The organism is Arthrobacter sp. MDT2-16 (genome assembly GCF_054510925.1).
Genome location: NZ_JBTNDP010000001.1, coordinates 282,284 through 394,566, shown reverse-complemented (window position 1 = coordinate 394,566; position 112,283 = coordinate 282,284). Strand labels below are relative to the sequence as shown.

The following is a 112,283-nucleotide window of genomic DNA, read 5'->3' as shown; positions in this document are numbered from 1 at the left end:
GTGTTTTCGGCTCATGACGCAATCGATCAACGCGTAGATGACGACGGCGACCCCCAGGATCGCGGCTATGAGCAGGAGGCGGGGCATGCGCCAATTGTAGGCGAGTAAACTTGGAGAGTGGCCTTCCTCAAATTCACTGCCCTGCGCCTGCTGCTGATCATCGTCTTCTACGTTGCATGCGTTCTGCTGGGCCTCGGACTCTTCCTGTCCGCGGTGGTCGCTGCGATCCTCGCATGGTGCGTGACGTACCTCTTCGCCCGGGACCTCCGCGATGCCGCCGCGACGACCCTGCAGCGCCGCCTCACGCCGGGCGCCCCACCCGTCCGCACCGCCGTGGAGCTCGACGACGCCGCCGCCGAGGACGCTTTGGACCCCAACACACCGGTGAACGCCGACCGCAAGCCGCGCCGCGACGCGGCCTGAGCGGACCCTGAGGTCCTCGTTCAGGCCCGGAGTGTCGTCACCACGATTCCCGCCGTGAACAGGACGCTGAACGCCAGACTGATCAGACCCGTCTGCTTCAGCACCGGGATCAGGCTCCTGCGCTGTGTGCCCTGGAGCATTAGCCGGCTCGGCATGATGCACGCCGGGACGAGCAGCAGGACGAGCAGCATCCAGGGGTAGTCGTAGCTCAGGAACAGCGGCAGCAGGATGGCCGCGGCGAGCATCATGACGTAGCTGATCCGCGCGGGGGTGTCGCCGAGCCGTACCGCGAGGGTCCGCTTGCCCACCGCGGAGTCCGTGGGGATGTCGCGCACGTTGTTGGCCATCAGCAGCGCCGTGGCGATCAGGCCCGTACTGATCGCGCCGATCCAGGCGGCTCCACTGAGCCGGTCCGCCTGCGTGAAGGTGGTTCCCAGCGTGGCGACGAGCCCGAAGAACACGAACACGAACAGGTCGCCGAGTCCGAGATACCCGTAGGGGTTCTTGCCTCCGGTGTATCCCCACGCGGCGGCGATGCAGCCCACGCCCACCAGCAGCAGCACCCAGGCCTGCGACAGCACGATCAGCGCCAGGCCGGCGAGCACGGCGAGGCCGAAGCAGGCGAACGCCGCGTTCTTCACCTGCTGCGGCCGGGCCGCCCCGGACCCCGTCAGGCGCAGCGGACCCACACGCTCGTTGTCCGTGCCGCGGATGCCGTCCGAGTAGTCGTTCGCGTAGTTCACGCCGACCTGCAGCAGCACCGAGACGATCCCCGCGAGCACCGCGTTGAGCGGCCGGAACGAGCCGAGCCCGAAGGCGGCCGCACTGCCGATGATCACGGGGGCGAAGGCCATGGGCAGCGTGCGGGGGCGGGCTCCTTCGAGCCACTGGGCGGCAGTCGCCACTGAGGGGTCCTTTTCGTCGGGTCGGGCGGAGATCGAACGGGACGCCTAGGCGCGTTCGAGCAGCGTGGAGATGGTGAGGCGGTCGGGCTTGCCGCCCGGCAGGAGGGGGAGGGCGTCGAGGGTCACGATGGCCTTCGGGACGGCGTGCGCGCCCAGTTCCACATGGACGGCCTGCCGGACGACCTCGGCGTCGACGTCACCCACGACGGCCGCGGCCACGGCGGAGCCCCACTCCGGGCTCGGGATACCGAGCACGAGGGCCTGCTCCACGCCCGGCAGCGCTTCGATGACATCGGACACACGCCGCGCCGAGACCTTCAGGGCACCGGTGACGATGACGTCGTCGAGCCGTCCGTGGACGGTGACCGACCCGTCGGAGGCGACGTCGCCGGCGTCGTCGGTGACGAACCAGCGCTCACCCGAATTGAAGACGAACTTCTCCTCGGTGAGCCCCGGGGCGTCGAAGTAGCCGTCGGCCAGCACCGCCCCGCCGATGCGCAGCCGTCCGTCCACCGAGCGGAGTTCGACGCCGTCCAGCGGAGTGCCGTCGTAGACGCATCCGCCGCAGGTCTCGCTCATGCCGTAGGTCTCGACGACCTTCAGGTCCTGGCTGCGCGCGAGGGCCCGCAGGGTGGCGCCGGCCGGTGCACCTCCGAGGAGGATCGCGTCGAAGCGGCGCAGCACCCGGAGGGTCTCCGGCACCGGATCGGCCAGCAGCCGGTGGAGCTGCGTGGGGACCAGGGAGGTGAGGCGCACCCGGTCCGTCAGTTCCGCCGCGGCCTCGGTGAAGGCGGCGGGCGTGAAACCCCCGGTGGTGTCCATGACCCAGGGCTGCGTCCCGGCGAACAGGGACCGCACGAGCACCTGGAATCCGGCGACGTAGTGCACGGGGAGCGTCAGGAGCCACTGGCCCTCGGCCTTGAGCGCGAACGCGGTTCCCATGGCGGACGCGGCGAGGGCGTCGACGCTGAGCATCGTCTGCTTCGGGACCCCCGTGGAACCGGAGGTGCTGATCACGGCGGCGATCTCGTCGTTGGGCAGCGCGCCGTCGAAGGACTGGTCCGGCAGCACGTGGGGTGCGACGGCGGGGCCTTCACCCGCGAGGGCTGCGGCGAGGGGCTTCAGCAGTCCGAGCGGGTCGAAGCCGTCGGGCGTATGGACGGGCAGGAGTTCCACGCCGCTCCTAGAAGTAGTAGGGGAACGAGGACCAGTCGGGGGCGCGCTTCTCGAGGAACGCCTCCTTGCCCTCCACCGCCTCGTCCGTCATGTAGGCCAGGCGTGTCGCCTCGCCCGCGAAGACCTGCTGTCCGGCCAGGCCGTCGTCAGCGAGGTTGAAGGCGAACTTCAGCATGCGGATCGCCTGGGGGCTCTGGCGGGCGATATCCGCCGCGTAGGCGAGCGCCGTCTCCTCCAGCGCTGCATGGTCCACGGCCTCGTTCACCGCGCCCATCTCCACCATGTCCTGCGCGGAGTACTCGCGGGCCAGGAAGAAGATCTCCCGTGCCTTCTTCTGCCCGATCTGCCGGGCCAGCAGCGCCGAGCCGTACCCGGCGTCGAAGCTGCCCACCGTGGCGTCGGTCTGCTTGAACCGGCCGTGCTGCGCGGAGGCGATGGTCAGGTCCGCGACGACGTGCAGGCTGTGTCCGCCGCCGGCGGCCCAGCCGTTGACGACGGCGATGACCACCTTGGGCATCGTGCGGATGAGCCGCTGGACCTCGAGGATGTGCAGGCGCCCGGCCCGCGCCGGGTCGATGGTCTCCCGGGTCTCACCCTCGGCGTACCGGTAGCCGTCCCGGCCGCGGATGCGCTGGTCGCCGCCGGAGCAGAAGGAATGGCCGCCGTCACGGGGGCTGGGGCCGTTGCCGGTGAGGAGGACCGTGGCGACGTCGGGGCTCATGCGGGCGTGGTCGAGGGCCCGGTAGAGTTCGTCGACCGTGCCGGGGCGGAACGCGTTGCGTACCTCGGGACGGTCGAAGGCGATGCGTACCGTGGGGAGGTCGCGCACCACGGTGCCGTCGGCGTCGCGGTCCACCTGGCGGTGGTACGTCAGGTCCGTGAAGTCCTCGAAGCCCGTGACGATGCGCCAGCGGCTGGGATCGAAGATGTCGGATACCTTGGCGGGGAGCTCTGAAGTCACCCGTCGAGTCTAGCCGCGCGGCCAGGACCGGGCGGCTCGCGTCGCGTCGGCCGGGACTAGTGGTCGAGCCTGGAGAGGGCGACGGCGCTGCGGACCGCGGGGTAGTACCCGGAGCGGTAGCCCCTGGCTGTGGGGTGCAGGTTGTCGGTGGCGCCGGGCTGGAAGGTGATCCACGGGCGGGGCGAGCCGAGGCCGTGTGCGTCGAAGGCCGGCACCACGTCCACGAACACGAAGCCGTATGCCTCGGCGCGGGTTCGGATGAGGGTGTTGAGGGCGTCCGTACCGACATTGAACGCCACCTGCGAGGCCAGGGGGAAGACCACGTCCCCGGAATCGGGAGAGGAGAAGATGACCTCGTTCCCGAACTCGGGCGAGAACAGGTGCGGATAGCCGGTGACGACGACGGTGGCGTCCGGTGCCTCGGCGCGGATCTGCCCGTAGAGGATGTCGAGGTTCCCGGCCAGGGCGGGCAGCGTCGTGGTGTTCGTCGCCGCGATCGCCTGTGCGCAGACCTCCGGGAGCTGGGTGGCGCACACCGCCGCCAGTTCGGCGAAGCCGGCATCGTTGCCGCCTGCCGAGATGGTGACCAGATCGGTATCCGAGGACAGCAGATCGTCGACCTGACCGACCTGCTCCGGCAGGTCGACGGCGCCGCCGGCCTCCATCGCCACCTTGGCGCCGGCGCAGGTGGCGTTGGCGACCAGCTCCACCTTCCGCTTGGCGTCGAGGAGGCCGGGCAGGCCGAGGGGCGACTGCCCGCAGGCGTTCTGGTAGGAGCCCGCACCGAATCCGGAGGCATAGGAGTCGCCGAGCGCGACGTAGGAGACGGGATCCCTGGGGTGGGCTGCTGCCGGTCCGGCTGCACCGCCGAGCAGTGCGGCGACGGTCGCGGCGACGGCGGCAAGACGGGCGCCGTTCCTCATGCTGGGGTGCTTCATCGGACTCATGGCTAAACGGTACGCCGATGAGCCTGTTTGTCGAGGAGCAGGTTGGTGATGCGCAGGGTGCACAGCCGCTGCCCGGCCTCGTCGGTGAGGAGCACCTCGTGGGTGGTGAGGGTGCGGCCCAGGTGGATGGGGGTCGCCGTGATGGTGACCGTCCCCCCCCGGGCGCCCTTGTGGTGGGTCGCCGAGACGTCCACCCCCACCGCCGTCTTCCCGAGCGTCGAGGCATGGATCACGGCGGCCCACGAACCGACGGCCTCGCCCACCGCGAGGGAGGCGCCACCGTGCAGGAGCCCGAAGGACTGTCGGTTGCCGGCCACCGGCATGGTCGCGACCACCCGCTCGACCGACTGCTCCAGGATGGTCACGCCCATCTTCTCGTCCAGCTCTCCGAGCGTGATGGTCCACGGGGTAGATGGCTCGTGCGTCATCGTGCGGGTACTCCTGGCTGGGGACGAGGGTGTCGTCCGCCACTCTAGCGGTGCACCGGACGCCCCGCTGACCTGGCGCGGCATAACAATCGGATCACGCGCGGTCTCCGGATGGTCGCCTGACCTGCGGAAACGCCCGAAGGCGCAGGATGAGCGCGCCTGTGGAAGCGCTCTCACTTGACAGTGCGCCACGTCACAATCAGGATGGACCGACAGCGTGAGAGCGCTCCCACCGGAAGTGATCCGCCGGTGGGAACCCGGCCTCGGGCTGTGACCACCTCCTATCGGCGGTGGGCCCGGGGTGCTTCCCGGGTCCATCGACGCCATTCCGATCCTGGAACCGACCCCGTCGAGGGGCCCGGCCCGCGTCCCGTCCGGACACAGTGCTCCAGGAAGTACCACCCAGAACCCGCTGCACACGGCGGCGGGATCCAACCTGACAAAGGAGTCACCCGTGCACAGCAGAGCACGTATCACCGCACTTTCCGCCGCGGCGGCATGCCTCGCCCTGGCTCTCACCGCCTGCGGCTCCGGCGGTTCGGACAATGCCGGCGTCGAAGGCGAGACCGGCACCGAGGACGTCACCCTGTCGGTCGGTACGTTCAACGAATTCGGCTACGAGGAGCTCTTCAAGGAATACGAGGAGCTCAACCCCAACGTCACGATCGAGCACAAGAAGGCCGCGACCTCCAACGAGGCCCGTGACAACCTCACCACGAGGCTCGCCGCCGGCTCCGGTCTCTCGGACATCGAGGGCATCGAGGTCGACTGGCTGCCCGAGCTGCTGGAGTACCCCGACCAGTTCGCGGACCTCAGCGATCCCGCCGTGGAGGGGCGCTGGCTCGACTGGAAGACCGAGGCCGCCACCACCGAGGAAGGCCAGCTGATCGGCTACGGTACCGATGCCGGACCGCAGGCCGTGTGCTACCGCGCAGACCTGTTCGAGAAGGCCGGTCTCCCGAGCGACCGCGAGTCCGTCGCCGCCATGCTCGACGGCTCCTGGCAGGACTACTTCGACGCCGGCAAGAAGTTCGTCGCTGCGAGTGGCGGCACGGCCTGGTTCGACTCCGCCGGAGCCACCTACCAGGGCATGATCAACCAGGTCCAGAACGCGTACGAGGACAACGACGGCACGCTCATCGCCACGGAGAACTCCGAGGTCAAGGACATCTACGAGCAGGTCCTGCAGGCCTCCGTCACCGACGGCCTCTCCGCGCACCTGACGCAGTGGGAGGACGACTGGGTGGCCAGCTTCCAGTCGGACGCCTTCGCGACGAAGCTCTGCCCGGGCTGGATGCTCGGCATCATCGAGGGCAACGCAGAGGGTGTCGAGGGCTGGGACATCGCCGATGTCTTCCCCGGTGGCGGCGGCAACTGGGGCGGCTCCTACCTGACCGTCCCCACGCAGGGCGCCAACCAGGCCGAGGCCAAGAAGCTCGCCGAGTGGCTCACCGCCCCGGAGCAGCAGATCAAGGCCTTCGAGTCGAAGGGGACGTTCCCCAGCCAGGTCGACGCACTCGAGAGCGACGCGCTCCTGGGCCAGACCAACGCGTTCTTCAACGACGCCCCGACCGGTGAGATCCTCGCCAACCGGGCCAACGCCGTCGAGGTCACGCCGTTCAAGGGCCCGAAGTACTTCGCCGTCAACGACGCCATGCAGCAGGCGCTGACCCGCGTCGACGTCGACAAGACCGACGACCCCGCCTCCTCCTGGGAGAAGTTCGTCACCGCTGTAGGCGCTCTGTAGCCAATGGCAGTCACGGACCGGGTCCAATCCCCACCCCCCAACTCGCACCAGCGGGCCCCGCGCGACAGGAGCGTGAAGCGGCTGGCCTTCTCCCAGAAGGTGTCGAAATGGGACGTCAAGCTGTCTCCGTATCTCTACATCTCGCCGTTCTTCCTCCTCTTCGCGATCACGGGCCTGTTCCCCCTGCTGTACACGGCATGGGTCTCGCTCCACACCTGGAACCTCATCGGGGGACAGGGCAAGTTCACGGGGCTGGAGAACTACGAGTTCGTGCTCGCGCAGCCGTTCTTCTGGAACGCGGTGGGCAATACGTTCAGCATCTTCCTCCTCTCGTCCGTCCCGCAGGTCGTCCTCGCCATCGCCATCGCGGCGGTGCTCGACGCGAACCTCCGGGCCAAGACGTTCTGGAGGATGGGCGTCCTCGTCCCCTTCGTGGTGGCCCCCGTGGCCGTCGGGTTGATCTTCAACAACCTCTTCGCTGACCAGGCCGGCCTGTTCAACGAACTGTTGACGGGGGTAGGGCTGGACCCGGTCCGCTGGCACTCCGACTCGCTCGCGAGTCACGCGGCGATCGCCACCATGGTGAATTTCCGCTGGACGGGCTACAACGCCCTGATCTTCCTCGCCGCCATGCAGGCCATCCCCCGGGACGTCTACGAGGCGGCGACGATCGACGGCGCCGGACGGCTCCGCCAGTTCTTCTCCGTCACCGTCCCGATGCTCCGGCCGACCATCATCTTCGTGGTCATCACCGCGACCATCGGCGGCCTCCAGATCTTCGACGAGGCACGCGTGTTCGACCAGGCGGGCCTCGGCGGCGCGGACCGCCAGTGGCAGACGCTCACCATGTACATCTGGGAGCTCGGCTGGGGGCAGCGCAACTTCGGCAGGGCTTCCGCCGTGGCGTGGCTGCTGTTCCTGATCATCGTCCTCATCGCGATGGCCAACTTCCTCATCACCCGCCGTATCGCCAGCCAGGGAGGCCGACGATGAGCTCCATCCCCATGATCGAACAGACCGCGGGCAAGGGGGCCGCACGCGCAGCCCAGCGGGGCGTCGGCTCCCGGCGCCGCGGGGCGCCGGGCGGCACCATGCGCCGGCCGGGTTTCCTGACCTACGGCTTCCTGGGGGCCGTGATCCTCGGTTCGCTGTTCCCGCTCTGGTGGTCCTTCCTGGTGGGAAGCCATGACAGCTCGGTCATCAGCAAGGGCGTCCCCCTGGTGCCGGGCGGCAACTTCCTCGCCAACGCGGCCAGTGTCCTCGACACCATCCCGTTCTGGAAGGCGCTCGGCAACAGCATCATCGTCTCCACCGTCACGGCGCTGTCCGTGGTGCTGTTCTCGACCCTCGCCGGGTTCGCCTTCGCCAAGCTCCGCTTCCGCGGGAGCAAGGGCCTCCTGGTCTTCGTGATCGCCACCATGGCGGTGCCCACCCAGCTCGGCGTGGTGCCGCTGTTCATCGTCATGGCGAAGCTGGGCTGGACCGGTTCGCTCTGGGCCGTGATCGTACCCGGCGTCGTCACCGCCTTCGGCGTCTTCTGGATGACGCAGTACCTGCGGGACGCACTGCCGGACGAGCTCATCGAGGCCGTCCGGATCGACGGCGCGTCCATGATCCAGGCGTTCTGGTACGTCGGCCTCCCGGCCGCCCGGCCGGCCGCCGCGATGCTCGCGCTCTTCACGTTCGTCGCGACGTGGACCAACTTCTTCTGGCCCTTCATCGTGCTGGACCCGTCCAACCCGACCCTCCCGGTGGCACTGCAGCTGCTCCAGGCAGCGCACTTCGTCGACTACTCGATCGTGCTCGCCGGAGCCGTGCTCTCCACCATCCCCCTGCTGCTGCTCTTCGCGGTGGCGGGTCGTCAACTCGTATCAGGAATCATGCAAGGAGCAGTCAAAGGATGAGCAGCACCGACATCACCTTCCCCGAGGGCTTCCTCTGGGGCGCGGCGACCGCCGCGTACCAGATCGAGGGCGCCGCCCAGGAGGGCGGCCGGGGGCCGTCCATCTGGGACACGTTCTCCCGCGTCCCCGGGGCGGTGGCCGACGCACACAACGGCGACGTGGCGTGCGACCACTACCACCGGTCGGCCGACGACGTGGCGCTCATGAAGAGCCTCAACCTGCAGGCGTACCGCTTCTCGACGTCGTGGTCCCGCTGCATGGCGGACGGGGTCACGCCGAACACGGAGGGCATCCGTTTCTACTCGGACCTCGTGGACCGGCTGCTCGAGGCGGGTATCAAGCCCTGGCTCACCCTGTACCACTGGGACCTGCCCCAGGCCCTCGAGGACGAGGGCGGCTGGACCAACCGCGACACCGCCTACCGGTTCGCCGAGTACGCCGCGGTGATGCACGAGGCCCTGGGGGACCGGGTGCGGATCTGGACCACCCTGAACGAGCCCTGGTGCGCGGCGTTCCTCGGCTACGCGGCCGGCGTGCACGCCCCCGGGCGGCAGGAGCCGACGGCGGCCCTCGCCGCGGCGCACCACCTCCTGCTCGGGCACGGGCTGGCGACGCAGGAGCTGCGCCGCCGGGACGCGGACGCCACGCTCGGCATCACGCTGAACCTCACCGTGCCGGATCCCCTGGACCCGGCCAGCGAGGAGGACCGCGATGCCGCCCGCCGCATCGACGGGCAGTTCAACCGCATCTTCCTCGATCCCGTGCTGCGCGGCGCCTACCCGGAGGACGTCCTCCGGGACGTCGAGCACCTGGGCATGGCCGACTACATCCGCGAGGGCGATCTCGAGATCATCGGCACGCCGATCGACGTGCTGGGCGTGAACTACTACCACGGTGAAGCCGTCACCACGACGCCGTCCGGGGAGGTGACACCGCAGGAGGGCCACGCGCCGCTCGAGCGTGCCGTCTCCTCGCCCTACGTGGCGGCGCACGGCGTCCGCTCGGTGCCGCGCGGCCTGCCCGTCACGGCCATGGACTGGGAGGTGCAGCCCGACGGGCTCCGCCGCCTGCTCAACCGGCTGCAGGACGAGTACACCGGGCCCGCGGGCATCCCGATCTACATCACGGAGAACGGTGCCGCCTACAACGACGTCGCCGACGAGACCGGCTTCGTGGACGATCAGGACCGCCTGGGCTTCTTCGACGTCCACGTGCGGGCCATGAAGGACGCCATCGACGACGGCGTGGACCTCCGTGGCTACCTGGCGTGGTCGCTCCTCGACAACTTCGAGTGGGCCTGGGGCTACCACCAGCGCTTCGGGCTCGTCCGTGTGGACTACGAGACGCAGGAACGCACCCCGAAGGCGAGCGCCCTCTGGTACTCCCGCCTGGCGGCCACGAACACGGTGCCGGGCGTCTCCTCGCCGGACGCCGAGCAGGCGGGTGTCGTATTGTCGGTGTGATGAAGACGTCCTCACCCCGGCCGCTGCGTCAGGTCGCACCACGCTCGAGCCCCACCCTCGAGGACCTCGCCGTGGCCGCCGGGGTGTCGCGGTCCACCGCCTCCCGCGCCATCAACGGAGGCGACCGCGTCAGCCCGGAGGCCCAGGCGGCGGTGGACCGCGCCGTCCTCGACCTCGGGTACATCCCCAACCGGGCGGCCCGCAGCCTCGTGACGCGGCGGACGTCGTCGATCGCCCTGGTCATCCCGGAGCCGGACGTCCGCGTCATGATGGATCCCTTCTTCGCCGTCGTCATCACCGGCATCACGGAGGCACTCCGGGAGACCGACGTGCAGCTGGTGCTGCTGATGTCGCGGACCGACGACGACTCGTCCCGCACGCTGCGCTACCTGCGCGGCGGGCACGTGGACGGGGCGATCGTGGTCTCGCACCACGAGGCCGACTCGTGGGCGAGATCGCTGGCCGAGACCGGCCTCCCCACCATCTTCATCGGGCGGCCGTGGGACGCGGGCTCCGAGGTGACGTATGTGGACACCGACAACCTGGGCGGCGGACGCCTGGCGGCACAGCATCTCGCGGGGATCGGCCGCCGCCGCCTGGCGACGGTGGCGGGGCCGGCCGACATGACCGCCGCCGTCGACCGCCTCCGCGGCTGGAGGACGGGCCTGGCCGAGGCGGGACTCCCCGAGGGGCCCGTGGTCCACGCCGACTTCACCACGGACGGGGCGGCCGCCGCGGCGCGCCGGCTGATCGCCGAGCACCCGGACATCGACGGCATCTTCGCGGCCTCCGACCTCATGGCGCTCGGCGTGCTGGAGGCGATGCAGGCCGCCGGCAGGACCGTGCCCGGGGACGTCGCGCTGGTCGGCTACGACAACCACGCCGTCGCGGAGACCGCGCCGACACCGCTCACCACCATCACGCAGCCCATGGTCGAGATGGCCGTGAAGGCCGGCGCGATGCTCCTCGAGGAGATCGAGGCCCCGGGCTCGCACCCGGAGCCCGTCATCTACTCCACGGAACTGGTGGAACGCGCGAGCACCTCCGTGGCGCCAACGGCGTCCGCGGCGAACGCGTAGTCCCACGCGACATCGCGCCAGCGGGAGTAGCGCCCGCTGGCGCCTCCGTGGCCGCCGTCCATCTCGGTCTTCAGCACGATCGGCTCCGTCCCCGTGGCCGTCTCGCGCAGCTGCGCGACCCACTTCGCGGGTTCCACGTACAGCACGCGCGTGTCGTTGTAGCTCGTGACCGCGGCGATCCGCGGGTACGCCACGGGACGCACGTTCTCGTACGGGGTGTAGTCCTTCATGTACCGGTACACCTCCGGGTCGGTGATCGGGTTGCCCCACTCCTCCCACTCGAGCGCCGAGAGCGGCAGCTCCGGGTCGAGGATGGTGGTCAGGGCGTCCACGAAGGGCACCTGCGCCACGATCGCGCGGTACTTCTCCGGCGCAAGGTTCGCGACGGCGCCCATGAGCAGGCCCCCCGCGGAACCGCCCATCGCGGCGATCCGGCCGGCGTCGGCCCAGCCCGAGTCGGCGAGGTAGGTCGTGGCGTCGACGAAGTCCGTGAACGTGTTCTTCTTCGCGAGCTTCTTGCCCTGCTCGTACCAGCTGCGCCCCATCTCCCCGCCGCCGCGGATGTGCGCGACGACGAAGACGACGCCGCGGTCCAGGAGGGAGAGGCGGGCCACCGAGAACGCCGGATCCATGCTGACCTCGTAGCTGCCGTACGCGTAGATCACCGCGGGGTTGGTGCCGTCCGGGCCGAGCTCCGCCCGGCGCACCACCGAGAGGGGGACCAGCGTCCCGTCGGCGGCGGGGGCCCAGTGGCGCTCGGCCACGTACGCGCCAGGATCGTAGCCGCCGCGCACCTCGGTCTCCTTGCGCAGCTCCAGCGAGCCGTCCGCGAGCACGTAGTCGTAGACGCGCGGCGGCGTGAGGTAGGACGTGTAGGACAGCCGGATGATCGGGGAGTCGAACTCGGCGTTGGCAAGGTTGCTCGTGAACAGCTCCTCGTCGAAGTCCGGTTCGGCCGGCAGCGCCTGGTCGGGCGTGCCGAGGCCGGCCAGCGGGAGGACCTGGACTCGCTCGATGGTGTCCTTCCGGACCGAGAGCACCAGGTGGGTCCGCGTGACGGAGATGCCGTTGATGCGCACGGCGTCGTCGTGGGGGATGACCGTCGTCCAGTTCTGGTCGGCGAGCGGCCTGGAGAACTCGCCCGCCGCGACGAGGCTCACCATGGAGTTCTTCGCGTCGCGGTCGTGGGTCAGCAGGTAGTGCGGTACGCCGTCGATGGTGAGCGGTTCGGCGTCGTACAGGACGCGTTCGTCGCGGGAGATCAACAGCGTGAGGCCGGCTTCGGGGTGCGCGAGGTCCAGGACGCGGTACTCGCTGTACTCGGAGCAGCCGATGCTGATGAGGAGCTGCGTGCGGTCGGCGGAGACCTCGAAACCCGTCCACATGGCGACGTCGTCCTCCTGGTACACGACGACGTCGTCGGCCACCGGGGTGCCGAGGGTGTGCGAGCGCACCTGGTAGGGGCGCCACGAGTCGTCGACGACGGTGTAGTAGACGCGGGTCCCGTCGGGGGAGAAGGACAGCCCGTAGAAGACGTCCGGGATCTCGTCCGGGAGGAGGTCGCCGGTCGCGAGGTCCTTGATACGCAGGGTGAAGCGCTCGTCGCCCGCGTTGTCCTCGCAGTAGGCGAGCAGTGTGCCGTCCTCGGTCACGGACAGCCCGCCCAGGGAGAAGAACGGCTTGCCCTCGGCGAGCTCGTTGCCGTCGAGCATGACCTGCTCGCCCGCCACGGGACGCCCGGGCACCACCTCGGGCGGCGTCCAGTCGCGTACCAGGTCGCCGGTGTCCTGCGCGGCCACGCGGCACTGGATGCCGTACTGCTTGCCCTCCTCGGTACGCGAGTAGTACCACCAGCCCTTCTTGCGGGCGGGGACGGAGAGGTCGGTCTCCTGCGTCCGGCTCTTGATCTCGGTGAAGATGGCCTCGCGCAGCGGTTCCTGGTGCTGCGTGACCGCCTCCGTGTACTCGTTCTCGCGCTTCAGGTACCCGATCAGCTCGGGGCTCTCCTTGTCGCGCATCCACTCGTAGGAGTCCACGAAGGTGTCGCCGTGGTGGGTGCGTTCGAAGGGCACCTTCTGTGCGGGAGCAGGTACCGGGATACGTATGCGGGCGGTGTCAGCGGTCATGGCTCCCATCTTGCCACCGCCCGTCCGGGCTCCAGCGACTCCGCGGGTCCTCGTCCCCGCTTGCGCGGGCGGGCGGTTGACCGTGCCGGGGAGCCGTGCAATTCTGGAGCGGGCCTTTACAGAACGAACGTTCGGTAATTCGTCCGGCTCAGTGCGGACAGGACCTGCGACGACGAGGGAGACGACCATGGCCGAGGCTTTCCTGGTGGGAGGTGTCCGCACCCCGGTGGGCCGGTACGGCGGAGCGCTCTCGAGCGTGCGGCCGGACGACCTCGCGGCGCTCGTGCTCACCTCCGTGGTCCAGCGCGCGGGCCTCGACCCGGCCGCCGTGGACGAGGTGATCCTCGGCAACGCCAACGGCGCCGGCGAGGAGAACCGGAACGTCGCACGGCTCGCGGCACTGCTCGCGGACTTCCCGGACACCGTCCCCGGCATCACGGTGAACCGGCTCTGCGCCTCCGGGCTCTCGGCCATCATCATGGCCTCCCACATGGTGAAGGCCGGCGCCGCGGACATCGTGATCGCGGGCGGCGTCGAGTCGATGAGCCGCGCGCCCTGGGTCATGGAGAAGCCCGAGAAGGCCTTCGCCAAGCCCGGCGCCGTGGTCGACACCTCGATCGGCTGGCGCTTCACCAATCCGAAGCTCGCCGCGCGGGACAAGGTCACCTACTCCATGCCCGAGACGGCGGAGGAGCTCGCGGCACTGGACAGGATCACGCGCGACGACGCCGACGCCTTCGCGCTCCGCTCCCACCAGCGCGCGCTCGCCGCCATCGGGGCCGGTCGCTTCGCCGACGAGATCGTGGCCGTGCAGGTGAACCGCGGCAGGACGTCGTCCTCCGTCGACACCGACGAGGGGCCCCGCGCCGACACGACCCTCGAGGTCCTGGCAGGGCTCCGCCCCGTCGTCCGGCCGGACGGGATCGTCACGGCCGGCAACTCGAGCTCGCTCAACGACGGCGCCTCGGCCGTCATCGTCGCCTCGGAGGCCGCCCTCGAGCGCCACGGGCTGACTCCGCGTGCGCGCATCCTGGACGGGGCGTCGGCGGGCGTCCCGCCGGAGATCATGGGCATCGGCCCCGTGCCCGCGACGCACAAGGTCCTCGAGCGGGCCGGCCTGTCGGTCGCCGACCTCGGCGCCGTCGAGCTCAACGAGGCCTTCGCCACGCAGTCCCTCGCGTGCATCCGGCGCCTCGGGCTCGACGAAGGCATCGTCAACCGCGACGGCGGGGCGATCGCCCTCGGCCATCCCCTCGGCTCGTCGGGGGCACGGATCGCCGTCTCCCTGCTCGGCCGGATGGAGCGCGAGCTCGCCGGACCCTCGCGCCGCCTCGGCCTCGCGACCATGTGCGTCGGCGTGGGCCAGGGCACGGCGATGCTCCTCGAGGGTGTCTGATGCCGTCCTCGCTGAAAGTCACCGAGGGCACCGGCTCGAATGTCCTCGTCGTGGAACTGCACCGGCCGGAGGCCCGCAACGCCATCGACCGGCAGATGGTCGACGACCTGCACGCCGTCTGCGCGGACCTCGAGCAGTCGCCCCGCATCCTGATCCTCACCGGGTCCGACGGCGTCTTCGCCTCGGGCGCCGACATCGCCGAACTGCGCGAGCGGCGGCGCGACGACGCCCTCGCGGGCATCAACTCCACGCTCTTCGCGCGCATCGCGGATCTGCCCATGCCGGTCGTCGCCGCCCTCGACGGGTACGCGCTCGGCGGTGGGGCGGAGCTCGCCTTCGCCGCGGACTTCCGGATCGGGACGCCACGCCTGAAGATCGGCAACCCCGAGACGGGCCTCGGCATCCTCCCGGCCGCCGGAGCCACCTGGCGGCTGAAGGAGCTCGTGGGGGAGCCGCTCGCCAAGGAGATCCTGCTCGCCGGGCGCATCCTCACGGCCGAGGAGGCTCTCGAGGCGAGGCTCATCACGGCGATCCACGCGCCCGAGGACCTCCTGCAGGCGGCCCACGACCTCGCGGACCGCATCGGCCGGCAGGACCCTCTCGCGGTCCGCATCACCAAGAGCGTGTTCCATGCACCCAGGGAGGCCCATCCGATGATCGACCAGCTCGCGCAGGCCGTCCTCTTCGAGTCCGAGGCCAAGTTCGACCGCATGCAGCGGTTCCTGGACCGGAGGAAGAGCTCATGAGCACCGACCTCGGCCGGAACGTCCCCGCGCGCGTCGGCGTCCTCGGCGGCGGCCGGATGGGCGCCGGCATCGCGCACGCGTTCTGCCTCGCCGGGTCGGGCGTCGTCGTCGTCGAGCGCGACGACGCCTCGGCGGACGCCGGCCTCGCCCGCGTCACGCAGGCCCTCGCGCGCAGCGTGGACCGGGGCACGACCGCGGAACCGCTGGCGGGCCTCACCCGCCGCGTGGCGGTGTCCACGGACTACGCCGAGTTCTCCTCGTGCGGCCTCGTCGTCGAGGCCGTGCCCGAGGACCTCGCCCTGAAGCGGCAGGCGCTGCGTGCGGTCGAGGACGTGCTCGACGACGCCGCATGGCTTGCGACGAACACGTCCTCCCTCTCGGTGGACGCGCTCGCCGACGCCCTGCAGCGTCCCGACCGGTTCTGCGGGCTGCACTTCTTCAATCCCGTGCCGGCGTCGACCCTCATCGAGGTGGTCCTCGGGGGCCGGACGTCCGGGGAGCTCGAAACGGCGGCGCGGTCCTGGGTGGCGACGCTCGGCAAGACGCCCGTCGTCGTACGCGACACCCCGGGATTCGCGAGTTCGAGACTCGGGGTCGCCATCGCCCTCGAGGCCATGCGGATGCTCGAGGAGGGCGTGGCGAGCGCGGAGGACATCGACGCCGCGATGGTCCTCGGCTACAAGCACCCCGTCGGGCCGCTCCGCACCACCGACATCGTGGGGCTCGATGTCCGCCTCGGCATCGCCGAGTACCTCGCCTCGACCCTCGGCCCGCGCTTCACCCCACCCGCGATCCTGCGCGAGAAGGTGGCCTGCGGCGCCCTCGGGCGCAAGAGCGGCAGGGGCTTCTTCGACTGGGACGACGCCCCGCCGTCCGCCCCCTGACCCGACTCCTCCCACCTCATCCCAGCAACACCAGTGAAAGGCGAGCGGACATGACCACCGCCCCGGAACGAGTACAGATCGACGTCGTCCCCAGCTTCATCGAGGATGCCTGGTGGACACCCGAGCGGACGGCCGCGGATGCCGACGGGACGGTGGTCCGCGACGCCAGTACCGGTGAGGAGCTCGCCGTCGTCAGTACGGCCGGTATCGACACCGCCGCCGCCGTCCGCTTCGCGCGGACCTCGGGCCAGGCGGAGCTCGGGCGTTTCACGTTCCATGAGCGAGCCCTGAAGCTCAAGGAGCTCGCGCAGTACCTGAATGCGCACCGCGAACCCCTGTACGAGCTGTCCGCCAAGACCGGCGCCACGAAGGTGGACTCCATGGTGGACATCGACGGCGGTATCGGCGTGCTCTTCACGTTCGGCTCGAAGGGGCGCCGCGAACTGCCCAACTCCCACGTGATCGTCGACGGACCGCCCGAGGTGCTCTCCAAGGACGGCTCCTTCCTCGGCACGCACATCCACACGCGCATCCCCGGCGTCGCCGTCCAGATCAACGCCTTCAACTTCCCCGTGTGGGGCATGCTCGAGAAGCTCGCGCCCGCGTTCCTCGCCGGGGTGCCGACCATCGTGAAGCCGGCCACGCCCACCGGATTCCTGACCGCCGCCGTCGTGAAGCTCGTCGTCGAGTCCGCGATCCTGCCGGCGGGCGCGCTGCAGCTCGTGTCCGGGCCCGCACGGGACATCCTCGACCACCTCGACTACCGGGACCTCGTGTCCTTCACCGGCTCGGCGTCGACCGCCAACCACCTGAAGTCCCACCCCTCCGTGGAGCGCGGCGGGGTGCGCTTCACCTGCGAGACCGACTCCCTGAACGCCGCGATCCTCGGTCCCGACGCCGTCCCCGGCACGCCCGAGTTCGACGCTTTCGTGAAGTCCCTGGTCACGGAGATGACCGTGAAGGCGGGCCAGAAGTGCACGAGCATCCGCCGGTCCATCGTGCCCGAGGCGCTGGTCGACGACGTCGTCCGGGCAGCCGGCGAGCGGATCCGCTCCCGGGTGACGCTCGGTGATCCGCGGGCCGAGGGCGTGACGATGGGCGCGCTCGCGTCGCTCGCGCAGCTCGAGGGCGTGCAGGAAGCCGTGCGGGAGCTGATCTCCGGCGGCGCGTCCGTGGCCTTCGGGTCCCTGGACGCGCCCGACGTCGTGCTCGCGGACAACACCACCGGCAAGGCGCCGGGAGGAGCCTTCATGGAGCCCGTCCTGCTCACCTGGAAGGACGTCGAAGCGGGAGCCCTGCACTCGGTGGAGGCCTTCGGGCCGGTAGCGTCCGTCATCGGCTACGACGACCTCCCCCACGCCGTCCGCCTCGCGGCCCTCGGCTCGGGGTCCCTCGTGGCCACCGTCTGCACCAATGATCCCGCGGTGGCGCAGGAACTCGTACTCGGGATCGCGGCGCACCACGGCCGGGTCCTGATCCTCAACCGTGAGGACGCGCGGACGTCCACGGGCCACGGCTCGCCCGTCCCGCACCTCGTGCACGGCGGACCCGGGCGCGCAGGCGGGGGCGAGGAGCTCGGCGGCATGCGCTCGGTGGTGCACCACATGCAGCGCACCGCGGTGCAGGGCTCGCCGAACATGCTCACGAGCATCACGGGGGAGTGGCACACGGGCGCGGACCGCCGGTTCGACGACGTCCACCCGTTCCGCAAGGACCTCGCGACGCTGCGCATCGGTGACGCCGTCCGCTCCGAGCTGCGCCAGGTGACCCTCGAGGACATCAGTGCGTTCGCCGAGACGACGGGCGACACCTTCTACGCCCACACCGACGAGGAGGCCGCGGCGGCCAACCCGTTCTTCCCTGGCATCGTGGCGCACGGGTACCTGCTGCTGTCGTGGGGCGCCGGGCTGTTCGTGGATCCCGCGCCCGGGCCCGTCCTGGCGAACTACGGCCTGGAGAACCTGCGCTTCATCACGCCGGTCGCCGCAGGGGACTCGATCCGTGTGACCCTGACCGCCAAGCGCATCACGCCGCGCGAGACGGACGAGTACGGCGAGGTGGCCTGGGACGCCGTGCTGCACAACCAGGACGACGAGATCGTGGCGACCTACGACGTCCTGACCCTCGTGCAGAAGTAGCGACTGCCCCTCCGACACCGGCGCCGCTAGCGGCGGTGCAGCCCGTCGAACACCATGAGGATGACGTCGTCGGCGAGCTTCTCCGCGGTCAGCGGTCCGCCCGGCCGGTACCACTCGACGATCGAATTGATGGTCCCGAAGATGAGGCGCGCAGTGGTGCGCGGGTCGATGTCGCTGCGGATGGAACCCTCGCGGCGTGCGGCGTCGACCAGCGCGGCCACCTCGCGGTCGAACGCACGCCGTCGCTCCAGGGCCTCGCGCTCCACCTCCGTGTTCCCCCGCAGCCGCAGGAGCAGGGTCACGAAGGGGAGCCGCTCGGTCAGGACGGCGATGGTGCCGCGCAGGACGAACTCCAGGCGCGCGTCGGCGGCTCCGGCGGAGGCCCGGGGTGCGGAGAGCACCGCCTCCAGCCCGCCGAGCGCGTGGTCGAGCGCGAGCCGCAGGAGGTCGCCCTTGGACGGGACGTGGTGGTAGATGGCCGACTTGCTGAGGCCGAGGTCCTCGGCCAGCATCCCCATCGACGTCGCCTCGTACCCGTGCCGGTTGAAGGCCGTGACGGCCACGGCGAGGACCGACCGCTGGTCGTAGCCCGGGCGCCCCCGGCGCGTGGGGGGCGGCGTGGGGTCGGCGACGGTCATGCTGCCATTTTTGCACGACCGTTCGGTCGGCCGACCGTTGACCGTCCCGAGCAGCACTCCCTATACTGAACGAACGGTCGGTAATTAAACCGGAAGTCCAGACGAGCGAGGCAGGCACGATGACGAGTACGGCCATTGACGCGGAAGCCCCCACGGATCACGAGGCCGGTGAGCGGCTCTTCGACGAGCTCATCGCCCGGGACTCCCGGATCGAGCCGCGGGACTGGATGCCCGCGGACTACCGCAAGTCGCTCACGCGCCAGATCTCCCAGCACGCGCACTCCGAGATCATCGGAATGCAGCCCGAGGCCAACTGGATCACCCGGGCGCCCTCGCTCAAGCGCAAGGCCGTCCTGATGGCCAAAGTGCAGGACGAGGCGGGCCACGGCCTCTACCTCTATTCCGCCGCCGAGACGCTCGGGACGCCGCGCGACAAGATGACCGAGGACCTCATCGCGGGCAAGGCCCGCTACTCGAGCATCTTCAACTACCCCGTCCTGACGTGGGCGGACATCGGAGCCATCGGCTGGCTCGTCGACGGGGCCGCGATCTGCAACCAGGTGCCCCTCTGCCGTGCCTCCTACGGGCCCTACGGACGCGCGATGGTCCGCATCTGCAAGGAGGAGTCGTTCCACCAGCGGCAGGGCTTCGAGATCCTGCTCGAACTGGCGAACGGCACCCCCGAGCAGCGCGCCATGGCGCAGGACGCCGTGAACCGCTGGTACGCGCCGTCGCTCATGATGTTCGGCCCCCCGGACGAGGAATCCCCCAACTCGCAGAAGTCCATGGAGTGGAAGATCAAGCGCTTCTCCAACGACGAGCTGCGCTCCCGCTTCGTGGGCATGATGGTCGAGCAGATCAGGGTCCTCGGGCTCGACCTGCCGGACGAGGACGTCCGCTACAACGAGGAGGCCGGCCGCTGGGAGCACGGGCCGCTGGACTGGAACGAGTTCAGGGAGGTCCTCGCCGGCCGCGGGCCGTGCAACGCCCAGCGCCTCGAACGACGCCGGGAGGCCCACGAGGAGGGCGCCTGGGTCCGCGAGGCCGCGGCAGCCTACGCGCGCAAGCAGGCCCTCAAGACCGCGCAGGCGGCCTAGGTGACCGGCGGATCGACGACGGGCGATGACGGCGCGACCGCACCGTCGAGCGGCCTGCAGGAAGAACGCGTCGCATGGCCGCTCTGGGAGGTCTTCGTACGGTCCTCGCGCGGTCTCTCGCACGTCCACGCGGGCTCGCTGCACGCGCCGGACGCCGAGATGGCGGTCCGCAACGCCCGTGACCTGTACACGCGACGCAACGAGGGCGTGAGCCTGTGGGTGGTGCCGGCGTCGTCGATCATCACGAGTGATCCCGATGCGAAGGACAGCTTCTTCGAGTCGCCGCAGGGCAAGGACTACCGCCACGCCACGTACTACACGAAGAGCGAAGGGGTGAAGCACCTGTGAGCGAGGCCAACGCCAGCGCCACCCGCATCACGCCGGGCGACGCGCTCCGACCCGAGGACATCGCGCTCCAGGAGGCGGCGCCGGACGACGCCGTCGCGCAGTACGCGCTGTGGCTCGGCGACGACGCCCTCATCCTCGCGCAGCGCCTCGGCTGGTGGATCTCCCGCGCTCCCGAGCTCGAGGAGGACGTGGCGCTCGCCAACATCGCCCTCGACCAGATCGGTCACGCGCGGTCCTTCCTGACCTACGCCGGACGCGCCTGGGGCAGGACCGAGGACGACCTCGCCTACTTCCGCCGCGAGCCGGAGTTCCGCTCCGTGCACCTCGTGGAGCAGCCCAACGGTGACTTCGCGCGGACGATCGCGCGGCAGCTCGTCGTCGCCCTGTACCAGTGGGAGCTGTACTCGCGGCTCGTCCACTCGACCGATGCGACGCTCGCCGCGATCGCCGCGAAGGCCGTCAAGGAGGTCGACTACCACCGGGACCACAGCATCCAGTGGGTGCTCCGCCTCGCGCTCGGCACCGACGAATCGCGCCGCCGGATGATCGCCGGACTCACACTGACCGGGCCCTACATCGACGAGCTGTTCACCGACTACCCGCTGATCGACGAGCTCGGCGACGCCGGCGTCCGCCCGAGCAGCCTCCGTGCGCCGTTCGACGCCGCGCTGCAGGCCGTCCTCGGCGAGGCCGAACTCGAACTCCCTGCCGTGCCCGGTGCGGTGGGTGGCGGACGGCTCGGCCGGCACAGCGAGCACCTCGGCTACATCCTGGCCGAGCTGCAGGTGCTCGCGCGCGAGCATCCCGGAGCCTCCTGGTGATGGTCGCCGACCTGCGCCCCGCCGCGGGCCCCGACGCCGCCGTCTGGGACATCGCGGCAACGGTCTGCGACCCCGAGATCCCGGTCCTCACCATCGAGGACCTCGGCGTGCTGCGTGACGCACACGTGGCCGAGACGGGCCAGGTGCAGGTGACCATCACGCCCACCTACTCGGGTTGCCCCGCGATGGACGCCATCCGCGACGACGTCACCGCGGCGCTCCGGATCGCCGGGTACGACGACGTCGCCGTCCGCCTCACGCTCTCGCCCGCCTGGACCACCGACTGGCTCAGCGACGACGGCAGGGCCAAGCTGGCGCGGTACGGCATCGCGCCGCCCACGGGGAAGGCCGCTGCCGGGCCCGTGCGCATCGGGCTGAGCGTTAAGTGCCCCCAGTGCTCGTCGCTGGACACCCGTGAGATGACGCGCTTCGGATCCACCTCCTGCAAGGCCCTGTACGTCTGCAATGCCTGCAGGGAACCCTTCGACTACTTCAAGGTGCACTGATGGCCGTCGTCCTCGCCCCCTCGACCAAGCGGCGGAGCTCCTTCCACACCCTCACCGTGCGCGACGTCCGCCGCCTGACGGAGGACGCCGTCGAGGTGGTACTCGACGTCCCCCCGGACCTGCAGGACGAGTACGACTATCTCCCCGGGCAGTACGTGGCCCTGCGGACCACGCTCGAGGTCGACGGTGAGCCGAAGGACGTGAGGCGCAGCTACTCGATCTGCGCCGACCCGCGGCCGGGCGAACTGCGCGTCGCGGTCAAGCGTGACCTCGGCGGGGTCTTCTCCACCTGGGTCAACGAGTCCCTGAAGGCCGGGGACACGCTGCAGGTCATGAGCCCGCTCGGACAGTTCACCCCGCGCACGACGCCGGGGCAGCAGGCCGCCTCCCTCGTCGCCGTCGCGGCGGGGTCCGGCATCACCCCGGTCATCTCCATCGCCCGGTCCATGCTCGCGAGCGGCCCGAACGTTCGCTTCGACCTCGTCTACGCGAACCGGGCCGCGATGGACGTCATGTTCCTCGAGGAACTCGCGGACCTGAAGGACCGCTACCCCTCCCGTTTCGCGGTCCACCACGTCCTGTCCCGTGAACAGCGCATCTCGCCGCTGCTCTCGGGGAGGATCGACGCCGAGAAGCTGGAGAAGCTGCTCGGCACCGTCATCGCGCCGGACCGCGTGGACGAATGGTTCCTCTGCGGGCCCTTCGAGCTCGTGCAGCTGTGCCGGAACTTCCTGGCCGAGCGGGGCGTGGCCGCGGACGCTGTGCGGTTCGAGCTGTTCACCACAGGGGAGCCCACCCGGCCCGAAGGAAGCATCGGCCGGCCCGTGGTGCCGGACGCCGCCGGGCAGAACTACACCATCTCCTTCAACCTCGACGGACTCCAGGGCTCCGTGCAGAGCCCCACCCATGCGCGCGAGTCGATCCTCAACGCGGCGCTGCGGGTGCGCCCCGACGTCCCCTTCGCCTGCGCGGGCGGAGTGTGCGGGACGTGCCGTGCGAAGGTCGTCGAGGGGACGGTGGCCATGGAGGAGAACTACGCCCTCGAGCCCGACGAGGTCGCCTCCGGCTTCGTCCTCACGTGCCAGGCCCACCCCACCAGCGACGCCGTCGCGGTCGACTACGACGCCTAGGAGCGCTCCATGTCTGCACAGCCCGGGATCCCAGCGTCGACCGGCTCCGCCGCGGGCATGGTCCGGTTGACCATCGCGGACGGCATCGCCGAGGTGGTGCTGGACGCCCCGTACCGGCTCAACGCCGTGGACGAGCAGGCACTCGCCGACCTCGCCGGCGCCTACGACGCCGCCGCCGCCGGGGTGCGCGAGGGGACCGTCCGGGCCCTCGTGCTCCGCGGGGAGGGACGGGCGTTCTGCGCGGGCCGGAATCTCGGGTCGATCGAGCCCGGGTCCGACGACGCCTACGGCTTCCTCGACGCCACGCTGACCCCTTTGCTGCGGACGATGGCGGACTTCCCGGCACCGACCTTCGCCGCCGCGCAGGGCGCGTGCCTCGGCGTCGGCCTGGGTCTGCTCATCGCCACGGACGTGGTGTACGTCGCGGAGGACGCGAAGATCGGCTCCCCGTTCGCCAACCTGGGGCTCGTCCTCGACTCCGGCGGGCACTGGCTGTTCACGGAGCGGCTCGGCGCGCACCGGGCCCTCGACCTCATGTACACGGGGGATCTCATGACCGGGGCCGAGGCCGTTGCCGGAGGCCTCTTCAGCCGGGCCGTCCCCGCGGCCGACCTGCTCGAGCTGACGCGGACCAAGGCGGCGAGGGCGGCCAGCGGCCCGCTGCAGGCGCTCGTCGCCTCCAAGCAGCTCGTGGGGAGGATCCGTGACGAGCGGCTCGGGCTGTGGGAAGCCATCCGCGGGGAGAACGACGTCCAGGGGGTGCTCGGCGCCTCGGACGACTACCGTGAGGGCCTCGAGGCGTTCCGGGAGAAGCGGGCACCGCGCTTCGGCGGCTGAGTCCGTCGCTTCAGCCGGTGTCCGCAGGGCGCGTCACCGCGTGTCGAGGTCCTCGAAGACCAGGAACGTCTGGGTGTCGAGCACGCCCGGCATGGACTGCAGCTGATCGAAGATGACGCGCCGCAGCCCCACGTTGTCCTCCGCGCGCACCAGGAGGATGACGTCGAAGTCACCGCCCACGAGCGCGATGTGGTGGATCTCCGGCACGCTCCGGAGGTTCTCCCGGAGCTCCCGCCAGGAATGCTGCCGCACCTTCAGGGTCACGTAGGCGGAGGACCGCAGGCCGGCCTTCAGGGGATCGATGATCGCCGTGAACCGAGTCAGGACGCCGTCCTCGGTGAGCTTCGCGATGCGCGAGTACGCGTGCGCGCGGGAGATGTGGACCCGCTCCGCCACCGAGGTGACGGACTGCCGGCCGTCCCTCGTCAGCTCCGCCAGGATCTTCCGATCGACGTCGTCGAGGTTCCCGTCCACCACGTGTCCACGCTCCTTCGCGTAATGCAGGTCACATTCAACAATTCGTCCACAGAATACCGCGTGTGGAACGTTCTGATCCAGAATTTCCGGACGCCGTGGATACAAAAGGCGCCCGCTGACCATACTGGACCTACACAGCATCCAGCGTCGGAGCTACCGCTCCAACTGGAACAGGTGCCGCTCCCGCGGCCCGTGATGGAGGCGGAATGAGTACGGCAACAAACGAAGGACGCGGGCGCCGCATGGGCGGGGCGGCCGGTGGCACGCCCTCGACGGCGGCGCACGCCCTGCTTCCCTCACCGGAACCCGTGCAGCTGGTGGACCCGGAGGGGCACCCGCACCCGGACGACCGCTACCCCCTCCCCGACGGCGACCGCCTGCTCGGTGCCTACGGTCGTCTGGTCGCCGGCCGCCGCATCAACGACCAGGCCAACGCCCTCGTCCGGCAGGGACGCCTGGCGGTCTATCCGTCCTCCCACGGGCAGGAGGCGTGCCAGGTCGCCGCCGCCGTCGTCCTCGGGGACGAGGACTGGCTGTTCCCCACGTACCGCGACACCGTCGCCGTCATCACGCGCGGTGTCGATCCCCTCGAGGTCCTGACGCTGCTGCGCGGCGACTGGCACGCAGGCTACGACCCCCACGAACACCGCGTGGCGACGCAGGCCACGCCGCTCGCCACGCAGCTGCTGCACGCGGTCGGCGTCGCCCATGCGGCGAAGCTCCGCGGCGAGTCCACGGTGGTCCTGGCCATGTGCGGTGACGGCGCGACGAGCGAGGGCGACTTCCACGAGGCCCTGAACTTCGCCGCCGTGTTCCACGTCCCCGTGGTCTTCTTCGTCCAGAACAACGAGTTCGCGATCTCCGTGCCGCTGAAGAACCAGACCGTGGCTCCCTCGCTGGCGCACAAGGCCATCGGCTACGGCATGCCGGGGGAGCGCGTGGACGGCAACGACCTCGCGGCTCTTCTCGCCGTGCTCGGAGCCGCCGTGGACAGGGCGCGCGACGGAGGCGGGCCCTCGCTGGTCGAGGCCCACACCTACCGCATGCAGGCGCACACCAACGCCGACGACGCCACGCGCTACCGCTCCGCCGACGACGTCGAGCGGTGGGTGCCGAAGGACCCGATCCTGCGGATGCGCACCTACCTGAAGACGCTGGACCTGCTGACGGAGGAGGGCGAGCAGGCGTTCGCCGCCGACGCGGACGCGACCGCGGCGGTCATCCGCAAGGGACTCAACACGGAGGTCGAAGTGAACCCGGCAGAGCTCTTCGAGTACGTGTACACGGAGAAGACATCGCAGCTGCGCGAACAGGCAGCACTGCTGCGCGAGGAACTGGCACGGGACGCGGACGCAGCAGCGGCCGGGACCGACGGTTCGATGGAGGGGCACCAGCGATGACGCAGACCACGGAAGCTCCCGCGCCCGGCACCACCCTGCCCGACGCCGGTGCGGCACCCGCACCCAGGGCCACGACGTTCGCGAAGGCGCTGAACGCGGCACTCGCAGACGCCATGGAGGCCGACGCGGCCGTCCTCATGTTCGGGGAGGACGTGGGCCCGCTGGGCGGCGTCTTCCGCATCACCGACGGTCTGACCGCCCGCTTCGGCGAGGAGCGCTGCTTCGACACGCCGCTCGCGGAGTCCGGCATCATGGGCATGGCCGTGGGCATGGCGATGAACGGCATGAAGCCCGTCGTCGAGATGCAGTTCGACGCGTTCGCCTACCCGGCGTTCGAGCAGGTGGTCAGCCACGTCGCCAAGATGCCGAACCGGACCAAGGGCAGGGTGCGCCTGCCGATCGTCATCCGCATCCCCTATGCCGGTGGCATCGGCGGCGTGGAGCACCACTGCGACTCGTCCGAGGCCTACTACGCCCACACGCCGGGCCTCACGGTGCTCGCCCCCGCGACGGTCCGCGACGCCTACTTCATGCTGCGCGAGGCCATCGCGTCCCCGGACCCGGTGGTGTTCCTCGAGCCCAAGAAGCTCTACTGGTCCAAGGAGGAGGTGGACCTCGCCGAGCTCCGCCGCACCTACGACGATGGGGAGGCCCCGCGCCGGATCGGACGCGCCGTCGTCGCCCGCCCCGGGACCGACGCGACCCTGATCAGCTACGGACCATCCGTCCCGACGGCGCTCGCGGCTGCTGCTGCGGCCGCCGAGGAGGGTCGCTCCATCGAGGTCATCGACCTCCGGTCGATCGTCCCGTTCGACGACGGGACCGTCTGCGCGAGCGTCCGCAGGACCGGGCGCGCCGTCGTGGTCGCGGAGGCTCCCGGCTTCGCGTCCGTGGCCTCGGAGATCGTCGCCCGCGTCCAGGAGCGCTGCTTCCACTCGCTCGCAGCGCCGGTGCTCCGGGTCACCGGCTTCGACATCCCGTATCCCTCGCCCAAGCTCGAGCACTTCTACCTGCCGAGCGTGGATCGCATCCTCGATGCGGTGGACAGCCTGCAGTGGGAGGACTGACCATGAGCGCACCTGCCGTGAATGCGGCCCTCCTCGTGTTCGCCCTGCCCGACCTCGGTGAAGGTCTGACCGAGGCCGAACTCGTGTCCTGGCTCGTCGCCGAGGGTGATGCCGTGGCCGTCGACCAGCCCGTCGCCGAGGTGGAGACCGCCAAGTCCGTGGTCGAGGTCCCCTCGCCCTTCGCCGGCACCGTGGCCGTCCTGCACGGCCGGCCCGGCGAGGTGCTCGACGTCGGGGCGCCGTTCCTGTCCGTCCGGCCGGAAGGATCCGAGGCGCCACCTGCAGGTACTTCGTCCGGGCTCGCCTCGGATGCGGCACCTGCTGTCGCTGCCGCTGCGTCCGCACTGCGTGAGGACGCCGGGGTGCCCACGGCGGCGACGCACGAAGGCGGTGAGCCGACGACGAGCGAGGGCTCCGGCAACGTACTGATCGGCTACGGCACGCCCGGAGGACTCACGGGCGGACGACGTCGTCCGCGCAAGGGTGCTGCGGTGCGTCCGGCGGGAACGACGCCGGAGACCGCCGTCGCGGCGCCCGCCGCAGCGCCGGCATCCGGGGAGCCTGCGTCGCCCGCATCCACCTCCGGCGTCTCCCCGGCAGGCGCGGCGACCCTGTGCGTCTCGCCCCTGGTGCGGAAACTGGCACGTGAGCATGGACTGCGCCTGGAGGATGTGCGCGGATCGGGGGAGGAGGGGCTGATCCTGCGCCGGGACGTCGAAGCGGCGATCGCTGCGCGCCCGCAGGCCTCCGACGTCGCATCGCAGGCGGCTTCCTCGTCGCCGCCCGCAGGGCGGCCCGGAGAGGCCGCGGAACCCGGGTCCGCGGAGCGCGATGCAAGGTCCGGTCTTGCTGTCCTCGAGCGCACGCCCCTTCGAGGTGTCCGCCGGACGATCGCCGAGGCGATGTCCCGCAGCCGACGCGAGATCCCCGAGGCCACGGTCTGGGTGGATGTCGACGTGACAGCCCTCGTCGAGCTCCGCGCAGCGATGAAGCGGAGGACGCCCGACGCCGTACCCGGGATCCTGTCCTTCGTGGCGCGCTTCGTGGTCGCAGGCCTGGCCCGGTACCCGGAACTGAACAGCAGGATCGAGACCGGCGACGGCGGGAGCCAGGAACTGGTACGCGTGGACGGCGTCAACCTCGGCATCGCGGCGCAGACGGACCGCGGCCTCGTGGTGCCCAGTGTCCGCCGTGCGGACACGATGTCCGCGCGGGAGCTCGACGCCGAGATCCGCCGGCTGGCGGGCCTCGCCAGGGAGGGCAAGGCGACGCCGTCGGACCTGTCCTCCGGTACGTTCACGCTGAACAACTACGGGGTGTTCGGCGTGGATGGCAGTGCGGCGATCATCAACTACCCCGAGTCGGCGATCCTCGGCATGGGTCGGATCATCGACCGCCCGTGGGTGGTCGACGGGCAGCTCGCGGTGCGGAAGGTCACGGAGCTGACGCTCGCGTTCGATCACCGCGTCTGTGACGGTGGCACTGCAGGGGGCTTCCTGAGGTTCGTCGCCGACGCGATGGAGGATCCGGGCGCCATGCTCGCGGATCTCTGACAGCTGGATCCTCGCCGGCGGGCCATTGCTCGCGGACCGTGTCGGCATGGAATACGTCCTGCAGGCCCGCGGCGGTTGCTGACAAAGGCCTGTCACGAGGTTTCGCAAGGTGTGGCGCGCGCCCTCCGAGGTCATCCTGCCGGTCCGCGGCTACGCAACGGGCCTGGGTGATGACCACCTGGAGTCATGTCGAGCGTAGGTGTACCACGTTGCTGTGCCCGATAGCTCAGGCGATGCATACGGTTCGACGGGCATCGATCCGAGGTCGGTCCGATACTCGCGTAGATATCCGCGTGCAGCCCATTGTCACCGGGCCGTCTGAACCACGGATCCGGCATGGGTCGGCGACGACGGTCCGCCTGCGCGCACTGCGGGCGTACTGCCGTCGGCGGTGCTGGGACGTCGTGGGGAGCAGGCGCCTTCGCCTCGAGCGACGGCCGGAGCGGCGGCACTCTTCACCCACTGTCGCATTGCTCGAGACCGGTCGATGAGCAAGGGGTGGAAGGCACGGGAGTGGGAAGGAGCGAGCGCGCAAGGATTGTAGAGTGCGGGCGCCTGAGCGGCAACCTCTGTGCCGGCGGACACTCCTGGGGGGAGGATGGAACACGAGGAAGCTGCGCCGCGGCGACATCAGAATCAGTATCTGCTGGATGGACAGTGCAAGTTCGCGACGAAGCGCTCGAGTAGCACCACGGTGGATCCGATCACGGATCCGCCCTCACCGCACAGTGAAGGATACGAATCCCATGAACAAGATGCGCCTCCTAGCAGCACCCGCCCTCGCCATCAGCGCCGTCGCACTGGCAGGGGCTCCGGCCATGGCCGCCGATGGCAGCTACTCCTCGACCCTCGGTCAGCTCAACGGGACAACGGGCACGGGCACCGTCACCGTGGACGTCGTGGGTGACCAGGCCACGGTCAACCTGCAGGTGTCCGGTCTGGCCGAGACGTTCCAGGGTGCCCCGTACCCCCACGTGCAGCACATCCACGGTGGCGCGGCCGGGGTCTGCCCGACCCCCGCTGCTGACACGAACGCCGACGGGATCATCAGCGTCACCGAGAGTGCCCCCGGCTACGGTGGGATCCTGGCGACGGTGACAACCTCCGGGCCGACGACTCCTGCGGAGGCCCTGAACCTCCAGCTCGCCGGGCAGGGCGGGTCCTACGTCATCCAGCGCACCTTCACCGTCGATGCCACGACACTGGCGGAACTCGAGGCCGGCCGGGCGGTCTTCAACGTCCACGGTCTGGATCCCGCCACCACCCCGTCGACGGCGGAAGCCTTCAATGCGCCCAGCGACCTGGACCCGGCACTACCAGCCGGGGCCACCGCGCCCGCACTGTGTGGCACGCTCCTGAAGACCCAGATGGGCGCGCTGCCCTCCGGTGGGGCGAACACCGGTGCCGTCGTCGAGACGTCCTCGACGTCGGTGGGCATGATCGCCCTCGGTGGAGGTCTGGTGCTCGCGGCCGCAGCGGGCGGGACCTACGCGGTCCGGCGTCACCACGCGAAGGCGTAGCGGCGCCGCCACGCCAGGGTGTAGCGGATGTCGCTGCAGGGCGGGGACCCATCCGCCGCGATGCCGAGCGTGAGCGATGCGGCGCTGAGCGGCCGTCGTGGGTACTTCCAGTGCCTGCGACGGCCGTTCAGTGCTCGAAGACGTCGTCGAGGGTCACCGGGATCAGTCCGCGATCGGCGATGAGCTGCTGAAGCTGCGGGAAGACCCTCGTGACCGGGAGGAAGTTCAGGTGCCCGATCACGATGTGGGCGGGCAGGAACCACCGGTCGGCGAGGCCGAGGATCTCCTGCTCGGAGCGGAGGTCCGAATCGGCCAGGGATCCGTACCACATGGCGGGACAGGTGTAGCCGATCGAGGCTGCCGCTGCGTCGGTCCGCCGGTCGCGGTATCCGAAGGGGGGCCGGTAGTAGGGGCGCGGATCGACGCCGTAGGTCGAGACGATGAAGTCGTGGTTCCGCTGGAGTTCGGCGACGATGCCCGCGTCATCGAGGTGGGTGAGGGCGGCATGGGACCAGGTGTGGTTGCCCAGTTGCACCTGACCGGAGGCCACCAGCGGTTTGAGCAGCTCGGCGTGCTCGGTCCACCCGGGGTAGGACCCGTTGAGGAAGAAGGTCAGGCGCGTTCCGCTCGTCCGGGCGAACTCGATGTAGAGCCGGACCACCTCGGCGTCGGACCCGTCGTCGACCGTCCACGCGAGGACCGGCTCGGAGGTGGGCAGGCCCGTGATCACGCCTGCGGGCAGCGGCACCTTCGTCACGGCGGGCGACGGCGGAACGGGCGGCGGTACGGGTGCCGGTGCCACTGGAGAGGGAGTGGGCGCCGGATGCGGAGGGCCCGTCGGTCCTGCCGCCCGCGGAGCTTCGGCGAGGATGCGCGAGGGTGGCGTGCAGCCGGCCAGCCCGATGCTCACACCGCCCGCGACGATCGCTGCGACGAACGTTCGGCGCTCCATGAAGGTCCCTTCCCCCGAGGTGACGGCCACACATGACACATCGCTCCTTCCGGTCGGAGGGAGCGACGCAGAGCCGAGGGCCCGCCGTGGAGGACGAGCGGTTCGGCATTCGGAGCCTACAGGGCCGGACCGTCCGTGCACCCTCGACGCGTACCCGTCCCGGTTGCGGGTCCGCGCACCCGGGCGTCGTCGGGCCGGTCCGGAACCTGCGCCCTTCCCCGGGCCGCCGGACCGTAGGGTGGGGACGGTGACCGAAACGATGAACGACGCCCTCGGCGAGACCGGTATCCTCGACGGGTTCGTCCAGGTACGTGGTGCCAACGAGAACAATCTGCGCGGAGTCGACGTGGACTGCCCACGTGACGCCGTGGTGGCCTTCACCGGTGTGTCCGGGTCGGGGAAGTCCTCGCTGGCCTTCGGGACGATCTATGCGGAGGCCCAGCGCCGCTACCTGGAATCGGTGGCTCCCTACGCCCGCCGGCTCATCCAGCAGGGCCACACACCCCACGTCGGATCGATCACCGGACTCCCTCCCGCCGTCGCCCTGCAGCAGCGCCGCGGTACCCCGAGCGTGCGTTCCACCGTCGGCACGCTCACGACGCTCTCGAACTCGCTGCGGATGCTGTACTCACGTGCCGGGACGTATCCGGCCGACGCCGCCGACAGGCTGGAGTCCGACGCCTTCTCGCCCAATACGGCCGCCGGTGCGTGTCCCCGCTGCCACGGGCTCGGTGTGGCACGCGACGTCACCGAGCAGACCCTCGTCCCGGACCCGTCGCTGACCATCCGGGAGGGTGCCATCGCCGCCTGGCCCGGTGCCTGGCAGGGCAAGAACCTCCGCGACGTCGTCAGCGAACTCGGCCACGACATCGACGTCCCGTGGCGGGATCTCCCCCAGGAGGCTCGCACCTGGCTCCTGTTCACCGAGGAGCAGCCCGTCGTCCAGGTCACGCCGCAGCGCGACCGCGTGGCCAAGCCCTACAAGGGGCGATTCTGGAGCGCCAAGAGCTATGTGATGCACACCCTCCATGACTCCAAGAGCCAGCAGATGCGCGACCGTGTGCTGCCGTTCATGGAGTCCGGTCCCTGCGGACTGTGCGGCGGCAGCGGACTGCGCCCGGAAGCGCTCGCCGTGACGTTCGCCGGGCTCTCGATCGCCGAGACGAATGCCCTGCCACTGGAGGACCTGGCCGCCCATCTCCGACCTGCGGCGAGCATCGAGCGGCCGACGGCGGCGCACCGGTCGTCCACCTCGGGCGAGGGTACCGAGGTGTCCGTGACCATCACGAGGGACCTCGTCCAGCGGCTCGGCGTCCTGGTGGACCTCGGGCTGGGGTACCTCAGCCTGAACCGTTCGACGCCGACGCTTTCACCCGGTGAGATGCAGCGCCTGCGCATCGCGACACAGCTCCGTTCCGGCCTGTTCGGCGTGGTCTACGTGCTCGACGAACCGTCGGCAGGCCTGCACCCGGCCGATGTCGAGCCGCTCCTCGCCGTCCTCGAGGCCCTGAAGGACGCTGGCAACACCGTCTTCGTGGTCGAGCACAACATGGACGTCGTCCGGCGCTCGGACTGGATCGTCGATGTCGGGCCCGCGGCAGGGGAGGGCGGTGGCAGGATCGTCTACAGCGGTCCGGCCGACGGGCTCGCCGACGTGCCCGCATCCGTGACGGCACCCTTCCTGGCCCGGACCGCCCCGGCCGGTACTGGACAGGATGAGCCGCGGGAACCGGCGGGCTGGCTGCGGCTCGAAGGCATCCACCGCCACAACCTCCGGGGGCTCGACGCCGACATCCCGGTGGGAGTCCTGACAGCGGTGACCGGCGTCTCCGGCTCGGGCAAGTCCACGCTGGTGGGCAGGGTCCTCGCCGAGGCGGTGGGAGCCCGCGTGCGCGACGAGACACCCACGGACGGGACGCCCGACGACGGCGATGCCCCGCCCACCGTCGTCGGGCGCGTCCGCGGACTGGAGAGCATCGACCGGCTGGTCAGTGTGGACCAGAAACCGATCGGTCGGACACCGCGCTCCAACCTCGCGACCTACACCGGGCTCTTCGACGCGGTGCGGAAGGCCTTCGCCGCCACACCCGAGGCGAGGTCGAAGGGGTTCGGCGCCGGCCGCTTCTCCTTCAACGTGCAGGGCGGCCGGTGCGAGACCTGCCAGGGTGAGGGCTTCGTGGCGGTCGAGCTCCTGTTCCTCCCCGGGAGCTACGGGCCCTGCCCGGCCTGCCACGGTGCCCGCTACAACGAGGAGACGCTGACGGTCCTGCTCCGGGGGCGCACCGTAGCGGACGTCCTCGGGATGACGGTCGACGACGCCGCCCTGTTCCTCACGGACCTCCCGGCCGCGGCGCGTTCTCTCGCCACGCTGCAGGAGGTGGGGCTCGGGTACCTGCGGCTGGGCCAGCCGGCCACCGAACTGTCCGGGGGAGAGGCGCAGCGCATCAAGCTCGCCACCGAGCTGCAGCGTGTTCGGCGCGGGCACACCCTGTACCTGCTGGACGAGCCGACCACGGGCCTGCATCCCGCGGACGTCGTCCTGCTCCTCGCACAGCTGCGGAAGCTGGTGGAGGCCGGCAACACGGTGGTCGTGGTGGAGCACACGATGGCGGTCGTGGCGGCCGCGGACTGGGTGATCGACCTCGGCCCCGGCGGCGGGTCGGCGGGCGGGCTGATCGTCGCGACCGGCACCCCGCGCGAGGTCGCCGCTCTCGGAGCGGGTACCAGCGTCACGGCCCGCTACCTCGCGGCACACCTCGACGGCGGGCGCCCGGCGGCCTGATGCCGGTCCGGCCACGCCGGTGCACGCGCGAGGCCGTCGCGCACAGGCGCCGTCCCCTCGAGGGACAGCCACGCGGGGGCGAGGATGTCCACGGCCCGGTCACACGAGTGCCGGCGCGAAGTCGTCGCGCACAGGCGCCATCCCCTCGAGGGACAGCCACGCGGAGGCGAGGATGCCCACGGCCCGCCGCGTGTCCTCCAACGGGTAGCTGAACGGCACCCGCAGGAACCGCTCGAAGACCCCGCCCGGGCCGAAGCGGGGCCCTGCGCCCAGCAGCAGGCCGCGGTCGCGGGCGGCCAGGGCCAGCTGCGAGCTGACCGGCGCACCGAGGTCGACCCACGTGCAGAGCCCGCCCCGGACGTGTGGCACCTCCCAGCCCGGCAGGGCCTCCCGGAGCAGTGCGGCGAGGTCCCTGCGGCCCTCGGCGAGCTGCCTGGCGCGGAACCGCAGTAGCTCGTCGTAGGTACCCAGCATCTCGAGCGCGATGAGCTGCTCGAGGATGGGCGTCCCGAGGTCGTGCGCGTACCTGGACTGCACGAGCCGGCGGATCATGTCCTCGTCCGCCCGGATCCAGCCGATGCGCAGTCCGCCCCACACGGTCTTGCCCATGGACCCGATCAGTACGGCGGGCCCGAAGGCGGCCAACGGGAGATCGGCGTCACCGTCGATCCTCAGTTCGGCCATCGTCTCGTCGGCGACGACCACCGTGCCCTCACGGCCCGCAGCCGCCATCAGGCGCTCGCGCTGCTGCACGGGCATGACGGCACCGGTGGGGTTGTGGAAGTCGGGCATCAGGTAGGCCAGCGCCGGGTGTCCGCGCCGGAACGCCTGCTCGAGGCCGTCGTCGTCCCAGCCCTGCGCGGTGTCGACGGACACGGGGACCAGGCGGCGCCCGGCCGAGCGGAGGGCCCCGTACGCGTGCGGGTAGCTCGGTGCCTCGACCAGCGCGGTGCCGGTGCGGGGCAGGACCATGCGCGCCACGAGCGAGATGGCGTGCTGCGCTCCGAGGGTCACCATGACCTGGTCCGGCGCCGTCGGGACCCCGCGTCCCGCGTACCGGTCCGCGAGGGCCTGGCGCAGCCGGGGGAGCCCGAGGGGGTCGTAGCCGTTGCCGTTGAGGTACGCGGGCAGTTCGGCGGCCGCCCTCGCAGCCGCCTCTCCGACCTGCGGAGCGGCCGGGAGGGCCGCCTTGCTGAAGTCGAGCACGACGCCGGCGCCGCCGTCGTCGTGCTCCGGCGCGCCACGTCCCGGCATGGCGATCACGCTGCCGGAGCCACGCGTGCTCTCGAGGTAGCCGGCAGCCCTCAGGCGGGCGTAGGCCGCGGCCACCGTGGTCCTGCTGACGGCGAGCTGCGTCGCGAGTTCCCGCTCGGCCGGGAGGCGGGTGCCCAGGGGGACGCGGCCGTCGAGGGTGAGGAGCCGGATGCGGTCGGCGAGGGCGGCATAGGCGGGCCCCGCGGTGCGCCAGGTACCCAGTTCGACGGCGAGACGACGGGCGGGAAGGACCAGCATGAGGCCACCATGCCACAATTGGCACCTTGAAGTAAGGCCAATCCACGGCTCTACTGGAGGAATGACGTTCCTCGGTGCCCGGCGCGGCCTGCAGCTCCTCCTCGGCCTGTTCCTCTACGGCTTCTCGCTCGCGATGATGATCCGCGCCACCCTCGGGGTGTCCCCGTGGGACGTCCTCGCGCAGGGCGGATCGCTGCAGAGCGGTATCCCGTTCGGGTTCATGACCAACATCATCGGGGTGATCGTGCTGCTCCTGTGGATCCCGCTGCGGCAGCGGCCGGGGATCGGGACCGTCCTCAACGTCCTGCTCGTGGGTCCGAGCGCCGAGGTGGGGCTCGCGCTCCTGAGCGAGCCTCCGCAGCTGTGGGCGCGGATCCTGCTGTTCACGGGCGGGCTCGTGCTGCTGGCCGTTGCGAGCGGCCTCTACATCGGGGCCCGCCTCGGCCCGGGTCCGCGCGACGGTCTCATGACCGGCGTCCACGCGCGGTTCGGCCTGCCGGTCTGGCTCGTCCGCACGGCCATCGAGGGAACCGTGCTGCTGCTCGGCTGGCTGCTGGGCGGGTCCGTGGGCCTCGGCACCGTGGCGTTCGCGCTCCTCATCGGACCGCTGGTCAACATCGCATTGCCGCTGTTCCGCGTGCCCTAGCGCCCGGGGCGCCGGCCGGACGCCGTCGTCGCCTGACCCGCTCCGATACACGCCTTCGCCTCCCGGCTCGCGGGCGCATGCCGCGTCCCACCCGGCCCCCTCCGCGCCGACCTAGACTGGAACCCCTGCAGTCCGCGAGAGGAATCCATGACCACCGACGTCCCCCGTGCCGAGACCCGCAGCCCCTGGCGTGAACTCGCGCCGGGCATCCATATGCTGCCCACCGCCGGGTTCCGGCTGAACGTCGGTCTGGTGGTCGGTACGGAGCGGGCCCTCGTCGTGGACACCGGAGCCGGGCCCGTGAGTGCAGCCGAGATCTACTCCCATGTGCGGGACGTGACCGGGCTTCCGCTCATCGTCGTCACCACGCATGCCCATGCCGACCACTTCTTCGGCAACAGCTACTTCGCCGCCCAGGGTGTCGAGGAGTTCTGGGCGACGTCGCGGTGCAGCGAGGTGCAGGCCGAGAACGGCGAGGAGCAGCGGGCACTGGTCACCGCCGTCGAACCCGCCATGGCCGCCGGCGACGGCGCGCACGCCGCGATCCTCCGCGCCAACCGGCTGGTGGAGGGCAAACCCGTGGACCTCGACCTCGGTGACCTGTCCGTCACGCTGTTCCACCTCGGGCGCGGCCACACCGACCACGACCTCCTGGTCGGAGCGGGCAGCGTCCTGTTCACCGGGGACCTCGTGGAGGAGGGCGCCGATCCGGCCTTCGAGGACTCGTTCCCCACGGACTGGGTGCGCACCCTCGGCAAGATGGCGGCCCTGGAGGACCTCTACGACGTCTTCGTGCCCGGTCACGGCGAGCCCATGACCGTCGAGGAGGTGGTCACGCAGATGAACAAGATGCGCAGCGCCATCCGGGTGACGAGGCTCGCGATGGACGAGGCGTCGGTGGACATGACCAAGGCCATCCCGCTCCTGCCGTACGGCCCCGAGCAGTCGCGGGTACTGCTCACCCGCCTGCGCACCCTCGCGCACTGGAGCTGGCTGACGCGCAAGCACTAGCACGCGCCGCCGGAGGCGCCGCGTGCCACGGCACCCTGCGGAGCCGGTCAGGCGGTCGTCCTCAGGCGCTCGTCCCGAACACCGTGCGGTCGAGGAAGTCGTTGCGGAACTTCCCCTCGGGATCGAGGCGGCGGGCGAGGGTTCGGAAGTCCTCGAACCGCGGGTACAGCGGTGCCAGCTGCGCGGCGTCCGCCGCGAACAGCTTGCCCCAGTGCGGCCGGGCGGCGAACGGCGCGAGGGCGGCCTCGAGCTCGGGCAGGAGTGCTTCGACCTCCGGCTGCAGCGGCTTCCACGTGAAGTGGAGCCCGATCCCGTCCCGGCCGTAGTTGTTGCTGAGCCACAGCCCGTCGGCCGCCATGGAGCGCACCTCGGACACCTGCAGCAGGGGCGAGATCCGCGGCGCGAGGGACCGCATGGCCTGGATCGCGGCGACGGCATGCTCCCGGCCCACGAGGTACTCGCTCTGCAGCTCCTCGCCGTTGCTGGGAGTGAAAGCGAGCCTGAAGTGTGCGAGCCGGTCCGACCACGGTCCGGGCACGCCGAGCTGCTGCGTGCAGTGGTCGGCCGCCACGCCGGGTACCGGGTGGTACGCACGGTCCGCCGCCTTCCCGCCGTAGAACGAGGACGGAGCGCGCGAGTCGCTGTCGACACGGCTCTTCAGCCAGGCCTGGCCGATGGTGTCGCCGGACCAGTCGGTGAACAGGCTGACGCTGTAGGCGGAGGAGGTCGCGGCGTCGTAGTCCGCCAGCACCGCGTCCCACGGGACGTCCAGGAAGACGTGCTGGCGTACCTCGAAGGTCGGTTCGATGCGCAGCGTCACGCGGTGGACGACCCCCAGCGCGCCGAGACCCACCACCATGCCGTCGAAGCCGTCGTCGCCCTCGGCCACGGCCAGGACGTCGCCGGAGGCGGTGACGATCTCCAGCCCGACGACGGCGGTGGCGAGATTGCCGTTCGCGTTCCCCGAGCCGTGGGTGGCGGTCGCGACGGCTCCGCCGATCGAGATGTGGGGGAGCGACGCCAGGTTGTGCAGCGCGAATCCACGGCGCTGCAGGTGCCCTGCCAGGACGCCGTACCGGACGCCCGCACCGACCGTGACGGTGAGCGCCGCCTCGTCGATCCCGACCGCGGGATCGAGGACGTCGAGTGACACGAGCGTCCCGGGGGTGTCGGCGATATCGTTGAAGGAGTGGCGCGAGCCGAGCGCGCGAACGCGCGTGGATCCTGACACCGCCCGCTGGAGGTCGGCGAGCGAGGTGGGGTGCTCGATCGCGCTGGCTCGGTACTCGTAGTTACCCGCCCAGTTGAGCGTGTCCCTTACCTGTTCCTCGATCATGGTGGTCCCTGTCTGGCCGGTGCCGGATGGCGGAATCGGAGGCTGCGGCAACACTGCCGGCAGATGCCCGCCCATCCTACAACGTTGTAGACTCACCTCACCCGTGAGGTGCAGGACAGCACGGCAGGACCCGAGGGAGCGGCATGGCGGCCACACTGAAGGACGTCGCACTGGTGGCCGGCGTCTCCATCAAGACCGTCTCGAACGTCATCAACGACTACGAGCACATCCGCGCGGAGACGAAGCAGCGCGTCATGGACGCCATCTCCGAACTCGGCTACAGCCCCAACCTCTCCGCGCGCAGCCTGCGCTCGGGCCGCACCGGCGTGATCGGCCTCGCCGTCCCCGAGCTCTCGCTGAGCTACTTCGCGGAACTGGCCGACTCGATCATCAAGGCCGCGGAGCGGCGGGGGCTCAAGGTCCTGATCGAGCAGACAGGGGGGGATCGCGACCACGAGCTCGAGATCCTCTCGAGCCCCCGGCTCCAGATGACGGACGGCCTGCTGTTCAGTCCGCTCGGCATGTCCAACGAGGACGCACACCACCTCAGGGTGAACTTCCCGCTCGTGCTGCTCGGCGAACGCATCTTCGGCGGGCCCACGGACCACGTGACGATGAGCAATGTGGAGTCCGCACGTGCCGCCACCGCCCACCTGCTGTCGAAGGGCCGGCGCCGCATCGCCGTCGTCGGCGGACACCGCGGGGAGGTCATCGGCTCGGCCGGGCTCCGGCTCCGCGGCTATCAGCAGGCGCTCGAGGAGGCGGGCATCCCGTTCGACCCCGACCTCGTGGCCTACACGACGTTCTGGCACCGCTCCAACGGTGCCACCTCCATGCGGGAGCTGCTCGAGACGGGCGTGGAGTTCGACGCCATGTTCGGCATGAACGACACCCTGGCGCTCGGCGCCATGCGCGTGCTGCAGGAGGCCGGACGGCGTATCCCCGACGACGTCGCCGTCATCGGCTTCGACGACCTCGACGAGGGCAGGTACTCCCTGCCCACGCTCTCCACCATCGATCCGGGCCGCGACGAGATCGCCGATACCGCCGTCCGGGTGCTGCAGGAGCGGATCTCCGGACGCGACGCGGACCTCCCCCCGCGCGAACTCGAGGCCCGCTTCGAGGTCATCGAGCGTGAGTCCTCGGCCCTGCCCGGGTGACGTTCCCATCGGCGGCGCAATTTTCGCCACGACCGCTTGACAGTGTCATGGGTCACTCGGCATGCTTCTTCTACAACGTTTACCTACAACGATGTAAATGACGGAACCGGCACTTGCGGAACCTCTCGCCCGGCGAGACGGCCCTGCAGGAGGACGGGCCCGGATCAAGGAAGATTCGAGCGGGCGCACGACGTTGCGCCCCGGTGATCCTCCTCCCTGCAGCACCCGGACCGGCCGCCCTCGGGGCGGACCACGGTGGAAGATCACCGCGAGAGGAAGCAAGAGATATGAAAGCCAAGTTCCTGGCATCGGCAGGCATCGTCGCCGCCACTGCCGTAGCACTGACCGGCTGCTCCGGAGGAAACGGAAGTGGCGGGGGAAGCGGCTCGGAGGCCGCCTCCTGCACCAACACCATCGTCAACGCCGAGGCACCCCAGGTGACCGTGTGGGCCTGGTACCCCGCATTCAACGAGGTCGTCGACCAGTTCAACAATGCCAACGACGACGTCCAGATCTGCTGGACGAACGCCGGCCAGGGCAATGACGAGTACACCAAGTTCTCGACGTCCATCGAGTCCGGTTCGGGCGCTCCCGACGTCATCCAGCTCGAGTCCGAGGTGCTCTCCAGCTTCACGATCCGTGACGCGCTCGTGGACCTGACGGAGTTCGGCGCGAACGACGTCAAGGCCGACTACGCCGAGGGTGCATGGGAGGACGCCTCCAGCGGCGACGCCGTGTACGCGATCCCCGTCGACGGCGGACCCATGGGCATGCTCTACCGCCAGGACATCTTCGACGCCGCGGGTATCGCCGTACCCACCACGTGGGAGGAGTTCCAGGCCGCAGCCGAGAAGCTGAAGGCATCGGGCAACGGCGCGGTGATCGCCGACTTCCCGACCAACGGACGCGCCTTCAATCAGGCCCTGTTCGCGCAGGCAGGCTCCGTTCCCTTCGAATACGACTCCGCGAACCCGCAGGAGATCGGCATCAAGGTCAACGACGAGGGCGCCAAGAAGGTCCTGGAGTACTGGGACGGCCTCGTGAAGGACGGACTCGTCGCGACGGATGACGCCTTCACCGCGGACTACAATACCAAGCTCGTCGACGGCTCCTATGCGGTCTACCTCGCCGCCGCCTGGGGCCCCGGTTACCTGCAGGGTCTGTCCGACGCCGATCCGGATGCCGTCTGGCGTGCGGCTCCGCTCCCGCAGTGGGACGCCGCCAACCCGGTCCAGGTGAACTGGGGCGGTTCCACGTTCGCCGTGACGGAACAGGCGAAGGACAAGGAACTCGCCGCGAAGGTCGCGATGGGCATCTTCGGTAACGAGGAAGGCATGAACCTCGGCGTCGACAAGGGAGCACTCTTCCCGTCCTATGCGCCGGTTCTGGACTCGCCCGAGTTCGCCGACAAGGAGTACGAGTTCTTCGGCGGACAGCAGATCAACAAGGACGTGTTCCTCGAGGCGGCCGCCGGCTACGAGGGCGCTACTTTCAGCCCCTTCCAGAACTACGCCTACGACCAGCTGACCGTCCAGATCTACGCGATGGTCCAGGGTGAGAAGGACGCGAGCCAGGCGCTCGACGACCTCCAGGCATCGCTCGAGCAGTACGCGACCGAGCAGGGCTTCACCATCAAGTAGCCGTCCGGGGTAGGGCGTCCGCCACAGCGCGGGCGCCCACCCGGACCGGTCCCGTGGACCCCGTCCACCGCACATCCGTCCCACAGCTCGAGGAAAGACACCATGGCCACGACCACCGCGCCGACGTCGTCACACAGCGCCGAGGCATCCCAGCAGGTCAAGCACCGACCGGACAGAAGCTACCGGCGCAGGCAGCGTTGGGGCTGGCTGTTCGTGGCGCCCTTCGCCCTCATCTTCCTGACCTTCCTCATCCTGCCCCTGGTCTACGCCTTCAGGATGAGCCTCTTCACGAGCACGCTGGCCACCGGGAACAAGTTCGTGGGTGCCGACAACTACGTCAAGGCGTTCACGGACCCGATCTTCCTCCAGGGGCTCGGGACCGTCGCGAAGTTCGCACTCATCATGATCCCGGCGCAGATGATCGTGGCTCTGGTCGCGGCCCTGGTCCTCGACAACCTCGCCACCTGGGCTTCCAAGTTCTCGCGCCTGATGATCTTCATCCCGTACGCCGTACCGGTGGTCATCGGAGCGCTCATGTGGGGGTTCCTCTACAGTCCCCGCTTCGGCCCGGCGAGTGACATCTTCGCGATCTTCGGCCTGGCCGCGCCGGAGTTCCTGGCGCAGAGCAACATCTTCGGCAGCCTCGTGAACATCGTGACCTGGCAGTGGGCCGGCTACTACATGATCATCATCTACGCAGCGCTCAGGGGCATCGACCCGGGCATCTACGAGGCGGCCGTCCTCGACGGCGCTTCCGACCGGCAGATCGCGACGCGCATCAAGATCCCCATGATCTCGTCCTCGCTCGTCATGGTGGTGATCTTCGCCCTGATCGGGACACTGCAGTTCTTCACAGAACCACAGGTGCTGAGGGCCGTCGCCCAGGGCGCCATACCGACGTCGTACACGCCCAACATGTACGCCTTCTCCCTGGCGTTCTCCTACAGCCAGTTCAACTACGCCTCAGCGATCTCCTTCGCGCTCGGCATCGTGGTCTTCGTGTTCTCGTTCTTCTTCCTCTTCCTGACCCGCAAGCAGAGCGGACTGAAATAAGCCATGGCACTCGTCACAGACACCCCGAAGCAGCGCGACAGTGGCCGGAAGGTCCGCGGTTCCGGCGCACGCAACCGCGCCCGCAACGGAGGCCCGCGCATCGGGTCCCACATCTTCCTGCTCATCCTCGTCATCTACTTCGTCACCCCCATCTGGTGGCTGACCGTCGCGAGCACGAAGGACACCGCCGGACTCTTCGGTGGCTCCGGCGGACCGCTCTGGTTCGACAACGAGTTCCACTTCTTCAGCAACGTGCAGGGACTGTTCGAACGCCAGGACGGGATCTACTGGCGCTGGCTCGGGAACTCGTTCCTGTACGCGATCTCCGGCGGAGTGGGTGCGACCATCCTCGCCGTCCTCGCCGGGTACGGATTCGCGAAGTACAACTTCCGCGGCCGGACCGCCTTCTTCGGCATCCTGCTCGGCGCGGTCATGGTCCCGCTGACGGCCCTGGTCATCCCCACCTTCGTCCTGCTCAGCTCGGTGGGCCTGGTCAACACCATCTGGGCCGTCATCCTGCCCTCGCTCCTCAGCCCCTTCGGCGTGTACCTCATGAGGGTGTTCGCCCAGGAGGCGGTGCCGGACGAGCTGCTCGATGCCGCCCGGATCGACGGCGCGGGCGAGATCCGCACCTTCTTCCAGATCGCCCTGCCGCTGCTGCGCCCGGCCATCGTCACGGTGCTGCTCCTCTCCGTCGTCGGGACCTGGAACAACTTCTTCCTGCCGCTGGCGGTCCTCAGCGATCCGCTGCTGCTCCCGGTCACCGTGGGCCTCAACGGCTGGCAGGCACTCTCGAACGCCGGCAGCGGTGGCGAGGCCCTGTGGAACCTCATCACCACGGGAGCCTTCATCTCGATCATCCCGCTGATCATCGCGTTCCTCTCCCTCCAGAAGTACTGGCAGGGCGGTCTGTCGCTGGGCTCGCTCAAATAGCGCACACTCCGTCCCCGAGCCATGTCACCACGCAGAGAAAGTAGTTTGATGCAGAACGCACGCCTCACCCTCGACCCCTCCTTCACCGTAGGCCCGATCAACCGCAACGTCTTCGGCGGCTTCGTCGAGCACCTCGGCCGCCACGTGTACGACGGCATCTACGAGCCCGGCCACGCGACCGCCGACGACGAGGGCTTCCGCCAGGACGTCATCGAGCTCGTGAAGGAGATGGGCGTCTCCACCATCCGCTACCCCGGCGGCAACTTCGTCTCGGGCTTCCGCTGGGAGGACAGCGTGGGCCCGCGCGAGGAGCGCCCCACACGGCTGGACCTTGCCTGGCACTCCACGGAGACCAACCAGGTGGGCCTGCACGAGTTCGCCTCCTGGCTGCAGAAGGTGGACAGCGAGCTCATGCTCGCCGTGAACCTCGGCACCCGCGGCACCTCCGAGGCACTCGAGCTCCTGGAGTACTCGAACCTGCCCAAGGGCACGGCGCTGTCGGAGCAGCGCATGGCCAACGGGCGGCCCGATCCGTTCGCCGTGAAGATCTGGTGCCTCGGCAACGAGATGGACGGACCCTGGCAGCTCGGGCACCGCTCCGCGGACGACTACGGCAAGATCGCGTCCCGCACGGCGAAGGCCATGCGCCAGCTGGACCCGTCGATCGAGCTCGTGGCCTGCGGTTCCTCCAGCGCCCACATGCCGACCTTCGGGGAGTGGGAGCGCGTGGTCCTCTCACACACCTACGACGATGTCGACTACATCTCCTGCCACGCCTACTACGAGGAGAAGAACGGCGACCTCGGCTCGTTCCTCGCGTCCGCCGTCGACATGGACCACTTCATCGAGTCCGTGGTCGCCACCGCCGACCACGTGAAGGCCGTCCGGGGCAGCTCGAAGACCATCAACATTTCCTTCGACGAATGGAACGTCTGGTACATCAGCCGCTTCGAGAACGTCGACAAGATCCAGGGGCTCGACAACTGGCCCGTGGCACCGCGCCTGCTCGAGGACTGCTACTCCGTGGCGGACGCCGTCGTGTTCGGCAACCTCATGATCTCGCTGCTCAAGCACGCCGACCGTGTCACCTCGGCGTCGCTCGCGCAGCTCGTCAACGTGATCGCCCCCATCATGACGGAGCCGGGCGGACCGGCGTGGCGCCAGACCACGTTCTTCCCCTTCGCCATCACCTCCAGGCTGGCGCAGGGTTCGGTGCTCGAACTCAAGCTCGACGCCGGCACCTACGAGACCGGCGAGTACGGCGAGGTGTCGCTCGTCGATGCCGTGGCCACGCACGACGACGCCACCGGCGCCGCAGCCGTATTCCTCGTCAACCGCTCGCAGACCGAGGAGATCACCGTGACCATCGACATCGAGGCGCTCAGCGGTTTCAGTTCGGTGGATGCACAGTCCCTGTACGATACGGACGTGTATGCGAAGAACACCCTCGAGGAGCCGGAGCGCGTGACCATGAAGCCCAACACCTCGGCGACGCTCGACGGCGGCGCCGTCACCGTCACGCTGCCCCCTGTGTCATGGACGGCCCTGAGCCTCGTATGACCTCTCCCGACTACAGGATCGAGGGCGGCGGCTACACGGCCGTCGTCCTCGGTCTCGGTGCCGCCGTCCGGGAAGTCACCTACGAGGGCCGGCCCCTGGTCGTCGGCTTCGGAGCCGACGAGGAGATGCCCAACTTCCGGGGCGCCTTCGTGGCCCCATGGCCCAACCGGATCGCCGACGGCCGCTACTCGTTCGACGGCTCCTCCTACGAACTGCCGATCAACGAACCCGAACGCGCGACGGCGCTCCACGGGCTCGTGTTCGACGTCCCCTGGACCCTCGTGGACCACACCGCCTCCGCGGTGACGCTCACGTGCGTCATAGCGCCGACGGACGCCTATCCCTTCGAGGTCTCCCTCGAGGCGCGGTTCAGCGTCGGCGCCGAGGGCTTCCGCACGGACGTCACGGCGGTCAACACCGGGGACCGGCGGGCCCCCTACGGTGTCTGCCCCCACCCGTACCTCGTGGCAGGGCCGTCGCCGCTGGACGAATGGGTGCTCGAACTCCCCGCCGCCACGGTCCTGACCGTCACGCCCGACCGCCTGCTGCCCGTGGCGAAGGAGCCTGTGGCCGGGACGCCCTTCGACTTCCGCACGGCGCATCCGCTCGCCGACGTCCAGATCGACCACGCCTTCACCGACCTCACGCGGGACGACTCCGGCCGGACCACCGTCCGGGTCACCGATCCCGCACACGGGACCGGGAGCGCCGTGGTGTGGGACGAGAGCTGCCCGTGGGTGCAGATCCACACCGCCGACCTCCCGCTGAAGCCCGAGAGCACGCGCCTGGGCCTCGCCGTCGAACCCATGACCTGCCCGCCCGGAGCCTTCACCACGGGCGAGGACCTCGTGGTCCTCGAACCGGGCGGGACGCACCGGACCGGCTGGACCATCACCGCGCTGTAGCCGCCGGGGCCCTTCCTGCTGGGCCTGGTCCCGCGGCGCCGTCCGGAACCAGGCCCAGCAGGAAGCGCATGACCGCTTCGCGGTCCGCCGAGGCATCGACCAGCGTGAAGGACCCGTATGCGGGCAGGCGCCGGTAGCCTGCGGCCAGGGACGCGAGTACGGCAGGGCTCTCGTCGTCCGTGGCGCGCCGGCGTATCCGTTCCAGCGCGACGTCGACCGGGAGTTCGAAGTGCGCGACGACGTCGGCAGCGGGCAGCACGCGCTGCAGCCAGGGCACGACGACGCCGCGCGGAAGGCCGCGCGCCTCCCGCAGTGCGAGCTGGCACTCGAGCCCGCGATCGAGGACGACGACGCCGTCGAAGCCGCGGAGCCGCACCTCGTTCACGAGCACATTGACCACGCGCGTCACGGTCTCCAGGGCGTCCTGCACGCGAGGTCCGGGCGTCCGGCCCAGTGCCGCCCACCAGGCAGCCATCGTCCGGCGACCGGCAGGATTCCTCAGCAGGATCGCGGAGCCGCCCCGGGCCTCGATGGTACGCGTGAGATCACGGGCTGCCGTGCTCTTGCCGGAGCCGTCGATGCCGGTGAGGACGATGCGCAGGGTAGGCCTTCCAGAAGGGGATATACGGTTCAACGGGAGGGGACCGGCTCCTGTTCCACGCCCGTGCGGCAGCACGGGCGGAGGGACGGGTGGATGGACGGGTGGTTGGTGGGGCCGCAGCCCGACGGGCCGCGGGACGTCGTCCCTACGGCATCGCGAGCAGGTCGGGCTCGTCCTGCCGCGTCAGCCCGTGGCACCGAGAACGAGGACGCACCTCACCGGGCTCTCCGGACTGAGGGGACGTCCGTCACCGGCGCTGCCGCCCGTGCGCCCCGATGGTCCCGGAGGACTCCACCACGCGCGCGGCGAGTTCGCGGGCGTCGCGCAGCCGCTCGGGCGGGCAGGAGCCAACGGGAGGCATCGAGAACTCGACCGTCGCGGGATCCTCCAAGGGCCGGAGGGCGGCGGATCCGCCGCCGCGGTGGAAGCACGACACCCCGAGGACGATGCCGCCTGCGGCGACCAGGAGCAGCGGGTAGCCGCGGGCGCCGGCGAACAGGGCCAGGAGGCCGAGGGAGATGCTGAGCATGCCGAGTGGGACAAGGAACCGGGTCATCACACGTCCGTCGTCGTTGACTGATGGTGGTGGCACCGATAGTACTCCCCGAGGCGCGGTGCGCCTCCCTCCGGCCGTGGCCGTGTCGGTTCCCGGCGCACGCGGTCGGTGCACCCGGTGCGGTCAGTGCAGGATGCGCTGGTACAGCAGGTGGTCCTCCCAGGCGCCGGCGATGCGCAGGTACGACGGCGCCAGACCGATCAGCGTGAAGCCGGCGCGATGCAGGACCGCCCGCGAGGGTGCGTTTCGGGGCATCACCGAGGCCTGGACGCGGTGCAGCCCGAGCTCTTCCCGGGCATGCTGCAGCACCGACGCGAGCGCCGCCGAGCAGATGCCTCGGCCTCGGAACCGGGAGTCCACCCAGTAACCGACATGGCCGCTGAGGAGGGGCCCCCTGACGATACCGGTCAGGGTGATGGTGCCGATGATGCGGTCCTCCACGACGATGACCCACGGGACGTCGGTACCCGCGGCCCGTGCCTCGAGCCGCCGTGCGACCACCGCGGCCTGGCCCTCGGGCGTGAAGAACGCGTCGTCGCGGGCCGGTTCCCAGGGCGCCGACTGCTCGCGGTCGTCCCGGTACGCGCGGGCGAGGGCGGGGGGATCCGCGGCCTCGAGCAGGCGCATACCGACACCGCCGGGCAGGGCGGGCAGGCTGGGCGGCGTGGGCAGGTGCACCCGCACACAGTAGCCCAGGTGCAGGTGCCCCTTCCGACCAGCACCCGCCGCTGGCACACTGTCTGCATGCCAGCGGCGCCCGACCCCCGGATCGACGACTACATCGCAGCCCTGCCCCCGTGGCAGCAGGAGATCTGCCGCACCGTCCGACGCCTCGTGCACGAGGCGGACCCGGGGGTCGAGGAGACGATCAAGCGCACCCGCCAGCCCTACTTCGTCCTCGAGGGTAACGTCTGCGCGCTGCTCGCCGCGAAGGACCACGTCAACGTGTTCCTGTACGACGGCGGGCTGGCGCCGGACCCCCGGGGCATCATCACCGGTGGACATACCAACACGACGGGCCGGACGGTCGCACTGTACGAGAACGGCCAGCTTGACGAAGCCGCACTGCGGGAGATCCTCCGGTCGATCATCGCCACCAATCGTGCCGGTGGTTGGCGCAGCATCAGGAAGCGTGCCAGCCTAGGCGGATGAGCCCCTCCGTCGACCTCGCCCGCATCGAGGCGCCCGTCCTCACCTTTTACGGGAAGGACGACGAAGCGCTCATGACGGTAGTGCCGGCGGCGGGCGTCGACGTCACAGCCGAGAAGTACCGCGGTGCCGGGCGTGCCTTCTTCGACGACACCGACCGCGTCGCATACCCGCCCGCCGCGGCCGAGGACGCGTGGAACCGCACCCTGGACCTCCTCGCGCAGCATGTCGCCTGAGCCGGGGGAACGGCCGCGTCCGTCACCCGACAGCACGCCGCCGCATCTCCGGCCCGCCTACCTCCTGCTCGTGTTCTGCGGCGGCATGGCCGGGACGCTCGCCCGCTTCGGCCTCGCCGAGGCCCTTCCGGTACCGGCGGGACTTCCCCTCGGGATCCTCCTCATCAACATCGCCGGTGCCCTCGCCCTGGGCTTCCTGCTCGAGGCACTGGCGCTCGGCGGTCCCGATGCGGGGCGCCGTCGTGCGCTGCGCCTGCTGCTCGGCACGGGCTTCCTCGGCGGATTCACCACCTACAGCGCGCTCGCCGTCGACTCCGCGCTCCTGGCCGGCTCCGGCCGTGCGGCCGAGGGCGTGGCCTACCTCGCCGTGTCCGTGCTGATCGGGCTCGTGGCGACGGCGGCGGGCGTCGCCCTCGCGACCCGCCTCCGCCGTCGGCCGCGGAGCGGGCGGGGCACGCCGTCGGGAGCACAACCGTGAGCGTCGGTGTCGTGCTGATGATCGGTATCGCCGGCGGGCTCGGGGCGGTGGCGCGCTTCGTGCTCGACGGCGTCCTGCGCTCGTCGCTGCGCGGCGTGGTCCCGATCGGCACCATGACGGTGAACATCAGCGGATCGCTGCTGCTCGGGCTGCTGACGGGGCTCGTCCTGGCCACGGCCCTTCCGCCCGCATGGACGCTGATCGGCGGGACGGGCTTCCTGGGCGGCTACACCACGTTCAGCACGGCGAGCAGCGAGACGGTACGCCTGCTCCGCACCGGTCACCCCGGGGCGGCGCTCCTTGCGGGTGCGGGGACCGCGGTGGCGGCCACGGTGGCGGCCGGACTCGGCCTCGCGATCGGACTCCTCGCCGGCTAGACCCGACCGGCCCCGGCGGAACGGGCCTTCTCCATGCAGCGGTCCGCACCCCTCTTGACAGGAACGTCGGAGCAGGGACGATCGGAACACGGGACACACGGGTGTCCCCGGTGAGGAGGATCCCATGGCGATGAGCGACGGCGTCGGGGCGGCCGTGCCCCTGCGGGTGTCCGTGGTCGCGGACGAGCCGCCCGGCGCGGATACCGCCGTCCGTGTGCCGCCCGTTGACGACGGACGCGCACCGGACCCGGGCGAGGCGGTGGCGTGGAGCCGACCCGACGACGCCCTGCCCGGCTACGAGAACCCCGCCATCCTGCGGGCCGGGGACTCGGGCCAGACCACCACCTGCGTGGCCGCCGGTGGTCCGCAAACGGACCTGTCCGGCTTAGACGGCGCGGGGGACGGCGGCGGGGAGTAGACCGTCAGGGCTTGCCGATGACGAGATGGCGGACGCCGTCGACGGTGAGGACCTGCCGCCCGCCCTGATCGGTGAGGCAGAGGAGCACCCCGGTGCAGGTGGGACAGCGCAGGACCATTCCCGGTGCCTTCGCGTAGAGCAGGGCCGCGGCCAGGGGAGCCGAGGAGCCGCATCCCGCGCACGTGCACTCCGCACTGGTGAGATCGGAGACGAACTGCTCGAGGGCCCCGGCGAGGGCGTTGCCGTCGAGGTGTTCCTGGTCGAGGGGGTGGTGCCGGGTGTCGTCCATGGCTGTCCCTTCCTATCCTCCGTAGCGTTCGGTGCGGATCCGCCCGACGTCGTGCCCGTCCTCCACGAGCCACGCAGCGACGGTCTCGACGAAGCCCGTCGAGCCGCAGATGTAGACCGACGGCGCGTCGGAGGGCGGGAAGCAGGACGCCGTCACGGCCTCGTGCGTGAGCCGACCGGCCGGCCGGCCGTCGGGCGCCTCACGGGAGTACGCGATGTCGATCATGACCTGGGTGTTCTCCTGGCCGATCACGGCGAGCTCGCCCCGGTAGAACACGGCATCGGGACTGCGCACCGAATACAGCAGGCGGACCGGCACCGCCGAACGTGCCTCGGAATGGGACCGGAGCATCGCCATCAGGGGAACCACCCCCGAGCCTCCGGCGATCAGCTGCAGCGGACCCGCCCGGTCCGGAGTCCAGGTGAACCACCCGCCCACCGGACCGCGGACCTCCAGCTGATCGCCCACGGACAGGACGCCGACCAGGAAGGGCGACACCTCGCCGTCGTCGAGCTCCTCGACCGTGAGTTCCAGCTCGCGCGGCGGCACCCACGCCGCGACGGAGTACGAGCGCACGGCCTGGTAGCCGTCCTCGGCCGTGAGCCGCAGGTCCACGTGCTGACCGGGGGCACCGGTGACGACGTCGGGGAGACGCAGTCTCAGCGTCCGTGCACGGGCGGTCTCGGGGCGCGTGGAACTGACCTCGGCGGTCTGCCATGAGCGCCTCACCAGTAGCGTTCCTCACGCCAGGGGTCACCGTACATGTTGTATCCGTTGGTCTCCCAGAAGCCCGGCGAGTCCTGGTCCATGAGGTGGATCCCGCTGACCCACTTCGCGCTCTTCCAGAAGTACAGGTGAGGCACCAGCAGCCGGGCCGGGCCGCCGTGCGCGGGAGGGAGGGCCTCGCCGTCGAACTCGTGGACGATCCAGGCCCTGCCGTCGAGGAGATCGGCGAGCGGGACGTTGGTGGTGTAGCCGCCGTAGGAGTGCACCATGGAGTACTCGGCGTCGGACCCGACGTCCTCGAACAGGGTGTCGAGGGAGACGCCGCGCCAGGTGGTACCGACCTTCGACCAGTGCGTCACGCAGTGGATGTCCGTGGTGATGTCCTCCTGCGGCAGGGCCTGCAGCTGCGGCCAGTTCCACAGGTGGGTCTGGCCGGGGCCCGCGGCGATCCGGAAGGTCCAGTCCGCAAGGGAGACCCGGGGCGTGGGGCCCGCGGACATCACGGGGAAGCTGCCGGTGAGGTACTGGCCCGGCGGGAGGTCCGTGTCCCGGTTCTGCCGCCTGCCGGTGAAGCCTGAGGTGGGTGTAGCCATGCGGTACTCCCGCGTAGGTGTCGCGCGCCGGATCGGCGGGAAGGGAGGTTCGTACGGGGGAGGTACGAGGAGGCCCGAGGAGAGCCGAGACGAAAGCACGGTACGAAGAAAGGTATTGCACCTGCCGGGCGCTGTCCAGAGCGGCCTCTCCGCGCTCCGTTCCTCGGACTAGGCTGGAACGGTGCCCAAGGAAACCTTCGATCTGCGCGCGATCGCGGTGGGAGCGTACGGTCCGTCGCTGCTCTACGGAGTGGCCACCGGGGCCATCCTGCCCGTCATAGCGCTCACCGCCCGTGACCTCGGCGCCGACGTGGCCACCGCGGCACTGGTCATCACGCTGTCCGGTATCGGCTCCCTCGTCACGAACGTCCCCGCCACCCTGATCGCCACGCGCTTCGGGGAGCGGAAGGCGCTCGTGGGGGCGGCGCTCTGGTGTGCGGCGGCGATGTTCATGGCGCTCGCAGCCCCCACCCTGCCGGTCTTCGCCGCAGCCGTCTTCATGGTGGGGATGGCGGGCGCCGTCTTCGGACTCGCGCGCCAGAGCTACCTGACCGAGGCCGTGCCCCCGCACTTCCGCGCACGGGCGCTCTCCACGCTCGGCGGGGTCACGCGGATCGGCGTCTTCGCCGGCCCCTTCGCCGCGGCGCTGGCCATGAGCGGCCTGGGGCTCGACGGCGCGTACTGGGTGGGAGGCGTCGCGAGCCTCGTCGCTGCCGCCCTCAGCTGGCGGGTCCCCGAACTCGACGTGCCGGCCCGGGGCGCCTCCTCGAGGCCCGGCGAAACCGCGCTGGAGGCCGTCCTCGCGCCGACGGTGCGTTCGGTCATGCGCAGCCATGTCCGGATCTTCGTGACCGTGGGGATCGGGGTGCTGCTCATCGCGGCCGTCCGTGCCACCCGCCAGGCCGTCCTGCCCCTCTGGGCGGAGGACATCGGGCTCGACGCCTCGGCCACCGCGGTGATCTACGGGCTGTCCGGCGCCATCGACATGCTGATCTTCTACCCCTCGGGCAAGGTCATGGACGTGAAGGGCCGCCGCTGGATCGCCGTGCCGTGCATGCTCATCATGGGGACGGCCCTCACACTGCTGCCCCTCACCGACGACGCCGTAGGACTGCTCCTGGTCGCGCTGCTCATCGGCTTCGGCAACGGGATCGGCTCGGGCATCGTCATGACGCTCGGCGCGGACCTGTCGCCCTCACCCGGACGCCCGCAGTTCCTCGGCATCTGGCGCCTGCTCACCGACTTCGGCACCATGGGCGGGCCGGCCCTGCTCGCCCTCGTGACGGCCCTCGCCACCCTCTCGGCAGGCATCTGGTCCACGGCGGTTCTCGGGTTCCTCGGCGCCGGCGTGCTCTGGTACTGGATCCCACGGGCCGCCCCGGGTTCCGCGGAACCGGCGAGGACGCGCTGACCCGGGCGAACCCTCCTCAGCGCCGCCCGCGACGGGTGATGGCACGCACCGCCAGCACGGCTCCCGCGGACGCCGCCACCCAGGGCCCCGCCACGACGATCGGGTCGATCCACTGGTGGTTGACGTCCACCCGCTTCTTGCCGAGGCGCGATGCGATGCCGTGCCTCCGGCCCTCGGACAGGACGCCCGTCTCGGTGATCGGGTTGTCGGGGCGGAGCGTCACGAAGGAGCTCGCATGAGCGCCCCAGGCTTCCACGCGGTCGCCGAGCAGCAGCAGCAGCCAGTGTGCCGCGCGGCCCTCGCTGTAGCGGTAGGCATAGCGCCGGATGCTGCCCGAGACGCCGTGGAGCGGAACGCTCGTCCCGAAGACGGGCGTGAGCTGACCGTGCTCGATGGACCGCTCCCGGCCCTCGCTGTCCGGCTGCTCGTCGGGGTAGTCCCAGTGGGCGCCGGTGCCCTCGGGGTCGTAGACCTCGCGGGGGTAGGACGGACGATCCTTCCGGTCGAGGTCCACGCCCCACCCGGGGATCCGTGCGCGCAACGCCTCGGCGGTGGGGATGTCCTTGGGTTTGTTCGCGACGTAGGGCGTCGAAGGCCCGGATGCTGCCATGGTGGTCTCCTAGCTGGGGTTCGCGATGATGAGCGTCTTGATGCAGTTGTCGAGCTTCGCCGAGAACATGTGGTACCCCTCGGCGATGTCCTCGAGCGGGATCCGGTGCGTCACGATGTCGTTGGGCTTCAGGTAGCCGTTCTGGATGTGCTCGAAGAGGCGGGGCCACTGCCGCTTCACCGGTGTCTGGTTCATGCGCAGCGTGAGTCCCTTGTTGAGGGCGTCACCGAACTTGACTGCACTGAAGATGGGACCGTAGGCGCCGACGACGGACACCGTCCCTCCCTTGCGCGCGGAGTCGATGGCCCAGTTCAGGGCGATGGGCGAGCCGCCCTGGAGCTTGAGCTTGGTGCCCGTGACCTGCTGGATGAAGTTGCCGTCCGCCTCGGCGCCGACGGCGTCGATCACCACGTCGGCGCCGAGGAAGTCGGTGGTCTTCTTCATCTCGACGATGATGTCGTCGTACTCCGCGAAGTTGAAGGTCTCGGCGTGGGCGAAGGCGCGTGCCTTCTCGAGCCGGTACTCGAGATGGTCGATGACGATCACGCGGCCGGCCCCCATGAGCCAGGAGGACTTCGCAGCGTAGAGGCCCACGGGGCCGGCGCCGAACACGATCACCGTGTCACCCTCGGCGATGCTGCCGAGCTGCGCACCGAAGTACCCGGTGGCCAGGGCGTCCGTGAGCAGCACGGCGTCCTCGCTGTCCATCCAGTCCGGGATGATCGTGGGCCCGACGTCGGCGAACGGCACGCGTACGAACTCCGCCTGCCCGCCGTCGTACCCACCGGTGGTGTGCGAGTAGCCGTAGATGCCGCCCACCGCCGTCGCGTTCGGATTCACGTTGTGGCAGTTGGAGTAGAGACCACGCGCGCAGAAGTAGCAGGAGCCGCAGTAGATGTTGAAGGGGACCATCACGCGGTCGCCACGCTTCAGGTTCTGCACCGACGGCCCTACCTCCTCGACCACGCCGATGAACTCGTGGCCGAACGTGTGGCCGATCCGCGTGTCCGGCATGAGCCCGTGGTAGAGGTGCAGGTCTGAGCCGCAGATCGCCGCGGTCGTCACCTTGATGATGGCGTCGTTCGGGTGCTCGATCTTCGGCATCGGCTTGTCCTCGACCCGGATCTTGTAGGGCCCGCGGTACACCATGGCTTTCATCGGTCGCCTCTTTCCGTCGCTTGTCCGGTCAGCGTTGCACCGTCTCGCCGATGCTTCAACGGCACGGCGCCGCAGGGAAAATTCCGTGCGGAGGGACCCGCGGGATGTTAAGGGAGCTGCGCCCGGTCCGTGGTCCTGCCGGCCTGTGCCGCGAAGAGCCAGCCCGCGGCGGCCGAGAGAGTGAAACCGACCCCGACGATCCAGCCGAGCCCCCACCAGAAGAACAGGGGCACGGTCGCCGTCCCGGGCTCGGACGCCGGGCCGATCACCTGCACGGAGGCGTAGAGTGCCGCGGACACGGCCAGGCTGCCGAGCCCTGCGCACCAGCACAGCACCAGCCAGCCACGGGACGACGCCCAGTGCCCGCCGAAGCCGTCCCAGCTGTTCCAGCCATGGCCTGTCCGCAGGATCACCAGGCCTCCCAGGAGCGTCCAGGCACCCACCACCAGGAGGGCGGCGACGACGTCGGCCGGGCGGTGCCACAGGTTGATGAAGGTCGCCGCCCCCGCGAGAACCGAGTACGCGCCGCCTGCCGCCGCGGTGACCGGTCGCCAGCGCGGCGGCGCGATGATGAAGACGGCCGCGGCAGCCGATGCCGCGAGGGTTGTATGTCCGGAGGGTAATGAATTGAAGGCCAGGGTCGCGACGCCGCGGTCCGGCCGGTCGAAGACCACGTTCTTGAGGAGCTGCGTGGTCAGGTTCGAGGCCAAAATGACGGCGACGGCGACCGCCGCCGCGCCGTACCGCCGGCGACGGAACGCGACGAAGAGGATCGCAGCGGCGGCGAGGACCACGGAGATGGCGGGCAGCGTGTCGAGGAACCGAAGGAACGGCCCCTGGCTCTCGGGTGCCGCCACCCCCGCCTCGCGCCACGCGGACTCGTCAGCGAACTGGCCCGTGGTGGTGCGGACGAACGCCCAGTACGTCCAGCCGAGGGCCGCCGCACAGGCCACGGCCGCCAGCACGAACAGCAGCGGTGAGCGTGCTGCCCGGTCCGGTCCCGTGGAGGTTCGTTGCGACGACATATCCCTCCATGCTTCCACACGATCCTGCGCGTCCCGTCATCATCCCGTGACCCCCCGCTGACCGTTCCCGGCCTCCCGTAGCCTGAGGTCGTGCACCCGAACCCGCCCCTGCCTCCCCTCGAGGAACTCGCCGCATCCGCGCGCGTCGTCTCGGTCCCCATGCGCGTCCGCTTCCGCGGCGTCCTCGTGCGCGAGGCGCTCCTGCTGCGCGGACCCGCTGGCTGGGGGGAGTTCTGTCCCTTCCTGGAGTACGACGACGCCGAGTCAGCGCCCTGGCTCGCGTGCGCGGTGGAGGCGGCGTGGCAGGGGTTCCCGGACCCGGTCCGCACGTCCGTCCCCGTCAACGCGACGGTCCCCGCCGTCGGGCCGCGCGAGGTGGAGGATGTGCTGGCACGTTTCGGGGCCGTGGACGCGGTCAAGGTCAAGGTCGCCGAGAAGGGGCAGGGACTGGCGGATGACGTCGCGCGGGTCGCGGAGGTGCGGAGGCTCCTGCCCGACGCCGGCATCAAGGTCGATGCCAACGGCGGCTGGACGCAGGACGGGGCGCTCGAGGCCCTCGAGGCCCTGGGCCCCTTCAACCTGCAGTACGTGGAGCAGCCCGTGGCGGACATCGCCGGGCTGCGGGCCGTCCGGCTCGAGCTGCGGCGCCGCGGCGAGGAGGTCCTCGTCGCCGCCGACGAGAGCGTGCGGCGGCAGGAGGACCCGCTGCTCGTCGCACGGGAGGACGCCGCGGACCTCCTCGTCATCAAGGCGCCACCCCTCGGCGGTGTCCGGAGGGCCCTCGGGATCATCGACGCCGCAGGGCTGCCCGCGGTGATCAGCTCGGCGCTGGACACCTCCGTGGGCATCCGGGCCGGCGTGGCCCTCGCCGCAGCCCTGCCCGACCTGCCCTTCGCCTGCGGGCTCGCCACGGTGTCCCTCATGGCGGGCGATGTCACCCGCCACTCCCTCGTGCCCGAGGGCGGCCGGCTCCCGGTACGGGAGGTCGAGGTCTCCGAGGGCCTGCTGGAGCGCTTCGCGGCCGCACCGGACAGGGCGCAGTGGTGGCTCGAGCGGCTCGGGCGCGCCCACGCCGTCCTCGCGGCCTGAGTCGGGCCGCTCCCTCGGGAGGTCGCGGGATCGAAGGGGCCCCGGACGCGGGTCTGCAGGCGGGCCGGGTGGCCGCGGGGCGGGCGGGTCCTGTTCGGGCCGCGTTCACGCGGTGTTCACCGGGCGGCACCTCGGCTGTTCAGGTGCTCTCGGCAGGGTGGGGGCGAACGCCGTTCATCCTGTTGAGAGGTACCACCCCCATGACTGAAACCACGCGCCGCCTGCTGCCCATGCTCGGCCACACGAAGGGGAAGCGCAGTGCCGTCACCTGCGCGCTCAAGTGTGACAATGCGTGCTTCGATGCCGTCTGCAACACGTCGAGCAACAACTACTTCCGCGACATCGTCTCGCGTGAGTTCTCGCGCCGCAGTGCTCTCGGCGCAGGCGCCGCGGGCGCGCTGACGCTGCTCGTCACCTCCCAGACGGGTGCCGGCACGGCCGTGGCAGCACCGCCGCCCGGCAAGGGGTACCTGAAGAGCAACCTGCCTTTCGACCCGATCGCCCCCGTGGACGCCCTCGTGGACGACATGACTGTGCCCCAGGGCTACGACTGGAACCCGGTCATCCGCTGGGGTGACCCCCTCTTCCGCACCTCGCCGGCCTTCGATCCGAACAACCAGACCGCAGCGGCGCAGGCCCTGCAGTTCGGGTACAACTGCGACTACACGGACGTCATCGAGATCGAGGGCAGCAAGGGCCGCCGCGCGGTGCTGTTCGCCAACCACGAGTACACCAACGAGAACATCATGGTGCCGCCGACGCTGCCCGCCGCCGAGGTGCGGGGCATCGGCAAGGCCGCCCACGGCCTGTCCGTCGTCGAACTCGAGCGCAAGAACAAGAACAAGCCGTGGTCCTACGTGCAGGGCGCGCCGCTCAACCGCCGCTACCTGACCACCACCCCGTACGAGGTCACCGGCCCCGCCGCCGGATCGGACCTGCTGAAGACCAAGGACGACCCCGCCGGCCGCAGCATCCTCGGTACCCTGGGCAACTGCGCCGGCGGCACCACGCCGTGGGGCACCATCCTCTCCGGCGAGGAGAACTTCAACGGCTACTTCGTGGCAGCCGGCACCAGCGACGGCGACCGGCGCTACGGCATCACCAGCAAGCCGACGGCACGCGGCTGGGAGATCGACGAGGCACGCTGGGACACCCGCAACGCGGGGTACGAGAACGAGAAGCACCGCTTCGGGTACATCGTGGAGGTGGACCCCTTCGATCCGACGTCCACCCCGAAGAAGCACTCGGCGCTGGGACGCTTCAAGCACGAGGGCGCCAATGTGACCGTCGCCTCCGACGGCCGCGTGGTGGCGTACATGGGTGACGACGAGCGCTTCGACTACCTGTACAAGTTCGTGTCGAAGAACAGGGTCCAGCCGGGCACCAGCCCTGCCGCGCGCAGGGCCAACATGACGCTGCTGAGCGAGGGCTCCCTCTACGTGGCGCGTTTCCAGGGCAACTCAGTGGCTGAGATCGACGGCACCGGCACGCTCCCCTCGGACGGTGCCTTCGACGGCGTCGGCGAGTGGCTGCCGCTGCTCATCGACAACAGGTCCGTGGTCGCGGGCATGAGCGCCGCCGAGGTCGCCGTCTTCACCCGCCTCGCGGCGGACAAGATGGGTGCCACGAAGATGGACCGCTGCGAGGACGTCGAGCCGAACCCCGCCACGGGCAAGGTCTATGTCGCCTGCACCAACAACACCAACCGCGGCGTCGGCACCGCAGCCGTGGCGGACGAGGCCAATCCGCGCACCGCCAACCGCGACGGCCACGTCGTGGAGCTCACCGAGGCGGGCGGCAACGCGACGGGGACCCGCTTCACCTGGAACCTGCTCCTGGTCTGCGGCGATCCGGCCCGCAACCCCGCCACCTACTTCGGCGGCTACCCGAAGGACAAGGTCTCGCCGATCTCCTGCCCGGACAATGTGGCCTTCGACTCCGAGGGCAACCTCTGGATCTCGACGGACGGCCAGCCGAGCACCATCGGGTTCAACGACGGGCTGTTCAAGGTGCAGCTCGAGGGCGCGGAGCGCGGCCGCGTCGAGCAGTTCCTCGCCGTCCCGCGTGACGCCGAGACCTGCGGCCCGGTCATCCACGACCAGGACGGCACCGTCTTCGTCGCCGTGCAGCACCCCGGCGAGGACGGGAAGTGGGGGGCGCAGAACTCGCTCTTCCCCGACTACGTGCCGGCCGGCACGGTTCCCGGCAAGGGCGAGGCCGCCCTCCCGCGCCCCTCCGTGGTGCAGGTCTTCCGCGGCTAGGACCGCCTGCCCGCCGTCCCGGGTCCGTACGGCGCGGACGGCGGAGGCACGGGGCCCCACCTGATGCACCCCCGTCTCCGGCCGGGGGTGCATCCGTGTCCGGGTGGAAGGATGGATACGTGACAGAACCAGCAGCCACCCCGTCCGTGCCCGTCGATTCCGCCACCTCGGCCGCACGCGCCGTCCGCGCCCTCGTGGACGGGGGCGTCACCGACGTCGTCGTCGCGCCCGGATCCCGCAGCGCGCCCCTCGCATACGCGCTGGCCGACGCCGAGGCGGCCGGCCTGGTGCGGCTGCACGTGCGCATCGACGAGCGCGCCGGTGCCTTCACCGCCCTCGGTCTGGCGCTCGGCGGGCAGCGCCCGGCCGCCGTCGTGACGACGTCGGGGACCGCGGTGGGCGAACTCCTGCCGGCCGTCATGGAGGCGAACCACGCGGCGGTGCCGCTGGTCGTCGTGTCCGCGGACCGGCCCGCCGAGCTCCGGGGGACCGGGGCCAACCAAACCACGGTGCAGTCGGGCCTGTTCGGTGTGCACGTCCGTGCCGGCATCGACGTCGCGGCCGGTGAGGACCCCGCGTTGCCCGTCGCGGCGGCACTGCGCGCCGCCGTCGGGGGGCCCGAGCAGGGCATGCCCTCGCATGCAGCCGGACCGGTGCACCTCAACCTCGCCTTCCGGGACCCGCTGGTGCCCGACGGCGCAGGCCCCGACGCAGCCGGGGCGCAGATGCACGGGGGAGGACGCCACGGCGCCGCGGGGGACGGACGCCTCCGCACCATCGGTGCGTCCACCGCCGACGGTGCGTCCGCCGCCGACGGGGCGGCGGGGGCCGAGGGGACGGCGGGCGGCGCCGGGGACAGCAGCACTGGCGCAACGGATGTCAGCACAGGCACGGCGGGCAGGACCGTCGTCGTCGCCGGACACGGGGCGGGGGAACTCGCGGCCGTCTTCGCCGCCCATCTCGACCTCCCGCTGCTCGCCGAGCCGTCGTCGAACGCCCGCTTCGGCAGCAGCGCCATCGCGCCCTACCGGCTGCTGCTCGAGCACCTCGGGCCCGCCGTCACGCGCGTGGTGGTGTTCGGCCGCCCCACGCTGTCCCGTCCCGTCACCGCGCTGCTGGCCCGGCCCGACGTCGAGCACGCCCTGTACCTGCCCGAGCCCGTGGCCTGGTTCGAGGAGGGCCGGCGCACCGAGCGCATCATCGACACCCTGCCCGAGCTGCTGGCGTTCGCGGGCCGCGGCGGGGACGGCTGGCTGCTGTCCTGGCGGGAGGCCGGCGCCGCCGCCGAGGCCGCCATCCAGTCCCTCCTCGCCGGCGAGGACGGCATCACCGGGCTGCACGTGGCAGACGCCGTCTGGGAGCACACCGACGGCAACCTGGTGCTCGGCTCCTCCAATCCCATCCGCGACGTGGACCTCGTAGCCGCCGCCGACTGGCATCCGCTGGAGGTCTTCGCCAACCGCGGGCTCGCCGGGATCGACGGCACCGTCTCGACGGCCACGGGGGTGGCTCTCGCCGCGGGCATCCCGACCCGCGCCCTCCTGGGCGACGTGACGTTCCTGCACGACGCCGGCGGCCTGCTCCTCGGCAGCGGCGAGGCGCAGCCGGACCTGCAGATCGTGGTCCTCAACGACGCCGGCGGCGGGATCTTCGGTCTCCTGGAGCACGGGGCGGAGACGACGACGGCGCGCTACGGCGCCGTCGTCGAACGCCTCTTCGGCACCCCGCACTCCGTCGATCTGGCGGCGCTGGCAGGGGCGCACGGCGTGCCCTTCCAGCGGGTGACGACGCTCGAGGAGCTGGATACGGCGATGGAGCGGCCCATCACGGGCCGCTCCATCGTCGAGGTGCGCGCCGAGCGCAGCACGCTCCGCGACCTGCATGCACGCATCCGCCGGGCGGTGGCGGACACGCTCACCCGGTAGGGCCTCAGAGCACCTTCGAGAGGAAGAGCCTGGTGCGCTCGTGCTGCGGGTCGCCGAGGACGTCCTCGGGCCTGCCCTGCTCCACCACCACGCCGCCGTCCATGAAGACCACGCGGTCGCCGACCTCGCGGGCGAAGCCCATCTCGTGGGTGACGACCATCATCGTCATGCCCTCGCGGGCCAGCTGCTTCATGACCTCGAGCACGTCGCCCACGAGCTCGGGATCCAGGGCGCTGGTGGGCTCGTCGAAGAGCATCATGTCCGGGTCCATGGACAGTGCGCGGGCGATGGCGACGCGCTGCTGCTGGCCGCCGGAGAGCTGGGCGGGGAAGGCGTCGGCCTTCTCCGCCAGTCCCACCTTCTCGAGGTTCCGCTGCGCGATCGTGGTGGCCTCGGCCCTGCCCCGCTTCTTGGCGCGCTGCTGTGCGAGGGTGAGGTTCCTCAGCACGGTCAGGTGGGGGAAGAGGTTGAACTGCTGGAAGACCATCCCGATGCGCGTCCGGACGCCGTCGAGATCGGTCTCACCGTCCGTGATGTCCACGCCCTCCACCATGACGGTGCCGCTGGTGGGCTCCTCGAGCCGGTTCACGCAGCGCAGCAGGGTGGACTTGCCCGAACCGGACGGGCCGATCACGCACACCACCTCGCCCTGGTCCACGTGGAAGTCGATGCCCTTGAGCACCTCGTTGCTGCCGAAGGACTTGTGCAGCGCCCGGATCTCGATCGCGGGGACTGCCGCAGCGCCTGTTGCCGGATGGGCCACAGGGATCACCGGCCTCTCTTGTTGTGTCGTTCGAGCTTCGCGACGAGCTGGGTCAGCGGCAGCGTGATGACCAGGTACAGCAGCGCGGCGACGACGAGCGGCGTCGCATTGGCCTGGTTGGTGAGCGCGTCGCGGGCGAAGGTCGTCAGCTCGCGGTCGCCGATGGCCATGCCCGCGATGAACAGGAGGGAGGTGTCCTTGATGAGGATCACGAGCTCGTTGGTCAGCGGCGGGGTGATGATCCGGAAGGCCTGGGGCAGGACGACGGTCACCATGGTCCACGCGGAGTTCATGCCCAGGGACCGTGCAGCCTCCACCTGACCCTTGGGCACCGCTTCGATACCCGCGCGGATGGTCTCCGCGATGTAGGCGGCGGAGACGATGATCAGGGCGATCAGGCCCGCGCCCGCGTTGCCGCCGGGCGGGCGCCACTGGAACGCGATGGGGATGGCGTAGGCGAAGCCGAAGATGACCAGCAGGGCGGGAAGCCCCCGGAAGAGCTCGATGTAGCCGGTGGCGAGCCATCGGTACGGCAGGACCGGGGAGAGTTTCATGAGGGCGAGCAGGAGGCCCAGCAGGAGGCCGCCGACGAACGCGATGGCCGTGTAGATGACCGTGTTCCTCGCCGCGATCGTGAGGATCTCGGGGAACACGGCGGCGGCGATGTCCGGATTGAAGAAGTAGGGCTGGATGGTGCCCCAGTCGGCGGACAGGATGACGAACAGGACGACGGCAGCGAACACCGCGTAGAGGACGCCCTGGATGAGGCGTCTGCGTGTCGATCGTTTCACGCGGAGGGACTACCTTCCTTCGGGAGGTTGCACCCGTGCGGCACCGGCGTCGAGGACTGCCGGCGCCGCACGGGTAGGGGGCGTGTTACTCCGCGAAGTAGGAGTCGTAGATTTCCTGGTACTTGCCGTTGTCGCGCAGCGCGGTGAGCTGCTCGTTGACGGCGGCGACGAGCTCCTCGCTGCCCTCCTTGGACATGATGAACCCGTACTGCTCGTCGGTGGGGAGTTCCTCGGCGATCGTGAAGGCGCCGTCCTCGGTGTGGCCGAGGTTCACCGGCAGGTCCTGCAGCAGGGCGTCGACGTTGCCGGCCTGGATGGCGGCGTACATCTCGGCGTCGGAGGGGAACTGGACCAGTTCGGCCTCGGGGGCCTTCTCCGCCGCATAGGTTGCGCCGGTGGTGCCCTGCTGGACGCCCACCTGCTTGCCGGCGAGGTCGTCGATCGAGGCGATGTCGGAATCGGTCGGCACGAGGATCGACTGGAGCGAGTCGTAGTACGGGTCCGAGAACGCGAGGTTGGCCTGGCGTTCCTCGGTGATGGTGACGGCGCTGGCGCCGATGTCGCACTGGCGGGCACCGAGGACGGCGCCGCTCTGCAGGCCGTCGAAGCCTACATCCTGGACGGCGAGCTCGAGGCCCATGCCGGAGGCGATCTCCTTCATGAGATCCATGTCGAACCCGGTGTACTCGCCGTTCTCCTCGTACTCGAAGGGCGGGTAGGGGATGTCCGAGCAGACGGTCAGGGTGCCCTCGGACACGAGGTCCAGGCCGCTCGCCTCAGCGGAGCCGGCGTCGTCGGAGCCTCCACCACACGCGCTCAGGGCAAGGGCGCCGGCGGCCAGGGCGGCCAGCATTGCGGGTTTCTTGGAAAGCATGGGTTCCTCACTAGGGCAGACGGGATGCAGGTAAAAAATGTCCTGCTGATTCTAACGACGAATGCAGGAAGTGCATCACGGGCTACGGCTGTTGCCCCCCGATCACCGCCGCGGCCCGTCTCAGCGGGACAGGCCGAGGGCCTCGATCATGGGCCGGAACTTGCTCCACGTCTCCGCCAGCTCGGCCTCGGGCTGGGAGCCCTCGACGATCCCGCACCCCGCGTACAGCCGTACCCGGGTGGGGGTCTCGACGACGGCGCCGCGCAGCGCGATGCCCCACTCGCCGTTGCCCCCGGCATCGATCCAGCCCACGGGTCCCGCGTAGGGGCCGCGCTGGAGGTGTTCGAGCTCGCGGATGAGCGCCCCGGCCACCGTGGTCGGCGTGCCGCACACCGCGGCGGTGGGGTGCAGCGCCTGCACCAGGGCCAGCGACGTCGGCACCTGGCCGTCGTCGTCGACCGCGAGCCGCGCCGTGACGTCGGAGGCCAGGTGCCACACGTTGGGCAGCTGCAGGACGAAGGGCTCGCTGTGCGAGGTCATGGAGCTCGTGAAAGGCTCGAGCGTCTCGGTGAGCGAGTCGATGGCGATCTGGTGCTCGTGGAGCTGCTTCTCCGACCCGGCGAGCACCCGCGTGGGGTAGTCGGGGTCGCCCGCGGGTGCGTTGGCCCGGTCCAGGGTGCCGGCGAGCACGCGCGCCCGCGCGGTGCTGTTCTCCACCTTGATGAGCATCTCCGGCGTCGAGCCGATCAGGCCGTCCACGGCGTACGTCCAGCAGTCCTCGTACCGCACGGCGAGCTCGCGCAGCACCTGCGCGGTGGCCACGGGCGTGGCGAGGTTCGCCACGATGTCGCGCGCCAGCACGAGCTTGCTCAGCTCGCCCGCCCGCACGTGCTTGACGCCCTCGGCGACGGCCACCTTGTACTGGTCCTCGGTGAGCACGCCCGGGCCGAGGCTGTCATCGGGGCCGGGGGAGCGGTCGGCGTCGGGCTCCATGAGGTAGGCGGCGAGGGCGGCCTCGGCCGCCTCGGCGGTCAGCTCGGCCTCGGCGTCGTCCGTGATGTAGGTGAGCCAGCTCATCCCCTCGCTGCAGCCGACAACCACCTCCGGGACGATCAGGCGCGACTCGTGGAGGGAGGTCTTGGAGAAGGCGAAGGAGCCGAAGGCGATCAGGCCGGAGCCGGGAACGGCGAGCTCGTCCTGCACCTCCGCGCCGGCGAGCTCGCGGCGCCACCATTCCTGGGCCTGCGTGAAACGGTCGGGGCCGGTGACGGTGAAGCGTGCGGTCTCGCCGTAGGCGACCAGCCCGCCGCCGCGGCGGATCCAGGTATGGGCGTCGTTGCGGACCACGTACTCGAGGAGGCCCGCCTGGGGATCGATGGTGCCACGCGCCACCGTGATGCTGCGGAGGCCGCGGGAGTGTCCGGGCGCAGGCGGCAGCGCGGTGAGGGACGGTGTGCTCATGATGCTTCAAGCGTACTCCGCGGCATCGTGCCGAACCCGGGGTGATTAGGTGCATCCCCGTTGTTTGAGACAATGACGGGGTGAACCGTGCATCGCTGGAGAAGCGTCCTGACGAAGTGGCAGCCATGTTCGACGACGTGGCGCCCCGCTACGACGTCGTCAACGACGTCCTGTCGATGGGGCAGACGCGCCGCTGGCGCCGGATCGTCGTCGACGCCGTCGGTGCCGAGCCCGGTCAGCGCGTGCTGGATCTCGCCGCTGGCACCGGCACCTCGAGCGAGCCCTACGCTGACGCGGGGATCGACGTCGTCGCGTGCGACTTCTCCCTCGGCATGCTGAAGGTGGGCAAGCGCAGGCGCCCGGACATCTCCTTCGTGGCCGGCGACGCGACGGACCTGCCGTTCGCGGACAACTCCTTCGACGCCTCGACCATCTCCTTCGGCCTCCGCAACGTCAACGAGCCGAAGAAGGCGCTCGCCGAGATGCTGCGCGTCACGCGGCCGGGCGGCCGCCTCGTCATCGCCGAGTTCTCGCAGCCCACGGTGGCGCTGTGGCGCACCACCTACACCGAGTACCTGATGCGCGCCCTGCCGGCGATCGCCCGGAAGGTCAGCTCCAACCCCGACGCCTACGTCTACCTGGCCGAGTCCATCCGTGCCTGGCCGAACCAGGACGAGCTCGCTGCGTGGCTGGGCGAGAGCGGCTGGAACGACGTCGAGTACCGGAACCTCAACGGAGGAATCGTCGCCGTGCACCGCGCCACCAAGGCGCCGGCCGCACCGGGCGAGGAGCCGTTGCTGCCCGGCCAGGTCCGCCTGCGCCGTACGTCTGCGGCCGCGTAGATGACCGTCCTGATCGTCGGTGCGGGCCCGGCGGGATCCACAGCGGCGTACTACCTCGCGAGCGCGGGCATCGAGGTCACGGTCCTCGAGAAGACCTGGTTCCCCCGCGAGAAGGTGTGCGGCGACGGCCTGACGCCCCGTGCCACCCGCGAGCTGCAGCTGCTCGGCCTGCCGCACGACGAGAGCGAGGGGTGGCGCCGCACCAGGGGCCTCCGCCTCATCGCCGGCCGGCGCACCGTGGAGGTGCCGTGGCCCGAGCTGAGCGACTTCCCCGACTACGGGCTCGTCCGTACCCGCCTCGGTTTCGACGACGCCCTCGCGCAGCACGCCCGCGCCGCCGGCGCCACGATCCTCGAGGGCCATTCCGTGACCACCGCGCTGCGCGACGACGCAGGCCGGGTCACCGGGGTGACGGCGAACCTGCTCGACGCCGACGGCCGCAGGACGGGCGAGACGCGCACGTTCACGGCCGACGTCGTGCTCGCCGCCGACGGCAACTCCACACGCACCGCCGTCAGCCTCGGGATGCAGAAGCGCGACGACCGGCCCCTCGGCGTCGCCGTCCGCACGTACTTCACGAGCCCGCGCACGGACGACGACTGGATGGAGGGCTGGCTGGAGCTGCCCGACGCCACCGGCAGGCCGCTGCCCGGCTACGGCTGGGTCTTCGGCGTGGGCGACGGCACGTCCAATGTGGGGCTGGGAATCCTCAACTCGTCGGCGGAGTTCGGCAAGCTGGACTACAAGCAGGTCCTGCGCGACTGGACGGCGGGCATGCCCGCCGAGTGGGGCTTCACGCCCGAGAACATGGTGGGCGAGATCCGGGGCGCGGCGCTGCCCATGGGCTTCAACCGCACGCCGCACTACAGCCCCGGCCTGCTGCTGCTCGGCGACGCCGGCGGCATGGTGTCCCCGTTCAACGGCGAGGGGATCTCCTACGCCATGGAGTCCGCCCGCTACGCGGCCGAGTTCATCGAGCGGGCGCAGGGCGTGGGCTCGCAGCTCGGCCGGGACCAGGTCCTGTCCGGCTACGCCCCGTACGTGCGCGGGCAGTGGGGGAGCCATTTCACGCTCGGGCGCGTGTTCGCCCAGCTGATCGGCAAGCCCGCGGTCATGTCGCTGGCGCTGCGCACGGGGATGCCGGTCCCGGTGCTCATGCGCTTCGTGGTCCGCATGCTCGCCAACCTGACGGACACCGGCGGCCGGGGCTTCGAGGACCGCGTCATCCATCTGCTCGAGTCCCTCGTGCCGCCCACGTCCAACCAGCCGTCGCTGGCGGCCTATCTGCGTGCGCAAAGCGCCGCCCCACTTCGTTAGGCTTAGACGGTGACACACTCCTTCAATCCCGGGTGGACCAGCGTGGGCCATGGCAGCGCGCTGGACACGGCGGACATCCCGGACGACGCCGACGCGCTGCGTCTGCCTCCCGGCTTCGCCCTCATCGCCGAGGACCCGGAGCTGGGCCCGTCCGTCTCGTCCTGCCTCGCCGAGGTGGAGAAGCAGCTCCGCGGGGCCATCAGCAACTCCGATCCCCTCGCCGACGCCACGAGCCGGCATCTCGTCGAGGCCGGCGGCAAGCGCATCCGGCCCCTCCTGACGATCCTCGCCTCCCACCTCGGGAACCCGGCCGGCGCCAAGGTGGTCCAGGCCGCCGTCGTCGTCGAGCTGACGCACCTCGCCACGCTGTACCACGACGACGTCATGGACTCCGCGCCCTACCGCCGCGGTGCCCCGACCGCGCACGAGGTGTGGGGCAACTCCGTGGCCATCCTCACCGGCGACCTCATCTTCGCCCGGGCCTCGATCCTCGTGTCGGAGCTCGGCGGCGAGGCCCTCGGCATCCAGGCCCGCACCTTCGAGCGGCTGTGCCTCGGCCAGCTGCACGAGACCGTCGGGCCGCGCGAGGGCCAGGACGACCTCGAGCACTACCTGTCCGTGATCGCCGACAAGACCGGCTCGCTCGTGGCGGCCTCGGGTCAGCTCGGCGCGATCTTCGCGGACGCTCCGCGGGAGGTCGTGGACGTCATGGTGTCCTACGGCGAGAAGGTCGGCGTCGCGTTCCAGCTCGCCGACGACGTCATCGACGTCACGGGCCTGAAGGTGAAGTCGGGCAAGGCTCCCGGCACCGACCTCCGCGAGGGCGTCCCCACCCTGCCGGTCATCCTGCTGCGCCGCGCCGCCGCGGCCGGGGACCGGTCCGCGGCCGACGTCGTCGCGCTCGTGGACGGCGACCTCTCCAGTGACGAGGCCCTCGCGGAGGCGGTGGCCGCGGTGCGCTCGCACCCGCAGACGCAGGAGGCCTGGGCCGTGGCGCAGCAGTGGGCGGACGCCGCCGTCGCCGCCCTCGCGCCGCTGCCCGACAGCGTGGTGAAGCAGGCGCTGGAGAGCTTCGCGCAGGCCGTGGTCAGCAGGGACGTCTAGCCCCGCCCGCCGTCGTACCGGCTTCCCGGCGTACCGCCCCTGTGCCCGGAGCGTCCCGGGGCGTGGCGCGGCCGAGTCGTCGAGAACCAGGAACGACGGTGCCGGGTGGGCCTACCGGGGGAGGAACGCCCTTAGCTCGTCGGCCTTCCGCGCCCGGACCGCGGGATCCACGATGGGCCGCTTCGGCGTGAAATAGAAGCCGTCGTCGTGCCAGCGGGGCAGCACGTGCTGGTGGTAGTGCCAGACGTGCTGGCTGCCGGCGGGCTCGTTGTGCTGCCGCGTCGAGATGCCGTCCGGGGCCCAGGCGAGCTTGATCGCGATCGCGATGTCGCGGGTGAGGGTCATGATGCGGGCCGCGACGTCGTCGGGCAGTTCGTACAGCAGCTCGAAGTGCTCCCGCGGTGTGACGAGCACGTGGCCGGGGTTGGGCTCGAAGCCGTGGGAGGCGATGAAGGCCAGTACCAGGTCGTCCGAGTGGATGACGTCGCCCGGGCGGCACAAATTCCTGGCGTTGCTGAAGTCCCCGCGCGCGAGGTCGCAGAAGGGGCACCGGTAGCCCGCGGGCGCGTGGTGGGCGAACTCCATCAGTTCTCCTCGTCCTCCTCGAACACCCACTCGAACAGGTCGAGCACGTACTCGGTGAAGGTGCCCTCCTCGCTCTGCCATTCCCCGCGGGCGTTGTTGCGCCGCCACACGATCGGATCGGGGACGTCCAGCTGGTCGGCCCTCATGCCCCACGTGAACTGCTCGTCCTCGTCCTCGAGGAACAGCAGGAAGCCGTCCTCGATCTCGAGCTCGTCGGGGTCCCAGAAGAAGTGGAACGCCTCCATGATGTCCTCGGTGGCGCCGACGGCCCGGTAGAACTCGTGGAGAGCCAGCGGGAGCTCGAAGTCCTTGCCCTCGAGGAGGTCGGCGAGTTCCTCCTCGGACAATCCGTCCTCCTCGGCCCACTCGTCCTCGAAGTATTGGGGCACCAGGGCGCGGAATCTATCGGAAAACAGCTCGGTCACGGGTACTCCAGGAGTGGTGGTGGGGGGTCCTCCCATCCTAGCCCGACGCCCTCGGCACACGGGCTACTTCTGCGTCGCCGGACTCCGTGCTGCGAGCGGCGCATGCCATCCGTACTGCCAGGCGAGCACCCGGAAGGAGAACACGAGCGACGCGGCGATCGTGCCGGTGACGAGCGTGAAGGAGTCCGTCAGGTACAGGACGGTGACGATGACGGCACCGAGCATCGCGGGGAGGGCGTAGATGTCGCGTGGGTCGAAGAGCTGCGGTATCTCGTTCGCGACGACATCGCGCAGCAGGCCGCCGCCCACGGCGGTGGTGACACCCAGCAGGACGGCGGACACCGGGTTGAGGCCGACCTCGAGCGCCTTGATGGTGCCGGTGATGCAGAACAGGGCCAGTCCGGCGGCGTCGAAGACGACCAGCACGCGCTTGACCCGCTCAACGCCGGAGAAGACGAAGTAGACCAGGATGGTGGCCAGCAGCGGGGGCAGCAGGTACGCCGGATCGGTGAACGCGGCCGGCGGCACGTCGATGATGAGGTCGCGGGCCACACCACCCCCGAGCGAGGCGAGGGAGGCGAGGAGGAGCGACCCGACGATGTCGAAGCCCTTGCGAGCCGCCAGGAGCGAGCCGGAGACGGCGAAGAAGAAGACGCCGAGGAGATCGGCGGCGAGGGCGACGTGCGAAGCGGTATCCATCTCTTCCTTCGGCGGGCGGTTGTGCCGCGAGCCGGCGCGCGGCCGCGTCCGGGCATCGGGGCCCCGACCAGCATGACAGAGGCTGCCCGGACCCCGTGCCGACGCCGCACGACCGGGCGGCGACGCGACGCCCGGCACTAGGCTGGCCCCATGACGAGCGGACACGCAGCAGGCACGGAGACGGTGGGACCGAGCGCGCAGGACGGCTCGCGGGCGATGCGCGTGGCCTCACGCCTGATCGGCCTCCTGCCGACCAAGAAGCACCTCAGCGGCACCGACTGGGTGAACGCCAGATACCCGGACCGCACGTACCCCTCGGTGGCCGCGATCCCCTGGACGTTCAAGCAGACGCACACCATCCAGGAGAAGCGGATCGACGGCGTCCGCACCATCACCGTCCGGCCCCTGCTCGGTGCCACGCGCTCGCACATCATCTACACGCACGGCGGCATCTACATCAACGAACTGGCCCGCCCGCACTGGTGGATCATCGCGGAGCTCACCAAGCGCACCGGCGCGGCCGTGACGGTGCCCCTCTACCGCCTGGCACCCGAGAGCACCTACCGTGAGGCGTTCCCGTACCTGGTCTCGGTCTACCGGGACGTCCTCGCCACGGCCGAGCCGCAGGACGTCACGTTGATGGGGGATTCCGCGGGCGGGGCACTCGCCGTCGCCCAGACCTGGGCCTTCCGTGACGCCGGGCTGCCCGCACCCGGCCGCGTCGTCGCCTTCTCGCCCTGGCTCGACGTCACGGGCACCAACCCCGAGATCCCGCGGTACGACGCCGTGGATCCCATGCTCTCCGTGCCCGGCGGGGTGCGGGCCGGGCTCTGGTGGTCCGGCGGTGACGACCCCAGGACGCCGCTCGTGAGCCCGGCCTGCGCGCCCGCGGACCTGCTCGCCGCGGTCCCGGCCACGCGGATCTACCAGGGGACGCGCGACGTGTGCATGGCCGACGCCACGGTGTTCCGCGACCGCGCGGTGGCGGCGGGGGCGGACGTCACCCTGAGGGTCTACCCGGGCGGCTTCCACGTCTTCCCGGCGTTCCCCCGCCTCCCGGAGTCCCGGGAGGTCTACGCCGATATCGCCGCGTTCCTCGGGCGACCGGCGCTGCCCTAGGCGCCGGCGGCGCCGCCCGAAGCACGTCCCAGGAGCCGGGCAGCCGGGTGGCGGTCAGGCTGCGCCGGAGTCCCGGGACAGGACCCATACATTGGTGTCGTCCTGGCGTTCGACCGTGACGGTGGTGACGAGTGCACGGATCATGGCGAGTCCCCGGCCCGACTCGTCGTCCTGCGGCGTCCCGTCGTCCGGGAGGGCCGGCCCCGACGGCGGATCGAGGTCGGGGAGCGGGTCGATCGGTTCGGCGCCGATCTCACTTATCATGGCACTCAGCCGCCCGGTGCATGCTGGTCAGTCCGCGGAACGCCTCAGGATGACGACGGTGACGTCGTCGGCGACCTCCGGGACATCGGCCCGGTCCAGCAGGGCTGCGCAGGCGGCCTCGGCGCTGGCAGCCGCCGTCACCACATCCGCCACCGCCTCCGTGAACTGCTCGACCGTCTCGTAGATGTCCAGGAGGCCGTCGCTGACGATGGCCAACTGGTCCCCGGGTCCGAGACGGACCACCCCTGCGCGCCACTTCTGGTCAGGCCATGCTCCGACCGGCGGCCCGGCCGAGGGCAGCCGTGTCGCACTACCGTCCGCTGCGACGTGCAGCGCGAGTCCGTGGCCGGCATCGACGTAGTCGACGACACCGGTCGCCGCATCGAGGCGCCCGTGGAAGAGCGTGACGAAGGAGTTCGTCTGCTCGAGATCGGCTTCCGTCGCGCGAGCCGCCGTGGCGAACGCGGTCTCGATGCCCGGCTGCCTCGCGACGGACCGGAGGGTCGCCCGCACCGTCGCCGCGATCAGTGCTGCGCCCATGCCCTTGCCCATGGCGTCGGCGACCGTCAGGTGCAACCCCTCCGGTGTGCTGTACCAGTCGTAGAAGTCCCCACCGACGCTCCTCGATGGCCGGAACCTCCCCGCGAGCACGTAGTCGCGGAGTGTGAGCTTGTCGCGGGGAAGCAGATTCTGCTGCACCTCCGCGGCCCGCAGCCGATCATCCGCGTTGGCGATGTCCACCGCGGCCTGCCGGCTCTGGCGACGGAACAGCGTGTTCACGCGAGCCACGAGCTCGCGCGGGCTGAAGGGCTTGGAGATGTAGTCGTCCGCACCGGTCTCGAGGCCCGTGAGGCGCTCGATCTCATCGGTGCGCGCCGTGATCATGAGGATGTATGCATCGGAGAAGGTGCGCACCTCCCGGCACAGATCCACTCCGTCGCCGTCCGGGAGGTTGAGGTCGAGCGTGATGAGGTCGGTACCGGCCCGGGCCTTCTCCAGACCTTCGCGCGCAGTCGACGCCTCACTCACCTGGAAGCCCTCCCGCTTCAGGACCTGGACGAGCAATCCCCGGATGTCGCCGTCGTCCTCGACAACCAGTGCACGGCGAACCTGTGGGGCGACAGTCATGATGCTCATTAAACGCTACTCGGCAGCATGCTCCGGACCCATGGCGGCCGGCGGCCGGACTCACCGGTCCGTTGCGCTGAACTTGATGCGATCTTGAGGGGCGGGGTGCTGCTTCCCCCCGAAAACAAGGGGCTGCCGCGTTATCCTGTGGCTGGGGGGCCGGGGCTCGCAGCCCGTCAGGTAGGGCGGAGCAACTCGACGACGGACAGGGAAACAGCGGCAGATGGACAAGGTGCTCTCATACCTGACGCTCAACACGCGACAGTTCCACGAGCTGTCCCTCCGGGCGCGCGTCATCCTGTCCCAGCTGCCGCTCTCCCTGACGGTGGTGCTGATCCTCGCGGGCGGCGCACTGTTCCACCCCGACCTGTTCGAGAGCCGCTCCTTCCTCATCGGCGTGGCCCTGCAGGCCGTCCTGCTGGCCGTGTGCGTGCTCGTTCCCTGGGACCGCCTCCCGCATGCGAGCTTCCTCGTCATCCCGTTGCTGGACTTCATCCCCATCGGGCTCATGCGCTACGGCGCCGGGACCGTCATCACGGGCGTGGGGCTCCTCACCGTGTTCCCCGTGATCTGGCTGGCCGCCTCCGGCCTCTTCCCCCGGGTTGCCCTCGCGGCCGGGTTCCTGGGAGCGCTCGGCGTGGTCTGGGCACCCGTGTTCGTCACCGATGCCGAGGTCAATTCCTCGTCGCTCACGCAGTCCATCCTGCTGCCCTTCATCATGCTCGCGATCGGCGTGACCATCCGCGTGATGACGGCGAGCATGATGGCCCAGCAGGAGGTGGTCGAGGAGAAGGACCGCGCCCTGCAGGTGCTCCTCGAGGACAGCGCGCGCCGCGAACGCCTCCTGGACACCGTGGTCAACAGCCTCGACGTCGGCCTGATCGCCGTGGACGAGACGGGCCGGCCGGTCCTCGCCAATCGGAAGCTCGAGGCGTTCCGGGCCCTCGCAGGCGGGTCCGGGGACACGGCCGAGGAGGACCTCCACATCTACCTGCAGGACGGGGAGACGGTCATGCCCGCGGTCCGGCGCCCCACCCGGCGAGCCGCGGAGGGGCAGGTGTTCTCCGACTACCTGCTGTGGTGGGGGGAACAGCCTGGACAGCGTGTCCTCTCGACGTCGTCGCGCCTGATGACCAACCAGGCGGGCACGCGTGAGGGGTCCGTGGTGACCTTCAGCGACGTCACCGAGCTCGTCGCCGCCCTCAACGCCAAGGACGATTTCATGGCGACGGTGTCCCACGAGCTGCGGACCCCGCTCACCGCGATCCGCGGCTACCTGGAGCTGCTGACCACCACGCCGGACCTCGACCCGGACGTGGCCTCCGGGCTGGAGGTCGTCTCGCGCAATTCCGAGCGCCTGCACAAACTGGTGGTGGACCTGCTGACCACGGCGAAGGGTCCGCCGGAGATCGCGCCGGTGCCCACCGACTTCTCCGACCTCGTGGGCCGGCGGGTGGCCACGGCGCAGGAGCGCAACAGCAACCCGCTGGTGCGTTTCGACGACCTGACGGCTCCGGGCCTCGTGGCACTGTGCGACTCATCGGGGATCGGCCAGGTGCTCGACAACCTGCTCTCGAACGCCATCAAGTACTCACCCGCAGGGGGGCGCGTGACGGTCCGCGCCGCGGAGGTCGACGGCGAGGTGGAGTGCAGCGTCACGGACGAGGGCACCGGTATGTCGCCGGAGGAGCTGAAGGGTGTGTTCTCGAAGTTCTTCCGGACCTCCGCGGCCCGCAACGCCGCCATCCCGGGGGTGGGGCTCGGGCTCGCCATCTCGAAGGCGATCGTGGAGCGGCACGGGGGGACCATCACCTGCCGCAGTGCCGAGGGGCAGGGCTCCACCTTCACGTTCCGGCTCCCGGTCGCGCACATCGACCAGGACTGGCAGCTCCAGGCCCGGTAGCGTCAGGCGGCCGGCCCGAGGTGCACCGTCACCGTGGTCCCGCCACCCGGGGTCTCCGACACGGTGATCGAGCCCTCGTGGGCGTCCGCGATCCGGGCGCACGTCGCCAGCCCGATCCCATTGCCGGGCGGATCCCCTTCGCGGTACAGGCGCACGAGCGGCTCGAGCACCCGCTGGCGGTCGGCGGGATCGATGCCCTTGCCATGGTCGATCACGCGCAGCACCTGGGCCTCGCCCACGCTCGCCACGACCTCGATGCGCGGAGGGCTTCCGGGCGTGGAGTACTTGATGGCGTTGGACACGAGGTTCTGCAGGAGGGCGGTGACCTGCGCCCGGTCCACGGACAGGAGCGCGTCCTGCACCGTGATGACGGCGTCGGAGGCGCTGGTGAGCGGAAGGACATCCTGCAGCACGGCGTTCATGAGCGTGCTCAGGCGTACCTCGCGCCGGCTGATCGCCCCGCCGATGCGCGAGAACTCGAGGACGTCCTCCACCGTGGACAGCATGCGGCTGGCGCTGCCGCGGATGATGCTGAGGTAGCGCGCCGCCGGGCCGGAGGGTTCGACCTCGTCGTCCTGTTCGCTGAGTTCGGCGTATCCGAGGATCGCGGTCAGGGGGTTCTTCAGGTCATGGCTCACGCGGGCCGCGAAGCTCGCGAGGTCCTCGTTGCTGCGGCGCACCACCTCGAGGGCCTCGACGAGCCGGCGCGTCGTGAACTGCAGTTCGAGGACCTCCACGACCTGCCGTGCGAGGATCTCGAGGCCCTCGTGCTGCCCGGCGTCGAAGGCGAGCACCCGGGGGGAGAACACGCACAGCGAGCCCAGGGCGTGGCCCTCCCGCGTGACGAGGGGGACCGACGCGTAGGACCGGACGCGGGCGATCCCTCCGTTGACGAAGGGGTTGTCGGCGAAGCGCGGATCGCGGGATGCGTCCGCGAGGGCGGTGATGGACCCCGACGTGAACACCTTGGAGCACATGGAGTCGTCCCGCGAGCACACCGCCGGGTCCACGCCGACGGCGGCGATCTGGTGCTGCTGGTCGGCCGTGATGATGTTGATGACGCCCGCGTCCATGCCGCTGACCCGGACGGCCAGCTTCACCAGGTTGAGCAGTTCCGGAGGTGTCTCGTACTCGAGCCTGTCCACGGGGGTGCCGTCGGCCTCGCCGTAGGGGAGGCGGTACTCCTGCAGGACCGCCTGGCGGGCGAGCTCGTGCAGCTCCGCCGCGTCGGTATGGAGCAGTGACATGGAAACCCCCGAAGGACTGTGAGACCGGTGCGTGGTGATCAAACTATTCCATGCAGCGGCCGGCTGTCGTGGTTCACCTCGTTCGGAGTCGCCACCTCCGGGAGATGGGTCGCGGAGCAGGGGCGTCAGCCGAGGGCGCGGATGCGCAGCGCGAGGTAGAGGTGCACGCGGTCCGCGGTGACCGCGGGGTCGTACCCGGTGAGTGTGACGACCTGCTGCAGGCGGTAGCGGACGGTGTTGCGGTGGAGCCCCAGTCCAGCGGCGACGGCGGCCACCGAGCCGTCGAGGTCGAGGTACCGCTCCAGGGTGGGCAGGAGGTTCGTGCCGTGGGCCGCGTCGAAGGCCTCCAGCGGCTGCAGGGTCTCCGTCGCGAGGTCGGAGAGGGGTACGTCGGCGCTGGTCATGAGCAGGGAGGTCAGGCTCAGGCGGTCGGCCACGTTGAGCGACTGCCCCCGCTGCAGCGCCTCGCGAGCCTCGAAGTAGCTCCAGCGCAGCCCGTTGGGCTGGGCGTACGCTCCGCCGACGCCGATGCGGGCCGTGAGGCCGGCTCCGTGGAGGTAACGGCCGAGCCGGGCCGGATCGGGTGCGCCCGTGGCAGGGGGCACGAGTACCAGGCGGTCGTCGACGAGGCCGGCCGACGCTCCGTCCCAGCCGTCGGGCAGGGGCAGCGTCCGAAGCGCCCGCCGCTGGCCGGAGGCGACGTCGACGATCAGCACGCTGTGCCTCAGCGCGGTGTCGATCCCGGCCCCGGCGAGCCGCGCGGCCGCCTCCGCTCCCGCGAGCGTGCCGCGCACCACGTCCTCGAGGAGCTGGCCGACGGCGGTCCGGGTGCCTGTCCGGTTCCGGGCCTGGTTCGTCAGCTCCACGGAGATGAGGTTCTGCGCGTAGTCCACCACGGCAGCGCGTCCGTAGGGCTCCGCGATGGCGAGGATGCAGCGGTCCTTCAGTCCGGTGGCGACCGGCAGCCGGTGCCAGTCCCCCTCCGGGTGGGCGGTGCCGGGACCGGAGGCGCCCGCGATGCGCGCCCCGTACTGGAACAGCGCGACGTCGGTGCCGAGCATGCGGGCGAGCTCCCCGAGCAGGGCCCCGAGGCCGCCCGGTCCGAGCAGGGCCGAGGCCAGGACGGCGTGCCCCCGGAGGAGGTCCTCCAGCCCCGCGTAGCGGTCGGCGGACAGGGCGTCGGCCACTGTCTTGCCGATGGCGATGAAGGGCACCTCGTAGGGCACGCTGAAGGCGGGCAGGCCGACGTCGTCCGCCTCGGCGAGCAGTGCGGCGGGGATCCGCCGGTGCGTGAGGCCGACACCGAAACCGATGGCGAGCGCGCCCGCCTCATGTGCCCGTCGCACGAAGGCCCGCTGCGCGGCGCCCGTGGTGAGCCGTACCCCGGTGGTCAGGACCACCTCGGCGCCATTGAGGAACGGTCGCGGATCGGCCAGCTCCGTCACCGCGACCCACTGGATGGGCTGGGGAGGAGCCTCCGACCGGCCCTCCGGGACGAGCCCGAGCGCCGCGTCGGAGAGGAGATCCGTGAGGGTGATGGCCATACGACAAGCCTAGGGTGCTGTGCTCCTGCACGGCGGACCCTCGGGTCGCCTGTGCAGGTATCCGTGGCCCGGTGTGCGTTCCCCCGGTACCGTTCTACCGATACCCGCGTGCCGGATGCGTCCGGTCCCTCCGCGGGTCCGACCTCGTGAAAGGCACTGCAGCGTGGCTGAGACCCTTCAGAACTACATCGACGGCGTATTCGTGACGCCCGCCGGCACCGAGCTCCTGGACATCGTGAACCCGACCAACGGCGAAGTGGTCGCGCAGTCGCCCGTGTCCTCGCCCGCCGACGTCGACGACGCCATGAAGGCTGCAGCGCGTGCCTTCACCACCTGGAAGCGGACCACCCCGAGCCAGCGCCAGCTCATGCTGCTCAAGCTCGCCGACGCCGTCGAGGCCGCGAGCGACGAGCTCGTCGAGGCGCAGCACCGCAACACGGGCCAGGTGCGGGAGATGATCGCCGCCGAGGAGGTGGCCGTCGGTGCCGACCAGCTGCGGTTCTTCGCCGGCGCCGCGCGCGTCCTCGAGGGCAAGTCCGCCGGCGAGTACCTCGAGGGCCACACCTCGTACGTGCGGCGGGAGCCCATCGGCGTCGTCGCGCAGGTGGCGCCGTGGAACTACCCGTTCCTCATGGCCATCTGGAAGATCGGGCCGGCACTCGCCGCCGGCAACACCGTGGTCCTGAAGCCCAGCGACACCACCCCCGAGTCCACCCTCGTGCTCGCGCGGCTCACGCAGGGCATCCTGCCCGACGGCGTCCTGAACGTGGTACTGGGCACGGGGGAGACCGGTGCCGCCATGATCGAGCACCCCGTCCCGGGCCTCGTGTCCATCACGGGCTCCGTCCGGGCCGGCATCGCCGTCGCCACCACTGCCGCGAAGGGCCTCAAGCGCGCGCACCTCGAGCTCGGGGGCAAGGCGCCCGCCGTCGTCTTCGCGGATGCCGACCTGAGGAAGAGCGCCGCGGCGATCGCGGAGTTCGCGTTCTTCAACGCGGGCCAGGACTGCACGGCCATCACGCGGATCCTCGTGCAGGAGCAGGCCCACGACGAGTTCGTCGCCGCGATGGTGGAGCACACGGCCACGCTGAGGACGGGCAGCGCCGACGACTCCGAGAACTACTTCGGCCCGCTCAACAACATCAACCACTTCAACGCCGTCAACGCCGTCATCGAGGCGCTGCCGGCCCACTGCAGCATCGCGACCGGGGGCAGGCGCGCCGGTGACAAGGGCTACTTCTTCGAGCCCACGATCATCACCGGTGCCCGCCAGGACGACCCGGTGGTGCAGCAGGAGACGTTCGGCCCGATCGTCACGGTGCAGACCTTCGCCACCGAGGAGGAGGCCGTGGAGCTGGCCAACGGGGTGGACTACGCCCTCGCCTCCAGCGTCTGGACCACCGACCACGGCACCGCGATGCGGGTCTCCCGCGACCTCGACTTCGGCGCCGTGTGGATCAACACGCACATCATGCTCACCGCCGAGATGCCCCACGGCGGCTTCAAGAACTCCGGCTACGGCAAGGACCTCTCCATGTACGGCGTGGAGGACTACACCCGCATCAAGCACGTCATGAGCGTGCTGGACGCCTAGCGTCCCCTCCAGACAAGGAACCCCACATGACCACTTTCGCAACCTCCTCCGGCATCTCCGCACCGGGCTTCCGGCTCGAGCAGAAGCGCCGTATCACCGGAGACTTCCCGGGCCCCAGGTCCACCGAGCTGGCCGCGCGCCGCGCCGCCGTCGTCGCCAAGGGCGTCGCCTCCGGCGTGCCCGTCTACGTGGCGGACGCCGACGGCGGCATCATCCACGACGTCGACGGCAACTCCTTCATCGACCTCGGATCAGGCATCGCCGTGACGAGCGTCGGCGCCTCGGACCCGGCCGTCGTCGGCGCCGTCAAGGAGCAGGTGGAGCACTTCACCCACACGTGCTTCATGGTGACGCCCTACGAGGGCTACGTGGCCGTCGCCGAGCAGCTCGCGGAGCTGACGCCCGGGGACTTCGAGAAGCGGACTGTCCTGTTCAACTCGGGCGCGGAGGCCGTGGAGAATGCCGTCAAGGTGGCACGCCTCGCCACCGGCAGGGACGCCGTCGTCGCCTTCGACCACGCCTACCACGGCCGCACGAACCTGACCATGGCGCTCACCGCAAAGGCCATGCCCTACAAGACGAACTTCGGCCCCTTCGCGCCGGAGATCTACCGCGTGCCGATGAGCTACCCGTTCCGCGAGGAGAACCCGGCCATCACGGGTCCCGAGGCGGCCCGGCGGGCCATCACCATGATCGAGAAGCAGATCGGTGCCGAATCGGTCGCCGCGATCATCATCGAGCCCGTGCAGGGCGAGGGAGGCTTCATCGTGCCCGCCGACGGATTCCTCCCGGCCCTCGCCGAGTGGGCCACCGCCAACGGCGTGGTGTTCATCGCCGACGAGGTGCAGTCGGGTTTCTGCCGCACGGGTGAGTGGTTCGCCGTGAACCACGAGGGTGTGGTGCCCGACATCATCACCATGGCGAAGGGCATCGCCGGCGGCATGCCGCTCTCGGCCATCACGGGCCGGGCGGATCTGCTCGACGCCGTCCACGCCGGCGGGCTCGGCGGCACCTACGGCGGCAATCCCGTGGCCTGCGCGGCCGCTCTCGGTGCGATCCGGACGATGAAGGAGCAGGATCTCGCCGGACGCGCCCGCCACATCGAGGAGCTGGTGACGGAGCGCTTCGCCGCCCTCCAGGCCGATCTGGGGGAGCGCTGCATCATCGGCGAGCTCCGTGGGCGCGGCGCCATGCTCGCGATCGAGTTCGTGGAGCACGGCGGCAAGGCGCCCAACGCCGAGGCCACGAAGGCCATCGCCGCGCAGTGCCTGCGCGAGGGTGTCATCATCCTGACCTGCGGCACCTACGGCAACGTGATCCGCCTGCTGCCGCCGCTGGTCATCACCGACGAACTGCTGGCCGACGGCCTCGACGTGCTCGAGCGCGCGATCCGCTCGGTCGACGCCGGCTGACCGTCCATACGCACGACGAGGACGACGGAGGCCCCGCAGCGATGCTGCGGGGCCTCCGTCGTCGTGCCGGAACGGGCGAGGTCAGCCGACCGGGATGAGCGCGCGGAACTGCGGGTTCTCCGCCAGGAAAGCCTGGGCGTGCCTGCAGTAGGGGACGGGGGCGAGACGGCGGCGGTGGGCGCTGAGCAGGGCCTCGCGGACGAGGACGGGCTCCAGGCCGGAGCGGGAATGGTCGGGCCCCACCACGGTCTCCAGCAGGCGGATGCGACCGGCCCGCATGTCGTACTTCACGTAGCCGACCATGGTGCCGTCGTGGAACAGCTCGAAGCGCGAGCTCGCCGGGTTGTCGCGGAACTTCTCGCGCAGCTTCCCGCTCTCGGTCTGCTCCGCGGCGCGCGCCCGGCGGCTGTCGAGCACGGCGACCACGGCCTCGTAGTCATCCTGGACGCCGTAGGGCGGGTAGTCGGTGTCGAGCACCCGGTAGAGCTGGTTGCAGAGGATGCGCAGTTCGCGGGTGGAGACCCCGGAGAGGTCGAACGGAAGGTCGGGGACCTCGGGGGTGAGCGGTTCGGCGACGCCGGTCGCCGGGGCGAAATCCACGGCGTGCAGGTCCGGCGTGGTGCTCGTGGCGGCACGCTCTTCGTCCTGATGGGTGCCGGTCAGGGAAAGCGGAGCAACAGTCATGGAAAGCCTCGCGTGATCAGAAGTGTGGGCCGTTGCTTGACCGTCCCCTGACCGTAACAGCTACCGTGTGATCCGTAAAGCTAGGCCGTCTAGCAATCAGCAGGATGGTGATCCTCCCGGCCCTGTTCAGGCCCGCGAGCAGGCCGCCAGCTGCTGGCGGAGCCCCGCGATCATGCCGTCGAGGCCCGTGCGGAACGCGGCGTCGGCGGCACCCTCCGCTCCCGAGGTCTCCCCTGCACGGCGGACCGCAGCGGTGAACACGGGGAACCGGTCCGCCAGGGCGCCCGAGTCGAAGATGTCGCCCGGTGCCGTGACGTCGAGGGCCGAGCCGTAGATGAACGACTCCAGGGCCACGATTGCGGGTACGATCCGGTCCTCGGGCCACCCCGCCCCCAGGAATCCGCGGGCCACCTCCTCGTACATCCGCAGGGTCGCCGGGGCATCGGTGACGGGCAGCACGGCGATGACCGGGACGAGCGGTGCGTGCCGGGCGAAGACCCCCCGGTACGACCACGCCCACTGCCGCACGGCCTCGTCCCACGGTTCGTCGGCGAAGGCGCCGACGTCGACCATGGTCATGACGTGGTCCTGCACCCAGCCGAGCACCTCCCGCTTGGAGCCCGCGTGGTTGTACAGCGCGGACGGGGCCACGCGCAGGCGTCGCGCGACGGCGGACATCGTGAGGCCCTCGTAACCCTCGGCTGCGATGAGGTCGAGGGCCGCCGTGGTGATGCGCTCCTTCGAGAGGAGGCTTCGTGGGGGTCGCCCTGCACGCCGCGGTGCTGGGGTTGCTGCGGTCATTGATCCTGCTTCCCGGTGCTGTGCCGTCGTCGTGCGGCCGTTCCCTTTCCTCCGGGAGCGCCCATGGCTATGATAAAGCCAAATAATGAACGTCATTCATTTTGTGGCCCGTGTCACCGGGCCGAGGAGGATTTCATGGACACCATCGAGCGGGACGTCGTCATCATCGGAGCGGGCCCCTCGGGCCTGACCGCAGCACGTGAGCTGACGAAGGCGGGCCATTCGGTCGCCGTCCTCGAGGCACGGGACCGCGTGGGTGGCCGGACCCACACGGACGTCGTCGACGGCGCCGTCCTCGAGGTCGGCGGCCAGTGGGTGTCGCCGGACCAAACGGCCCTCATCGGACTCCTCGACGAACTGGGCCTCGACACGTTCCCGCGCTATCGCGACGGCGACTCCGTGTACATCGGCCCGGACGGCAGGCCGGTGCGGTACTCGGGGGAGATGTTCCCCGTCGGTGACTACACCCGCGAGGAGATGACGCGGCTCATCGGTATCCTCGACCGCCTCGTGGAGGAGGCGGGCCCGGAGGATCCCTGGAACCACCCGGACGCGCGTGCCCTCGACACGATCTCCTTCCACCACTGGTTGCGCCGCCAGTCCGACGACGAGGAGGCCTGCGACAACATCGGCCTCTTCATCGCGGGCGGGATGCTCACCAAACCGGCGCACTCCTTCTCCGCGCTGCAGGCGATCCTCATGGCGGCGACCGCCGGGTCCTTCTCCAACCTCGTGGACGAGGACTTCATCCTCGACCGCCGCGTGGTCGGCGGCATGCAGTCCGTCTCCGAGCGCATGGCGGCCGATCTGGGGGAGGACGTGATCCTCTCGAGCCCTGTGCGGACCCTCCGCTGGAGCGGCATGGACGGGCAGGACACCGTCGAGGGGGTCACCGTCGTCTCCGACACGACGACGGTGCACGCGCGCTACGCCGTCGTCGCCGTCCCGCCCAACCTGTACTCGCGCATCAGCTACGAGCCGCCGCTGCCGCGCCGTCAGCACCAGATGCACCAGCACCAGTCGCTGGGGCTCGTGATCAAGGTGCACGCCGTCTACGCCACGCCGTTCTGGCGCGAGGAGGGCCTCTCGGGCACGGGCTTCAGCGCCGATTCGATCGTGCAGGAGGTCTACGACAACTCCAACTTCGAGGACCCGCGCGGCACCCTCGTGGCCTTCGTCTCCGACGAGAAGGCGGACGCCATGTTCGAGCTCGCACCGCACGAGCGCAGGGAGCGCATCCTGGCCTCGATCGCGGGTTTCCTCGGTCCGCAGGCTCTCGAGCCCGAGGTGTACTACGAGTCGGACTGGGCGTCCGAGGAGTGGACCCGCGGCGCCTACGCCTCCAGCTACGATCTCGGCGGGCTGCACCGCTACGGCCGCGACCAGCGAAGGCCCGTCGGTCCCATCCACTGGTCGTGCTCGGACATCGCGGCCGAGGGCTACCAGCACGTGGACGGCGCCATCCGCATGGGGCAGCGCACCGCCGACCAGTTGCACTGTGCGCTCGCCTCCGGCCTCCAGTCCACCGGCACGGCCAAGGAGGCATGACCATGCGTTACATCGTCGGCTACACGGCGGACGCGCGCGGCCACGACGCCGTCTGCCTCGCCGTCGCCCTCGCCCGGCGCCAGGAGGCGAGTCTGGACCTCGTCCTCGTCACACCCGAGCACTCGCTCTACGCGGGCACGTACCCGCCGGACAAGGGCTTCGACACCCTCCTGTCCGAGCAGATGCGGGAATGGATGGACGAGGGGCTCGCCCTCGTGCCCGACGACGTCACGGCCCGCGGCGTCGTGATGCGGGCCGAATCGAACGCGGAGGGCCTCATCCGCGCCGCCGAGGACACCGAGGCGTCCCTGATCGTGATCGGTGCCAGCTCGCGCGGACTCGCCGGCCGCTTCAGCGTGGGCAACGTGGCGCGCAGCCTGCTCCACGCATCCCCCGTGCCCGTGGCCCTCGCGCCGAGCGACTACCGCCGGACCGACCCCGTCACGCGCCTGACCTGCGCGGTGGGCCGCCGGGCGGGGGCCGACGCCGTCATCTCCGTCGCCGTGTCCTCCGCCCGCCGCCGGGGCCTGCCGCTGCGCCTCGTGTCCCTCATCGCGCTCGACGCCGGCCAGTCCGATGCCGGGAACGCGGAGGAGGAGGCGAACCGGCGGCTGGCGGAGGCGGCGTCGTCACTCGCGGCCGGCGGGCGTGTGAGCGTCGAGACCGCCCGGGGCTCCTCCATCGAGGACGCCATCGAGACCATGGCGTGGGACGAGGGGGAGGTGCTGCTGGTCGGTTCCAGCCGCCTCGCGCAACATGCGCGGATCTTCCTCGGGTCCACCGCGGCGAAGATCCTGCGTACGCTGACCATCCCCATGGTCGTCGTCCCGCGTACGTACGCAACGCCCGGCACCACCTCAGGTCCGGGCGCCTTACCCACGGAGGCGGACGTATGAGTATCGACGAGACAACACAGAGGGGAACCGGACTCAGCAGGAAGGGCCTCGATTCGGGGACCGTCGGGCTGCTGGGCGCCGTGGTCATCGGGGTGTCCTGTGTGGCCCCCGCCTACACCCTGACCGCGGCCCTCGGGCCCACGGTCGCCGAGGTGGGGGTCAACCTCCCGGCGATCTTCCTGATCGGTTTCATCCCCATGCTGCTCGTGGCCCTCGGCTACCGGGAGCTCAACAGCGCCATGCCCGACTCCGGGACCTCCTTCACCTGGGCCACGCGCGCCTTCGGCCCCTGGATCGGCTGGATGGGCGGATGGGGGCTCATCGCCGCGACCGTCATCGTGCTGTCCAACCTCGCCGCCGTGGCCGTGGACTTCTTCTACCTGCTGATCTCGCAGGTCCTGGGCGATCCCGCGATCGCGGACCTCACACTGAACCTGCCGGTGAACATCGCGACGACGCTCGTGTTCATCGCCCTCGCCTGCTACATCTCCTACCGCGGGATGCAGGCCACGAAGACGGTCCAGTACGTGCTCGTGACCTTCCAGCTCGTGGTCCTCGCATGGTTCGCCATCGCCGCCTTCATCCACGTGGCCAACGGCACCGCCTTCGACGCCACGAGCATCAGCGCCGAGTGGTTCAATCCCTTCGCCGTCGGCTCCTTCTCCGCCTTCGCCGCCGGCGTCTCGCTCTCGATCTTCATCTACTGGGGCTGGGACGTGACGCTCACGATGAACGAGGAGACCACCGACCCCGGCCGGACGCCGGGCCGCGCAGGGGCCCTGACCGTCGTCGTGATCGTGGTCATCTACCTCACCGTCGCGCTCGCCACCCTCGCCTACGCCGGCGTGGGCGACGGCGAACTCGGCGCGGGCAACCCGGACAACCAGGAGAGCATCTTCGCGACGCTCGCAGGCCCGGTCATGGGCCCCTTCGCCATCCTGATGTCCATGGCGGTCCTCAGCTCCTCGGCGGCCTCCCTGCAGTCCACCTTCGTCTCGCCCGCACGCACGCTCCTCGCCATGGGCCACTACAGCGCCCTGCCGAAGGGGTACGGGCGCATCAGCCCGCAGCACAAGTCGCCCAGCTACGCGACCGTCGCCGCGGCGCTCGCGGCCGCCGGGTTCTACGTGTTCACGCGCCTCGTGTCCGAGAACGCGCTGTGGGACACCATCACCGCGCTCGGCCTGATGATCTGCTTCTACTACGGCATCACCGCCCTGGCGTGCGTGTGGTACTTCCGGGCACAGGCCTTCGCGGGCGTCCGGAACATCCTCCTCAAGTTCCTGGCGCCGCTGCTGGGAGGGGTGATCCTGCTCGTGATGTTCGTCAAGACGGCCATCGACTCGATGGACCCGGAGTACGGTTCCGGGTCCGAGCTGTTCGGGGTCGGCATGGTGTTCGTCCTCGGGATCGGCGTGATCCTCCTGGGCGCGGTGCTCATGCTGGTGTGGTCGCGCATCAACCCGGCGTTCTTCCGGCAGGAGATCCTGACGCGCGGGTACGCCCCGCGCCGGTAGCGGATGTCCCCGGTGCGTCCGGGCCTGCCGGGGACGTCACAGTAGGTCATGCTGCGGGTCCGGAGCCCGTCCGTGCCCGCGCATGCCTACTATTCGGCCATGGGTAGATCCCGCGGGGTGCCGGGCCGGGTGCGACGGACCGCGCTCGACGCCGTCGAGCGCGAGGCCGCAGCCGTGTGCCGCAGCGAGCAGCGGGTCTGCCGTGCGCTCGCCCGCGGGGTGGATCCGTCCATGGAACCTGCGGCCTACAGCGTGCTGTGCGCGGTGCGCGCGCTCGGCCCGAGCAGGGTGACCGATCTCGCGGCGACACTCGGCATGGGCACGCCGGCCGTCAGCGGCCACGTCGCGGCACTGCAGCGCCTCGGCCTGATCGAGCGCGGGGAGACGATGGGCGACGAGCGGTCGCGCCCGGTCTCCCTGACCCAGGAGGGGAGGCGCCGGGTGGACCGGGCTCGGCAGGAGCGGCAGCGGCACTTCCGAGCGCAACTGGAGGGCTGGGACAGCGCCGACGTCGTCGGGCTGGTCGGTCTGCTCTCACGGCTCAATGCCGCCTACCTGACGGCGGCGGTGCCGGACGCACCCCTGCCGGCCGCCGCCGCGCGCGAGGGGTACGGACGGCTTTCGGGCGTGGACGAACGCTGATCCGGCGACGTCAGGCCGGGGCGTCGACCGCGTCCGCGGGCTTCGCGGCCTTCGGCTGGCGGTGCACCGTCCGGAGCATGTCGATCGTGAGGAGGATGAGGGCCACCCACACGAGGCTGAAGCCGATCCACCGCTCGAACGGCATCTCCTCGCCGAGGACCAGCAGTGCGAGGAGGAACTGGAGCACGGGGGCCAGGTACTGCAGGAGCCCGATGGTGGTCAGCGGCAGGCGGCGGGCGGCGGCCCCGAAGAAGATGAGGGGTACGGCGGTGATGACGCCCGACGCGACCATGATCCAGAAGTGGCCCGCCCCCTCCGTCACGAGTGTCGCCTTGCCGGCGGATCCGAGCCACAGCATGACCGCCGCGGCTATCGGCGCCAGGACGGCGGTCTCGATGCTGAGGCTCGACACCGCATCGACGCGCGAGCCGACCTTCTTCTTCACGAATCCGTACAGGCCGAAGGAGAACGCCAGGGTCAGGGCGATCCACGGCACGGAGCCGTAGCCGACGGCCAGCACGACCACCGCCAGCACTCCCATGCCGATCGCGATCCACTGCAGGGGCCGCAGCCTCTCGCGCAGCACGATCACGCCCAGCAGGACCGAGACGATCGGGTTGATGAAGTAGCCGAGCGCGGCCTCGATGGCCTGGCCGGAGGTGACGCCGTAGGTGTAGACCAGCCAGTTCACGGCGATCAGCAGCGCCGCGACCGTGAGGGTCCCGGTGATCCTCGGAGAGCGCAGGGCGGTGATCACCGGCCGCCAGGACCGCAGGACGGTGAGCAGGATGGCACAGAAGACGAGCGACCAGACTACGCGGTTGGCCACGATCTCGACCGGACCGGCCGGCGCGAGGACGAGGAAGTACAGCGGGAGGAGCCCCCACAGCCCGTAGGCGCCGATGCCGAAGAGGATGCCGACGGAGTTCTCGCTCCGCACCGGCCGACTGGGGGTCACGCCTGGTCCGCTCACGACGTGAGGAAACGGGTTGGACGGCCCCTTTATTCCTGCTCGCGGGTCCGTAGGAGATCCCCGCCACAGGTTTGGACCGGGCTGCCCGTCGGCATTTAGAATAGAGAAGTGTGCGCTTATTCCGCGCCACCGTATCCATCAGGATCATCCCGGGAAGAAGGCTCATCAGTGTCTACCTCAGCTGCGGCACGACCGCTGCGGGTCGCGATCATCGGCGCCGGTCCGGCAGGCGTCTACGCCGCCGACATCCTGACGAAGTCGAACGAGGTCCAGGGCGGCGACTTCGCCGTCAGCATCGACCTGTTCGACCAGTACCCGGCACCCTACGGCCTGATCCGCTACGGGGTGGCACCTGATCACCCGCGGATCAAGGGCATCGTCAACGCCCTGCACAAGGTGCTCGACCGCGGCGACATCCGCTTCCTGGGCAACGTCAACTACGGCCGGGACCTCACGCTCTCGGACTTCCGCCGCTTCTACGACGCCGTCATCTTCGCGACCGGCGCCATCAGGGATGCGGACCTCCCCATCCCGGGCGTCGAACTCGAAGGGTCCTTCGGCGGCGCCGACTTCGTCTCCTGGTACGACGGACACCCGGACGTCAGCCGCGACTGGCCGCTGGATGCCAGGGAGATCGCGGTGATCGGCAACGGCAACGTGGCCCTCGACGTCGCGCGCATCCTGTCCAAGCACGCGGACGACCTCCTGTCGACCGAGATCCCGGACAACGTCTACCAGGGGCTGAAGGCCTCGCCCGTCACCGACGTGCACGTCTTCGGGCGCCGGGGCCCCGCGCAGGTCAAGTTCACTCCGCTGGAGCTTCGCGAGCTCTCCCACTCGCGGGACGTCGATATCGTGCTGTACCCCGAGGACTTCGACTTCGACGCCGGCTCCGAGGAGCAGATCGCGTCGAACAACCAGACCAAGACCATGGTCAAGACGCTCACCAACTGGCTGGTCGAGGACGAGCCGACGGGCGCGTCGCGGCGGCTGCACCTCCATTTCCTCCACTCGCCCGTGGAGATCCACGACTCGCCCGAGACGCCCGGCAGGGTCGCCGGCATGAAGTTCGAGCGCACCGAGCTCACCGGTGACGGCAGCGTCCGCGGCACCGGGGAGATCATCGACTACCCGGTCCAGGCGGTCTATCGGGCCATCGGCTACTTCGGCTCCGAGCTGCCCGAGGTCGGCTTCGACGAGCAGCGGGGTGTCATCCCCAACGAGGGCGGGCGCGTGATCGACGAGGAGGGGCAGCCCGTGCCCGGCATCTACGCGACCGGCTGGATCAAGCGCGGGCCCGTCGGCCTCATCGGGCACACCAAGGGCGATGCGCTCGAGACCATCGGGTTCCTGCTCGAGGACCGGCTCAACCTGCCTCCCGCCGAGGACCCGTCCGAGGGTGCCATCATCGCGCTCCTCGAGGAGCGCGGCGTCCGCTACACCACCTGGGACGGCTGGCTGAGGCTGGACGGGCACGAGCTGAAGCTCGGTGCGAACTTCGTCAACACCTCGGGCAACGCCGAACTCGTCCGCGAGCGCGTGAAACTCGTACCGCGTGAGGACATGGTGACCATTTCTCGGGGAGAGTAGTCCCGCTACACTGTGACCTGTCCCACGCTGCCATGCGGGACAGCCCACGAAGCGGAGTGCCGATGACGTCGTCCCGTTCCATCCCCGTAGCGGAGCTGTCCTCCGTCGTCGTGCAGCGGAAGGCACGGGCCGCCCACGAGGCACTGGGCCAGGGCGAGGGTCTCGACGGCAATCTGCGCGGGATGGTGCGTGAATCCTGGCTCCGGTCCCTGACCTTCCTGCCCAACCCGGCCACTGCGAGCGCACGCCTGTTCTGCTCCGAGGAGGAACTCGAGGCCTACCGGCAGGCTCATCCACTGGCAGCGATCATGCCCGTCATCGACCGCCTGCTCGTCCAGCCCAGCCTCGATTCGGGCATGCTCGTGGCGGTCGGTGACGAGAACGGCAGGCTCCTGTGGGTCGACGGCGACCGCGAACTGCGGCGCCGGGCGGAGGGGATGCTGTTCGTCCCCGGAGCGGACTGGTCGGAGGCCACCGTGGGCACGAGTGCTCCGGGCACCGCGCTGGCCCTGGAGCGCAGCGTGCAGATCGCGGGGGCCGAGCACTTCAGCCCCCAGGTCCATCCGTGGAGCTGCACCGCGGTACCGCTGCACGATCCGGACTCGGGCACGGTCCTCGGCGTCGTCGACATCACCGGGACCGCCGATGCCGTGGCCACCCACACGCTGTCCCTCGTCGAGGCCACCGTCGCGGCGGCGGAGGCGCAACTGAGCATCCACCGGCTGCAGGGTCGCCTGCCGAGGACGAGGACGAGGCGTGGCAGGGCTGCACGTACGCCGACCGCCCTGTACCGCAACAGCCTGCAGATCCTCGGCGCGGACCACGGAGTGGTGCACGCGGGGGGAGCGGCGCTCGAGCTCAGCCTCCGGCACGCGGAACTGCTGACGCTGCTGGCCCTGCACCCCGAGGGCCTCACCGCGGACCAGCTGGCCACCATGGCGTATCCCGAGGATGCGTCGGGCACCACGGTCCGTGCCGAGATGCTGCGGCTCCGCAAGGTCCTCGCGGAGCACGGGACGGCGATCGTGCCGCAGTCCCGCCCCTACCGTCTTCCGGCGGAGCTGGTCGTGGACGCGGTGCAGGTGCTGAACTACCTGCACCGGGGCGCGCACCGCATGGCGCTCGCCATCTACCGCGGCCCCGTCCTTCCCCGGTCGCAGGCCCCGGCCATCACGCGCCTGCGGAGCGAGGTGTCCACGCTCCTGCGGGACGCCGTCCTGACCGACGGCGCGCCGGACACGGTGCTGGACTACCTCGCGCTCCCCGAAGCGGAGTACGACGCCGAGGCCTGGCAGCTCGCGCTGCGGGTCCTGCCCGGACGGTCCCCGCGCCGTGCCGCCGTCGTCGCGCACACCGAGTGGCTCGAGGCCGAACTCGGGACTCCACCATCGTTAGCCACAAGTTCTCCGAAGTTTCGTTAGCGAATCGCAATGATCCGTCGAAAAGGTGCCGTGACCGGGCTAACGTTGTCCGTGGTGCCTCGGTACCGGGGACGGCGCGACATCCGCCGGACCAGCGGCACCGTCCGCGACAGATCTACAAGGGGAATCTCGTGACGCAGGCAGGACAGCACCGGGGCAGCACCAGGGTGCCGGGACCGGGTGCCCGTACCTCGCGCACGAAGATGAACGCGAGCCTGGCGATGGTCGTGTGTTTCGTCGGCTTTCAGGGCATCGTCCCGCAATCGTGGGAAGCTGCCGCGGCCTCGGTCCCCGAGGACGTCCGGGGCTCCGGAGCGTTCGCGTCGGATGATGCACGACCCACAGGGATCGTCGGCTCCTCGCTGCTCCTGCCACTGGACCGGTCCGACGCGCTGGACCCGTCCGATCCCGCAGGGCCTAGGGTGTCGGGTGACGCCGCGGCCGACGGCGGAAGGGCGGCGGGCATGGCCGCGCGGCCGGAGGCCGGTGCACTCTTCGCACCGCTCGAGGGTCTCGTCCCCACCTCCGCCTTCGGTCTGCGGACAAGCCCCATCACCGGGGAGGCCGGGGAGTTCCATACGGGCCAGGACTACTCCGCGCCCTGCGGCACGCCGGTGTACGCGGCCGACGCCGGCACCGTCCGCGCCGTGGGCTGGCACCTGTGGGGCGGCGGCAACCGTGTGGAGGTGGACCACGGCAACGGCCTGATCACGAGCTACAACCACCTGCAGGGCATCTCGGTGGCGCAGGGCGACACCGTGAACGGGGGAGAGGTGATCGCCGAGATCGGCACCTCCGGATCCTCGACCGGGTGCCACCTGCACTTCGAGACCATCCTCAATGGCGAGCACGTCGACCCCCTGCGATGGAAGCTGGTCCCCTCGCAGCACACGGCCCGCAAGGGCGAGCTGAAGGACTTCACCCCCGGCGGTATCGCCGCCGCCGACATCCCCTCCTGGGCGCAGTCCTCCACCCGTTCGGACCTGCCGGCGCCTTCGTGGGGCGACCTCCCTTCGGCGTCCGGGTTCTCGGGAAGTGCCGACGCCTCCGCGGACGAGCACGACGACGAGCCCGCGACGCGCGAGGGAGCAGCGGGCCAGGAATCGCCTCGCGGTGATGGTCCGTCCGTTCCCGATACGCTGGGGAGGCCCCACGTCCCGAAGACACCGGCCGCACCGCAGACGCCCAAGGTCCCGGCGACGGTCCAGCCTGATCGGCAGAAGCCGACGACGCCGGACGCGGGTGGCACGACCGGCACGACGGGTGGCACGACGATGGGTGGCACGACGGGCAGCACCAACGGTGGCGCGACGGGTGGCGCGACGGGTGGCACGACGACGGGCGGCAGCCCTGGTTCGACGCCGACGGACCCCACGAAGGGCACCACGACGGGCGGCACCACGGGCGGCACCACCGGTTCGACGCCGACGGACCCCACGAAGGGCACCACGGCGGGCGGCACCACGGGCGGCACCACCGGTTCGACGCTGACGGACCCCACGAAGGGCACCACGGGCGGCACGACGGGCGGCACGACGGGTACCAACGGTGGCACCACCGGTTCGACACCGGCGGAGCCCGCGAAGGAGACCACGCCTCCCGGATCCACACCGGCCGACACCCCGCCCGGCCAGACTCCGTCCGCGCCGCCGGCCGATGTTCCTTCAGGCGATACCCCGTCCGCGCCGCCGGTCGACGCAGATCCGGCCGCCCCCTCTCCGGACCCCGCTCCGAAGCCTTCCTGCGACACAGATCCTTCGGAGCCCGAGCCCGACGGGTTGACGCCGGACGCACCGGGTGACGGCGCTGCAGCGAAGCCGGGCACGGAGCCCGCACCCGGCGCCGAGCCCGTACGGGTCGCGGACGCCGCGTCTGCGCCGGCAGGGTTGCCTGTCGATGCCGCCGTCGAGCCCGCGCCGGGTACGGAGCCCGCCCCCGGGGAGACCGATCCCGCGGACCCCGCCTGCGAGGACCCCGAGACGCCGATCACCCCGGAGGCCACGCCGGAACCCGCTCCTGTCGACACAGCACCAGCGATGCCTGCAGGCCCGGCGGTGCCGGCCGTCCCCGCCTCGCCGGTGCAGCCGACAGGGAAGATCGCAGCGCCCGCCGGCGGCCAGGGGTAGCTGAACCGCCCATGCACGGCGCAGGGCCGGCTCGTGGCCCTCCGGTGCGGATCGGAACGGCCCCGGCAGTCCTGCCTTCCCGGCCTCTGGACCATGCAACGTCGATGCAACCTTCGCCCTCCTACGCTGTGCAGCAGGGACGACGACGTCCTGCATCCACGGAGTTCAAGGAGTTGCACACGATGACTGTTTACGCCCAGCCAGGCCAGGACGGATCGAAGGTCAGTTTCAAGCCGCGGTACGAGAACTGGATCGGCGGCGAGTGGGCTCCACCCATCAAGGGCCAGTATTTCGAGAACATCTCGCCGGTGACGGGCAAGGCGTTCTGCGAGGTGGCGCGGGGCACGGCCGAGGACATCGAACTGGCACTCGACGCGGCGCACAAGGCCGCCCCGGCATGGGGCAAGACCCCTGCCGCAGAGAGGGCGCTGGTCCTCAACCGGATCGCGGACCGCATGGAGGAGAACCTCGAGATGCTCGCGGTGGCCGAGACCTGGGAGAACGGCAAGCCCGTCCGGGAGACCCTCGCGGCGGACCTGCCCCTGGCCGTCGACCACTTCCGCTACTTCGCCGGCGCCATCCGCGCCCAGGAGGGTCACCTGTCCCAGCTCGACGAGGACATGACGGCCTACCACTACCACGAGCCGCTCGGTGTCGTCGGGCAGATCATCCCGTGGAACTTCCCCATCCTCATGGCGGTCTGGAAGCTCGCCCCCGCCATCGCCGCAGGCAACGCCGTCGTGCTGAAGCCTGCCGAGCAGACGCCGTCGTCCATCCTCGTGCTCATGGAGCTGATCAGCGACCTCCTTCCCTCGGGCGTGGTGAACGTGGTCAACGGCTTCGGTGTGGAGGCCGGCAAGCCCCTGGCGTCGAGCAAGCGCATCCGCAAGATCGCCTTCACCGGCGAGACCACCACGGGCCGCCTGATCAGCCAGTACGCGAGCCAGAACCTGATCCCGGTCACCCTGGAGCTCGGCGGCAAGAGCCCCAACATCTTCTTCTCGGACGTCGCGGACAGCAACGACTCCTTCTACGACAAGGCGCTCGAGGGCTTCGCGCTCTTCGCCCTCAACCAGGGTGAGGTGTGCACGTGCCCGTCGCGTGCGCTGGTGCAGGGCTCCATCTACGACTCGTTCATGAGCGATGCGATCGCGCGCGTGGAGAAGATGGTGCAGGGCAACCCGCTCGACACCGACACGCAGGTGGGAGCCCAGGCCTCGAACGACCAGCTCGAGAAGATCCTCTCCTACATGGACATCGGCCGGCAGGAGGGCGCGAAGGTGCTCATCGGCGGCGAGCGCAACGTGCTCGACGGCGACCTCGCCGAGGGCTACTACGTGAAGCCCACGGTGTTCGAGGGCACCAACAGCATGCGCGTGTTCCAGGAGGAGATCTTCGGCCCGGTGGTCTCGGTCACGCGCTTCAACGACTACGCGGAAGCCCTGGAGATCGCCAACGACACCCTCTACGGTCTCGGTGCCGGCGTGTGGTCGAGGAACGGCAACATCGCCTACCGTGCAGGGCGCGAGATCCAGGCCGGCCGGGTATGGGTGAACAACTACCACGCCTACCCCGCGGGAGCGGCGTTCGGCGGGTACAAGTCCTCGGGCATCGGCCGCGAGAACCACGCCATGATGCTCGACCACTACCAGCAGACCAAGAACCTGCTGGTGAGCTACTCCGAATCCAAGCTCGGGTTCTTCTAGGAGGCACGATGACCGTCGAAGCCTCGGTGACCATCCAGGGGGAGACCTTCTCCCGGGTGGCGCTCACGGACAGCGCCGTCGAGCTGCTGGACAAGCTGTGGCTGATCCATGGGCCGCTGATGTTCCACCAGTCCGGCGGTTGCTGTGACGGCTCGTCACCGATGTGCTACCCGGCGGGCGAGTTCCTCACCGCCGAGGCGGACGTGCTGCTGGGAGTCCTCGACATCTCGTCCGGTGCTGGAGGCTCCGGCGCGGTCGCCCAGCCGGGGACGGCCGATGACGGGCCGCGACTCATCGAGTTCTGGATGTCGCGGGAGCAGTTCGAGTACTGGCGCCACACGCACCTCACGGTCGACGTCGTCCCGGGCAGGGGGAGCGGCTTCTCGGTCGAGGCCCCGGAGGGGAAGAGGTTCCTGATCCGCTCACGCCTCATGGGGCAGCCGGAGGGCTAGGGCGCCGGCGCGGTCGAAGGGGTCGGCGCAGGGTGCGCCGGCTCCTTCGCGTACGTGCGGTGATCGTGCCCGGCGGAGCCGTCGTGGTCGGGGTCCACCGCGAGCACGATCCCCAGGAGGTCGGTCAGCGCGTGGCCGAGCTTGGGGTCGACGAGCTCGTAGCGGGAGCGCCGGCCCTCCGCGACCGACACCACGAGGCCGCACCCGCGCAGGCACGCGAGGTGGTTGGACAGGCTCTGGCGGCTGACCCCGAGCATCCCGGCGAGCTCGCTCGGATAGGCCGGCGCGTCCCGCAGCGCCACCAGGATGCGCACGCGCGTCGGATCGGAGAGCGCGGTACCCACCCGCTGCAGCACCGGGGTGGAGGTCAGGGTCTGCAGCATCAGTGGCTCAGCTCCGTCTCGTGCGGGACATGGGCAAGGGGCTCGATCTGGAAGGTGCAGTGGTCGATGCTGACCTCGAAGTGCCCCATTACGCACTCCTGGAGCTGGTCGAGGACGGCGTGCGCCGATCCGTCGCGGTAACAGGCGTCGTCCACCACGATGTGCGCCGTCAGCACGGGCAGGCCGGTGGCGATCTGCGTGATGTGCAGGTCGTGGACGTCCTGCACCTGCGGCAGGCGTGCGATGTGCGCGCGCACCTCCTCGAGGTCGATACCGGCCGGGGTGGACTCCAGCAGGACATCGATGGTCTCGCGCAGCAGCTTCACGGTCCGAGGGACGATCAGGGCGCCGATCAGGATGGCCACGACGGCATCGGCCCGCATCCAGCCCGTCAGCGTGATGACGACGGCCGCGACGATGACGGCCACGGAGCCCAGGGCGTCGTTGAGCACCTCGAGGAAAGCGGCCCGCAGGTTGAAGCCGGCCGAGCGGTGCCGGGACAGGACCGCGAGAGCGGCGAGGTTGCCGGCCAGGCCGACGGCCCCGAACACGATCATCCCCGGAGCGGCGACGTCCTCCGGCGTGACCAGCCGCCGCACACCCTCGATCAGCACGTAGGCCCCGACGGCCAGCAGGAACGCTGCCTGCAGCAGGGCGGCGATCACCTCCGCACGCCGGAACCCCCAGGACCGCCTGGGGGTCGCGGGACGGACCGAGAGCGTGGCCGCGCCCAGGGCCATGGCGAGACCGGCCGCATCGGTCAGGACATGAACGGAGTCGAAGAGCAGCGCGAGGCTGCCGGTCCACCACGCCCCTACGATCTGGAGCACGAAGACGGCGAGCGTGATGGCGAGTGCAGTGGCCAGGGGGCCACGGCCCGCCGTCCCTGGTGGTACGTGGTGATGCGAACCCATCCTCCGATAGTACAGCTCTCAGTGAACCTTAGGTGCTGGACGGGAGTCGCTGGTACGGTTGCGGTCTCTGACAGACCGGGCGTCCGACCGCCCCGGGCGCGTCGCGGCGTGAAGCAGGAGGGCCGTCATGGCCATGGAGGACGGGCACGACCTGCACGACGACAACTGGGTCATACCGCAGGACGACATCGCGGGCCGACTGAGCGACCTCGCCCGATCCCTGCAGCGGGAGACCTCCGAGGACGCTGTCCTCGAGCAGCTGGTGCGCACCGCGGTCACCCTGGTGCCGGGCGCCGACGAGGCTTCGATCACCCTGGTGGCTGGACGCCACAGGGTCCAGTCCCGGGCGCCCTCGGGAGAGCTCGCACGGACCCTCGACCAGCTCCAGGAGCGCACGAGGGAAGGCCCGTGCATGAGCGCGGTCTACGACGAACAGACGGTCTCCGTGCCGGACATGCGCGCCGAGAGTCGATGGCCCAGGTTCTCGGCAGGAGCCGCGGCGGCCGGCGCCGGCAGCATGCTGTGCTTCCAGCTCTTCGTCGAGGGGGACAACCTCGGGGCGCTGAACCTGGTGGGGCGCTCCGCCCATGCGTTCACCGAGGAGTCCGACTACGTGGGCTGGCTGATCGCGAGCCACGCCGCCGTCGCCTTCGCCGATGCGCAGAAGCTCCACCAGTTCAAGGATGCCGTGGCGACCCGGGACCTGATCGGTCAGGCCAAGGGCATCCTCATGGAGCGGTACGGCATCACGGCCAGTCAGGCCTTCATCATGCTGGTGCAGGTGTCCACCAGGATGAACCTGAAGCTCCTGGTGGTCGCCGACGAATTGGCGACCACGGGCAGCTTCCCGATGCGGCGGCGGAGCAAGGACTGACAGGACGACACCCCACCCGGTGATCCCGTTCTGCTGCAGCCTGGGCGGGTCGCGGACCGCCGTAACGAGCGGCTCCGCGAGGAACCGCCACGGACGGCACTACCGGAGGAGCGGGAGGACAGCGGTCGCGGCGCCCGTGCCGCTCCGCTAGCGGTCGACTCCGGACATGTCCTCGTAGCGGTCACCCACGGGGGCGGCGACGGCGGCGAGCTGTGCGAGGTGCTCCTCCGAGAGTTCGAGCGCGTCCGCGGCCACGTTCTCCTCGAGGTAGCGCACCTGCTTGGTGCCCGGGATCGGGGCGATGTCCGGGCCCTGAGCCAGGAGCCATGCGAGGGCCACCTGGCCCGGGGTGGCGTCCAGGTGCCGGGCGACGTCGTCCACCTGCTCCACGATGCGGATGTTGGCCTGCAGGTTCTCGCCCGCGAAGCGGGGGTTGTTGCGGCGGAAGTCGGACTCGTCGAGCTGGTCGACCGAGCGGATGGTCCCGGTGAGGAAGCCGCGGCCGAGCGGTGAGTAGGGCACGAAGCCGATGCCGAGTTCGCGCACGAGGGGGAGGAGTTCGCGCTCCGGGTCCCGGCTCCACAGCGAGTACTCGGTCTGCAACGCCGTGACCGGGTGCACGGCATGTGCCCTGCGGATCGTGGCGGGCGCCGCCTCGGACAGGCCGATGTGCCGGATCTTGCCCTCCTGCACGAGCTCGGCCAGGGCGCCCATGGTGTCCTCGACGGGTACGGACGGGTCCATGCGGTGCTGGTAGTAGAGGTCGACGTAGTCGGTCCCCAGCCGCCGCAGCGAGCCCTCGAGGGAGAGGCGCACGTTCTCCGGGCTTCCGTCGAGGCCCCGGGCGTCGTCCGCGGTGTGGCGGATGGTGCCGAACTTCGTCGCCAGCACGACGTCGTCGCGCCTGCCCCTGAACGCCCGGCTGAGCAGTTCCTCATTGGTGTAGGGGCCGTAGATCTCCGCGGTGTCGAAGAAGGTGACGCCGAGGTCGAGGGCCCGGTGGAGGGTGGCGATCGAACCGGCGTCGTCCGTGCCGCTGCCCGTGTAGAACGCCGACATGCCCATGCAGCCGAGCCCGAGTCGTGAGACGTCGAGGCCGGAGCCGAGGGTGATGGTCTTCATGGGGTCGCCTTTCGGAGAGGGGAGCGTGCCCGGCAAGAGTACGCCGCACCGGCGGCGCATGGGGAGGGGGCATGGACCGACGCTTTGTTGCACGGTGTGCAAGATTCTGCCTAGGCTGGGACCGTGCTGGAAACGACCGACAACGCCGAGCCGCTGGGCCGCCGCGAGCAGAACAAGATCGACACGCGGCGCGCCATCGTGGACGCGGCCTTCGACCTCGCCCTGTCCGTGGGGCCGGGGTCGTTCACCGTGGACCAGATCGCCGAACGGGCCGGCGTCTCCCGCCGCACGTTCTTCAACTACTTCCACAGCGCCGAGGACGCCCTGACCGTGCGCACGGACGGCTTCCTCGACCTCGCCCTCGAGGTCTTCGGTCGGATGCCGGAGGACGAACCCCTGTTCGACTCCATCATCCGTGCGTTCACCGAGACCACGCGCATGGAAGGGCTGTCCCAGCACGGCGAGCTCTTCCGCATGGCCAGCACCAACCCGGACCTCCTGCGCGCGCAGCTGCACTCGTGGGAGCGTGCCGAGACCCGGATCGCCGACGGGCTGCGCGCGCGCCTCGGTGCGGGCGCCTCCAGCCTGTACCTCACGGCGCTGGTCGGCAGTGTGCTGTCCTGCACCAAGGCGGCCATGCGCGACTGGGCCGCGAACACGCCCGAGTACGCCGGGGACTCGGGGCAGCAGCTCGAGGGGCGGATCCTCTCGGCCCTGACCATGCTGCGCGACGGATTCTCCGACAGCCCTGTCGCGCCTGCAGCCTGAACCCCTCCACCCCTTCCCGCTAGGACTCTTCGATGGCTTTTCTGCTCTACCGTCTCGGCTCGTTCGCGTTTCGACGGCGCTGGTGGGTGGTCTCCGCGTGGCTTGCGATCATGTTCGCCGTGGGCGCTGCCGCCGTGGCGTTCTCCGGCACGCTGACGAACAACTTCACCATCCCGGGCACCGAGTCCCAGCGCATCTCCGACCGGCTGCGGCAGGAACTGCCGGAAGCCGTCGGCGGGACGGGCACGGTGGTCTTCACCACCGAGGACGGCGCCGCCTTCTCGGCGGACCAGCGCGAGGGCGTCGAGTCAGCGCTCGCAGCGATCGCCGAGCTTGACGGCGTGCGCGGCGTCGTCGATCCCTTCGCCGTCGCGGACCAGGTGGCGTCCGGCACCTCCGAGCTGGAAGCGGGCCGCGACCAGCTCGCAGCGAGCGAGCAGCAGCTGACCGCCGGCGAGGCGCAGCTCGAGCAGGGCCAGGCGCAGCTCGACGCCCAGCGCGCGCAGTTCGAGCAGGCCCGCTCGCAGCTCCCGCCGGCACAGGCCGCGGCCACGGAGCAGCAGCTCGCGCAGGGCCAGGCGCAGCTCGATGCCAGCAGGACCCAGCTCGAGGCAGGGCGTGAGCAGTTCGAATCCGGCAGCACCGAACTCGACCTCGCCGAGCGGCAGCTCGATGCCGGCTCCGGTGTACGCCTGGTGTCCGAGGACGGCACCACCGCGGTGGCCAGCGTCCAGTTCGAGCAGCAGATCAACGGGGTGTCGCCGGAACTGCGCGAGGCCGTGCAGGAGGAGGCCGCGGGTGCCGAGTCCTCCGGCGTGACGGTCGACTACAGCAAGGAGATCGTCGAGGACGTCTCCGGCATCGTCGGCGCCACCGAGGCGATCGGCCTGGCCGTCGCCGCCATCGTGCTCATCCTCATGCTCGGCACCCTCGTCGCTGCCGGGCTGCCGCTGCTCATGGCGATCATCGGCGTCGGCGTGGGCGTGGGCCTCACCTTCGCGCTGTCCGGCCTGATCGAGATGAACAGCATCTCGCCGGTCCTCGCCCTGATGCTCGGCCTCGCCGTGGGCATCGACTACTCGCTGTTCATCGTGAACCGGCACCGCACCCAACTGCTCCGCGGCATGGGGATGCAGGAGTCGATCGCCCGGGCCACCGGCACCGCGGGCAACGCCGTCCTCTTCGCCGGCATCACGGTGATCGTGGCGCTGGCGGCACTGGCGGTGCCCGGGCTGCCGTTCCTGACCGTCATGGGCCTGTCCGCGGCCGGTACCGTCGCGGTGTCCGTGCTCGTGGCACTGACCCTCACGCCCGCCCTGCTCGCCCTCATGGGGCCCCGCATCATCTCGAAGCGCCGCTGGGCGAAGGCCCACGGCCCCAAGCACTCGGCCGCCGCTCCCATCGACACGGAGACGGGCGCGTCCCTGGCCGACGCCCGCGCGGCGGCCGGCGCCGGCTGGGGTGGCCTCGTCACCCGGAAGCCCGTGCTGACGGTCCTTGCCGGCGTGGTCCTGCTCGGGGTCATCGCCATACCCGCGGCGCAACTGCGCGTGGGCCTGCCCGACGGCGGCACCGAGCCGGCCGACTCGACGGCGTTCCAGGCCTACAGTGCCATCGGTGAGAAGTTCGGCGCCGGCACCAACGGGCCGCTGATCGTCGTCGGATCCCTGCCCGAGACCTCCGACGAGGCCGAGCTCACCGCGCTGCGGCTGGACGTCAACGACCTCCTGCGCGAGGTGCCGGACGTCGCCGCCTCGGTGCCCGCGACCGTGAGCGAGGACGGCCGCACGGCCATCTTCCAGGTCATCCCGGAGGAGGGCCCGGCGAGCGAGACCACGGAGAACCTCGTCCGGGACCTCCGCGCCGCGACGGGTGAGATCGAGGAGCAGACGGGCGTCCCGATCGCCGTGACCGGGCAGACAGCGGCGAACATCGACGTCTCCGCCAAGCTCATGGAGGCGCTGCCGCTGTATCTCGGGATCGTGGTCGGGCTGTCCCTGATCCTGCTCCTGCTGGTCTTCCGCTCCATCCTGGTGCCCGTCATCGCGACGGCAGGGTTTCTGCTGTCGCTGCTGGCCAGCTTCGGCGCGACGGTCGCGATCTACCAGTGGGGCTGGCTGGGCGGGATCTTCGGGGTGACCAATCCCGGGCCCATCCTGAGTTTCCTGCCGATCATCCTGATCGGTGTGCTGTTCGGCCTGGCCATGGACTACCAGATGTTCCTGGTCTCCGGCATGCGGGAGGCGTACGTCCACGGCGACGACCCGAAGGCTGCGGTCCGGATCGGTTTCAGCCATGGTGCGCGGGTGGTCACGGCCGCGGCGATCATCATGGTCTCCGTGTTCGCCGGCTTCGTGTTCTCGCACCTGGCCATGGTGCGGCCGATCGGTTTCGGGCTCGCGTTCGGCGTGCTGCTCGATGCCTTCGTGGTGCGCATGACGCTGGTCCCGGCGGCCATGTACCTGCTGGGCAGGCGTGCCTGGTGGCTGCCTGCCTGGCTGGAGCGGATCCTGCCAGACGTCGACGTCGAAGGGGCCAAGCTCCTCCGCGGCGAGGGCGGGGGGACCGGGGACGGCGCCGGTCACGGCGGGCGCGACGGGCGCGACGAGGAGGAGAAGGCCGCCGTCCCCGTCTAGCGTGGACCGGCATCATCCCAGCAGGTGCACGCGGCTGAAGTGGTGGTTGTCCCCGGCACCCGCGGCCAGGGACAGCGGCACGAAGTAGCAGCGGAACAGGAGCCCGGTGTCAGCGCCGGGCTCCGGGGTCCCGCCCGTGCCGCCGGTGACCCGGTGCTCCCAGGAGGCCCGGGGTTCGTCCGTCTCCGACGCGAAGAACACGGTGATGGAACCGGGGCCGATGTTCGCCGTCGACTGCACGACGCCGACCGCGGTCAGGGGTCCGGCGAGGACGAGGCCGGTCTCCTCGAGCACCTCGCGCCGGGCGGCGGCGTCGAGCGTCTCGCCGGGGTCCACCCCGCCCCCGGGTACCTGCGTCCCGGCCTCGGGATGGTGGACGTGGTCGAACACCAGGACCTCGCGCGCGGCACCCTGCCCCCGCAGCACGTACGTCGCAGCCCGGACACGCGGTCCCGCCATCGATTCCTCCACGGATTCCTCCGGTCGCCCAGGTGATGCTCCGGTCCACGCCGGCCGCTTCGGGTATCCCATGCACGGCGCGGCAGCACGAGGACCTCAGTGCCGCTGGGCCCGGGCCTCGAGGGGCGGCTGGCACGCGAGCCACGCACGTGCCGCTGCCCCGTGGTCGAAATAGCCCACCGGGAACGGGGGCCGGTAGACCTCCAGGTACAGCTCGACCAGCGGCTGGTCCAGGACCGACGGTCCCACGAGCGCGACGGCGGACAGCGGCGCGCGCCGCGCGAAGTAGGACAGTGCGTCCTGGCTCAGTGCCGTCATGCCGTTGAGGAACATCAGGAGGTGGACGCGGCGCCCGGGCACGGCGCGGACGATCTGCGCCGTCAGCAGTTCGCCGTCGGAGTCGTGGAGCACGAGCGACGGCGCCCAGTGCACCTGGAGGAGGGACTTCTCATGCCGCAGGGAGAACCGTGCCTGTGGTGCCTCCATACCTTCCCCCATTCCTTTCGTGAGTCTAGTGACTCCACGGCAGGAACAGCAGCCCCTTCGAGCGTGCGCTACGCGCCGAGGTAGCGGCCGGGCCGGTGGTTCAGGGCCACCACGAGGTTCAGCACCACGGCACCGACGGCGGACAGCAGGACGCTCGCGGGCGCCACGACGGAGAGGGCGGCGAGGACCACGGTGGTGTCGAGTGCCATCTGGATGTAGCCCGCACGCCAGCCGAGCCGCTCCTGCAGGATCAGGGCCAGGATATTGAAGCCCCCGAGGCTCGCCTTGTGGCGGAAGAGGATGAGGAGCCCGACGCCGGCCAGCAGGTTCCCGCCGAGGGCCGCGTAGAGCGGATCGAGGGTCAGGGTGCCGAGGGCGATCGGGTGGAGGTCGGACAGTCCCGCGACGAGCGCGACCGCGGCCATGGTGCGCAGCGTGAAGTCCCACCCCTTCTTCCACACCGCCAGGGCGAAGAACGGGATGTTGACGGCGAAGAACAGCAGACCGAAGGGCAGCCCGCCCATGTAGCTCAGGAGCAGGGCGAGGCCCGCCGTCCCACCGGTGACTGCGCCGCTGGCCTTGAGCAGGAACAGGCCGAGGGACACCGTGAACGTACCCGTGACCATCCCTAGGACGTCCTCCAGGACCGAGTGCCGGACGATGCCGTCGTCGACGTCCGGGTCCGCGCGGGGTGCTCGTGTGTCCATGGCCGCAAGCTATCACCGGCGGATCGGGCGGATCGGCGGGGGCCCGGTGGATGTGAAGGAAAGCACAGAAACGCGGCGGAGTGAAGGCTCGGAAGGCGCTGTGTTACGGACGTCGATGCGTCGTGCGGCCCGTGCCCGACTCCGTCGGCGCGTGGTCGTCGTGCCCGGGAGGCGAGACGACTTCGTCCCCCATTCGTCTCCGCCGTCCGGTACCGTTGGATCATCAGTGTGCTTACGGTCCGGCCTGTCAGGTCCGATCCGGAGTGTGGCAGGGCATTCGGTACGGCCGCGACAAGGGGGGTGCACGGTGATCGAGTACGTGAGCAGCAGGTTCGGCCAGATCCTCTTCGCCAGCTGGCAGCACTTCTCCCTCGTGGTGCAGAGCCTCATCCTTGCCACCGTCCTGGCGGTCGTGATCGCCGCGCTCGTCTATCGCAGCCCTGCACTCACCGCCGTCGCGAACAGCGTCTCCGCGACCGGCCTGACCATCCCCGGCTTCGCCCTCGTGGGACTCCTGATCCCGCTGTTCGGCTTCGGTGTGGCACCGGCCGTGATCGTGGTGGTGTTCTTCGCCGTGCTGCCGATCCTGCGCAACGCCGTCGTCGGCCTGACCGGCATCGACGGCGCGGTGATCGAGTCGGCGCGCGGCGTCGGCCTGAGCCGCTTCCAGACCTTCCGCCGCGTCGAGCTCCCCATGGCCTGGCCCGTCATCCTGGCCGGGGTGCGCGTCTCGGCGCAGATGGTCATGGGCATCGCCGCGATCACCGCGTACGCCCTCGGGCCGGGCCTCGGCGGGTTCATCTTCACGGGGCTCGCACGGCTCGGCGGCGCCAACGCCCTCGAGTCGGTGGCCACCGGCATCATCGCGGTCATCATCCTTGCCGTGGTGCTCGATCTCCTCCTCGTCGGCCTCGGCCGGCTCACGATCCCGCGAGGTATCCGTGTCTGACAACATCCCCGCCACGGCATCCACCGATCCGGCATCCGTCATCACCGGGGCGAGCATCCTGCTCGATCAGGTCAGCAAGCGGTATCCCGGCCAGGCGAAGGCTGCGGTGGACGGCCTCACGATGGAGATCCCGGCCGGCAAGATCGTCATGCTGGTGGGTCCCTCGGGCTGCGGCAAGACCACCACCCTGAAGATGATCAACCGCCTGATCGAGCCCACCGAGGGCCGCATCGTGCTCGACGGCGACGACGTCACCGAGATCAACGGCGACGACCTGCGGCGACGGATCGGGTACGTCATCCAGGCCGGCGGCCTGTTCCCCCACATGACCGTCGCGACCAACATCGCGATCGTCCCGAAGATGCTCGGCTGGAGCAAGGACCGCGTCGCGGCCCGCGTGGACGAACTCCTGGAACTCGTCTCCCTCGATCCGGCCCAGTACCGCGACAGGTTCCCCCGGGAGCTCTCCGGCGGGCAGCAGCAGCGCGTCGGCGTGGCCCGTGCGCTCGCGGCGGACCCGCCCGTGCTGCTCATGGACGAGCCCTTCGGTGCCGTGGACCCCATCACCCGGGTGCGTCTCCAGGATGAGCTCATCAGCATCCAGAAGGAACTGCAGAAGACGATCGTCTGCGTCACCCATGACTTCGACGAGGCCGTCAAGCTCGGGGACTGGATCGCCATCTTCACCGAGGGTGCGCAGCTGGTGCAGTACGACACCCCCGAACGCATCCTCGCCGAACCGGCCAACGAGTTCGTCGAGAACTTCATCGGCGCCGGCGCCGGCCTGAAGCAACTGACCCTGACGCGCGTCAACGAGGTCGAGCTGCAATCCGCCGTCACCGCGTCGCCGGGCGACCTCAGCTCCGACGTCCTCTCGCGCCTCGACCAGCAGGGCCACGACCACGCCGTCATCATCGACGGCCGCAACCGGCCGCTGCAGTGGCTGTCGCGACGTCAGCTCGCGCGGCTCGAGCGCATCGGCAGCACCAGGGATCCGCGCCTGCCCGTGGTCGGCGAGCGCGCCACCCTGAACGACGCCCTGGACATCATGCTCGTCTCGAGTGTCGGGGCGGCGCTCGTCACCGGCGGGCGGGACAGCTTCCGCGGCGTCGTGGATGTCGAGACGATCATGGTGGCCATGAGCCAGGCCCATGCCCGGGCGCGGACCTCCCACGCCGAGGGCAAGCCCGTCGGTATCAACACCGGAGCGCTCACCGCGCTCGACGGACCGCACGACGGGACGGCGCCCCTGCGGTCCGCGGACAGGGGTGCCGGCGGTGAGTGAGCGGCCGGGCGTCGTCGCTGCCGGCACGGCACAGGGCCCGACGGCGTCGGCCGGCACTGATCCCCTGCCCGGCGGAACGGCCGATACGCTCGTCAGTCGCGATCGCAGCTGGCTCCCGCTGCTCCGGCAACTCGCAGGCATCATCCTGGCCGGCCTCGTGCTGGCCGTCTGGCTCCTCTCGGCCGAGCTGACGGCCACGGAGCAGATCACCCTCAACCCCGCCTCACTGCTCGTCTACACGGGCGAGCACCTGGCGCTGACACTGCTGGCTGCGGCGATCGTACTGGTGGTCGCCGTGCCGCTCGGCATCCTCCTCACCCGCCGGCCGTTCCGGCGGGTCGCTGGGCCCGTGCTCGCCGTCGTGAACCTCGGGCAGTCGGCGCCCGCGATCGGGCTCGTCGTCCTGCTCGCCGCCTGGCTCGGCTTCGGCTTCCGCACGGCCGTGGTGGCACTCGTGGTCTACGCGCTCCTGCCGGTCCTCCGGAACACCATGGTGGGGATCGGCCAGGTCGATCCCCGTCTCGTCGAGGCCGGACGGGGGATGGGCATGAGCGCCGCAGCGGTCCTCCTGCGCGTGGAGCTCCCGCTGGCGGTGCCCATCATGCTCGCCGGGATCCGCACCGCGCTGGTCCTGCTCGTCGGAACCGCGGCCCTCTCGACGTTCATCAACGGCGGTGGGCTGGGCATCCTCATCACCACCGGGGTGAACCTCAACCTGTCCCGCGTCCTCATCGCGGGCGCCGTGATCGTCGCGCTCCTGGCCCTGCTCGTGGACTGGGTGGGCCGCGTGGTCGAACTCCTGGCCCGGCCCAAGGGGCTCGCGTGAGGCCCGTCCGCACCGGATGCCGTCCGCGCCGCGCGGCCGCCCTGGTCGGCGCTGCCGCCGCCGGTCTTCTCCTGGCCGGGTGCGGCCTGCAACCCGCCACGTCCTACGTGCCGGACGCCGGCCCTGGCTCCATCCAGCCGATCGACGGCGTGGGCGGCGCCCCGCTCACCGTGACCTCCAAGAACTTCTCGGAGCAGCTGATCCTCGGGAAGATCTCCGTCCTGGCCGCCCAGGCCGCCGGCTTCGAGGTCACCGATCTGACCAACGCGCCGGGGTCGCAGCCTGCCCGCGACCTCGTCCTCTCGGGCGAGGCCGACCTGACGTGGGAGTACACCGGCACGGCGTGGCTCGCGTTCCTGGGGAAGGAAGCGGGTATCCCGGACCAGCGGGAGCAGTGGACGGCGGTGCGCGACGCCGACGTACCCAACGGCCTCGTCTGGGGCGAACCGGCGCCGCTGAACAACACGTACGCCATGGCCGTGCGGACCGAGGCGATCCCGGAGCTCGGCGGCATCACCACCATGTCGGGACTGGCGCAGCTGCCGCCCGAGCAGAGGACGTTCTGCGTGGAGGCGGAGTTCAATTCACGCGCCGACGGCATGACGCCCATGCTGGAGCATTACGGGCTCGAACGCGGCGCGCCGACGGGCGTGCCCGACGCCAACATCGGCATCTACGACACCGGGGCCATCTACGGGGCCACCGACACCGGGGCGTGCAACTTCGGCGAGGTCTTCGCGACCGATGGACGCATCGATGCCCTGGGGCTGACCCTCCTCGAGGACGATCGCGGGTTCTTCCCCGCCTACAACGCCGCCCCCGTGTACTTCGGGGAGACGCTCGAGGAGTTCCCGGAACTCCAGGAGGTGATGGGCTCGATCGCGCCGGTCCTCACGGACGAGGCGCTGCGCCGCATGAACCTGCAGGTCGACGTCGAGGGCGAGGAGCCCGCCGACGTCGCCTTCGACTTCATGGTGGACAACGGCTTCATCACCAGGCCCTGACCTCACGAGGGCGCGGGCTGGAGTCCTGCCGACATACCCACGGAGAAGAGCCAGATCCGGGCGTCCCCGGTATCGGGGAAGTAGCGGGTCCGGCTGCGGGACTGGGCGATGAAGGCCGCGAGGACCCGGTCCACCGGATCGCTCCCGGTCAGCGCGATGGGTCCCAGGTGGCGGTAGGCGACGAGCATCTGCCGCGCGGGCGGCGTGATGTGCCGGATGAGGTCGAGGTGGACGAGCATCGGCGCCCAATGCCAGCGCGGGACGTGCGTGATCGTGTTCGCGAGGACGTCGAGCTCCGCCGGACCGATGCTGATGCCCGGCCGCCAGAGGACCTCCAGGATCCCTGCGTCGTGCAGGAGTGTGAAGTCATCCACGGTGGCGCCCCCTTGATCAGCGCCCACCCGTGTCGGCGCTCCCGTGTGCAGTCTCGCACTGCCGGGCACCGTTCCCCAACCGAGGGCAGGGACCGTGACGGTCGTCGGACGGATCGGGCACGGATCGTCGGGCGGGAACCGGCCGGGGCCTCCTACGCTGGGGACATCCGGAGAACAGGAAGGGGCAGGATGCTCACCCGCTGGAACGAGGCCATCGCCCTCATCGACGAGCAACTGACCCAGCAGGTCGACGTCGTCGAACTCGCACGGCTCACGCTTACCTCGGAGTACCACTTCCGCCGGGTGTTCTCCGTGCTCGCGGGCATGCCGGTATCGGAGTACATCCGTCGCCGCCGGATGAGCGTAGCGGCGGCCGACGTGCTCGGCGGCCTGCCGCTCGAGGAGGTGGCCCTGCGCTACGCCTACGGATCCGTGGACGGCTTCCGGCGCGCGTTCACCGCGGTGCACGGGCTGACCCCGGAGCAGGCACGGCAGCCCGGAGCCACTCTCCGCTCGCAGCCCCGCCTGCGGTTCCACCCCATCGAAGGGAGCACACTCATGCGCCACCGCGTCACCACACTCGACCCGTTCCGCCTCGTCGGCGCCGGGACGAGGATCCCCCTGGTGTACCGAGGCCCCAACCCGGCCATGATCGCCTTCCACCGGGCACTGCCGCCGTCGCTCGCCGACCGGCTCGCGGGGCTCGGCGACATGCCAGAACCCGCCGGGCCGTTCTCGGCGTCGAGCGACTTCACCGAGGACCGGGCCGACGGCAGCGAGTTCCACTACCTGTCCGGGGTCGCGACCCGCCGGCCGGCGGCGGACCTGCCCGGGGACCTCGACGTGGTCGAGGTCCCCGGACACACCTGGGTGGTGTTCGAGATCGAGGCGGAATCCGGGTTCCACGCTGCGCTGCAGCAGGCCTGGGCCGACGCCCTCGGAGAGTGGTTCCCGTCCAACCCGTACCGCGTGGTGCCGGCCCCCGAGATCCTCGCCGTCACGGAGACGTCCGACGACGGCGAGGCCGGCAGGGGCGCGCTCTGGATCGCCGTCGAGCGCGACTGATCCCGCCGCCGGACACAGGAAGGGCGGACCCGCGGGTCCGCCCTTCCCGTGTGCACCGGTGACCCGGGCCGCTCTAGTAGAGCGCGGCCTCGGACTCCGTGGCGGGCGCGATGCCGCGGCCGAGGTTCGCGGCCAGCTTCGCGCCGAGCTCGGCATCGACGTTCGCCCAGTACTGGATGGCCCGCGCGCGGATCTCGTCGCTCTGCACACCGCCGACGGCGCCCGTGATGGTCTCGAGGAAGCGTGCACGCTGCGCGTCGTCGAACACCTCGCGGTACAGCGTCCCGGCCTGGCCGAAGTCGTCGTCCTCGGCATGCAGCGAATGGGCCGCGCGGACGAGGTCGCCGTCGTTCTCCCAGCCGCCGTGCGCACCGTACCGGGCGGGATCCGCGGCGGGGCCGCCGGCGGAGTTCGGGGCGTACACGGGTGTGGACGCCGCGTTGAAGTGGTAGCGCGCCGCGCCGTCCTTCGAGTAGTTGCGCACCTCGTTCTTCGGCATGTTCACGGGCAGCTGTGCATGGTTGGTGCCCACGCGGTAGCGGTGTGCGTCCGCGTAGGAGAAGATGCGTGCCTGCAGCATGCGGTCGGGGCTGGCGGCGATGCCCGGCACGAAGTTCGACGGCGCGAACGTGGCCTGCTCGATCTGCGCGAAGTAGTTCTCCGGGTTGCGGTTCAGCGTGAGCCGGCCGACGGGGATCAGCGGGTAGTCACCCTGCGGCCACACCTTCGTGAGGTCGAACGGGTTGAACCGGTACGTCTTGGCGTCGTCGTAGGGCATGATCTGGACCTTCAGGTCCCAGCTCGGGTGGTTGCCCCTGGCGATGTTCTCCGAGAGGTCGCGCAGGTGGTGGTCGGCGTCCGAGCCCGCGAGCGACTCGGCCTCGTCGACCGTCAGCACCTCGTGGCCCTGGTTCGACTTGAAGTGGTACTTCACCCAGAACTTCTCGTCGGACTCGTTGATCCACATATAGGTGTGCGAGCCGTAGCCGTTCATGGTGCGCCACGAGTTCGGCAGGCCGCGGTCACCCATGAGCCAGGTCACCTGGTGGGCCGACTCGGGGCTGAGGGTCCAGAAGTCCCACTGCATGTCGGCGTCGCGCAGGTTGGTGCCGGGCAGGCGCTTCTGCGAGTGGATGAAGTCCGGGAACTTGATGCCGTCGCGGATGAAGAACACCGGGGTGTTGTTGCCCACGAGATCGTAGTTGCCCTCGGAGGTGTAGAACTTGAGCGCGAAGCCGCGGGGGTCGCGCCATGTGTCGGGGGAGCCCTGCTCGCCCGCCACGGAGGAGAAGCGGAGGAGGGTCTCCGTCGTCGTGCCCTTCTGGAAGAGCGCGGCGCGCGTGTACATGCTGACGTCCTCGGTGGTCTCGAAGACACCGAACGCTCCGCCGCCCTTGGCGTGGACCACACGCTCGGGGACGCGCTCGCGGTTGAACTGCGCGAGCTTCTCGATGAGGTAGTGATCGGTCAGCGGGATGGCGCCGTCGGGGCCGAGGGCCGACGAGTTGCTGTCATCGACGACGGGGGCGCCGGACTGCGTGGTGCTGAAGTTGGCGGACATGCTGCTCCTATTCCTGGGGTTCGGATGGTTGGTGGATGGGGGCTGCCGGACGGCAGTCGTCGCAGAGGCCCTGATACAGGACCTCCGCGATCCGGATGGTCATGCGGGAGGCGCCGGGCGCCCACTCAGGGGTCAAGCAGGGTGCGTGCCCGACGGCGCAGTCCACGTCCTCGATCCGGCCGCACCCGGTGCAGACGGCGTGGTGGTGGTTGTCGCCCACGCGCGTCTCGTACCGGGCGGGGGAGTGGGGCGTCTCGATGCGGCGCAGCAGGCCGATGTCGGTGAGGTCGGCCAGGATCACGTAGACGGACTGCACGGTGATGTGCGGCAGGTCGGCGCGGACGGCGCTCGCGGCGTCGTCGGCCGTGGCGTGCGGCAACCGCTCGACGGCGGCGAGGACGGCGAGCCGCTGGCGCGTCACGCGGCGGTCGGCGGCATGCAGGGCGGCGGTCCAGCGGGCCTCCCGGGCCTCGGGTGTCGCGGCGGTGTGCATCATTGCTTCAGTCAATCAGTAGTTGTGAGGAACTCATAACAAGGCGCTGCTAACTTGCGCCCCACGCCGCGCATGCGGTCGGTACCGTGGACAGGGTGGATCTCTTCAGACGCGCCCGGGCCTGGGTGCTGGACTATGCGTACGTCGGCTTCTGGCAGGTGCACGGCTTCCTGTTCAGGGTGGACCCTGCGCGATACCTGACCCCCGCCCCGGGGGCGCCCGAAGGCAAGGTGCCCGTGCTCCTGATCCCCGGGATCTACGAGACCTGGCAGTTCATGCGGCCGGTCGCCGACCACCTGTACCGGGCCGGGCACCCGGTCCACGTCGTGCGGAAGCTCGGCTACAACCGCGGCACCGTGGCCGCGATGGCGCAGCTCGCCGCCGGCTACCTCGAGGAGCACGAGCTGACCGACGTCGTCGTCGTCGCGCACAGCAAGGGCGGCCTGATCGGCAAGTTCCTCATGACCATGTCCAGTGTCTCGCCGCGGATCAGCCGCCTCGTGGCCGTGAACACGCCCTTCTCCGGGTCCGTCTACGCGAACTTCTTCTTCCTGCCGAGCATCCGTGCGTTCTCGCCGCAGAACCGGACCCTGCAGTCCCTGCTGGGGCACCTCGAGCTGAACGAGCACATCACGTCCATCTACGGCCGGTTCGATCCGCACATCCCGGGTGGCAGCTTCGTGCAGGGCGCCCGCAACGTGCAGCTCGAGACCATGGGTCACTTCCGGCCGATCGCGGACAAGCGCGTGCTGCAGGAGATCGACCGCGCGATCGCTGCGGGGGAGCGCGACGCCGTCGAAGGAGCCTGACCCGCGGGGCTGTCCCTGCGGCCGCTCATGGGCGTGCGCCTCCCGACGGCGGGCTGGCCCCCCGGGTACCCCGACTCGTTGCCAGGGCGAATCACTCCGGGGCTAGACTCGTGCCGTGCCACGACTCCTCGCCGACATCACCCCGCTGAAGGAGTCCCCCGCCTTCCGGAGGCTGTACATCGGCACGGCGCTCTCGGCCATCGGGACGCAGCTCACGATCGTGGCCGTCAGCCTGCAGATCTACTCCCTCACGCAGTCCACGTTCAGCGTGGGCCTGCTCAGCCTCTTCGCCCTCGTGCCCCTCGTGGTCGCGGGCCTGTACGGCGGGGCGATCGCCGACGCCCAGGACCGCCGAACGGTCGCGCTCTACTCGGGATTCGCACTGTGGGCCACCACCATGGCCATCGCGGCGCAGGCATGGATCGGCGTGGACAGCGTCTGGCTGCTCTACATCCTCGTCGCCATCCAGTCGGGCGCGGCCGGCATCAACCAGCCCACGAGGAGCTCGATCATCCCGCGGCTCGTCCGGCCGGAACTGCTGCCCGCGGCCAATGCCCTGAGCATGATCACGTTCGGCCTCGCATTCACCGTGGGTCCGCTGCTCGCGGGAGTGCTCGTGGCACAGGTGGGCTACGCCTGGACCTACACGATCGACGTGGTCACCTTCACCTTCGCGCTGTGGGCCGTCTACCGCCTGCCGGCCCTGCCACCCGAGGGACCCACCCGACGGGCGGGCCTCGCGACGGTGCTCGAGGGCTTCCGCTTCCTCGGCACGCGGCCGAACATCCGCATGACCTTCATCGTGGACCTCGTCGCCATGGTCCTGGCCCAGCCGCGGGCCCTGCTTCCCGCGGTCGGCGCGGTGCTCATCGGCGGAGGTGAGCTGACCGTCGGCATCCTGCTGGCCTCCGCGGCCTTCGGGTCGGTACTGGCCGGGCTGTTCTCCGGCCCGCTGGGCCGCATCCACAAGCACGGCCAGGCCGTGATCTGGTCGATCGTGGGCTGGGGTGCGTCGGTGGCCGGTTTCGGGCTCGTCGTCGTGATGGCCGGCTCGTCCTCCCTGCCGGCACCCGGCGAGGGCGAGCTCTCGGTCTGGGTGCTGCCCGCCGCGGCCTGCCTCGTCCTGGCGGGCATCGCGGACTCCATCAGCAGCGTGTTCCGGAACACCATCCTGCAGTCCGCCACCCCGGACGCCATGCGCGGACGGCTGCAGGGCGTGTTCATCGTCGTCGTCGCCGGTGGTCCGCGGCTGGGCGACATGGTGGCCGGTGGCCAGGCCTCCTGGCTGGGGGAGGGGTGGACCGCCGTCGTCGGAGGGATCGCCTGTGCCGTCCTGGTTCTCGTCGTCGCCCGCCGGCAGCCACGCTTCCTGCAGTACGACTCCCGCACGCCCGAGCCCTGAGCCTGCGCGCCCGCCAGGGCTCTTACCTGTCCCCGTACGATGAAGGGAACAGGCACCTGCGACCCTCCGTTGTACTGACGGGCCGCACGGCCTCCACCAGCAAGGAGATCTCAGTGCACAACCATTTCAACGGTGCCAAGACGGCGTTGTTGTTCGGCGCCCTCATGGGCATCTTCCTCGTGTTCGGCGCCATCATCGCGGGGGCCACCGGCAGCTCGATGTTCATCTGGGTCTTCGCCCTGCTCGGCGTCGGGTCGATCGCCTACAGCTACTGGAACAGCGACAAGATCGCGATCCGCAGCATGCGCGCCGTCGAGGTGACGGAGCAGCAGGCGCCGGCCATGTACCGGATCGTGAGGGAGCTCAGCACGCGGGCCGGCAAACCCATGCCCCGGCTCTACATCTCCCCGACGATGGCTCCGAACGCCTTCGCGACGGGCCGCAACCCCGAGAACTCGGCGGTCTGCTGCACGCAGGGCATCCTCGAGCTGCTCGACGAGCGCGAGCTGCGCGGCGTCCTCGGGCACGAGCTCATGCACGTCTACAACCGCGACATCCTCACCGGGTCCATCGCCGCCGCCGTGGCCGGCGTCATCACCTCGGTGGCGCAGATGTTCGCCTTCACGGGC

The 112,283-nt window shown here is 70.4% G+C and carries 109 protein-coding genes (2 of these 109 running past the window's edge); 65 read left to right on the top strand and 44 right to left on the bottom strand.

The window, feature by feature from the left end:
- Nucleotides 1-87, bottom strand: partial view of a PLD nuclease N-terminal domain-containing protein gene (locus ACX80N_RS01950; protein ID WP_105033120.1) — the start only. Its footprint begins 357 nt before the window's first position; the window shows 87 of its 444 coding nt (coding positions 1-87); the start codon lies at nt 85-87; its stop codon lies beyond the left edge, outside the window.
- Between the two features lie 30 nt (nt 88-117).
- On the opposite strand from ACX80N_RS01950, the gene ACX80N_RS01945 reads away from it, so the two are divergent.
- On the top strand, nt 118-423 hold the full coding sequence (locus tag ACX80N_RS01945) for a DUF4229 domain-containing protein (protein ID WP_105033119.1): 306 nt from the start codon (nt 118-120) through the stop codon (nt 421-423).
- 20 nt (nt 424-443) lie between these two features.
- Here ACX80N_RS01945 and ACX80N_RS01940 read toward each other — a convergent pair whose 3' ends face one another.
- Genes ACX80N_RS01940 through ACX80N_RS01920 form a run of 5 tightly spaced genes read right to left on the bottom strand, consistent with a single transcriptional unit; the run spans nt 444 to nt 4,840 of the window.
- Complete coding sequence (locus ACX80N_RS01940) at nt 444-1,328, bottom strand: 1,4-dihydroxy-2-naphthoate polyprenyltransferase (RefSeq protein ID WP_459338074.1); 885 nt, start codon at nt 1,326-1,328, stop codon at nt 444-446.
- Between the two features lie 45 nt (nt 1,329-1,373).
- A complete protein-coding gene (locus ACX80N_RS01935; RefSeq protein ID WP_105033117.1) occupies nt 1,374-2,504 on the bottom strand; it encodes an AMP-binding protein in 1,131 nt (376 codons plus the stop codon).
- A gap of 7 nt (nt 2,505-2,511) precedes the next feature.
- Nucleotides 2,512-3,465, bottom strand: a complete 954-nt coding sequence (locus tag ACX80N_RS01930; protein WP_105033116.1) for a 1,4-dihydroxy-2-naphthoyl-CoA synthase — start codon at nt 3,463-3,465, stop codon at nt 2,512-2,514.
- A 56-nt stretch (nt 3,466-3,521) separates the two neighbouring features.
- The gene (locus ACX80N_RS01925; protein WP_459338073.1) at nt 3,522-4,412 is read right to left on the bottom strand and encodes an SGNH/GDSL hydrolase family protein; all 891 of its coding nucleotides are present in this window, start codon (nt 4,410-4,412) and stop codon (nt 3,522-3,524) included.
- A gap of 2 nt (nt 4,413-4,414) precedes the next feature.
- Nucleotides 4,415-4,840, bottom strand: coding sequence for a PaaI family thioesterase (locus ACX80N_RS01920; protein WP_459338072.1), 426 nt, complete (start codon nt 4,838-4,840; stop codon nt 4,415-4,417).
- A 454-nt stretch (nt 4,841-5,294) separates the two neighbouring features.
- Between ACX80N_RS01920 and ACX80N_RS01915 the strand changes: the two genes are divergently transcribed.
- Genes ACX80N_RS01915 through ACX80N_RS01895 form a run of 5 tightly spaced genes read left to right on the top strand, consistent with a single transcriptional unit; the run spans nt 5,295 to nt 11,033 of the window.
- Nucleotides 5,295-6,587, top strand: a complete 1,293-nt coding sequence (locus tag ACX80N_RS01915; protein ID WP_459338071.1) for an ABC transporter substrate-binding protein — start codon at nt 5,295-5,297, stop codon at nt 6,585-6,587.
- 3 nt (nt 6,588-6,590) lie between these two features.
- The gene (locus ACX80N_RS01910; RefSeq protein WP_459338070.1) at nt 6,591-7,580 is read left to right on the top strand and encodes a carbohydrate ABC transporter permease; all 990 of its coding nucleotides are present in this window, start codon (nt 6,591-6,593) and stop codon (nt 7,578-7,580) included.
- Entirely contained in the window at nt 7,577-8,491 is a 915-nt protein-coding gene (locus tag ACX80N_RS01905; RefSeq protein WP_105033111.1) for a carbohydrate ABC transporter permease, read from the top strand. The genes ACX80N_RS01910 and ACX80N_RS01905 overlap by 4 nt, the downstream gene beginning before the upstream one ends.
- A complete protein-coding gene (locus tag ACX80N_RS01900) occupies nt 8,488-9,954 on the top strand; it encodes a GH1 family beta-glucosidase (protein ID WP_459338069.1) in 1,467 nt (488 codons plus the stop codon). The genes ACX80N_RS01905 and ACX80N_RS01900 overlap by 4 nt, the downstream gene beginning before the upstream one ends.
- On the top strand, nt 9,954-11,033 hold the full coding sequence (locus ACX80N_RS01895; protein WP_459338068.1) for a LacI family DNA-binding transcriptional regulator: 1,080 nt from the start codon (nt 9,954-9,956) through the stop codon (nt 11,031-11,033). The genes ACX80N_RS01900 and ACX80N_RS01895 overlap by 1 nt, the downstream gene beginning before the upstream one ends.
- Here ACX80N_RS01895 and ACX80N_RS01890 read toward each other — a convergent pair.
- Nucleotides 10,964-13,159: a S9 family peptidase gene (locus ACX80N_RS01890; protein ID WP_459338067.1), complete on the bottom strand. Its 2,196-nt coding sequence runs from the start codon at nt 13,157-13,159 to the stop codon at nt 10,964-10,966. The two genes, ACX80N_RS01895 and ACX80N_RS01890, sit on opposite strands and share 70 nt — an antisense overlap.
- A 187-nt stretch (nt 13,160-13,346) precedes the next feature.
- Between ACX80N_RS01890 and ACX80N_RS01885 the strand changes: the two genes are divergently transcribed.
- The 4 genes from ACX80N_RS01885 to paaZ are packed head-to-tail and all read left to right on the top strand — an operon-like array spanning nt 13,347 to nt 18,323.
- The gene (locus ACX80N_RS01885; protein ID WP_459338066.1) at nt 13,347-14,555 is read left to right on the top strand and encodes a thiolase family protein; all 1,209 of its coding nucleotides are present in this window, start codon (nt 13,347-13,349) and stop codon (nt 14,553-14,555) included.
- A complete protein-coding gene (locus tag ACX80N_RS01880) occupies nt 14,555-15,301 on the top strand; it encodes an enoyl-CoA hydratase/isomerase family protein (RefSeq protein WP_105033106.1) in 747 nt (248 codons plus the stop codon). Before ACX80N_RS01885 ends, ACX80N_RS01880 begins: the two co-directional genes overlap by 1 nt.
- Nucleotides 15,298-16,185, top strand: a complete 888-nt coding sequence (locus tag ACX80N_RS01875) for a 3-hydroxyacyl-CoA dehydrogenase family protein (protein ID WP_459338065.1) — start codon at nt 15,298-15,300, stop codon at nt 16,183-16,185. The genes ACX80N_RS01880 and ACX80N_RS01875 overlap by 4 nt, the downstream gene beginning before the upstream one ends.
- A 50-nt stretch (nt 16,186-16,235) precedes the next feature.
- A complete protein-coding gene (gene paaZ, locus ACX80N_RS01870; protein ID WP_459338064.1) occupies nt 16,236-18,323 on the top strand; it encodes a phenylacetic acid degradation bifunctional protein PaaZ in 2,088 nt (695 codons plus the stop codon).
- A 26-nt stretch (nt 18,324-18,349) separates the two neighbouring features.
- Here the strand turns inward: paaZ and ACX80N_RS01865 are convergent, their stop codons facing one another.
- On the bottom strand, nt 18,350-18,961 hold the full coding sequence (locus ACX80N_RS01865; protein ID WP_105033103.1) for a TetR/AcrR family transcriptional regulator: 612 nt from the start codon (nt 18,959-18,961) through the stop codon (nt 18,350-18,352).
- A 119-nt stretch (nt 18,962-19,080) separates the two neighbouring features.
- On the opposite strand from ACX80N_RS01865, the gene paaA reads away from it, so the two are divergent.
- Genes paaA through ACX80N_RS01835 form a run of 6 tightly spaced genes read left to right on the top strand, consistent with a single transcriptional unit; the run spans nt 19,081 to nt 23,700 of the window.
- Nucleotides 19,081-20,058, top strand: coding sequence for a 1,2-phenylacetyl-CoA epoxidase subunit PaaA (gene paaA, locus ACX80N_RS01860; protein ID WP_459338063.1), 978 nt, complete (start codon nt 19,081-19,083; stop codon nt 20,056-20,058).
- A gap of 54 nt (nt 20,059-20,112) precedes the next feature.
- Nucleotides 20,113-20,406 carry a 1,2-phenylacetyl-CoA epoxidase subunit PaaB gene (gene paaB, locus ACX80N_RS01855; protein WP_105033248.1) on the top strand — a complete coding sequence of 98 codons (294 nt, stop codon included), beginning with the start codon at nt 20,113-20,115 and terminating at the stop codon, nt 20,404-20,406.
- Nucleotides 20,403-21,227, top strand: a complete 825-nt coding sequence (gene paaC / locus ACX80N_RS01850) for a 1,2-phenylacetyl-CoA epoxidase subunit PaaC (RefSeq protein WP_459338062.1) — start codon at nt 20,403-20,405, stop codon at nt 21,225-21,227. The genes paaB and paaC overlap by 4 nt, the downstream gene beginning before the upstream one ends.
- A complete protein-coding gene (gene paaD / locus ACX80N_RS01845; protein WP_459338061.1) occupies nt 21,227-21,733 on the top strand; it encodes a 1,2-phenylacetyl-CoA epoxidase subunit PaaD in 507 nt (168 codons plus the stop codon). Before paaC ends, paaD begins: the two co-directional genes overlap by 1 nt.
- Complete coding sequence (gene paaE / locus ACX80N_RS01840) at nt 21,733-22,863, top strand: 1,2-phenylacetyl-CoA epoxidase subunit PaaE (protein ID WP_459338060.1); 1,131 nt, start codon at nt 21,733-21,735, stop codon at nt 22,861-22,863. Before paaD ends, paaE begins: the two co-directional genes overlap by 1 nt.
- Before the next feature lie 57 nt (nt 22,864-22,920).
- Complete coding sequence (locus ACX80N_RS01835) at nt 22,921-23,700, top strand: enoyl-CoA hydratase/isomerase family protein (RefSeq protein WP_459338462.1); 780 nt, start codon at nt 22,921-22,923, stop codon at nt 23,698-23,700.
- Between the two features lie 33 nt (nt 23,701-23,733).
- Here ACX80N_RS01835 and ACX80N_RS01830 read toward each other — a convergent pair whose 3' ends face one another.
- On the bottom strand, nt 23,734-24,177 hold the full coding sequence (locus ACX80N_RS01830) for an Lrp/AsnC family transcriptional regulator (RefSeq protein WP_240615249.1): 444 nt from the start codon (nt 24,175-24,177) through the stop codon (nt 23,734-23,736).
- 242 nt (nt 24,178-24,419) lie between these two features.
- Between ACX80N_RS01830 and pdhA the strand changes: the two genes are divergently transcribed.
- The 4 genes from pdhA (at nt 24,420) to ACX80N_RS01810 (ending at nt 29,717) form a co-directional block, all read left to right on the top strand.
- Nucleotides 24,420-25,577 (top strand): pyruvate dehydrogenase (acetyl-transferring) E1 component subunit alpha, encoded by a 1,158-nt coding sequence (pdhA, locus tag ACX80N_RS01825; RefSeq protein ID WP_459338461.1) that lies wholly within the window; start codon nt 24,420-24,422, stop codon nt 25,575-25,577.
- Nucleotides 25,574-26,644: an alpha-ketoacid dehydrogenase subunit beta gene (locus tag ACX80N_RS01820; protein WP_459338059.1), complete on the top strand. Its 1,071-nt coding sequence runs from the start codon at nt 25,574-25,576 to the stop codon at nt 26,642-26,644. Before pdhA ends, ACX80N_RS01820 begins: the two co-directional genes overlap by 4 nt.
- Before the next feature lie 2 nt (nt 26,645-26,646).
- On the top strand, nt 26,647-28,197 hold the full coding sequence (locus tag ACX80N_RS01815; RefSeq protein WP_459338058.1) for a dihydrolipoamide acetyltransferase family protein: 1,551 nt from the start codon (nt 26,647-26,649) through the stop codon (nt 28,195-28,197).
- Nucleotides 28,198-28,943: 746 nt separating this feature from the next.
- Nucleotides 28,944-29,717 (top strand): hypothetical protein, encoded by a 774-nt coding sequence (locus ACX80N_RS01810; protein WP_459338057.1) that lies wholly within the window; start codon nt 28,944-28,946, stop codon nt 29,715-29,717.
- A 127-nt stretch (nt 29,718-29,844) separates the two neighbouring features.
- Here the strand turns inward: ACX80N_RS01810 and ACX80N_RS01805 are convergent, their stop codons facing one another.
- Nucleotides 29,845-30,669 (bottom strand): polysaccharide deacetylase family protein, encoded by an 825-nt coding sequence (locus ACX80N_RS01805; protein ID WP_459338056.1) that lies wholly within the window; start codon nt 30,667-30,669, stop codon nt 29,845-29,847.
- 259 nt (nt 30,670-30,928) lie between these two features.
- Here ACX80N_RS01805 and ACX80N_RS01800 point away from each other — a divergent pair, with 259 nt between their 5' ends.
- Entirely contained in the window at nt 30,929-33,451 is a 2,523-nt protein-coding gene (locus ACX80N_RS01800) for an excinuclease ABC subunit UvrA (protein ID WP_459338460.1), read from the top strand.
- A 99-nt stretch (nt 33,452-33,550) separates the two neighbouring features.
- Here ACX80N_RS01800 and yczR read toward each other — a convergent pair whose 3' ends face one another.
- Nucleotides 33,551-34,963 carry a MocR-like transcription factor YczR gene (yczR, locus tag ACX80N_RS01795; protein WP_459338055.1) on the bottom strand — a complete coding sequence of 471 codons (1,413 nt, stop codon included), beginning with the start codon at nt 34,961-34,963 and terminating at the stop codon, nt 33,551-33,553.
- A gap of 61 nt (nt 34,964-35,024) precedes the next feature.
- Here yczR and yczE point away from each other — a divergent pair, with 61 nt between their 5' ends.
- Together yczE and ACX80N_RS01785 are read left to right on the top strand one after the other, a co-directional pair.
- Entirely contained in the window at nt 35,025-35,609 is a 585-nt protein-coding gene (yczE, locus tag ACX80N_RS01790) for a membrane protein YczE (RefSeq protein WP_459338054.1), read from the top strand.
- A gap of 147 nt (nt 35,610-35,756) precedes the next feature.
- Nucleotides 35,757-36,620: an MBL fold metallo-hydrolase gene (locus ACX80N_RS01785; RefSeq protein WP_459338053.1), complete on the top strand. Its 864-nt coding sequence runs from the start codon at nt 35,757-35,759 to the stop codon at nt 36,618-36,620.
- Nucleotides 36,621-36,681: 61 nt separating this feature from the next.
- On the opposite strand, the gene ACX80N_RS01780 is transcribed toward ACX80N_RS01785, so the two are convergent.
- Entirely contained in the window at nt 36,682-37,956 is a 1,275-nt protein-coding gene (locus tag ACX80N_RS01780; RefSeq protein WP_459338052.1) for an FAD-binding protein, read from the bottom strand.
- A gap of 143 nt (nt 37,957-38,099) precedes the next feature.
- On the opposite strand from ACX80N_RS01780, the gene ACX80N_RS01775 reads away from it, so the two are divergent.
- The 6 genes from ACX80N_RS01775 (at nt 38,100) to ACX80N_RS01750 (ending at nt 45,207) form a co-directional block, all read left to right on the top strand.
- Complete coding sequence (locus tag ACX80N_RS01775) at nt 38,100-39,116, top strand: LacI family DNA-binding transcriptional regulator (protein ID WP_459338051.1); 1,017 nt, start codon at nt 38,100-38,102, stop codon at nt 39,114-39,116.
- A 287-nt stretch (nt 39,117-39,403) separates the two neighbouring features.
- On the top strand, nt 39,404-40,756 hold the full coding sequence (locus tag ACX80N_RS01770; RefSeq protein WP_105033088.1) for an ABC transporter substrate-binding protein: 1,353 nt from the start codon (nt 39,404-39,406) through the stop codon (nt 40,754-40,756).
- A gap of 102 nt (nt 40,757-40,858) precedes the next feature.
- Nucleotides 40,859-41,809 carry a carbohydrate ABC transporter permease gene (locus ACX80N_RS01765; RefSeq protein ID WP_105033087.1) on the top strand — a complete coding sequence of 317 codons (951 nt, stop codon included), beginning with the start codon at nt 40,859-40,861 and terminating at the stop codon, nt 41,807-41,809.
- Nucleotides 41,810-41,812: 3 nt separating this feature from the next.
- A complete protein-coding gene (locus tag ACX80N_RS01760) occupies nt 41,813-42,742 on the top strand; it encodes a carbohydrate ABC transporter permease (RefSeq protein ID WP_105033086.1) in 930 nt (309 codons plus the stop codon).
- 48 nt (nt 42,743-42,790) lie between these two features.
- Entirely contained in the window at nt 42,791-44,302 is a 1,512-nt protein-coding gene (gene arfA, locus ACX80N_RS01755; protein ID WP_459338050.1) for an arabinosylfuranosidase ArfA, read from the top strand.
- A complete protein-coding gene (locus ACX80N_RS01750; RefSeq protein WP_459338049.1) occupies nt 44,299-45,207 on the top strand; it encodes an aldose 1-epimerase family protein in 909 nt (302 codons plus the stop codon). The genes arfA and ACX80N_RS01750 overlap by 4 nt, the downstream gene beginning before the upstream one ends.
- On the opposite strand, the gene ACX80N_RS01745 is transcribed toward ACX80N_RS01750, so the two are convergent.
- The 3 genes from ACX80N_RS01745 to ACX80N_RS01735 all read right to left on the bottom strand — a co-directional run bounded on the left by ACX80N_RS01745 (nt 45,194) and on the right by ACX80N_RS01735 (nt 47,042).
- Entirely contained in the window at nt 45,194-45,841 is a 648-nt protein-coding gene (locus ACX80N_RS01745; protein WP_459338048.1) for an AAA family ATPase, read from the bottom strand. The genes ACX80N_RS01750 and ACX80N_RS01745 overlap by 14 nt on opposite strands.
- A gap of 214 nt (nt 45,842-46,055) precedes the next feature.
- On the bottom strand, nt 46,056-46,364 hold the full coding sequence (locus ACX80N_RS01740) for a hypothetical protein (protein WP_459338047.1): 309 nt from the start codon (nt 46,362-46,364) through the stop codon (nt 46,056-46,058).
- 123 nt (nt 46,365-46,487) lie between these two features.
- A complete protein-coding gene (locus ACX80N_RS01735) occupies nt 46,488-47,042 on the bottom strand; it encodes a GNAT family N-acetyltransferase (protein WP_459338046.1) in 555 nt (184 codons plus the stop codon).
- Nucleotides 47,043-47,108: 66 nt separating this feature from the next.
- Here ACX80N_RS01735 and ACX80N_RS01730 point away from each other — a divergent pair, with 66 nt between their 5' ends.
- From ACX80N_RS01730 to ACX80N_RS01710, 5 genes are all read left to right on the top strand, one after another.
- Nucleotides 47,109-47,516, top strand: coding sequence for a DUF1801 domain-containing protein (locus tag ACX80N_RS01730; protein ID WP_459338045.1), 408 nt, complete (start codon nt 47,109-47,111; stop codon nt 47,514-47,516).
- Nucleotides 47,513-47,749 carry a dienelactone hydrolase family protein gene (locus tag ACX80N_RS01725; RefSeq protein WP_459338044.1) on the top strand — a complete coding sequence of 79 codons (237 nt, stop codon included), beginning with the start codon at nt 47,513-47,515 and terminating at the stop codon, nt 47,747-47,749. Before ACX80N_RS01730 ends, ACX80N_RS01725 begins: the two co-directional genes overlap by 4 nt.
- Entirely contained in the window at nt 47,739-48,227 is a 489-nt protein-coding gene (locus ACX80N_RS01720) for a fluoride efflux transporter FluC (protein WP_459338043.1), read from the top strand. The genes ACX80N_RS01725 and ACX80N_RS01720 overlap by 11 nt, the downstream gene beginning before the upstream one ends.
- Nucleotides 48,224-48,604: a fluoride efflux transporter CrcB gene (gene crcB / locus ACX80N_RS01715; protein ID WP_105033078.1), complete on the top strand. Its 381-nt coding sequence runs from the start codon at nt 48,224-48,226 to the stop codon at nt 48,602-48,604. The genes ACX80N_RS01720 and crcB overlap by 4 nt, the downstream gene beginning before the upstream one ends.
- 124 nt (nt 48,605-48,728) lie before the next feature.
- Nucleotides 48,729-49,022 (top strand): hypothetical protein, encoded by a 294-nt coding sequence (locus tag ACX80N_RS01710; RefSeq protein WP_459338042.1) that lies wholly within the window; start codon nt 48,729-48,731, stop codon nt 49,020-49,022.
- A gap of 4 nt (nt 49,023-49,026) precedes the next feature.
- Here the strand turns inward: ACX80N_RS01710 and ACX80N_RS01705 are convergent, their stop codons facing one another.
- The 3 genes from ACX80N_RS01705 to ACX80N_RS01695 are packed head-to-tail and all read right to left on the bottom strand — an operon-like array spanning nt 49,027 to nt 50,630.
- The gene (locus ACX80N_RS01705; RefSeq protein WP_105033076.1) at nt 49,027-49,311 is read right to left on the bottom strand and encodes a DUF6510 family protein; all 285 of its coding nucleotides are present in this window, start codon (nt 49,309-49,311) and stop codon (nt 49,027-49,029) included.
- 12 nt (nt 49,312-49,323) lie between these two features.
- Complete coding sequence (locus ACX80N_RS01700) at nt 49,324-50,040, bottom strand: FAD-binding oxidoreductase (protein WP_459338041.1); 717 nt, start codon at nt 50,038-50,040, stop codon at nt 49,324-49,326.
- A complete protein-coding gene (locus ACX80N_RS01695) occupies nt 50,037-50,630 on the bottom strand; it encodes a sulfite oxidase-like oxidoreductase (RefSeq protein WP_459338040.1) in 594 nt (197 codons plus the stop codon). The genes ACX80N_RS01700 and ACX80N_RS01695 overlap by 4 nt, the downstream gene beginning before the upstream one ends.
- A gap of 181 nt (nt 50,631-50,811) precedes the next feature.
- Here ACX80N_RS01695 and ACX80N_RS01690 point away from each other — a divergent pair, with 181 nt between their 5' ends.
- Nucleotides 50,812-52,041 carry an MFS transporter gene (locus ACX80N_RS01690; protein WP_459338039.1) on the top strand — a complete coding sequence of 410 codons (1,230 nt, stop codon included), beginning with the start codon at nt 50,812-50,814 and terminating at the stop codon, nt 52,039-52,041.
- A 16-nt stretch (nt 52,042-52,057) separates the two neighbouring features.
- On the opposite strand, the gene ACX80N_RS01685 is transcribed toward ACX80N_RS01690, so the two are convergent.
- The 3 genes from ACX80N_RS01685 to ACX80N_RS01675 all read right to left on the bottom strand — a co-directional run bounded on the left by ACX80N_RS01685 (nt 52,058) and on the right by ACX80N_RS01675 (nt 54,834).
- Entirely contained in the window at nt 52,058-52,651 is a 594-nt protein-coding gene (locus ACX80N_RS01685; RefSeq protein ID WP_459338038.1) for a hypothetical protein, read from the bottom strand.
- A 9-nt stretch (nt 52,652-52,660) separates the two neighbouring features.
- On the bottom strand, nt 52,661-53,809 hold the full coding sequence (locus ACX80N_RS01680) for a zinc-dependent alcohol dehydrogenase (protein ID WP_459338037.1): 1,149 nt from the start codon (nt 53,807-53,809) through the stop codon (nt 52,661-52,663).
- Nucleotides 53,810-53,916: 107 nt separating this feature from the next.
- The gene (locus ACX80N_RS01675) at nt 53,917-54,834 is read right to left on the bottom strand and encodes a phosphatase PAP2 family protein (RefSeq protein WP_459338036.1); all 918 of its coding nucleotides are present in this window, start codon (nt 54,832-54,834) and stop codon (nt 53,917-53,919) included.
- A 90-nt stretch (nt 54,835-54,924) separates the two neighbouring features.
- Here ACX80N_RS01675 and ACX80N_RS01670 point away from each other — a divergent pair, with 90 nt between their 5' ends.
- The 3 genes from ACX80N_RS01670 (at nt 54,925) to menD (ending at nt 60,109) form a co-directional block, all read left to right on the top strand.
- On the top strand, nt 54,925-55,923 hold the full coding sequence (locus tag ACX80N_RS01670; RefSeq protein WP_459338035.1) for an o-succinylbenzoate synthase: 999 nt from the start codon (nt 54,925-54,927) through the stop codon (nt 55,921-55,923).
- Nucleotides 55,924-56,123: 200 nt separating this feature from the next.
- Nucleotides 56,124-58,184 carry a PhoX family protein gene (locus ACX80N_RS01665; RefSeq protein ID WP_459338034.1) on the top strand — a complete coding sequence of 687 codons (2,061 nt, stop codon included), beginning with the start codon at nt 56,124-56,126 and terminating at the stop codon, nt 58,182-58,184.
- Nucleotides 58,185-58,303: 119 nt separating this feature from the next.
- Nucleotides 58,304-60,109, top strand: a complete 1,806-nt coding sequence (gene menD, locus ACX80N_RS01660) for a 2-succinyl-5-enolpyruvyl-6-hydroxy-3-cyclohexene-1-carboxylic-acid synthase (RefSeq protein WP_459338033.1) — start codon at nt 58,304-58,306, stop codon at nt 60,107-60,109.
- A 4-nt stretch (nt 60,110-60,113) separates the two neighbouring features.
- On the opposite strand, the gene ACX80N_RS01655 is transcribed toward menD, so the two are convergent.
- From ACX80N_RS01655 to ACX80N_RS01640, 4 genes are all read right to left on the bottom strand, one after another.
- Entirely contained in the window at nt 60,114-60,872 is a 759-nt protein-coding gene (locus tag ACX80N_RS01655) for an amino acid ABC transporter ATP-binding protein (RefSeq protein WP_459338459.1), read from the bottom strand.
- A 5-nt stretch (nt 60,873-60,877) separates the two neighbouring features.
- Entirely contained in the window at nt 60,878-61,663 is a 786-nt protein-coding gene (locus tag ACX80N_RS01650; RefSeq protein WP_105033066.1) for an amino acid ABC transporter permease, read from the bottom strand.
- A gap of 85 nt (nt 61,664-61,748) precedes the next feature.
- On the bottom strand, nt 61,749-62,537 hold the full coding sequence (locus ACX80N_RS01645; RefSeq protein WP_459338032.1) for a transporter substrate-binding domain-containing protein: 789 nt from the start codon (nt 62,535-62,537) through the stop codon (nt 61,749-61,751).
- Between the two features lie 120 nt (nt 62,538-62,657).
- A complete protein-coding gene (locus ACX80N_RS01640) occupies nt 62,658-63,998 on the bottom strand; it encodes an isochorismate synthase (RefSeq protein ID WP_459338031.1) in 1,341 nt (446 codons plus the stop codon).
- A gap of 80 nt (nt 63,999-64,078) precedes the next feature.
- On the opposite strand from ACX80N_RS01640, the gene ACX80N_RS01635 reads away from it, so the two are divergent.
- From ACX80N_RS01635 to ACX80N_RS01625, 3 genes are read left to right on the top strand one after another with little or no spacing between them, the layout of a single operon-like run.
- Nucleotides 64,079-64,840: a demethylmenaquinone methyltransferase gene (locus tag ACX80N_RS01635; RefSeq protein ID WP_459338030.1), complete on the top strand. Its 762-nt coding sequence runs from the start codon at nt 64,079-64,081 to the stop codon at nt 64,838-64,840.
- The gene (locus ACX80N_RS01630) at nt 64,841-66,157 is read left to right on the top strand and encodes a geranylgeranyl reductase family protein (RefSeq protein WP_105033062.1); all 1,317 of its coding nucleotides are present in this window, start codon (nt 64,841-64,843) and stop codon (nt 66,155-66,157) included. It abuts the gene before it with no gap.
- Between the two features lie 9 nt (nt 66,158-66,166).
- Nucleotides 66,167-67,261: a polyprenyl synthetase family protein gene (locus ACX80N_RS01625; RefSeq protein WP_459338029.1), complete on the top strand. Its 1,095-nt coding sequence runs from the start codon at nt 66,167-66,169 to the stop codon at nt 67,259-67,261.
- A 111-nt stretch (nt 67,262-67,372) separates the two neighbouring features.
- Here ACX80N_RS01625 and ACX80N_RS01620 read toward each other — a convergent pair whose 3' ends face one another.
- The 3 genes from ACX80N_RS01620 to ACX80N_RS01610 all read right to left on the bottom strand — a co-directional run bounded on the left by ACX80N_RS01620 (nt 67,373) and on the right by ACX80N_RS01610 (nt 68,970).
- Nucleotides 67,373-67,846 (bottom strand): HIT family protein, encoded by a 474-nt coding sequence (locus tag ACX80N_RS01620; protein ID WP_459338028.1) that lies wholly within the window; start codon nt 67,844-67,846, stop codon nt 67,373-67,375.
- Entirely contained in the window at nt 67,846-68,271 is a 426-nt protein-coding gene (locus ACX80N_RS01615; RefSeq protein ID WP_105033059.1) for a hypothetical protein, read from the bottom strand. Before ACX80N_RS01615 ends, ACX80N_RS01620 begins: the two co-directional genes overlap by 1 nt.
- 63 nt (nt 68,272-68,334) lie before the next feature.
- A complete protein-coding gene (locus ACX80N_RS01610) occupies nt 68,335-68,970 on the bottom strand; it encodes a trimeric intracellular cation channel family protein (RefSeq protein WP_459338027.1) in 636 nt (211 codons plus the stop codon).
- 150 nt (nt 68,971-69,120) lie between these two features.
- On the opposite strand from ACX80N_RS01610, the gene ACX80N_RS01605 reads away from it, so the two are divergent.
- The gene (locus tag ACX80N_RS01605) at nt 69,121-70,089 is read left to right on the top strand and encodes an alpha/beta hydrolase (RefSeq protein ID WP_459338026.1); all 969 of its coding nucleotides are present in this window, start codon (nt 69,121-69,123) and stop codon (nt 70,087-70,089) included.
- A gap of 54 nt (nt 70,090-70,143) precedes the next feature.
- Here ACX80N_RS01605 and ACX80N_RS01600 read toward each other — a convergent pair whose 3' ends face one another.
- Both ACX80N_RS01600 and ACX80N_RS01595 read right to left on the bottom strand, forming a co-directional pair.
- Nucleotides 70,144-70,353 (bottom strand): ATP-binding protein, encoded by a 210-nt coding sequence (locus ACX80N_RS01600; protein WP_459338025.1) that lies wholly within the window; start codon nt 70,351-70,353, stop codon nt 70,144-70,146.
- Nucleotides 70,354-70,380: 27 nt separating this feature from the next.
- A complete protein-coding gene (locus ACX80N_RS01595) occupies nt 70,381-71,481 on the bottom strand; it encodes a SpoIIE family protein phosphatase (protein WP_459338024.1) in 1,101 nt (366 codons plus the stop codon).
- A gap of 223 nt (nt 71,482-71,704) precedes the next feature.
- On the opposite strand from ACX80N_RS01595, the gene ACX80N_RS01590 reads away from it, so the two are divergent.
- Nucleotides 71,705-73,384, top strand: a complete 1,680-nt coding sequence (locus ACX80N_RS01590) for a sensor histidine kinase (protein ID WP_459338023.1) — start codon at nt 71,705-71,707, stop codon at nt 73,382-73,384.
- Between the two features lie 2 nt (nt 73,385-73,386).
- Here the strand turns inward: ACX80N_RS01590 and ACX80N_RS01585 are convergent, their stop codons facing one another.
- Together ACX80N_RS01585 and ACX80N_RS01580 are read right to left on the bottom strand one after the other, a co-directional pair.
- A complete protein-coding gene (locus tag ACX80N_RS01585; RefSeq protein WP_459338022.1) occupies nt 73,387-74,631 on the bottom strand; it encodes a sensor histidine kinase in 1,245 nt (414 codons plus the stop codon).
- 125 nt (nt 74,632-74,756) lie between these two features.
- Complete coding sequence (locus tag ACX80N_RS01580; RefSeq protein WP_459338021.1) at nt 74,757-76,175, bottom strand: PucR family transcriptional regulator; 1,419 nt, start codon at nt 76,173-76,175, stop codon at nt 74,757-74,759.
- A 163-nt stretch (nt 76,176-76,338) separates the two neighbouring features.
- Between ACX80N_RS01580 and ACX80N_RS01575 the strand changes: the two genes are divergently transcribed.
- Together ACX80N_RS01575 and gabT are read left to right on the top strand one after the other, a co-directional pair.
- Nucleotides 76,339-77,769: a gamma-aminobutyraldehyde dehydrogenase gene (locus tag ACX80N_RS01575; protein WP_459338020.1), complete on the top strand. Its 1,431-nt coding sequence runs from the start codon at nt 76,339-76,341 to the stop codon at nt 77,767-77,769.
- Nucleotides 77,770-77,795: 26 nt separating this feature from the next.
- Nucleotides 77,796-79,181: a 4-aminobutyrate--2-oxoglutarate transaminase gene (gene gabT, locus ACX80N_RS01570; RefSeq protein WP_459338019.1), complete on the top strand. Its 1,386-nt coding sequence runs from the start codon at nt 77,796-77,798 to the stop codon at nt 79,179-79,181.
- 81 nt (nt 79,182-79,262) lie between these two features.
- Here gabT and ACX80N_RS01565 read toward each other — a convergent pair whose 3' ends face one another.
- Both ACX80N_RS01565 and ACX80N_RS01560 read right to left on the bottom strand, forming a co-directional pair.
- Nucleotides 79,263-79,865, bottom strand: coding sequence for a GNAT family N-acetyltransferase (locus tag ACX80N_RS01565; protein WP_459338018.1), 603 nt, complete (start codon nt 79,863-79,865; stop codon nt 79,263-79,265).
- Nucleotides 79,866-79,991: 126 nt separating this feature from the next.
- Nucleotides 79,992-80,666 carry a TetR/AcrR family transcriptional regulator gene (locus tag ACX80N_RS01560; RefSeq protein WP_459338017.1) on the bottom strand — a complete coding sequence of 225 codons (675 nt, stop codon included), beginning with the start codon at nt 80,664-80,666 and terminating at the stop codon, nt 79,992-79,994.
- A gap of 63 nt (nt 80,667-80,729) precedes the next feature.
- Here ACX80N_RS01560 and ACX80N_RS01555 point away from each other — a divergent pair, with 63 nt between their 5' ends.
- From ACX80N_RS01555 to ACX80N_RS01540, 4 genes are all read left to right on the top strand, one after another.
- A complete protein-coding gene (locus ACX80N_RS01555; protein WP_459338016.1) occupies nt 80,730-82,214 on the top strand; it encodes a flavin monoamine oxidase family protein in 1,485 nt (494 codons plus the stop codon).
- Nucleotides 82,211-83,110 carry a universal stress protein gene (locus tag ACX80N_RS01550; RefSeq protein ID WP_459338015.1) on the top strand — a complete coding sequence of 300 codons (900 nt, stop codon included), beginning with the start codon at nt 82,211-82,213 and terminating at the stop codon, nt 83,108-83,110. The genes ACX80N_RS01555 and ACX80N_RS01550 overlap by 4 nt, the downstream gene beginning before the upstream one ends.
- Entirely contained in the window at nt 83,107-84,627 is a 1,521-nt protein-coding gene (locus ACX80N_RS01545) for an APC family permease (protein ID WP_459338014.1), read from the top strand. Before ACX80N_RS01550 ends, ACX80N_RS01545 begins: the two co-directional genes overlap by 4 nt.
- 99 nt (nt 84,628-84,726) lie before the next feature.
- Nucleotides 84,727-85,269: a MarR family winged helix-turn-helix transcriptional regulator gene (locus ACX80N_RS01540; RefSeq protein ID WP_459338013.1), complete on the top strand. Its 543-nt coding sequence runs from the start codon at nt 84,727-84,729 to the stop codon at nt 85,267-85,269.
- A 10-nt stretch (nt 85,270-85,279) separates the two neighbouring features.
- On the opposite strand, the gene rarD is transcribed toward ACX80N_RS01540, so the two are convergent.
- Nucleotides 85,280-86,242: an EamA family transporter RarD gene (gene rarD / locus ACX80N_RS01535; protein ID WP_459338012.1), complete on the bottom strand. Its 963-nt coding sequence runs from the start codon at nt 86,240-86,242 to the stop codon at nt 85,280-85,282.
- A gap of 168 nt (nt 86,243-86,410) precedes the next feature.
- Between rarD and ACX80N_RS01530 the strand changes: the two genes are divergently transcribed.
- The 5 genes from ACX80N_RS01530 to ACX80N_RS01510 all read left to right on the top strand — a co-directional run bounded on the left by ACX80N_RS01530 (nt 86,411) and on the right by ACX80N_RS01510 (nt 93,537).
- Nucleotides 86,411-87,832 carry an FAD-dependent oxidoreductase gene (locus ACX80N_RS01530; RefSeq protein ID WP_105033044.1) on the top strand — a complete coding sequence of 474 codons (1,422 nt, stop codon included), beginning with the start codon at nt 86,411-86,413 and terminating at the stop codon, nt 87,830-87,832.
- Nucleotides 87,833-87,894: 62 nt separating this feature from the next.
- The gene (locus ACX80N_RS01525) at nt 87,895-89,253 is read left to right on the top strand and encodes an AfsR/SARP family transcriptional regulator (RefSeq protein ID WP_459338011.1); all 1,359 of its coding nucleotides are present in this window, start codon (nt 87,895-87,897) and stop codon (nt 89,251-89,253) included.
- Nucleotides 89,254-89,384: 131 nt separating this feature from the next.
- A complete protein-coding gene (locus ACX80N_RS01520) occupies nt 89,385-91,379 on the top strand; it encodes a M23 family metallopeptidase (RefSeq protein ID WP_459338010.1) in 1,995 nt (664 codons plus the stop codon).
- A 182-nt stretch (nt 91,380-91,561) separates the two neighbouring features.
- Nucleotides 91,562-93,085 carry an acetaldehyde dehydrogenase ExaC gene (gene exaC / locus ACX80N_RS01515; RefSeq protein ID WP_459338009.1) on the top strand — a complete coding sequence of 508 codons (1,524 nt, stop codon included), beginning with the start codon at nt 91,562-91,564 and terminating at the stop codon, nt 93,083-93,085.
- A gap of 8 nt (nt 93,086-93,093) precedes the next feature.
- Nucleotides 93,094-93,537: a DUF779 domain-containing protein gene (locus tag ACX80N_RS01510; RefSeq protein ID WP_459338008.1), complete on the top strand. Its 444-nt coding sequence runs from the start codon at nt 93,094-93,096 to the stop codon at nt 93,535-93,537.
- On the opposite strand, the gene ACX80N_RS01505 is transcribed toward ACX80N_RS01510, so the two are convergent.
- Both ACX80N_RS01505 and ACX80N_RS01500 read right to left on the bottom strand, forming a co-directional pair.
- A complete protein-coding gene (locus ACX80N_RS01505) occupies nt 93,534-93,920 on the bottom strand; it encodes an ArsR/SmtB family transcription factor (protein ID WP_459338007.1) in 387 nt (128 codons plus the stop codon). The two genes, ACX80N_RS01510 and ACX80N_RS01505, sit on opposite strands and share 4 nt — an antisense overlap.
- The gene (locus tag ACX80N_RS01500; protein WP_459338006.1) at nt 93,920-94,834 is read right to left on the bottom strand and encodes a cation diffusion facilitator family transporter; all 915 of its coding nucleotides are present in this window, start codon (nt 94,832-94,834) and stop codon (nt 93,920-93,922) included. Before ACX80N_RS01500 ends, ACX80N_RS01505 begins: the two co-directional genes overlap by 1 nt.
- 127 nt (nt 94,835-94,961) lie before the next feature.
- Here ACX80N_RS01500 and ACX80N_RS01495 point away from each other — a divergent pair, with 127 nt between their 5' ends.
- Entirely contained in the window at nt 94,962-95,708 is a 747-nt protein-coding gene (locus ACX80N_RS01495) for a GAF and ANTAR domain-containing protein (RefSeq protein WP_240615242.1), read from the top strand.
- 147 nt (nt 95,709-95,855) lie between these two features.
- Here ACX80N_RS01495 and ACX80N_RS01490 read toward each other — a convergent pair whose 3' ends face one another.
- On the bottom strand, nt 95,856-96,830 hold the full coding sequence (locus tag ACX80N_RS01490) for an aldo/keto reductase (RefSeq protein WP_459338005.1): 975 nt from the start codon (nt 96,828-96,830) through the stop codon (nt 95,856-95,858).
- A 123-nt stretch (nt 96,831-96,953) separates the two neighbouring features.
- On the opposite strand from ACX80N_RS01490, the gene ACX80N_RS01485 reads away from it, so the two are divergent.
- Entirely contained in the window at nt 96,954-97,598 is a 645-nt protein-coding gene (locus ACX80N_RS01485; protein WP_459338004.1) for a TetR/AcrR family transcriptional regulator, read from the top strand.
- A gap of 32 nt (nt 97,599-97,630) precedes the next feature.
- Complete coding sequence (locus ACX80N_RS01480; RefSeq protein ID WP_459338003.1) at nt 97,631-100,234, top strand: MMPL family transporter; 2,604 nt, start codon at nt 97,631-97,633, stop codon at nt 100,232-100,234.
- A 12-nt stretch (nt 100,235-100,246) separates the two neighbouring features.
- Here ACX80N_RS01480 and ACX80N_RS01475 read toward each other — a convergent pair whose 3' ends face one another.
- The 3 genes from ACX80N_RS01475 to ACX80N_RS01465 form a co-directional block, all read right to left on the bottom strand.
- Nucleotides 100,247-100,693 (bottom strand): NUDIX domain-containing protein, encoded by a 447-nt coding sequence (locus ACX80N_RS01475; protein ID WP_459338002.1) that lies wholly within the window; start codon nt 100,691-100,693, stop codon nt 100,247-100,249.
- A 96-nt stretch (nt 100,694-100,789) separates the two neighbouring features.
- Nucleotides 100,790-101,179 carry a DUF7793 family protein gene (locus ACX80N_RS01470; protein ID WP_105033036.1) on the bottom strand — a complete coding sequence of 130 codons (390 nt, stop codon included), beginning with the start codon at nt 101,177-101,179 and terminating at the stop codon, nt 100,790-100,792.
- Between the two features lie 68 nt (nt 101,180-101,247).
- Nucleotides 101,248-101,886 carry a YitT family protein gene (locus ACX80N_RS01465; RefSeq protein WP_459338001.1) on the bottom strand — a complete coding sequence of 213 codons (639 nt, stop codon included), beginning with the start codon at nt 101,884-101,886 and terminating at the stop codon, nt 101,248-101,250.
- A 307-nt stretch (nt 101,887-102,193) separates the two neighbouring features.
- Here ACX80N_RS01465 and ACX80N_RS01460 point away from each other — a divergent pair, with 307 nt between their 5' ends.
- The 4 genes from ACX80N_RS01460 (at nt 102,194) to ACX80N_RS01445 (ending at nt 105,950) form a co-directional block, all read left to right on the top strand.
- The gene (locus tag ACX80N_RS01460; protein WP_105033034.1) at nt 102,194-102,835 is read left to right on the top strand and encodes an ABC transporter permease; all 642 of its coding nucleotides are present in this window, start codon (nt 102,194-102,196) and stop codon (nt 102,833-102,835) included.
- Nucleotides 102,828-104,120: an ATP-binding cassette domain-containing protein gene (locus tag ACX80N_RS01455; RefSeq protein WP_459338000.1), complete on the top strand. Its 1,293-nt coding sequence runs from the start codon at nt 102,828-102,830 to the stop codon at nt 104,118-104,120. The genes ACX80N_RS01460 and ACX80N_RS01455 overlap by 8 nt, the downstream gene beginning before the upstream one ends.
- Nucleotides 104,121-104,259: 139 nt before the next feature.
- Nucleotides 104,260-104,946, top strand: a complete 687-nt coding sequence (locus tag ACX80N_RS01450; protein ID WP_459338458.1) for an ABC transporter permease — start codon at nt 104,260-104,262, stop codon at nt 104,944-104,946.
- Complete coding sequence (locus ACX80N_RS01445; protein ID WP_459337999.1) at nt 104,943-105,950, top strand: glycine betaine ABC transporter substrate-binding protein; 1,008 nt, start codon at nt 104,943-104,945, stop codon at nt 105,948-105,950. The genes ACX80N_RS01450 and ACX80N_RS01445 overlap by 4 nt, the downstream gene beginning before the upstream one ends.
- Before the next feature lie 2 nt (nt 105,951-105,952).
- Here the strand turns inward: ACX80N_RS01445 and ACX80N_RS01440 are convergent, their stop codons facing one another.
- Entirely contained in the window at nt 105,953-106,324 is a 372-nt protein-coding gene (locus ACX80N_RS01440; protein WP_459337998.1) for a hypothetical protein, read from the bottom strand.
- Between the two features lie 189 nt (nt 106,325-106,513).
- Here ACX80N_RS01440 and ACX80N_RS01435 point away from each other — a divergent pair, with 189 nt between their 5' ends.
- Nucleotides 106,514-107,389 carry an AraC family transcriptional regulator gene (locus tag ACX80N_RS01435; protein WP_459337997.1) on the top strand — a complete coding sequence of 292 codons (876 nt, stop codon included), beginning with the start codon at nt 106,514-106,516 and terminating at the stop codon, nt 107,387-107,389.
- 73 nt (nt 107,390-107,462) lie between these two features.
- Here ACX80N_RS01435 and ACX80N_RS01430 read toward each other — a convergent pair whose 3' ends face one another.
- Both ACX80N_RS01430 and ACX80N_RS01425 read right to left on the bottom strand, forming a co-directional pair.
- Nucleotides 107,463-108,950: a catalase gene (locus tag ACX80N_RS01430; protein WP_459337996.1), complete on the bottom strand. Its 1,488-nt coding sequence runs from the start codon at nt 108,948-108,950 to the stop codon at nt 107,463-107,465.
- Between the two features lie 7 nt (nt 108,951-108,957).
- Nucleotides 108,958-109,446 carry a Fur family transcriptional regulator gene (locus ACX80N_RS01425; RefSeq protein ID WP_459337995.1) on the bottom strand — a complete coding sequence of 163 codons (489 nt, stop codon included), beginning with the start codon at nt 109,444-109,446 and terminating at the stop codon, nt 108,958-108,960.
- Between the two features lie 92 nt (nt 109,447-109,538).
- On the opposite strand from ACX80N_RS01425, the gene ACX80N_RS01420 reads away from it, so the two are divergent.
- The 3 genes from ACX80N_RS01420 to htpX all read left to right on the top strand — a co-directional run.
- Complete coding sequence (locus ACX80N_RS01420; RefSeq protein WP_105033026.1) at nt 109,539-110,252, top strand: esterase/lipase family protein; 714 nt, start codon at nt 109,539-109,541, stop codon at nt 110,250-110,252.
- Nucleotides 110,253-110,367: 115 nt separating this feature from the next.
- The gene (locus tag ACX80N_RS01415; protein WP_459337994.1) at nt 110,368-111,654 is read left to right on the top strand and encodes an MFS transporter; all 1,287 of its coding nucleotides are present in this window, start codon (nt 110,368-110,370) and stop codon (nt 111,652-111,654) included.
- A gap of 113 nt (nt 111,655-111,767) precedes the next feature.
- A protein-coding gene (gene htpX / locus ACX80N_RS01410) for a zinc metalloprotease HtpX (protein ID WP_459337993.1) crosses the window boundary here: on the top strand, nt 111,768-112,283 show its 5' portion. The gene runs 363 nt beyond the window's last position; the window shows 516 of its 879 coding nt (coding positions 1-516); it begins with the start codon at nt 111,768-111,770; its stop codon lies off the right edge, out of view.

Bases quoted from the DNA above. Each gene is read 5' to 3' on its own strand.
- ACX80N_RS01905 (WP_105033111.1), top strand. From the start codon at position 7,577: ATGAGCTCCATCCCCATGATCGAACAGACCGCGGGCAAGGGGGCCGCA.
- ACX80N_RS01895 (WP_459338068.1), top strand. From the start codon at position 9,954: ATGAAGACGTCCTCACCCCGGCCGCTGCGTCAGGTCGCACCACGCTCG.
- ACX80N_RS01710 (WP_459338042.1), top strand. From the start codon at position 48,729: ATGGCGATGAGCGACGGCGTCGGGGCGGCCGTGCCCCTGCGGGTGTCC.
- ACX80N_RS01605 (WP_459338026.1), top strand. From the start codon at position 69,121: ATGACGAGCGGACACGCAGCAGGCACGGAGACGGTGGGACCGAGCGCG.
- ACX80N_RS01805 (WP_459338056.1), bottom strand. From the start codon at position 30,669: ATGGAGCGCCGAACGTTCGTCGCAGCGATCGTCGCGGGCGGTGTGAGC.
- ACX80N_RS01475 (WP_459338002.1), bottom strand. From the start codon at position 100,693: ATGGCGGGACCGCGTGTCCGGGCTGCGACGTACGTGCTGCGGGGGCAG.
- ACX80N_RS01490 (WP_459338005.1), bottom strand. From the start codon at position 96,830: ATGAAGACCATCACCCTCGGCTCCGGCCTCGACGTCTCACGACTCGGG.
- ACX80N_RS01590 (WP_459338023.1), top strand. From the start codon at position 71,705: ATGGACAAGGTGCTCTCATACCTGACGCTCAACACGCGACAGTTCCAC.
- ACX80N_RS01785 (WP_459338053.1), top strand. From the start codon at position 35,757: ATGACCACCGACGTCCCCCGTGCCGAGACCCGCAGCCCCTGGCGTGAA.
- ACX80N_RS01865 (WP_105033103.1), bottom strand. From the start codon at position 18,961: ATGACCGTCGCCGACCCCACGCCGCCCCCCACGCGCCGGGGGCGCCCG.
- exaC (WP_459338009.1), top strand. From the start codon at position 91,562: ATGACTGTTTACGCCCAGCCAGGCCAGGACGGATCGAAGGTCAGTTTC.
- paaD (WP_459338061.1), top strand. From the start codon at position 21,227: ATGGTCGCCGACCTGCGCCCCGCCGCGGGCCCCGACGCCGCCGTCTGG.
- yczR (WP_459338055.1), bottom strand. From the start codon at position 34,963: ATGCTGGTCCTTCCCGCCCGTCGTCTCGCCGTCGAACTGGGTACCTGG.
- ACX80N_RS01510 (WP_459338008.1), top strand. From the start codon at position 93,094: ATGACCGTCGAAGCCTCGGTGACCATCCAGGGGGAGACCTTCTCCCGG.
- ACX80N_RS01810 (WP_459338057.1), top strand. From the start codon at position 28,944: ATGAACAAGATGCGCCTCCTAGCAGCACCCGCCCTCGCCATCAGCGCC.
- ACX80N_RS01550 (WP_459338015.1), top strand. From the start codon at position 82,211: ATGACCATGCGTTACATCGTCGGCTACACGGCGGACGCGCGCGGCCAC.
- ACX80N_RS01780 (WP_459338052.1), bottom strand. From the start codon at position 37,956: ATGATCGAGGAACAGGTAAGGGACACGCTCAACTGGGCGGGTAACTAC.
- ACX80N_RS01640 (WP_459338031.1), bottom strand. From the start codon at position 63,998: ATGAGCACACCGTCCCTCACCGCGCTGCCGCCTGCGCCCGGACACTCC.
- ACX80N_RS01525 (WP_459338011.1), top strand. From the start codon at position 87,895: ATGACGTCGTCCCGTTCCATCCCCGTAGCGGAGCTGTCCTCCGTCGTC.
- ACX80N_RS01695 (WP_459338040.1), bottom strand. From the start codon at position 50,630: ATGGCTACACCCACCTCAGGCTTCACCGGCAGGCGGCAGAACCGGGAC.
- ACX80N_RS01730 (WP_459338045.1), top strand. From the start codon at position 47,109: ATGCCAGCGGCGCCCGACCCCCGGATCGACGACTACATCGCAGCCCTG.
- ACX80N_RS01430 (WP_459337996.1), bottom strand. From the start codon at position 108,950: ATGTCCGCCAACTTCAGCACCACGCAGTCCGGCGCCCCCGTCGTCGAT.
- ACX80N_RS01725 (WP_459338044.1), top strand. From the start codon at position 47,513: ATGAGCCCCTCCGTCGACCTCGCCCGCATCGAGGCGCCCGTCCTCACC.
- ACX80N_RS01600 (WP_459338025.1), bottom strand. From the start codon at position 70,353: ATGATAAGTGAGATCGGCGCCGAACCGATCGACCCGCTCCCCGACCTC.
- ACX80N_RS01585 (WP_459338022.1), bottom strand. From the start codon at position 74,631: ATGTCACTGCTCCATACCGACGCGGCGGAGCTGCACGAGCTCGCCCGC.
- gabT (WP_459338019.1), top strand. From the start codon at position 77,796: ATGACCACTTTCGCAACCTCCTCCGGCATCTCCGCACCGGGCTTCCGG.
- ACX80N_RS01740 (WP_459338047.1), bottom strand. From the start codon at position 46,364: ATGACCCGGTTCCTTGTCCCACTCGGCATGCTCAGCATCTCCCTCGGC.
- ACX80N_RS01595 (WP_459338024.1), bottom strand. From the start codon at position 71,481: ATGACTGTCGCCCCACAGGTTCGCCGTGCACTGGTTGTCGAGGACGAC.
- ACX80N_RS01675 (WP_459338036.1), bottom strand. From the start codon at position 54,834: ATGTCGTCGCAACGAACCTCCACGGGACCGGACCGGGCAGCACGCTCA.
- yczE (WP_459338054.1), top strand. From the start codon at position 35,025: ATGACGTTCCTCGGTGCCCGGCGCGGCCTGCAGCTCCTCCTCGGCCTG.
- ACX80N_RS01610 (WP_459338027.1), bottom strand. From the start codon at position 68,970: ATGGATACCGCTTCGCACGTCGCCCTCGCCGCCGATCTCCTCGGCGTC.
- ACX80N_RS01645 (WP_459338032.1), bottom strand. From the start codon at position 62,537: ATGCTTTCCAAGAAACCCGCAATGCTGGCCGCCCTGGCCGCCGGCGCC.
- ACX80N_RS01770 (WP_105033088.1), top strand. From the start codon at position 39,404: ATGAAAGCCAAGTTCCTGGCATCGGCAGGCATCGTCGCCGCCACTGCC.
- ACX80N_RS01620 (WP_459338028.1), bottom strand. From the start codon at position 67,846: ATGGAGTTCGCCCACCACGCGCCCGCGGGCTACCGGTGCCCCTTCTGC.
- ACX80N_RS01630 (WP_105033062.1), top strand. From the start codon at position 64,841: ATGACCGTCCTGATCGTCGGTGCGGGCCCGGCGGGATCCACAGCGGCG.
- ACX80N_RS01560 (WP_459338017.1), bottom strand. From the start codon at position 80,666: ATGACCGCAGCAACCCCAGCACCGCGGCGTGCAGGGCGACCCCCACGA.
- paaA (WP_459338063.1), top strand. From the start codon at position 19,081: ATGACGAGTACGGCCATTGACGCGGAAGCCCCCACGGATCACGAGGCC.
- ACX80N_RS01900 (WP_459338069.1), top strand. From the start codon at position 8,488: ATGAGCAGCACCGACATCACCTTCCCCGAGGGCTTCCTCTGGGGCGCG.
- ACX80N_RS01875 (WP_459338065.1), top strand. From the start codon at position 15,298: ATGAGCACCGACCTCGGCCGGAACGTCCCCGCGCGCGTCGGCGTCCTC.
- ACX80N_RS01890 (WP_459338067.1), bottom strand. From the start codon at position 13,159: ATGACCGCTGACACCGCCCGCATACGTATCCCGGTACCTGCTCCCGCA.
- ACX80N_RS01880 (WP_105033106.1), top strand. From the start codon at position 14,555: ATGCCGTCCTCGCTGAAAGTCACCGAGGGCACCGGCTCGAATGTCCTC.
- ACX80N_RS01680 (WP_459338037.1), bottom strand. From the start codon at position 53,809: ATGAAAGCCATGGTGTACCGCGGGCCCTACAAGATCCGGGTCGAGGAC.
- ACX80N_RS01435 (WP_459337997.1), top strand. From the start codon at position 106,514: ATGCTCACCCGCTGGAACGAGGCCATCGCCCTCATCGACGAGCAACTG.
- ACX80N_RS01470 (WP_105033036.1), bottom strand. From the start codon at position 101,179: ATGGAGGCACCACAGGCACGGTTCTCCCTGCGGCATGAGAAGTCCCTC.
- ACX80N_RS01495 (WP_240615242.1), top strand. From the start codon at position 94,962: ATGGCCATGGAGGACGGGCACGACCTGCACGACGACAACTGGGTCATA.
- ACX80N_RS01835 (WP_459338462.1), top strand. From the start codon at position 22,921: ATGGTCCGGTTGACCATCGCGGACGGCATCGCCGAGGTGGTGCTGGAC.
- ACX80N_RS01765 (WP_105033087.1), top strand. From the start codon at position 40,859: ATGGCCACGACCACCGCGCCGACGTCGTCACACAGCGCCGAGGCATCC.
- ACX80N_RS01920 (WP_459338072.1), bottom strand. From the start codon at position 4,840: ATGACGCACGAGCCATCTACCCCGTGGACCATCACGCTCGGAGAGCTG.
- paaZ (WP_459338064.1), top strand. From the start codon at position 16,236: ATGACCACCGCCCCGGAACGAGTACAGATCGACGTCGTCCCCAGCTTC.
- ACX80N_RS01580 (WP_459338021.1), bottom strand. From the start codon at position 76,175: ATGGCCATCACCCTCACGGATCTCCTCTCCGACGCGGCGCTCGGGCTC.
- ACX80N_RS01480 (WP_459338003.1), top strand. From the start codon at position 97,631: ATGGCTTTTCTGCTCTACCGTCTCGGCTCGTTCGCGTTTCGACGGCGC.
- ACX80N_RS01705 (WP_105033076.1), bottom strand. From the start codon at position 49,311: ATGGACGACACCCGGCACCACCCCCTCGACCAGGAACACCTCGACGGC.
- ACX80N_RS01465 (WP_459338001.1), bottom strand. From the start codon at position 101,886: ATGGACACACGAGCACCCCGCGCGGACCCGGACGTCGACGACGGCATC.
- paaE (WP_459338060.1), top strand. From the start codon at position 21,733: ATGGCCGTCGTCCTCGCCCCCTCGACCAAGCGGCGGAGCTCCTTCCAC.
- ACX80N_RS01685 (WP_459338038.1), bottom strand. From the start codon at position 52,651: ATGGCAGCATCCGGGCCTTCGACGCCCTACGTCGCGAACAAACCCAAG.
- ACX80N_RS01815 (WP_459338058.1), top strand. From the start codon at position 26,647: ATGAGCGCACCTGCCGTGAATGCGGCCCTCCTCGTGTTCGCCCTGCCC.
- ACX80N_RS01665 (WP_459338034.1), top strand. From the start codon at position 56,124: ATGACTGAAACCACGCGCCGCCTGCTGCCCATGCTCGGCCACACGAAG.
- ACX80N_RS01910 (WP_459338070.1), top strand. From the start codon at position 6,591: ATGGCAGTCACGGACCGGGTCCAATCCCCACCCCCCAACTCGCACCAG.
- ACX80N_RS01565 (WP_459338018.1), bottom strand. From the start codon at position 79,865: ATGACTGTTGCTCCGCTTTCCCTGACCGGCACCCATCAGGACGAAGAG.
- ACX80N_RS01505 (WP_459338007.1), bottom strand. From the start codon at position 93,920: ATGCTGCAGACCCTGACCTCCACCCCGGTGCTGCAGCGGGTGGGTACC.
- ACX80N_RS01500 (WP_459338006.1), bottom strand. From the start codon at position 94,834: ATGGGTTCGCATCACCACGTACCACCAGGGACGGCGGGCCGTGGCCCC.
- ACX80N_RS01720 (WP_459338043.1), top strand. From the start codon at position 47,739: ATGTCGCCTGAGCCGGGGGAACGGCCGCGTCCGTCACCCGACAGCACG.
- ACX80N_RS01760 (WP_105033086.1), top strand. From the start codon at position 41,813: ATGGCACTCGTCACAGACACCCCGAAGCAGCGCGACAGTGGCCGGAAG.
- ACX80N_RS01545 (WP_459338014.1), top strand. From the start codon at position 83,107: ATGAGTATCGACGAGACAACACAGAGGGGAACCGGACTCAGCAGGAAG.
- ACX80N_RS01885 (WP_459338066.1), top strand. From the start codon at position 13,347: ATGGCCGAGGCTTTCCTGGTGGGAGGTGTCCGCACCCCGGTGGGCCGG.
- arfA (WP_459338050.1), top strand. From the start codon at position 42,791: ATGCAGAACGCACGCCTCACCCTCGACCCCTCCTTCACCGTAGGCCCG.
- ACX80N_RS01750 (WP_459338049.1), top strand. From the start codon at position 44,299: ATGACCTCTCCCGACTACAGGATCGAGGGCGGCGGCTACACGGCCGTC.
- ACX80N_RS01775 (WP_459338051.1), top strand. From the start codon at position 38,100: ATGGCGGCCACACTGAAGGACGTCGCACTGGTGGCCGGCGTCTCCATC.
- ACX80N_RS01925 (WP_459338073.1), bottom strand. From the start codon at position 4,412: ATGAGTCCGATGAAGCACCCCAGCATGAGGAACGGCGCCCGTCTTGCC.
- ACX80N_RS01820 (WP_459338059.1), top strand. From the start codon at position 25,574: ATGACGCAGACCACGGAAGCTCCCGCGCCCGGCACCACCCTGCCCGAC.
- ACX80N_RS01425 (WP_459337995.1), bottom strand. From the start codon at position 109,446: ATGATGCACACCGCCGCGACACCCGAGGCCCGGGAGGCCCGCTGGACC.
- pdhA (WP_459338461.1), top strand. From the start codon at position 24,420: ATGGGCGGGGCGGCCGGTGGCACGCCCTCGACGGCGGCGCACGCCCTG.
- ACX80N_RS01555 (WP_459338016.1), top strand. From the start codon at position 80,730: ATGGCTATGATAAAGCCAAATAATGAACGTCATTCATTTTGTGGCCCG.
- ACX80N_RS01800 (WP_459338460.1), top strand. From the start codon at position 30,929: ATGAACGACGCCCTCGGCGAGACCGGTATCCTCGACGGGTTCGTCCAG.
- ACX80N_RS01540 (WP_459338013.1), top strand. From the start codon at position 84,727: ATGGGTAGATCCCGCGGGGTGCCGGGCCGGGTGCGACGGACCGCGCTC.